Here is a 115,343-nt window from a genome sequence, read left to right on the forward strand (position 1 = left end):
TTGGTGGGACTGAGCCGGGACTAGCCCGCGCAGGCCTCACATACGGTGGTGGCCCCACGCTTGTTCAGCGTGGGGCCACCACCGTTTTGTTTGCCGGGACCGTGCGCGCGTCACGAGATCGCGTGCTGCAGCCCCTCGGCGTGCGGGGCCTCGCCGCTCTGCGGGGCGCCGTTGATGTCGCGGTGGATCGTCTGCATCTGCGTCTCCACGTTCTGCAGCGAGCGCGCGCAATCGAGCAGCGTCTGCGCGTGCTCCGCGTGCTTGTTGTCGGGCAGGTCCGTCTTGTACCGCAGCGCGTGCTCGAGGCTCGCCCAGTAGTCCATCGCGATCGTGCGGAACTGCACCTCCACCGGCGTGTAATGCGCGCCGTTCGACAGGAAGACCGGTACCGCGTAGATCACATGGAGCGACCGGTAGCCGTTCTGCTTGGGGGATTTAATGTAGTCCTTCACGCGCAGCACCTGGATGTCGGACTGCGCCGAAAGGTAGTTGGCCACGGAATACACGTCGTCGCGGTAATTGCAGATCACGCGGATGCCGGCCACGTCGAACAGATTGTCGCGGATGGCCTCGATCGTCACCGGCAGGTTCTTGCGTTCCAGTTTGCCCAGAATCGAATCCACGGACTTGAGGCGGCGCTCCATGTGATGGATCGGGTCGTGCGAAAAGCGCACTTGGAATTCGGAGTCGAGGATCTCGAGCTTGGTGCTGATCTCGTACATGGCGCCTTCGTAGACCTGCATCTGGTTGATGAACTCGGTCATCGTCTCCATGTCGCCCAAATGCCCCGGTTGGTTGTCGGGGGAGAATTGGTTGAGCAACACCTTGAGACGGGTGCGCAGGTCATTCGTGTTGATGCGGCTTTGGCGGTCAAGTATCACATTGTGCCATCCTAACCGATGCGCCTGAATGCGGCAATCGGCCTGCGGGTGCGTTCCATGGAGGTTCGATGGAGGAGCGGCGCGTGCCATGTGACCTGTGCCCGCCCTCCGTTAGCATATGCGGTATGAACGAAGACATGATGACCGAGCAGGAGCGCACGCTTACGGCCCCCGAGGCCGGGCAGGAGGGCCGTGGCAGGGGCGTGTTCCAGGTCCACACGCTGGGCTGCCAGATGAACGTGCACGATTCCGAGCGCATCGCCGGCGTGCTCACGAGCCAAGGGTATGTGCCGGCCACCGAAGAGCAGGAGCTCGACCACGACGTGGATCTGATCGTGATGAATACATGCGCGGTGCGTGAGAACGCGGCGGAACGCATGTACGGCACAATCGGCCTGTGGGCGCAGATGAAACGCGAACGCCCCAACCTGCAGATCGCCGTCGGCGGCTGCATGGCCCAGCTCGACCGCGAGCGCATCGCCAGAAAGGCGCCTTGGGTCGACGCCGTGTTCGGCACGAAGAACATCGAGGACCTGCCCGCGCTGCTCAATCAGGCCCGCCGCGAAGGCCGCGCGCAGGTGCGCGTCAAGGAATCGCTTGACCAGTTCCCCAGCCAGCTGCCCGCGGTGCGCGGGTCGCGCATCTCGTCGTGGGTCGCGATCTCGGTGGGCTGCAACAACACATGCACGTTCTGCATCGTGCCCACCACGCGCGGCAAGGAACGCGACCGGCGCCCGGGCGACGTGCTCGCCGAGGTGCGCCGTTGTGTGGATGAAGGCGCCAAAGAGGTCACGCTGCTGGGCCAGAACGTCAACTCGTACGGTTACGGCGTGGGCGACCGCTATGCGTTCTCGAAGCTGTTGCGTGCGTGCGGTGAGATCGAGGGGCTCGAACGTGTTCGGTTCACGTCGCCGCATCCGGCGGCGTTCACCGACGACGTGATCGAGACGATGGCGCAGACGCCGAATGTGATGCACCAGCTGCACTTCCCACTCCAGTCGGGCTCTGACCGCATCCTGCGCGCCATGCGCCGGTCGTACCGTTCCGCGAAGTTCCTCGACATCCTGGGCCGGATCCGCGAGGCGATGCCCGACGCGCAGATCTCCACCGACATCATCGTCGGGTTCCCGGGCGAGACGGAGGAGGACTTCCAGCGCACGCTCGACATCGTGGAGCAGGCGCGCTTCTCGTCCGCGTTCACGTTCATCTACTCGCCACGGCCGGGCACGCCCGCCGCGGCGATGGAACAGGTGCCGCGCGACGTCTCGCAGGAGCGCTTCGAGCGCCTCGTGGCCCTGCAGGAGCGCATCACCGCGCAGGAACTCAAGAAGTTCGAAGGGCGTGACGTCGAGGTAATGGTCACCGGCACGACCGGGCGCAAGGACGAGCAGACGCACCGCGTCACCGGCCGCGAGCGCACCGGCGTGCTCGTGCATGTCGGCGTGCCCGAAGGCATGCCCGCGCCGCAGGTCGGTGATTTCGTGACCGCCACGGTCACGCACGCCGGCAAACACAACCTCATCGCGGACCCGGACCCAGCCAAGGGGCAGACCTATGCCATCCGCCACTGAGTCCACGCCGCTCGTGGCGCCGCGTCTCGTCTCGATCGTCGGTCCCACGGCCTCGGGCAAGACGGGGCTGGGCATCGCGATCGCGCGGCGTCTCGCCGAACGCGGCGAACGCGCGCATATCGTCAATGCGGACGCCTACCAGATGTACCGCGGCATGGACATCGGCACCGCGAAGGCGAGCGATGAGGAGCAGGCCGCGGTGCCGCACCATCTGCTCGACGTGATCGACCCGTCCGACACGATGACGGTCGCCCGCTTCCAGCAGATGGCGCGCCATGTCATCAGCGAGCTGCAATCGCAGGGCATCCGCCCGATCCTCGTGGGCGGCTCTGGCCTGTATGCGCGCGCCGCGATCGACGACATCTCGTTCCCCGGAACCGATCCGCAGGTGCGCGCACGTCTCGAGGAACGCGCGCGCACAGAAGGCGCCGGCGCGCTGTTTGCCGAGCTCGCCCAGCGTGACCCTGAGGCGGCGGCGCGCATGGATCCGCACAATCCGCGCCGCACCGTGCGCGCGCTCGAGGTCATCGAGCTCACCGGGCGCCCGTATTCGGCCTCGCTGCCGCGCTACCGCTACGTCATCCCCTCGGTGCAAATCGGGCTCGACCTGCCGCGCGAAGACCTCGACGCGCGCATCGACGGACGCACGCGCCGCATGTTCGACGAAGGATTCATCGACGAGGTGGAGCGCCTGCGCCCGCATCTGGGCATGACGGCGGCGCGCGCGCTCGGCTACCAGCAGGTGATCGACTATTTGGACGGCCTGCGCGACCTCGACGAGACGATGGCCGACGTGGCGCAGAAAACGCGTCGTCTGGCGCGCAAACAGATGGGCTGGTTCGGCCGCGACCCGCGCATCCACTGGCTGCAGGCGCTCAACCCGCGCCTTGTGGACAATGCGATGGCGGTCATCGACGTGGCTGACCAAGGCGGCTACGACCACATCGACATGCACGCCGACGAATACGTGCAGCACCATCTCGGTGCATTGCACTGATGCGCGCGCATCGCGAACGCGCGCGAGGCGAGGTGAAACCCCTGCGATAGAATCTTGAGCGTTATGGCACGATCTACTTCCTCGAACCCAAACAAACCCCGCACCAGTTCGTCGGGCACGTCGCGGCAGACCCCGTCGTCGGGCGCCCCCACACCCGAGCCGTGGTGGAAGCGCGCCGCGCTCGCCGTGCCGCGCGCACTCGGCGCCGGCGTGCGCGGGGCAGGCGGTACCGGCGAATTCGACCCGGCGTACCGGCGTGACGGATTGTGCTTTGTGATGATCGTGCTCGCCGTGTTCTTCATCGGGTCCGAATGGTTCCGCGTGGATGGGGCGCTCGGCCGCGTGCTGCACGCCTTCGCCGCCGGGCTGTTCGGCGTGATGAGCATCGTCGTACCGGTGCTGCTGGTCCTTGTGGCCATACGCCTCATGCGCAATGCGGGCAAAGGGTCGGACAACCCGCGCGTCATCGCCGGATGGGCGATGCTGCTGTGGTCGGTGTGCTCGATCATCGACGTGATCATGGCGGCCGACACGAAGACATTCTCGTGGGGCAATCTGCAGCGTGCCGGCGGACTGCTCGGGTTCATCGTCGGTTCGCCTCTCGCCTGGGGCCTGTCGCAGACCTTCGCGATCATCGTGTTTGTCGTGTCCGCACTGTTCTCCGTGCTGCTGATCACACGCACGCATGTGACCGACATTCCAGACACCGTGCGCTCGCTCGCCGGCAAGGCGCCGCACAGGCAGACAGACTCCGACGACGACCGGCAGTTCCCCAACGAGGTGCGTGTGGGTGACGACACCCTCGCGTTCGCGGACGGCGTGCCCGCGCACGATGGCTCGGATGAGGAATCCGGCGGCGCGCGCAAGCCGGGGTTCTTCGCGCGGCTGTTCCACCGCCATAAGCATGATGGCAGCGACACCGGCCTCGACCATTACGCCGGCGACGAGGCGTTCCTCAATGCGGCGAGCCGTCACGGTGAGACCGCCGAAACACGGCTCGACGGCGGCCTGCGGTCGGTGAGCAGTGGTGGAGGCTACGGAGACGACGCGACGCGCAGCATCGATTCGAGTTCGTGGTCCGCATTGCCCGGGCAGCACACGCGCCCGATGCCGTCGGGTGCCGTGCCCGCCGTCGACCCATGGGCACATATGGATTCGCAGGAACAGACACTGCTCGTCGCCCCCGAAACAGGGGAAGTCATCTCCGAGCCCACAGCGGCTCCACGCGTCGCGCGTTCATCCGCACCCGCACCCGCGCCCGCTGCGGCGAGCTCGAGTGGTGCAGCATCGGCATCCGGCACTGCGGCTGCCGCAGGCGCGGCGTCCGCGGGCGCCGAAACCGATGACGGGCCCTACCAACTGCCCGACCTCGCCATGCTCGCCAAGGGCAAGCCCCACGCGACGCGCACACCGGAGAACGACAAGGTGATCCGCGCGCTTTCCAACACCTTCGAGCAATTCAAGGTCGACGCGAAGGTCGTCGGGTTCCTGCGCGGCCCCTCGGTCACACAGTACGAAGTGGAGCTTGGCCAAGGCGTGAAGGTCGAGAAAGTAACGAACCTGCAGAAGAACATCGCCTACGCGGTCGCCAGCTCGGACGTGCGCATCCTTTCGCCGATCCCTGGCAAAAGCGCCATCGGCATCGAAATCCCGAACGCCGACCGCGAGATCGTGCATCTGGGCGACGTGCTGCGCTCGCAGAAGGCGGTCAGCGACCCCAACCCCATGCTCGCCGGCGTGGGTAAAGACGTGGAAGGCCATTTCGTGACGGCCGACCTGACGAAGATGCCGCATCTGCTCGTGGCCGGCGCCACGGGCTCGGGCAAGTCGAGCTTCATCAATTCGATGCTCACATCGATCATCATGCGCGCCACGCCCGATCAGGTGCGCATGATCATGGTCGACCCCAAGCGTGTGGAATTGTCCGCGTATGCGGGCATCCCGCATCTGCTGACGCCGATCATCACCGATCCGAAGAAGGCCGCTCAGGCGCTCGAATGGGTCGTCAAAGAGATGGACGCGCGGTACAGCGACCTCGAGTTCTTCGGGTTCCGGCATGTCAAGGACTTCAATGAGGCGGTGCGTGCGGGCAAGGTGCATGCGCCGGCCGGCTCGCAACGCAAAGTGGCGCCGTACCCGTACCTGCTTGTCGTCGTTGACGAGATGGCCGACCTGATGATGGTCGCGAAGAACGATGTGGAAAGCTCGATCCAGCGCATCACGCAGCTCGCGCGTGCCGCGGGCGTGCATCTGGTGCTCGCCACGCAGCGCCCGTCGGTCGATGTGGTCACGGGCCTGATCAAGGCGAACATCCCGTCGAGGCTCGCTTTCGCCACGTCGTCGGCCACTGATTCGCGCGTCATCCTCGACGCGACCGGCGCCGAGACGCTGATCGGACAGGGTGACGCGCTGTTCATGCCGATGGGTATGGCCAAGCCGATCCGTGTGCAGGGGTCGTGGGTCAACGAGTCCGAGATCCGCGACGCCGTCGAATTCGTGAGCAAGCAGCGCAAGCCGCACTACCGTGACGACATCGAACAGATGGCGAAGGAGTCGGAGAAGAGCGCGCTCGACCCGACCGAAGATATCGGCGGCGACATGGACGACCTGCTGCAGGCCGCCGAACTCGTGGTGAGCTCGCAGTTCGGATCCACGTCGATGCTGCAGCGCAAGCTGCGCGTCGGCTTCGCCAAGGCGGGCCGCCTCATGGACCTGCTCGAATCGCGCGGCGTGGTGGGGCCGTCCGAAGGCTCCAAGGCACGTGAAGTGCTTGTACAGCCGCAGGACCTGCCACAGGTGCTCGCGTTCATCCGCGGTGAGACCGACTCGATCACACCCACGCCGGCCGAACCGGCGGATGGCGATGCCGGCATGTAGACGCACGTTGGCGGCGCGCGAGGACATGCGTGGCATGGAAAGTGACGGCTGGGGAGTATCCTGAAGCGCATGGAAAAGCAGACAGACGGAAAACAGTCATTGTGGGCTGGGTGGAGTTCGCCACCGAACCTCGTCACCTTCAGCCGCATCATCCTTGTTGTGGTGTTCCTGGGATTGTATATTGCGGCTGGCCCATGGGGGCTGCGCAATGTGGGCATGCGGTGGGCGGCCGCGGTCATCTTCTTCATCGCCGCATCGACCGACAAACTCGACGGTTGGCTTGCGCGCAAATACAATCAGGTGACCGAACTGGGCAAGCTCATGGATCCGATCGCCGACAAATTGCTCACCCTCGGCGCGCTTGTGGTGGCCGCCTGCTATGGCGAGCTGGGCAATGTGTGGGTCGGATGGATCGTCACCGGCCTGTTCCTGGTGCGTGAGATCGGCATCACCGTGATGCGCTTCTTCGTCATCGACCATGGAGGCAAGGTCATCGCCGCCTCGCAGATCGGTAAATACAAGACGCTCACGCAGTGCCTTGGCATCGGACTGCTGATGTTCCCGGTGTGGACGTTGTGGCGTGGGGGCGCGCAGCCACTGTGGCTCTCGATCTATTTCATTGTCACCTACACGCTGATCTACTTCTCGCTCATCCTGTGCCTGTATTCAGGCTGGCAGTATGTGCATGGCGTCATGGCCGCAAAGAAGCGCGCGGCCCGGTAGCCGGTCGGAGAGCTGCGTTCTGCATCCCGCGCGCATGACGGCCCTGCGCGCGGGATGTTCGTATATATGGAAGCAGTCCGCAACCGTGAGGTGGGGCCAAGGTGAAGAAAGAGGTGCGCGATGCGCGATGTGTCCACGAGCGATCCGAGGGATCTCGACAGCGTCGAGGAGCTGCAGGCCTATTGCGATGTGCAGGCCACTGCGATATTGCGATGGTGCCAAGCGCGGGATATGAAGATTGCGTGTGCGGAGTCGCTGACCGGTGGTCTGCTCGCCGACGCCTTTGTGCGCATCCCCGGCGCTTCGCAGGTGTTCCTCGGGTCGGCGGTCACCTATGACATCCATGCCAAGGCTTCTGTGCTCGGCGTAAATGCAGAACTCTTACGGAGGGAAGGGGCGGTGCACCCACAGGTGGCCATCGAGATGGCCCAGCGCACGGCACAACTGTTCAGCCAATCGGAATATCGCTCTCGGATAATCGGATTATCCACCACCGGGGTCGCCGGACCGGGGCCTGACGGCGGAAAACCCGCAGGATTGGTCTATATCGGCGTGTCTTTTCCTGAAATTCCTGCCGTCTCCATAGAATCTTCAAACTATGCAGTAGAGTTGAATTTGCAAGGTTCCCGGGAGGTTATTAGACATAAGACAATCGGGTGTGTTCTGGAAAACCTGAGGGAATTCTCAGGTTCTTCACAGGAATAATTCCTGATACTGGAACAGTAAAGAAGTGTAGGCAGAACAATGTGAAAGGGGTGTGACTGCCATGGAACGAATGACAATCACTGAAGTGCAAGCCGAGGTCAAGAAGGTAGAGGCGCCGGCACCCGCACGTTCGGGATCCGCTCGTATGCGTGAGCTGACCCCCGCACAGCGCCGGGCGGTGATGTTCGCCCAGCAGCAGGTGATGCGTGCGCGAGCAGCCAAGAAGGCCAAGGATGAGCGTCAGGCGGCGCTTGTGCGCATGTGGCAGGAGGAGGATTCCGAAAGCGTGAAGCCCCGGGCGCTGCTGCGCAAGCATGAGGCCAATGGGGAAGTCAAGGAAGTGTCGTTGCGCGAGGCGATCGGCCATGTGTTGCGCGACCTGCGTACCCATGACCATAAAACACTGCGCGAGGTCAGCGAGAAGGCCGGTGTATCGCTCGGGTACCTCTCCGAAGTCGAGCGTGGCCAGAAGGAGGCGAGCTCCGAACTGCTCGCGTCCATCTCCGAATCGCTGGGCTTGAGCACCTCCCAGATGCTGCGCATGGTCGCGGATTACCTGGATTCGGTCGAAGGCTGATTCAACTTACCGGTATGGCTTGGCGCCGTGCGCCCGGCCGGCAGTATGGCGGGAAACCGCACACTGCCGGCCGGGCACACGGCGCCAAGCCGTATGGTGGGCGGATGTATGCGATACAGTGGGGCTATGCGTGAACGTGAGTTTTGGCAATTGTTGGAAGAGGTTTTCGGACGCAGTTACGGGCGTGCGCTGGCGCACGACCAAGGGCTCACCAAGCTTGGCGGCGCCACCGTCGTTGAGGCGCTGGAACGCGGTGAGGAGCCGCGCGTGGTGTGGAATGTGCTGTGCGACCAGATGGACATTCCGGATGGCAGACGGTGGGGCAAAGACCACACGGCGCCCCCGCTGCCGGTCGATTTCCGCGGCTGATTCACGACTCGCCGCATATCGCGCGCATTCGAACAAATGTTCGCATTTCCGGGTATGATGGAATGCGGCATGCAGGGCATGGCGGAGTGCCGGTCGCGACCATTGTGGATGGGCGGGGCGTCCGACCACATACACCTGCACAGGTTGATGGCGGCCGCATACGTGCGTTAGCGTATGGGGCACAGCAATCAGCAGAACATGAAGGAGAACCAGGCGATGGCTACGCAGACGAAAGCAGATAAGACCAAGGCGGCGGCGCAGGCCGGCGAGGAGCCGAAGATCGATCCGCGCCGCCAGGCGGCCCTCGACACCGCATTGGCGCAGGTCGAGAAGAGCTTCGGCAAAGGGTCGGCCATGCGGTTGGGCGACCGGCCCGAACAGGATGTGGAGGTCATCCCCACCGGTTCGCTGGCGCTCGACATGGCATTGGGTATCGGCGGACTGCCGCGCGGCCGCGTGGTGGAGATCTACGGCCCGGAATCCTCGGGCAAGACAACCCTCGCGCTCCATGTGGTGGCCAACGCACAACGCAACGGCGGCGTCGCGGCGTTCATCGACGCCGAACACGCGCTCGACCCGGTGTATGCGCGCAATCTCGGCGTCGATACGGATTCGCTGATTGTCTCGCAGCCGGACAACGGCGAGCAGGCGCTCGAAATCGCCGACATGCTCATCCGGTCCGGCGCGCTCGACGTGATCGTCATCGACTCTGTGGCGGCGCTTGTGCCGAAGGCCGAGATAGAGGGCGACATGGGAGACAGCCATGTGGGTCTGCAGGCGCGTCTGATGAGTCAGGCGCTGCGCAAGATGACCGGCGCGCTCGCGCAGGCGAACACGACCGCGATCTTCATCAACCAGTTGCGCGAGAAGATCGGTGTGTTCTTCGGCAGTCCCGAGACCACCACCGGCGGCAAGGCGCTCAAGTTCTATGCCTCGGTGCGCATGGACATCCGCCGTATCCAGACGCTCAAGAACGGTGAGGATGCCGTGGGCAACCGCACCAAGGTCAAGGTGGTGAAGAACAAGATGGCGCCGCCGTTCAAGACCGCCGAATTCGACGTGCTGTATGGCGAGGGTATCTCGCGCGAAGGCTCCGTGCTCGACATGGCGCTCGAGACCGGCATCGTCAAGAAGTCGGGGTCGTGGTTCACCTATGAAGGCGACCAGCTGGGGCAGGGCCGCGAAAATGTGCGCAAGTTCCTCAAAGACAATCCAGGCGTGGTCGATGAGATCGAGCACAAGGTCAAGGTCTCGTACGGCCTGATCGCCGGTGAAGACGAATTCGCGCAAGGTGACACGGTCGAATCCACAATCGAGGGGCAGCCTGTGGAAGACGCCCCCAAGAAGAACTGACCGTAAGGTGCAGGCATGATCTCCGCTGAGGACTTCCTGCGCGAACATGGGGTGGCTGGGGCTTGCGCCGCCGAGGCGCCCGAGCCGGCCACCCCACATGCGCACGCATCCAGTGCCGCCCGCAGTGGCAAGCACCGTGACGGGGAAGGGCGCCATGCCAAGGGACGCCATGATGCCGTGCGTGTACGGCGGGGGAGTGGATTCGGCTATACGCTCACTGAGGCACCGCAAGACGAGGACGCCTGCAAAGAGGCCGCGCTCAGGCTTCTCGACGCCGCCGCGCGCTCGACCGGCGGATTGCGTGGCAAGCTTGCGGAGCGCGGATATGAGCCCCAAGTCATTGATGCGGTCATCGACCGTCTCGTCGAGTTGCGGCTGCTCGACGACGAGGAGTATGCGCGCATGGTGGTACGCGGCTGCGTCGGCCGCATGATGGGCATGCGAGGCACCGTCATGGAACTCACCCGCAAAGGCGTCGACCGCGCCGTTGCCCGATCCGTGGTGCAGGAGGCGGCCGAACAGGGGGTCTTCGACGAAGCCGCGTGGGAATTGGGCCGTAGCGTGGCGCACAAGGCGCGTGCGTGCGGCGTGGAGGTGCAGCGCCGCAGGTTCTGGAGCGCCGGTGGGCGCAAAGGCCACGATCCCCAAGTGCTGCGCGAAGTCGCCCACGCTCTGTTCGTGGCCGGTATGGACGACGAGTGAGTTGAGACCTCTCATACCCCGGGTTCTGTCGTGCCCTAGGGGCACGGATGGCCATCCATCTCGACCTGACGTCGCCGCCAGGCTCTAGCAGCCTACCCGAAGGCATCGGGCGAGCAGCCCTCAAACGCCTTCTGCTTGGCCTTGCTCCCGATGAGGCTTGCCATGCGGCCGTCTGTTGCCAGCGGCCCGGTGGTCTCTTACACCGCCGTTTCACCCTTACCGGCACATGTGCCGGCGGTCTGTTCTCTGCTGCGCTATCTCTCAGGTCGCCCTGGGCGGACGTTATCCGCCATCGTGCTCTGTGGAGCCCGGAAGTTCCTCAACCGCGCGAACGCGGTCGCGGCCATCGAGAGATCTCAACCTTTACATTGTAGCATTGGACCGGACGCGTGGTCCATATATTGGCGCCGATAGCCCCAAAACGGTTCAACCATGAGCATTGTGCGCATTTCGCCTTGGGTCGTCGGCTACAATGAGTCATATCCGCACGGCGGTTTCGCCGTATCGGTCCGTATATAGCGGCGAAAGCCGCTTGAGTCTAGGGAGGTCCACATGGATATCGTTCTTACCGGCCGTCACATTCAGATCAAGCAGAAGTTCCGTGACGTCGTCGAAAGCAAGATGAATCGTGTGACCGCAATCGCCCCCGACGCGCAGCGCGTGCAGATCGTGCTGTCGCATGAGGGCAATCCGCGTATGCATGACACCGCCATCCGCGTCGAGCTGACCGTCATCGCCGGCTCCACCGTGGTGCGCGCCGAGGCTTCGAGCGCCGACGAGATCAGCGCGCTCGACCTGGCCCTCGACAAGCTCACGCTGCGCCTGCGCCGCGCGCGTGACCGCCGCAAGGACCATCGCAAGAACTACAGCCCGGTCCCGGTGGACGCAGGCCAGTTCGTGCCGCCGTCCGAGGAAGAGGAAGACATCATGGGCGACGCCGCGGACGCCAACAGCCCGGCTGCCGCCGTCGCTTCCGACCTCGGCCCCGGCGAATCGATCGAGGTGCACGTCGGTGACACCCCGATCGTGATCCGCCGCAAGCTGCACGTCGCCGAGCCGATGAGCATCGATGAGGCGCTCTACGAGATGGAGCTGATCGGCCACGACTTCTTCCTGTTCGTCAACAAAGACACGATGCGCCCGTCGGTCGTCTACCACCGTCACGGCTGGAGCTACGGCGTTTTCGAGATCGACACCCCGGAGAATGTCAAGAAGGCCCAGGAAGCCAAGAACGCCTGAGTGGCCTGGTGCGCGTATAGGCGCATGGCATGAGCAACGCCACCCTGTGAAGGAGCGGGGTGGCGTTGTTGTATGCGAACCATGTCACTTCTGTCGCAAAATGCGCGGATTATGTGTCAACACCATCGTAATTTCGTAAAATGGCCGGTAAAATGGGAACAATTTCGCTCTCGGGATTATTGTTGGTGATGTCAGGCATTAGACCAAACACACCAAGGGAGTGAAATTGGTAGACATCGTAGATAAAGCCCTTCGTATGGGTGAAGGCCGCCAGGTGAAGCGACTTGAGAACGTTGCCAAAGAGGTCAACGCCCTTGAGGACCAGATCGCGGCGCTGAGCGACGAAGAGCTCAAGGGCCAGACCGCCAAGTTCAAGCAGAAGCTCGACAATGGCGCTTCGCTCGACGACATCATGGCCGAATCCTTCGCCACGGTGCGCGAAGTCTCGAAGCGTACGCTCGGACAGCGCCACTTCGACGTGCAGCTCATGGGCGGTGCGGCGCTGCATTGGGGCAACATCGCCGAAATGAAGACCGGTGAAGGCAAGACCCTTGTGGCCACGCTGCCGAGCTATCTCAATGCGCTTGAGGGCAAGGGCGTGCACGTCATCACCGTTAATGACTATCTGGCGAGCTACCAGAGCGAGCTCATGGGGCGCATCTACCGCTTCCTCGGCATGAGCGTCGGGTGCATCGTCACCGGGCAGAAGCCGCCGGAGCGCCGCAAGCAGTACAACGCGGACATCACATACGGCACGAACAACGAGTTCGGCTTCGACTACCTGCGCGACAACATGGCATGGGAGAAGAACGAGCTCGTGCAGCGCGGCCACCACTACGCCATCGTCGACGAGGTCGACTCGATTCTCATCGACGAGGCGCGTACGCCGCTTATCATCTCGGGCCCCGCCGAAGGCGACGTGACGCGTTGGTACCGCCAGTTCGCCAAGCTCGTGCTCAAGCTCACGCGTGACGAGGACTACGAGGTCGACGAGAAGAAGAAGACCGTCGGCATCCTCGACCCGGGCATCACGAAGATCGAGGACTACCTGGGCATCGACAACCTGTACGAGCCGAACAACACGGCCCTTATCGGCTACCTCAACAACGCGATCAAGGCCAAGGAACTGTTCCTGCGCGACCGCGACTATGTGGTGACGAACGGCGAGGTGCTGATCGTCGATGAGCACACCGGCCGCATCCTGCCGGGCCGCCGCTACAACGAAGGCCTGCACCAGGCGATTGAGGCCAAGGAGCATGTGGAGGTCAAGGCCGAGAACCAGACCTTTGCCACGATCACGCTGCAGAACTACTTCCGTATGTACGACAAGCTCGCGGGCATGACCGGTACGGCCGAGACCGAAGCCGCCGAGTTCATGGGCACCTACAAGCTCGGCGTGCTGCCGATCCCGACGAACCGTCCGATGATCCGCCAGGACAAGGACGACCTCATCTTCCGCACCAAGAAGGAGAAGCTCGCGGCGATCGTCAAGGATGTGGCCGAGCGCCACGCCAAGGGCCAGCCGGTGCTGCTGGGCACCGCGTCCGTCGAATCGTCGGAAGTCGTCTCGTCGCTGCTCGACGTGGTGGGCATCGAGCACAAAGTGCTCAACGCGAAGCAGCACGAGAAGGAAGCGGCCGTCGTGGCCGTGGCGGGCCGCAAGGGCGCCGTGACCGTGGCCACCAACATGGCCGGTCGTGGTACCGACATCATGCTTGGCGGCAACGTCGAGTTCCTCGCCGACGCCAAGCTCAAGGAAGAAGGCTATTCGCCGGAAGACACGCCGGAGGAGTACGAGAAGCTCTGGCCCGAGACCCTCAAGCAGATCAAGGAGCAGGTCAAGGACGAACACCAGGAGGTCGTCGACCTCGGTGGCCTGTACGTGCTCGGCACCGAGCGCCACGAATCCCGCCGTATCGACAACCAGCTGCGCGGCCGTTCCGGCCGTCAGGGCGACCCGGGCGAATCGCGCTTCTACCTGAGCCTCGAAGACGACCTGATGCGCCTGTTCAACACGCAGCTCGTGGCGCGCGTCATGGCCAAGGGCATGCCGGAAGGCGAGCCGATCGAATCGAAGAGCGTGTCGAAGGGCGTGCGCAATGCGCAGAAGGCCGTCGAATCGCGCAACTTCGAAATCCGCAAGAACGTGCTCAAGTACGACGACGTGATGAACAAGCAGCGCACTGTCATCTACGCGGAGCGCCAGGCGGTGCTCAAGGGCGAGGACATCCACGAAGACATCGAGATGTTCATCTCCGACACGGTCGCGAGCTATGTGCATGGCGCGAACCGCGGTTCCGACAAGCCAAAGGACTGGGACTGGGACGGCATGGTGGGCGCCATCAAGGAGCTGTTCCCGACCACGGTGACCGAAGACGACGCCCGCAAGGCGGCTGAAGGCCTCAAGGGCGACAAGGCCGCGGAAGCGGTGAAGAAGCTCTTCGTGGACGATGCGCTCAACCAGTACGACCAGTTCGAAGACAGGCTCGGCGAGGAGGGCCTGCGCACACTCGAGCGTCGCGTGGTGCTCGCTGTGCTCGACCGCAAGTGGCGCGAGCACCTGTACGAGATGGACTACCTCAAGGACGGCATCGGCCTGCGCGGCATGGGCCAGCGCGACCCACTCGTGGAATACCAGCGTGAAGGCTACCAGATGTACAACTCCATGATCGAGGCGATCAAGGAGGAGTCGGTGCAGCTGCTGTTCCACATCGACCTCGACAGCGTGGCCCAGACCGAGGATCACGAGGACATCCAGCAGGATGTGCGCGACGACCAGGCCGTGGACCAGGCGGAAGTCGCGATGGGCGACGACGTCGAGGAGCAGGACGAGGTCGAATCCGACGAGACCCAGCTGCACGAGCCGGAAGAGCCCGACCAGCGTGACGACCACGCCGACGAGGTGCTCACCGCCGCGAACGAGGCGTCGATCAAGGAAGCCTACGACGACAATGAGGCGATTCCGGAATCGGGTCTGATGGGCCCGGCCCCGATCTCGCACGCCGAAGGCAAGGTGCCGGCTTCGAAGCGCCCGAAGAACGAGGAGCTGAAGACCCCGTGGGCCGACGGCCGCACGTTCCCCGGCACATCGAAGAACGCGCCGTGCCCGTGCGGTTCCGGCCGTAAGTACAAGATGTGCCACGGCCAGAACGAGCAGTGAGCTGATCCGCCGGTGACCAGCCGCTGATCAAATCGCAGGAGGGTGCCGCAGCCAGTTGGTTGCGGCACCCTCCCCGTGTATTGTCAGCCTACATGGATGACCATGATATGGGCGTGGGAACATGCTTGTTGCACGGGTTTCCTAGACTGTGCGTAACAACGTCGGCATTGTGCCGCAAGCCGTAAGGAGCGCTATGGAACAGGTCACATGGAAGTCGAATCTGAGCAAACTCGTGCGCGGGGAGCATTTGACCGCGGAAGAGACGGAGTGGTTCGTCGATGACCTGATGCGCGGCAACGCCGATCCGGCCGCGGTGGGCGCCGTGCTCGCCACGCAGCAGCAGCTTGGCCTGACGCAAGAGGAGGTGGCCGGCGCCGCCAAGGCGATGGTCGCGCATGCGGTGCCGCTCGACGTGCAGGCGGAATGCACCGACATCGTCGGCACCGGCGGTGACGGCATGCACACGGTGAACCTCTCCACGATGGGCGCGGTCATCGCCGCCGCCGCGGGCGTGACGATCGTGAAGCACGGCAATCGTGCCGCCTCCTCGAAGTGCGGCGCCGCCGACTGCCTCGAGGCGCTCGGCCTGCCGCTCGACCTCGATCCGCAGGCCGTGGCCGCGGTGGCCGACGAGGTGGGCATCACATTCGCCTTCGCCAAGACCTTCCACCCGGCCATGCGTTTTGTCGGGCCGGTGCGCGCTGCCCTCGGCGTGCCCTGCGTGTTCAACGTGCTGGGCCCACTGACCAATCCGGCAAAGCCGAAGCATATGGCGATCGGCTGCGCGAACCGTGCGATGAGCCCCATCATGGCTGCCGTCTATGCGGCGAACGGGCAGACCGGCATGGTCTACACGTCGAACGAAGGGCTCGACGAGATGGCTCCCACAGGACCGATCAGCGTCTGGGAATTCGGTGATGGCGACGTGCGTGAAACCACGTTCGACCCGGTTGCGGAACTGGGCCTCGATCCGGTCGTCATTGAGGACCTGCGCGGCGGCGAACCTGCACAGAACGCGCAGGCCGTGCGCGACCTGCTCGCGGGCAAGCCGGTTCCGTTCCGTTCCACCGCGCTGCTGAACGCCGCCTCGGCGATTGTCGCCGACGGTCGTCTGGTGTCCAACGGCGCGCTCGCAGACCGTTTCCGCGAAGCCTACACAATCGCGCAGCAGGTGGTGGATTCAGGCAAGGCGGCGGCATTGCTCGACGAATGGATTGCCGTGGCCCAGTCGCACCGCGGCTGAACCACAGCGGTCACACGCGCGCGCCGTCGTCGAATTCGTCACGTTTCGTTTCGTCATGGCCTTTGTGCTGGGCAAACAGTCCGCCGGCACCCACGAGGATGCACAGCGCGAACACCACGCCCAGTACGGAGGCCATGTGCGGTATGAACACCGTGGCGATGATGCCGACGATGCCAATCACGAAGATGAGGCCGAACACAAGCCGTGAACGCTTGATGTCGGAAAGGTCCGGGTTCGGGGGAGTGAACCCGGCGCCGTACTGGTCCATCACGTCATCGGTGTCGAGCCAGCTCGAGCGGTAGTCGCGCGGGCCCCCACCGCCCACGAATGCGTCGCTCGTCAGGTCGTGCACCGAGACGAGCGTCTGCTTTTCCTGCCGTTCGGCGTGCTTGTTGAACTTGCGGGCGGTCTTCGACTGCTCGATGTCGTGCAGTTCATGCTGGTGTTCGGAGAGGAACGCCTCCCAATCATCGCCCGAGCCGCCCGATGACCCTGCGGCCCCTGCCGAGTCGCCTGTGCTGCTATTGTTGTGGTCAGTCATACGCACTACTGTAATCAAGCGGACAGTCAACCGCAGGGGAAGGAACCGACGCATGCTGTATTGGTTTTTCGTGAAGACGCTGGGGCCGATCGCACGGCATCGCATGCATCCGACCGCAGTGGGTCTCGAGAACATCCCACGTCAGGGCGGTGGCATCATCGCGGCGAACCACTTGGCCGTCATCGACGACGCGCTGTTGCCGCTGACATGTCCACGCATGATCCACTTCATGGGCAAGGCCGAATACTTTGAAGGCAAGGGGCTCAAGGGCAAGTTCAAGAAATGGTGGTTCACGTCGGTCGGTGTGTTCCCCGTGGACCGTTCCGGCGGTTCGAAATCGCTCGGCGCCCTCGAGCATGCGCGCGAGATCATCGAAAGCGGCGAGCTGTTCGGCATCCACGTGGAAGGCACCCGCAGCCCCGACGGGCGCCTGTACAAGGGGCACACCGGTGCCGCGCGCCTCGCGTTGGAGACCGGCTGCCCGATCATCCCCACCGCAATCATCGGGTCGCGCGAGATCCAAAAGCCCGGGCAGATCATCCCCGGCAAAGGCAAGAGCACGGTGATCTACGGCACACCGATCGATGTGCCGAAGACGACGTCCGACCAGGTGACCCACGAGATGCTGCGCGAACTGACCGACCGCGTCGTCAAGCAGATCCAGCAGATGAGCGGCCAGGAATACGTGCCCGAATACGCGCAGGTCGTCAAGAAGCAGATGCAGGAGGAACAGCAGACGCTTGACGCCGCTAAAGCCGAGTAGCCAAATGAAATTATGAACAAGAAGGTGCGGGAACAGTCAAAAAACTGTTCCCGCACCTTCTTACTTATTTGAACTATACAATTTTGATAGTAATAACGGTGGGGTCTCCATTAGTATCTCGTAGTCTGACTGAAGAATCTTTTGCGGGATTCTGTTCAATGACACGATGGAGCACTTCTATGCCCAACTTTTTCTCGACTTTGACTCGGAAGCCTGCCTCTTCAAGGATTTTAGTTGCCTCGCTCGGGGATTTATCAATCACATCTGGAACTGTCCCCATCTCAGGGCCTTTTGAGACCACGAGATGCACGGAGTTGCCCCAGTGCAGCTGGGCGCCGGCGTCTTCGGAGCTCGATATGACCTGCCCTGCGGGCACGGTATCGCTGTTCTCCTCGCTCGTCGTCACGGTGAGCTTGTCCTCTTCGAGCACCGCCTTCACGTCCGACGCGGGTTTGCCGACGACCTCGGGCATCGACACCGGCATCGGGCCCTTCGAGAGCACCACATCGACGGGCTCGTTGTGGTCGACGGTGGTGCCGGCTTCGGGCGTGATCGAAATGACCTCGCCTTCCGGCACGTCGAGCGACCATTCGTCGGTGTCGGCGCTATGCACGATGTTGGTGAATCCCGCGCGTTTGAGCGAGGCGAGCGGATCAGTCGAAGACATGATGTCCTCCGGTACCGTCGACTGCTGCACGCCTTGCGAGACGACGACACGGACCTTCTGCAGGTCGCCGCGTTTGCTCACATGCGCGTTCACGAATTCGGGGTCGGTGGAGATGATGTCGCCTTTCGGCACGGTGTCGCTGTACGATTTGGATGTCTCGTACGCAATGCCGGCGGCCTTCAGCGCCTTCTCGTAATCGGCCCACGGCACGCCGGCGATCTTGCACGGCGCGTTCTCCTGGCAGTGCAACGCCTCGATCTGCGGCATCTCGTAGTAGCTGCCCGGACCGGCGTAATACCACCATCCCCATCCCGCGGCGCCTCCCAGCGCCAACACCGCGGCGGCGATGGCGACACCGATCGCCCAGCGCTTGCCCGTGGACATGCCATGGTGCACTTGGGTCGGCGTGGCATCGGCGTTGGCGGCCGTGGGCCGCGCGGCCGGCTGTGGTGTGTACGGCGTCGAAGCGGCCGTCGCGGCACCCGCCATCGGCACGGCCTGTGTGCGGTCGTCCAGCTTCGCGGCGGTGGGTCCTGTCTGAGCCTTGCCGCCCACTGGCAGCACCGTTGTGGCGTTCGGTGCCGGCGCATCCGGGTCGAAGTGGTATTGCAGGGCCTGGGGTGAAAGAGTGCGCATGAGGGCGTTGAGACGGTCGAGGGCCTGCGAGGCGTCGGCGGGGCGGTCGTTCACGTCGCGGTTCGTCAGATACGAGATGAACCGCGCCACCTGCGGGTCGATCCCGGTGCAGACCGTGGCGACCGACGGCACGTTCTCGTTCACATGCTTGAACACCATCGTCACGGGATTGTCCGCGAGGAACGGCACCTGCCCGGTGAGCATCTCCCACGCCATGATGCCGACGGAATAGCAGTCGCCCTGCGGTGTGGCCAGATTGTTCTCGATCATCTCGGGCGCAAGGTAGGCGGCGGTGCCGAGCAGCATGCCGGTCGAGGAGAGCGTGGCCTGCGAGGCGGCCTTGGCCAGGCCGAAGTCGGTGATCTGCACACGCCCGCGGTCGTTGATCAGGATGTTCTCGGGTTTGATGTCGCGGTGCACGACGCCTGCGCGGTGCGCCGCGGCGAGGCCATTGAGCGTTTCGGAGACGACGCGCAGCGTCTCGCGCACACTGAAGGTGCGCTTCGTCTGCATCTCGTGCCGCAGGTTCACACCGTGCACATATTCCATCACGAGGTAGTCGAGCCCGTCGTTCTCTCCGGTGTCGTACACCTGCACGACGTGCGGGTTCGCGATGGCGGCCGCCGAGTTCGCCTCGCGTCGGAAGCGTTCCACGAACTGGTCGCGGTGCGGTCCCTGCGCGAGTTGGATGTGCATGATCTTGAGCGCCACATCGCGCCCCAACCGCACGTCCACCGCCTGATAGACCGTGGCCATGCCGCCGTCCGCGATTTTGCGCACAATGCGGTAGCGCCCGTCGATCAGCTTGTTTTCGGGCATATTTGCAGCTTCACTCATGCTTGCTGTGCCGTCCTTCACGAAGATGCGTACCGCACCACGAATCAATGGCCAATGTCGAAGGTCATTCTACATGGTGCCCGTGCCCCGCTCCGTGCGTGTTCCGGGAACAAACCGCGCGCAGATGGCCGTAAGCTGTTCCTCGCGCTGGGCGTCGAACCCCAGTCCGCCGATCGCGCTCACGGTCTGCTCCCATTTGTCACGGATGCGCGCATGGGAGGCGGCGATGGCGCCCGTACGCTCGAACAGCGCGATCACTTCGTGCACCTGCGCGTCGGTGCGGCTGGGCGCGGCATACAGCGCACGCAGCCGCGCGGCGTCGGCGTCGCTTGCCGCGGCGAGCGCGTCGGCGAGCAGCACGGTGCGCTTGCCTTCGCGGATGTCCCCACCCACCGGCTTGCCGGTTGCACTCGACGAGCCGACGACATCGAGTAGGTCGTCGGCGAGCTGGAACGCCACGCCGAGCGGCAGGCCGATGGCTTCGGCATGGCGCTCGGCGGGCGTCTGGTCCATGCCGGCGGACAGGAATGCCAAGTGCAGTGGCGCGATGGTGGTGTAGCTGGCCGTCTTCCATCGGAAGACCTCGGCCGAGGCACCGCGTAGCGCGTCTGGGTCGTCGAGCGGCATGCGTTCGATCGCCAGGTCGAGCACCTGCCCGATTTCCACGTCGTGGTGCATCGAGATGAACGCCGTGCGCACATCCTGTGCATGGGGCAGTGCGGCGGCGGATGCCTCCATGATTGCGATGCATGCGGTGGCGAGCAGGTCGCCGAGCATGAGGCCGAGCCCCATGCCGATCGATTCGTTGGTGCGCGTGGCAAGCGCGCGGTGTGCCGACGGTTTGCCGCGGCGCATGTCGGAATCGTCGATGATGTCGTCATGCACGAGCGCGGCCGTCTGGAACACTTCGATCGCGCATGCCAGGTCGAGCACCGCGCTGTCCTGCGCGCGTTGCGTCTGGGCGGTGCGCGGTCCGCCCGCGGCCAACGGTTCCATGATTGCGTAGGCGTCCATCATCAGCAGGGCGCGCAACCGCTTGCCGCCTTCGCTTGAGGCCGCGGCCTGGGCGATGACCATGTCCATGATTGGCTCGAGCGCCGCGGGCACGTCATGGTGCGCGCCAAGCCCAACATATTGGCGCACCAGCTCACGGATGCGGGTTTCGATGTGCTGCGGGTCGTGACGTGTGAGTGCCATAGAGGTTATTCACGCACAGTGTTGCGACATTGCCGGGGCTGGTTTGACGGCCGCCTCGGCATGGCGCCCGGTGGTGTTCGCCCGCGGAAAATGTGGATGGAGGGGGCGTCCGACCACAGAGGCCGATCGAGATGGACAAGGAGTGACGGGATGGGCGATAGTGGGGTCACGCGCGGCAACGGTGCCACGCGGGGCGACCGGCCGGCCAGCAGGCGGAAAGCGAGGCATACCATGGAAATCAAGGAATTGGGCATCCGCGTCACGGCGACGCCGCGCGAGCCCCTCAACGAGCGGCTCGTCGACGAACGCGACGAACTGGCATGCGAAGCGCTCGATGAGCGATTCAGGCAACAGCGGCGTGAACTCGGTGTCGCACAGGCGTCACGGCTGTGGTTCGAACCGGTGTTTGACACATGGCGCACATGGATCGAGGATCCGCGGTTCGACGAGTTGGACTGCGAGGCGCAGGCGTTGTGCGAACTGGCGGTGACGGTCACTGATTCGTTGGCGATGCGCGACGCGTTGATCATGGCGCTCATCATGGGCGCGGACCAATGGAGTTGCGAGGAGATCATGGAATTCGCCGTGCATCCACATACGCGGGCAAGCGGCGACGCGATGAGCCGCATGCTCACCGAGGCGTTCGACAATCCACAGTCCAGACCCGACTGCGTGCGCGTGGAGCGCGGCATTGCGGCGCTCGAGCAGTGTGCGCAGGTTGTACCGGACCAATACTGCGCCCAACCGCTCGCCATGGCGGCGTACGCATGCTGGTGGATCGGTGACGCCAGGGCCATGCCCATGGCGATGCAGGCCGTGGCCATGGACGACGACGCGACGCTCGCGGGCATTGTGATCGCGGCGCTGCTACGCGATATCCACCCGGCATGGCTGTGCATGGCGAAGACGCCACGCGAGGCGTGCACGGCGGGGAAGGGGATGTGATGGAACGCGGGAATAATCGTCCGCGTTGCATGGTTAACTCCAATAGTCAGCGATTTGCCTTTGGCGGGAGTATGCCTTGCAGCGGGTCGCTCAACCATGAATATGGAGGAGGAACAGTTTGGTCACGAAGCAAACGTCGAACGCCGCTAAGAAGTCTGAGGGGAAGGCCTCCTCCAAGGCCGCCTCCACGAAGGCGGACGAGGCGCAGCAGGAAGACGAGGCCACCACGGCCAAGAAGCCGGCCAAGCGCACGACCCGCAAGAGCACGGCGAAGAAGACAGCAAAGGCCGCTTCACAGACGAAGGCACCGAAGAAGACCACCGCGCGCAAGTCCACCGCGAAGCCCAAGGACGACGAACCCGTCGACGATGACGAGGTCATGATCGACGAGGAGGACATCGACCTCGACGACGATCTCGACGACGTTGACGACCACGACCGTTTGGACGACGACGAAGACGACGAGCACAACGCCGACGACGATGCGGTGGATGACGAGGACGACGACGAAGAGGAGCCCAAGCCCGAGGAGCCCAAGGCCAAGGGTGCGTTCGTAGTCCGTGATGACGATGACGATGAGACGCTCGCGCCGACCGGCAAGAACCCCAAGCGCCGTGTGGTCACATCGGGCGCCACTGCCGACCCGGTCAAGGACTACCTCAAGCAGATCGGCCGCGTCTCGCTGCTCAACGCCGAACAGGAGGTCGACCTTTCGGAACGCATCGAGGCGGGCCTGTATGCCCAGCACCTGCTCGACACCGAAGGCGACACACTCGACTTCAAGCGCAAGCGTGAGCTCAAATGGGCGGCATCCGACGGCAAGAAGGCCAAGGACCACCTGCTCGAGGCGAACCTGCGCCTCGTCGTCTCGCTCGCCAAGCGCTACACGGGCCGCGGCATGCTCTTCCTTGACCTGATCCAGGAAGGCAACCTTGGTCTGATCCGCGCCGTCGAGAAATTCGATTGGAAGAAAGGCTTCAAGTTCTCCACGTACGCCACGTGGTGGATCCGTCAGGCGATCACCCGAGCCATGGCCGACCAGGCGCGCACGATCCGCGTGCCCGTGCACATGGTGGAAGTGATCAACAAGCTCTCGCGCGTGCAGCGCCAGATGCTGCAGGACCTGGGTCGCGAACCCACGCCGGACGAGCTGGCGCGTGAGCTCGACATGCCGGTCGAAAAGGTGCAGGAAGTGCAGAAGTACGGCCGCGAGCCGATCTCGCTGCATACCCCGCTCGGCGAGGACGGCGATTCCGAGTTCGGCGACCTTATCGAAGACACCGACGCGATCGCCCCGTCTGACGCCGTGGCGTTCTCGTTGCTGCAGGAACAGTTCAAGCAGGTGCTCGAGACGCTGTCGCCACGCGAAGCCGGTGTGATCAAGATGCGGTACGGACTTGAGGACGGCCAGCCGAAGACACTCGACGACATTGGGCGGGTGTACGGCGTGACGCGCGAGCGCATCCGCCAAATCGAATCCAAGACGATGTCGAAGCTGCGCCACCCTTCGCGCTCGCAGACGCTGCGCGACTTCCTTGACCAGTGATGCCTTGCGGCATCGACATGGGCTGCGCCTACACGCGGCCAACACCAGGAGAGCGCGAGCCCACGGGCTGCGCTCTCCTTTGCATGAGACGTGGCATGCGCCATATGGATGGAGAATGAAGGCAATGGCGAAGAAAGACTATGGTGCGGATTCGCTGACCGTGCTCGAGGGACTCGACGCGGTCCGCAAACGCCCCGGCATGTACATTGGCACGACCGACAGCCAGGGGCTCATGCACTGCCTGTGGGAAATCATCGACAACGCCGTGGATGAGGCGCTCGCCGGCGCCTGCACGCATATCACCGTGACGCTGCACAAAGACGGCTCCATCGAAGTCGCCGACAACGGCCGTGGCATTCCGGTGGATGTGGAACCCAAGACGAAGCTCACCGGTGTGGAAGTGGTGCTGACCAAACTGCATGCAGGTGCGAAGTTCGGCAACGCCTCATACAACGCCGCCGGTGGCCTGCACGGCGTGGGCTCGTCGGTCGTCAACGCGTTGAGCTCACGTCTCGACGTGGAGGTGGACCGCAACGGCCACACGTACCACATGGCCTTCCATCAGGGCCATCCGGGTGTCTACACCGACGTCGACCCGCTGCACCCCTCGCCGGACGCCCCGTTCAAGAAGACACGCAAGAACAGGCCGACCGAACTGGAGATCATCGGCAAGGTGCCGGCGAAGACGACAGGCACGCGCATCCGCTACTGGGCCGACCCCGAGATCTTCAACGCCTCGGCGGCATTCGATTACGACCAGCTCATCGACCGTGTGCGCCAGACGAGCTTCCTTGTGCCCGGACTGACGATCACCGTGATCGACGAGCACATCGACGAAACCGGCGACGCGGCCGTGGACGAGCTTGTGGAGACGGATGCCGCGCAGGCCCAGGCGGACCAGGCCGAAGCCATTGACGACGGGCAGCGTGCACACGACGAGTCGCAGGAACAACTGGATTTCGCCAGCAACGATGCGGAGCTCGACCAGGAGCGCGCCGAAGCGGGCTCCGTGGTGGAACTGGAGCCGGTGGCCACCCCAGTGGACACGAGTGCGCCCACACCGGGGCACCGGCGCGTCGAGGAATTCTGCCACACCGGCGGCGTCGTCGACTTCGTCGATTTCCTCTCGCATGGCGAACCTGTGTCGACCATCTGGCGCATCGCCGGGCAAGGCACCTACCATGAGGAGACGCAGGTCGTGGACGACTCCGGCAACCTGCACGCCGAGAAGATCACGCGCACCTGTGACGTGGACATCGCCCTGCGCTGGATCAACGGCTACGACACGACGGTGCGCAGTTTCGTGAACGTCGTGGCCACACCCGGTGGCGGCATGCACGTCGACGGCTTCCTGCAGTCGATCACCAAGCAGATCCGCAAGGCGGTCGAAGACAACGCGCGCAAACTCAAGGTGAACCTCAAAGACACGAAGATGAAGATCGAGCGTGACGACATCCTGGCCGGGCTTGTGGCCGTCGTCACCGTGCGCATCGCCGAACCGCAGTTCCAAGGCCAGACCAAGGATGTGCTCGGCACCGCGCCGGTCAAGCCGGTCGTGGCGCGCATCACCGACAAGCAGTTCACCGAGATGATCACCGGCTCCAAGCGCGGGTACAAGGAACAATCCGCGCGCGTGCTCGAAAAGATCGTGGGCGAGATGCACGCTCGCATCCAGGCCCGCAAGACCAAAGAGGTCACGCGCCGCAAGAACGCGCTCGAATCGGCGTCGATGCCACCCAAGCTTTCGGATTGTCAGCCGGGCAATGACGACGTGGCGGAGCTGTTCATCGTCGAGGGCGATTCGGCGCTCGGCACCGCCAAGGCCGCGCGCAACTCCGCGTTCCAGGCGCTGCTGCCGATCCGCGGCAAGATCCTCAACGTGCAGAAGGCGTCGCTCGCGCAGATGCTCTCCAATAAGGAATGCGCAGCGATCATTCAGGTGGTGGGCGCAGGGTCCGGCGCCTCCTTTGACATCGAACAGGCGCGTTACAACAAGATCATCATGATGACCGACGCCGACGTGGACGGCGCGCACATCCGCACCCTGCTGCTCACGCTGTTCTACCGCTACATGCGCCCGCTCATCGAAGAAGGGCATGTGTATGCGGCGGTGCCGCCACTGCACCGCATCGCCCTGACCGGCCCGCGCAAGGGCGAATACATCTACACGTATTCGGACGACGAGCTCGCCGGCAAACTCGCCCAGCTCGACCGCGACCACATCGGCTACGCCGACGACATCCAGCGGTACAAGGGCCTGGGCGAGATGGACGCGAACCAGCTCGCCGACACGACGATGGACCCGCGCACGCGCCTGCTGCGGCGCATCCGCATGGAAGACGCGGAGCAGGCGAACAGCATTTTCAGCCTGCTCATGGGCGACGAAGTGCCGCCGCGCCGCCAGTTCATCGTCGACAACGCCGACGACTTCGACCGTTCGAAGATCGACACCTGATCGCTCATGCGCGGGCGCGGCGGTCCGCGATCGCGCGCGCATACACCTGCTCGACTTCGTCCGTCACCGCTTGCACGTTGTACCGGTCGAGCAGCGCCTCCTCGCGCGCATGCAGCCGCCGCGCCCACGGTGCGTCGGTCAGCGCGCGCTCGATGCGCTCGGCGAGCACACGCGCATGGTCGGGTCCCACGGAGAACAGCGCATCCTCATCGCCGCGCATCGTCCACCGGTAGCCCGGATTGTCGCCGGCGAGCGTCACCCCCGCGCCGGAAGCGATCGTCTCCGGCAATACGATGCCGAACGTCTCGCCGCCGATGGCCGGGAACACGGCCACATCGGCGCTCGCCAACAGGTCCGCCTTGCCCTCGTCGACCGTGCCTACGAACTGGACCGGCGTGCGCAGCCGGGCGGCGCGCTGAACGCAGTCGTCCATGAGCGGGCCGTCGCCGGCGATCGTGACGTGCAGTCCGGGCATCGGGAACATGCCGTGCCTCTCGCCGTAGTCGAGCGCGTCGAGGAGCAGTTGCGCGCCTTTGCGAGGCACCAGACGGCCCAGGAACACGATGTGCGGATGTGCGGCGTCGCGCGTGGCCCTGTGCGCGGCCGTGGCGAATTTCTCGACGTTCACCGGGTTGGCGATGATCGTGCCGTGGGTGTGGGAGGTGAACTGCGCGTATTGCGCGGCGACCTGCGACACGGCGATCACTTCGTCGACGCGCCGGTGCGAATGGGCGTTGACCAGTCCGAGCGCGCGCCCGCCGTAGCGCGCCCGCCGGTCGATGGGCGCGATGTGGTACGTGGCGACCACGCCCGTCGACTGCGGAGCGCATTCGAGCACACGGCCGCCGAACAGCGGGCTGTACGGGGCCTGGATGTGCAGGATGTCGTAGTTGTTGTGCGCGAGCGCCGCGCGGATCTCGCGTTTGCGTACAGGCAGCGGAATGCGCATGCGGTTGCCGTTGAACGAGACCATCACATTGCGTGCGAGCGAGACGGTCTGCGGTACGGGGGAGTGATGCGTTTCACCCACAAGATAGTGCACGTCGTGCCCCCGCCGGGCCAGTTCGGTGCCGATGGTGATGATGTGCTGCTGCACGCCGTCCAGTGCGTCAAGGGTGTCGTCGAACACGAATCCGATAGTCAGGGCCATATGGGCCAGTGTAGTGGCATGTGGCAATTTCGAGGCGAGTCGAAGCGCCGCCGGCATTTTCTTGCCGGAGGAATATTATTTGTGCGTACAGTGATTGCAATTCGGCGACGATGACGAGGAGACGCGCATGGTGAATCTGCTGCTTGCCATAATCTACTTGGCCTTCATCTCGCTGGGCTTGCCTGATGGCCTGCTCGGCGCGGCATGGCCCACGATGAGCGCGGACATCCACGCGCCGTTGAGCTGGGCGGGCGGCATCTCGATAGTGATCAGCGCAGGCACGGTGTGCTCCGCGCTGTTGAGCGATCGGCTGACATTGCGCTTCGGCACCGGGCGCGTGACCGCCGTCTCTGTGGCCATGACGGCCGCCGCGCTGTTCGGGTTCTCGTTCGCGCCGAACTACGGCGTGCTTGTGCTTATGGCGATTCCCTACGGACTGGGCGCCGGCGGCGTGGACGCCGCGCTGAACAACTACGTGGCGGTGCATTACACGAGCCGGCACATGAGCTGGCTGCACTGCATGTGGGGCCTCGGCGCGCTCATCGGCCCGTACATCATGGGCTTCACACTCGCACATGGCGACGGCTGGCAGTGGGGCTACCGCTCCGTGGGTATCCTGCAGGTCGTGCTGACTGCCGTGCTGATTTTCAGCCTGCCGTTGTGGCGCGCCCGCGGTTCGGCCGCACAGCTGGAAGAGGTTGTGACGATGCCGGACGGCGATGGCGCGGTGGAACCAAAGGAACCGGCGAAGCGCAAGCCCTTGGGATTTCTTGGCGTGCTGCGCATCCCCGGCGCGGTGCAGATCCTCATCATGTTCTTCTGCTATTGCGCGGTGGAACAGACGGCCATGCTGTGGGCCAGCAGCTACATGGTGGGCGTGGACCACATCGGGGAGAGCCAGGCCGCGAATCTGGCGAGCCTGTTCTTCATCGGCATCACCGTGGGCCGTTTCCTCAGCGGCTTCCTGACCATGCGCATGAGCGATCCGCAGATGATCCGGCTTGGCGTTGTGCTGTTATTCGCGGGCATTGTGGTCATGCTGCTGCCCATCCCCGGCATCGGCAACACCGTGGTTGGCTTTGTGCTGGTCGGCTTGGGGTGCGCGCCGATCTACCCGTGCGTGATCCATTCCACGCCCACCTATTTCGGGGCGGACCGCTCGCAGGCCATTGTGGGCGTGCAGATGGCATGCGCCTACATCGGCACGATGCTTGTGCCGCCGCTCTTCGGCGTGATCGCCCAAGCCACCACATTGGCGTTGCTGCCATGGTTCCTGCTCCTGTTCTCCGCGGCCCTCATCGTGATGCACGAGTGGCTGCGCGCCAAGACCCATGCCAAGTCCGACTCTGTGACCGACGCCGCCGCACACTGAGCAGGACTGCGCCGCCGGTGGGTCGTCGTTCGCACTGGGCGTGCGCGGGTGGGCAGACCGGCGCCGCCGCTTTACGATGGGCACCATGGCACACGAACAGATACATGGGGGCATCGTGCGCGCTGGCACGCCCGGCGTCTCGCTGCAGGTCATCCTTGGATTCCTGGCTATCGGTCTGCCCGAGGCACTGCTCGGCGCCTCCTGGCCGGCCATGGGTGCGGGGGTACACGCGCCGCTCGTGGCTGTGGTCGGCATCGCCGCGGTCCTCGCCGCAGGCTCCGCCGCGGCGGCGATAACCGCGGAGCCGGTGGTGCGCCGGTTCGGTTCCGGGCGCACGGTCGACATGGGCGTGGCACTTACCGTGCTTGCGCTGTTGGGGTTCTCATTCGCACCGCATTATTGGGTGCTGCTCGTATTCGCGCTACCGTATGGCATTGGATCGGGCATGCTTGTGGTGGCGTTGAACGCGTATGTGGCCGTGCGTTCGGCGAACGCGCGCATTACCTGGCTGCATGCCACGACCGCGTTCGGTGCGCTCGTGGGGCACACGGTGCTCGGCTGGATCATCGCGGACGGCGCCGACTGGCGCTGGGCGTACCGCACGATCGGCCTTGTGCAGCTTGCGCTCGCCGTGGTGCTTGCGGCAGGCACACGTCGATGGCGTGACCATCTGACCGCCGCCCAGATGGCCCAGCTGGGTGAGACGCCGTACGCGCAGGGGGATTGGCGGCACGACATGCGCCGGCCGCATGTGGTGCGTACGCTTATGGCCATGCCTGCGGCGGTGGCTGTGATCGTCTTGATGTTCGCCACCACCTCGGTGGAACAGACGACGATGCTGTGGGCCAGCAGTTACATGGTGCACGCCGGCGGTATGTCCATCCATACGGCGGGCGTCTACGCCAACCTGTTCTTTGTGGGGTTGGTCGCCGGCTCCGTGGTGGCGGGCGTTGTGGCCCTCAAGGTGCGCGATGTGTGGATGGTCGTCGGCGGCATCGCCGTGCTGCTCGGTGCGGTTGTACTGATGGTGGTGCCGATGGCCGGCCTGTGGCGCGCATTGACCGCGCCGGTACTGTTGGGCGTGGGCTGTGCGCCGATTGCACCGGCTGTAGTGCATGCCACCCCGCGCTTGTTTGGAGCGGCGCGCACGCCGGCGATGATCGGGATGCAGACCGCTGCGGTCTCGCTGGCCACCTTGGTCAGCCCTGTGTTGTTCGCCGGGGTAGAACGCGTGTCGGGGTCGATGCATGCCCTGCCGTGGTATCTGCTGGGATTCACGGTGATCGCACTTGCGGCATATGCGCGTGTGTTGCGCGTGGCGCGCTTGCATGCGCGCGGTGAGTGACCGATAATCGAACATATGTGCGAATGCTTGGAGAGTTTCACCGCCCCCACACGGGCATGGTTCGAACGTGGCTTCGGCGAGCCGACCGAAGCGCAGCGTCTGGCGTGGCCGGCGATCCATAATGGCGAGAACGTGCTCGTCATCGCGCCCACAGGCTCGGGCAAAACACTTTCGGCGTTTCTCGCGGCGATCGACGGCATCATCGCCCGCAAGGCGCGTGCGGCCGGTGGCAAGCACGGCTGCAAGCGCCCGCGCAAAGGCGTGCGTGTACTCTATATCTCACCACTCAAGGCGTTGGGCGTGGATGTCGCGAAAAACCTCGAAACGCCGCTCAACGGCATCCGTGAGGAGTATGCGCGCATGGGCCTGGCCGTGCCCGAGGTCTCGATCGCCATGCGCAGCGGCGATTCCACGCCGCAGGAACGGCGCGCAATCGTCAGCAGGCCGCCGGACATCCTGGTGACGACGCCGGAATCGCTGTACCTGATGCTCACATCGAAGGCCCGCACCGTGCTCGACACCGTGCAGACGGTGATCCTCGACGAAGTGCATGCCGTGGCCGGCACCAAGCGCGGGGCCCACCTCGCGTTGAGCCTGGAGCGGCTCGACGACCGGCTTGAGACACCACCACAGCGCATCGGACTTTCCGCCACCGTGAACCCGGTGGATGAAGCCGCGGCGTTCCTCGGCGGCAGCCGGCCCGTCACGATCGCCCAAGCGAGCGGCAGGCCGGCACTCGACCTCAAGGTCGTGGAGCCGGCAAGCTGCATGGGCGACGGCGGCGGCAAGACAGACGCCGCAAAGCCCCATACACCGCAGTCTTCCGGCTCTATCACCGGCGTCACGCCGGCAATGCAGCGGTTGGCGGAGCGCAAGGCCCGTGAAGCCGGTCGCCCGGCAGCCGCAACGCCATCGGCGGCCGTCCATCGAGGTGGGAGCACAGCCCGAGCCGGTAGTGGGGCGCCAGCGACGGTCGCTGCCAGCGCCGAACCCACCGCCTCGGTCTGGCCACTGATCCAGCGCAGCGTGCTCGACGAAGTACTTGCACACCGCACCACGCTCGTTTTCGTGAACTCGCGTGGACTCGCCGAACGGTTCACGGCCCAGCTCAACGACCTCTACTTGGAGCGGCAGGGTAAAAGCCCCGACCTGTCGAACGAGCCGGCGCATTACGGGTCGCTCATCGGATCGACGACGAAACTCGTCGGTCCTGTGGCGCCGCAGGACGCCATCGCGATGGCGCATCACGGCTCCGTGTCGAAAGACCGGCGCAAGCAGATCGAGGAGCAGCTCAAAGCGGGAAAACTCAAATGCGTCGTAGCCACAAGCAGCCTCGAATTGGGCATCGACATGGGTTCGGTGGATCTGGTCATCCAGTTGGCGCCGCCGCTGTCGGTGTCGTCCGGCCTGCAGCGCGTGGGACGAGCCGACCACCGCGTGGGCGGGGTGTCGCATGCACTCATCTACCCGGTGACGCGCGAACAGATCATCGGCGCCGCCGCGAGCGTCGAAAGCATGCTCGCCGGCGCCATCGAGCCGCTGCGTGTGCCCAACAGCCCACTCGACGTGCTCGCGCAGCAGACGGTGGCCGCCGCGAGCCTCGAGCCGATCAGCGCCGATGCATGGTTCCGCACCGTGCGCCGTGCCGCCCCGTACCGCACGCTGCAGCGCGACATGTTCGACGCCGTGGTGGGCATGGTCACCGGCGCCTATAACGGTGAGGAGTTCTCCGCGTTCCGGCCCCCACTCGTGTTCGAGGAGGAATCCGGCATGCTCGCCGCCCGCCAAGGGGCGCAGCGCCTCGCCGTGACCAGTGGCGGCACGATCCCCGACCGCGGTCTCTACACGGTGGTGCTTCCCGAAGGGGAGGCCGGTACGGGCCCGCGGCGCGTCGGTGAACTCGACGAGGAGATGGTGTATGAATCGCGCGTCGGTGACATCATCACCTTGGGCACCACATCCTGGCAGATTCAGGAGATCACCAACGACCGCGTGATCGTACTGCCGGCCCCCGGGCGCAGCGCGCGCCTGCCGTTTTGGCATGGCGACGGCGACGGCCGCGATTACCGTTTCGGTCTGGCGCAAGGCCAATGGGTGCACGACGTGGCGCAGGGGCTTGTGGGCGCCGGCCAGACGCACCCCGATGCCCCGCACGCCCCCGGCCCGCGCTTCACGAATGCCGTGCAGGCCCGCCTTGTCCAAGATGGCCTCGACGCCAACGCCATCGACAACCTGGCACGGCTGCTGGCCGAGCAGCGCGCCGCCACCGGCGTGGTGCCCGACGCCACGCATGTGGTGATCGAACGCTGCCGCGACGAGGAAGGCGACTGGCGCATCGTCGTGCACACGCCATTCGGCAGGCGCGTGCACGAGCCATGGGCGCTCGCGATCAACGCCCGGCTGTTGCAGCGCTATGCCGTTGACGGCCAGATCTATGCGGCTGACGACGGCATCCTCATCCGTCTGCCCGACGGCGACGGCCGCATCGACATCGCGTCGCTCATCGCGTTCGACCCGGACGACATCCAACGCATCGTCGAGGCGCAGGTCTCGGGCAGCGTGCTGTTCGCCGCGCGGTTCCGCGAATGCGCGGCGCGCGCGCTGTTCATGCCACGCACCGATCCGGGCAAGCGGGTCCCACTATGGCAGCAGCGCCTGCGGGCGGCGCAACTGCTCACGGCGGCGCGCGCCCACAAGAATTTCCCCTTGTTGTTGGAAACCGCGCGCGAATGCCTGCAGGACGTCTACGACGTGCCCGCCCTGCGTGAGGTGCTGACCCGCATGCAGGCGGGACTGATCGATGTGCATGACGCGGAGACGGCCGTGCCGTCACCCATGGCCGAGCATCTGCTGTTCGGGTTTGTGGGGTCGGTCATGTACCAATACGATGTGCCGCAGGCCGAACGCAATGCGCAGCTGTTGTCGATGGATCCGCAGGTGCTGGAACGTCTGCTCGGATCCGATGATGTGTCTTCGGTGCTCGACGGCGGCGTGATCGATGCGGTCGCGGCCCAACTCGCCGAGCGCACGTTCTGGAACGACCTCGACGACGGCGATGTGCGCGGGCGTGTGCACCGCTATGCGGTGACGCACGCGCCGTTCACCGCCGACCAGATGATCGCGGATCTCAGCGTGCCCGCACAGGCGGCGGTCCACGAACTTGACGAGCTGCACGCTTCCGGCCAGATGTTCACCGGCAGGTTCGACGACCGGCTTCCGGTGGATGTGCCGCAATGGGTGCACGCCGATGTGCTCAAGCGCATCCGGTCGAAATCGCTCGCCAAGGCCCGCAAAGCGGTCAAACCCGTGGAGGCGGCGCAATTCCAGTCCTTTGTGCTTGACCGGCAGGGTGTGGGATCCCTTGGTGGCGAACGCTACGAAGGCGTGGATGGCGTGATGCGCGTCGTGGAGCAGCTCGAAGGCGTCAGTCTGCCCATCAACGTATGGGAGGAATCGGTGTTTCCGGTGCGTGTGCGTGATTACCGGCCTGCGCTGCTGGACGAACTGATCGCCAGCGGCGAGGTGGTGTGGACCGGCGCCGGCCCGGCCGCCAGCAAGGAGCGGTTGGGAGCAGTGGCGTTCTATCCGTTCGATTCGGTGCAATTGCAGGTGCATTGTGCATCGCACGCCAACACACCGTCCGGTGAGGGGCTCCAGCCGGAAAACGAGATGGGTATGGCCGACGCCATTGTGCGGGTGTTCGAGGAAGGTGGCGCCTACGCGGCGAACCAGCTCGAACAGCGTGCCCGCGCGATATGGGAACAACACCCTGAGTCGATGATCGACCCCGCAACCGGCGAATTGGTGGCGGCGGGATGGTCGACTGCCGCGTTCGAAGACGCGTTGTGGGGATTGGTGCGCGAGGGCCGCATCACCAACAGCGCATTCGCCGTGGCCCGTGCAGCAGCCAGTGGCACGGTGAGCGCACGCATGCCATCCTCCTCGCGCAGGCGCGCACGCGTACATATCGCCCAACCCGTGGCGCTCACGGGGCTCTGGTCGCTGGTCACGGCAGTCGGAGAGCCGTGCACGCCGGAAGAGCAGGCAATCGACTTGGTGGATATGCTGTTGGACAGATACGGCGTGGTCAGCCAACCCGTCGTCGAGCAGGTGGGGATCCCCGGTGGATTTTCCGCCATCTACCCGGTGCTCAAACGCATGGAAGAGCAGGGCGTACTGGCGCGCGGCATGTTCGTCCGCGGGTTTGGCGCGGCCCAATTCGCCCAACGCGAGACGGTAGATGTGCTGCGCGAGTATGCGAACGGCCCGTCGAGCACGGTGTCCCTGGACGCGACCGATCCCGCCAACCTGTATGGGGCGGCGATGTCATGGCCTGATCCGGCAGGGATGGGCGATACGCACGACGATGCGTCGGCGTCCGCATCGCCGGAGGAGCGCAGCCCCGCCAAACCGATCCGCCGTGCCGACGCCTGCACGGTGATACGCGGCGGTGAGGCACTGCTGTACATCGGCGTGAAATCCGGCCGTCTCGTCATGTTCACGAGTGTGGAAGCGTTGCAGGAGCAGGCGTGCAAGGCGCTTGCGGATATGCTGCACCGCCATATGGGCGGCAGTGTGACCATCAAGGATTGCAACGGTGTGCCGCTCACCCAACGCGGTGGCGTCACCGTGGCCTTGCGTGCCGCGGGATTCGCACCGAGCCCACAGGGCATGAAGCTGTACCGGTGAGCACGCGGCCCGGCGGTTGCATGCTGTGAGCAAACCATGGCCTATGGTTGGTGCACGCCGCCGTACAATGACTGGCGCACCATTCGGTGGGCGATAGGGGTGGTGCACCGAACAACACGAGAGGACGAACGCCTTGACCTATATGCTGCTCGCGCTGCTACCAGCTGTGTTCCTTGGATCCAACAGCATCATCACGGCAAAGATCGACGGCAAACCGAGTCAGGGTACCTTGGGCACCACCATCGGTGCACTGCTGTTCGCCATTGCGGTGTCGCTGTGCTATGTGGTGCCCCACGCCGGCTGGGCCTTCGCCTACAATCCACGCATCTGGGTCGTGGGGCTGTGTTCGGGCGTGTTCTGGACAATCGGCTCGTTCGGGCAGTATTCCGCACTCAAACCCCTCGGTGTATCGGTCGCCATGCCCATCTCCACCGCTGGTCAAGTGGTCGGCAACGCGCTCATGGCCGCCATTGTGCTGGAACAGTGGACCACGCTCCATGTGTGGGCCGTGGGCATGCTCGCTATCATCCTCGTGACCGCCGGTGCGGTGATGTGCTCGGCGCGCGACCACACCGAAGGCGCCGTGCAACGCTCGCCGAAGGACGTGCGGGCCGGGCTCACCGCACTGTTGTTCTCCACGCTCGGCTTCATGATGTACTTCCTGTTCCCAAACCTGCTGCACAAAACCGGCTTCATTGGCGACGACATCTACAATGCGCCCAGCGGCGACGGCCTGTACTACATGACCTCGGTCATCCTGCCACAGGCGGTGGGGCAGGTGCTCACAGCGCTCGCGATCATCACGTTCATCGAAAAGAACACGCAGCTCATCGTGGCCAAGAAGACCGCCCTCAACATCATCACCGGCCTGGCGTGGGCCGTCGGCAATGTGCTCGTCTTCATCTGCGCGGCGAGCCCGCATGTGGGGCAGGCCATCGCCACCACGTTCTCGCAGCTCGGCGTGATCGTCTCCACGTATGGCGGCATCGTGATCCTGCACGAACACAAATCCAAACGCCAGATGGCGTTCATTCTTTTTGGCACGGTACTGATTACCGTGGGTGCCGTGCTCATGGGCATGTTCACCACGCGTTGATCGCATAACACAAGGGGGCCTGCGGCAGACTGCCGCAGGCCCCCCTCCTATATCATGCCACGTATGTGATTGGTGCCGTGAGCTCGGTGCCCGAGCCATCGCGGCGCATGTCCGGCTGTGGCAATGCCACCGGATGGCCATGCTCGGTGCAGGCCACGAGCGGATAGTCGCCCACATAGGCCTTGACGAGTGTGTTCTGGCCCTTGAGGAACCGCTGCGACCGCACGCCACCGGTCGCGCGGCCCTTGGTGGGGTAGAGGCTGAACGGCGTCAGCTTCGCAGATCCATTCTCGGTACCGGGCAACGCGTCGGCATCGCCGGCGACCGTGAGCACGACGGCGCCATGTGCGGCTTCGGTCACCGCGCCCTGATCATCGGTCTGCGCCTCATGCCATGCCACCTGCGCTGCAGGCACGATAGCGCATGTCAGGACCGTGCACCCCTCGGCAAGGCGGATGCCCGCCATGCCCGCGGCCGTACGCCCCTGCGGGCGCACCAGTTTGGCATCGAAGGTCAGCAGCGAGGAATCGGAGGAGACGAACACCACACGGTCGCCGTCTGCGGCCTCACGTGCGGTGAGCAGTTCGTCGCCGTCCTTGAGGTCGATGATGCTCCACGAATCCATCGTCGTGGGCGATTCGCGGTTCCACCGCTTGATCACGCCATGGCGCGTGCCGAGGGCCAGGGGGAGCGGATCGCCGTCTTCAGGGATGGCCACTGCCGCAATCACCCGTTCACCACGCACCGGCTCCATATGTTCGGTCGACGCCACCAATTCGGCCGCATCGATGCCGCCGGTCACACTCAACGGTTCGGAGACGGCGATGGACGGCAGTTCCACCGCGTGCGCCAACACAAAACGGCCTGCGGATGTCACGAGGCCATACGTGGCCCGTGTGCTCGTGTGGATCATCGAGACGATCACATCATTGCCGCTCTGCACGGCGGCGGGATCCCTCATGCGCCATGCGTCCGCGGCCTTCGGATCCATGCGGCCGATCAGTCCAGTGGCGCTCAACGCGATGACGCACGGTTCGTCCTCGATCTGCAATGCTGCGGCCATGCCGGCGTCGCTCGCCTTCTTGGCTGCGGCCACATCCGCGGCGGCGTCGGAGACCTTCGCGGCGTTGATTGCCGCCGTGTGCGCGAAATCGGCCAAGGAATCATCGCCGTGCGTCTTCACCGGCGTCAGTGAGCCGTCCTCGTTCTCGTCGAGCAGCACCGTGCGACGCGGCGATCCATAGGTAGCTACGGCATCGTCCATCTCCTGGATCACCACGGCGTCGAGCGATTCGGCGGAAGCGAGGATCGCTTCCAGCTCCTCGATGCGCCGGCGCAAGTCGTCGCGTTCGGCCTCCAGCTCGATGCGGCTCATCTTCGTCAGGCGGCGCAGACGCAGGTCCAGAATGTACTGCGCCTGGATTTCGTCGAGGTCGAATACCTGCATCAGCCGGGTCTTCGCCGTGTCGGCGTCTTCGGACGAGCGGATCACCTGAATGACCTCGTCGATGTCCACAAGCGCGAGCAGCAGTCCCTCCACCAAGTGCAGCCGTTCGAGCGCCTTGGCGCGCCTGAACTCGCTGCGCCGACGGATCACGCCGCGGCGGTGCCCGATCCACACGTCGAGCATCTCGCGCAGGCCCATCGTGTGCGGACGGCCGTCCACAAGCGCCACGTTGTTGATCGTGAAGTTCTCCTGCAGTGGCGTGTGCTTGAACAGCTGGCTGAGCACGGCGGCCGGGTCGAAGCCGGTCTTCAGTTCGATGACGATGCGCGTGCCGTTGTGTCGGTCGGTCAGGTCGATCGCATTGGAGATGCCTTCGAGCTTATGGTTCTTCACGCCTTCCGAAATGCGCTCGAGCACGCGCTCGGGGCCCACCATGTACGGCAGTTCGGTCACGACGATCGCCTTCTTGCGGGCCGTCACGTTCTCCACATGCGTCGCAGCGCGCGTGGTGAGCGAGCCGCGGCCCTGCGCATAGGCGTCGCGGATGCCCGCGCGGCCGATCACAATGCCGCCACCGGGCCAGTCCGGTCCGGGCACATACTGCATCAGGTCGTCGAGTGTGGCGTCAGGGTGGCGCATCACATGCTTGGCCGCGGCCACGACCTCGCCGAGGTTGTGTGTGGCCATGTTCGTGGCCATGCCGACGGCGATGCCCGAGGCACCGTTGACGAGCAGGTTCGGAATCGCCGCGGGCAGCACTTCCGGCTCCTTGAGCTTGTTGTCGTAGTTCGGCGTGAAGTCCACGGTGTCTTCGTCGATGTCGCCGTTCATGCCGAGCGCCGCCGGCGCCAGACGCGCCTCGGTGTAACGCGAGGCCGCCGGACCGTCGTCGAGTGAGCCGAAGTTGCCATGGCCGTCGACGAGAGGCAGACGCATCGCGAACGGCTGCGCGAGACGCACCATGGCCTCGTAGATCGCGGAGTCGCCGTGCGGGTGCAGCTTGCCCATGACCTCGCCCACCACGCGCGCGGACTTCATGTAGGGGCGTGCGGGCAGCAGGTTCATCTGGCCCATCTGGTAGATGATGCGCCGCTGCACGGGCTTGAGGCCGTCGCGTGCATCAGGCAGGGCGCGCGCGTAGATGACCGAATACGCGTATTCGAGGAACGACTTGCTCATCTCCTCACCGAGCGGCGTCTCGACGATGTGCTCCTTGACCGTGCGCGGATCATATGCTGTCGCTGCCTGCGACTTGCGACGTGAAACCATGCTGCCTGCTACTCCCTAGAACGACGTGAACCGTATTATTTTAGCAATTCGTGCGGTCCATGAGCGGTGCGCCGAGCGAACGCGGTGGAGTCGGGTGGCAAAGGTAAAGACACGCGCCACCGCGCCCAACGCGCGTCCGGCAACCGCGGCATCATGGAAAGCATGAGCATAGACGTCCCCGACATGCGAACCCTGCTGGAATTCGTGCCGACCGCGCACTACGGCGACACACTGGCCACACCGCCGCGCATGGACGTGCCCGCGCCATTCACACCGGCGAGTGTGGAACCCCGTGGCGGCGCGCTCCATATATCGTCGGTGCTGCCGGCGCTGTCCGCCGCGATCGGCGCGCCGGTCGAGACCACGGTGCACCATGACGCCGGTACGCTCCAACGCGCGCTTGGCATTCCGCAGGCGCGCGCCGCGGTTGTGGTGCTTGTGGACGGCCTGGGCTATTGGAACCTCGCGATGCGCCTCGCGCATGCGAACTATCTGCGCGCGTTGATGAAAGAGCCCATCAACCAGCGCCCCATCTCCACATGCGCGCCAAGCACGACGACCGCTGCCATGGCCACGTTTGGCACCGGCACTTGCCCGGGCTTGACAGCCATGACCGGCTACACACAGCGCAACGCGCGCACGGGCGTGATGAGCCAACTCATCCAGTTCCGCGACGCCGAGCCACCGGAGGAACTCCAGCGTGAGCCCACGGCGTTCGAACTGCTCGCCAGCCGCGGCGTGCGTGTGACGAGCGTGGGATTGAAGCGCTTCAAGTCGTCGCCACTGACCCGCGCCACCCTGCGTGGAGCGCATTACCTCGGTTTCGACACCCCGCTGGCCCGTGTGCGTGCAGCCGCGCAGAGCGCGCAGGAACCGGGGCTGACGTACCTGTATCTGCCCGATGTGGACAAGACCGGGCACGCCGAAGGCTGGGAATCCGAGGACTGGGTCGTGCAGTTCGAAAAGATCGACGACCAGCTCGACACGTTGCGCAGGCTCGCCCCGCGCGGCACGGCGATTGTGGTGGTGGCCGACCACGGCATGGTGGCCGCGGACCCGGCAGAACGCATCGACATCGCGCTCGACCCGCAGCTTACGCAAGACGTGGCGATGGTCGGTGGCGAGCCGAGGTCGGTCATGCTGTATGCGGGCGAGGGATGCGATGTCGCGGCGCTCGCCGAACGCTGGCGCACGCGGCTTGCGGGCAAGGCATGGGTGCGCACGAAAGACGAGGCGGTCAATGCCGGCCTGTTTGGGCCGGTTTCGGCGCATACGCGCGAAGTGCTCGGCGATGTGATCGTGCAGGCCGCGCGCAATGTGACGCTTGTCGATTCACGCACGCAGACCGAAGGCGCAATGAGCATGCCTGGCGTGCACGGCTCGCAGACGATGCTCGAAATGGATGTGCCGTGCATCATCGATATGGTGGACTGATATCGCGGTTGTGTGTCAGTCCTTCGGCGCCTTGCCGAACATGATCTCATCCCAGCTGGGGATGGGGGAGCGGCGCCCACGATGGGCCGGTTTGGCGGCCGGCCGCTCATCTGGCTGTTCCTGCTCGGCCTGCACGGCCTCGACATGCACATCATCCGGGGTGTCGGACGACGGTGTGTGATTATCGGTCGGCTCTGCCGATGTGCCAGCAGGCTGTTGTGCCGGTTTCTCAGGTGCGGTGGTGGCGGTCTCTTCGGTGGCGCTTGCAGGCTGGGCGGACGCGGTGCGGGACTCACGCTGTGCAGTCTGCGATTGTTCATTCCAAGCGGAGACGGTCATCTCGATGCGCGCGGACCGCGCGGAGTCACCCGGCAGATCGGCGGTATTGGGCAGTGCCTCATTGAGCGCCGCATCCTGGTCGCCGGTTTCCGCCGCCCGCATGGTATTCGCCTCGCCGATGAGCTTGCGCGCGGCGTTGTTGATGCACACCACGGTGTTGTCGTGCATGTTCCACGACCATTCGGCGTGGATCGGGTGTCCTGCGGATTGGAACGACGCGATGATGCACCATGGTTCGAGTCCGCGGCGCGTGGCCTTCCACTGCACGGATTCGCGTGGGATGCGCGCGGCCACAAGCGTGCGTTCGATGAGCTCGGCCAAGGTGTGCACGCGCGATTCCTTCGGGGCGCGCACACGCAGGAACTGTCCGATCGCATAGTTTTTCTCGGATTCCACGGGGGTGGCGAAGCGGCGCACGAGCGCGCTGTTGAGCGCGTATTTGCGCGCCACTTGATCGGGGTCCGCCCCTGCGCGGATCAGCGCTTGGATCTGCGAGATGGGCAGTGTGCTCTGCTGGTGCACAGGCTTGTCGTCATGCTGTTCGGCGCGTATCTGCTTGGCTTCGAGGATTGCGCGTTCCAAGGCGTCATTGAGCTCTACGATGAAATGGCCATGGTCTGTGGAGAAGACGAGCGCCCCTTCGCCGGTCACATGATCAAACTGGGCAATCGGGTATGATTCCGTTGGCACAGGGCACCTCGTTTCTTCCACAATGTGAACAGTTTCCATTGTGCCCCACGTGTCGGATTTTCCGTTTGCTCATAATCGTGTATCCTATGCGGGGAAAACCCGTGTATTGTGTGGCGAAGCCATACCAATCGAAAGGAATCGCAATGGCACAGGATTATGATTCCCCGCGCAACAAGGACGAGGACGAGGAGTCGCTGCAGGCACTGGGCAAGAGCTCGCAGAATTCCGCGGCAGACATGGATGATGACGAGAATGCCATCGCGGAGGACTATGAGCTGCCGGGCGCCGATCTGAGCAATGAGGACGCGTCGGTCACCGTCATTCCCATGCAGGGCGATGAATTCATCTGCTCGCAGTGCTTTTTGGTGAAGCACCGCAGCCAGCTTGCCTACACCACCGACGACGGCCAGCCGGTGTGCAAGGAGTGTGCGGCCTGATGACGTTCGACCCCGCATACAACGAGCCGGAACAGACTGAAGTGCTCGTGTGCGCCGTCGACCCGGCGCATCCGGTGCAGCTGCGCTATGCGCATGCGGGCGACGCGGGCGCCGACCTGAGTACAGCCGAACATGTGGAACTCAAGCCGTTCGAGCGCGCGCTCGTGCGCACCGGCGTGCGCATCGCGCTACCGGCGGGGTATGTGGGGCTTGTGCACCCACGTTCGGGGCTTGCGGCGAAGCAGGGCGTGACCGTGCTCAACGCCCCCGGCACGATCGATGCCGGCTACCGTGGTGAGGTCATGGTACCGTTGATCAACCTCGACGCCGAGCACACGGTGGTGTTCGAACCGGGGGACCGCATCGCGCAGCTGGTGATCCAGCGGTATGTGGAGGCGCGGTTCGTACCTGCTCAGGCACTGCCCGGTTCCGACCGGGCCGAGCGCGGGTTCGGCTCGACGGGCGTGTGAGCGGCGTGCGGCGGTGACATCCACCGGCCGCGCATGGCGCACGTGCGCGTACAATGATGACGTCTGAGCACTGCGTCTCGCGGTGTGCGCGTGAGGGAACAGAGGGACAGGAGGAGCATATGGCGGACACGGAGCATGAGATGCAGCCTGCGAACATGTTGGGGTGCGAGATCAGCGAGAACCCGCTGGATCCGCTGCTGCCGATCCTGTCAATATGCCGCCAGCACCATCCTGACGAAGATATGGAGATCCTCTCGCGCGCCTATGCGCGTGCGGTGCGCCAGCATTCCTCCCAACGGCGCAAATCGGGCGAGCCGTACATCATACACCCGCTCGCCGTGGCGCAGATTCTGGCCGATTTGGGCATGGGGCCTTTGGTCGTGGCGGCAGGCCTGCTACACGACACGGTGGAAGATACCGATTACACGCTCGACGAGTGCCGTGCGGAATTCGGCGATACCGTGACCGGTCTCGTGGATGGCGTCACGAAGCTCACGAAGATGGATTATGGCGATTCCGCGCAGGCGGAGACGATCCGCAAGATGGTCGTGGCGATGAGCCGCGATGTGCGCGTGCTCGTCGTCAAACTCGCCGACCGTGTGCACAACGCGCGCACCTGGCGGTACGTCAAGCCGTCGAGCGCGCAGAAGAAGGCGCGCGAGACGCTCGACGTCTATGCGCCGCTCGCCAACCGCCTCGGCATGAACGCCATCAAGACGGAGCTCGAGGAACTGAGCTTCAAGGTGCTCTACCCGAAGATCTACAACGAGATCGTCATGCTCGTGGCGCACCGTGCAGGGCAGCGCGAAGTCTACCTCAAGCAGATCATCGCCGAGATCCATGATGATCTGGAAGACCTGCACATCGAGGCCTATGTGACGGGCAGGCCGAAGGACTATTTCTCGATCTACCAGAAGATGATTGTGCGAGGCCATGATTTTTCGGACATCTACGACCTTGTGGGCGTGCGCATCATCGTCGACACCATTCAGGACTGCTATGCCGTGCTCGGTGCCGTGCATGCGCGGTGGAGCCCGGTGCCGGGGCGGTTCAAAGACTACATCGCCATGCCCAAGCTCAACATGTACCAAAGCCTGCACACCACCGTGGTTGGCCCGGGAGGCAAGCCGGTCGAAATCCAGATCCGTACGTGGGACATGCACCGGCGCGCGGAGTTCGGCATCGCAGCGCATTGGAAATATAAGGAGAACGGGCAGGCGGGCCGTGCGCTGAGCACGCCCGACAAGACCGACCGGCGGCGTGGCGAGAATCAGGAGCTCAGCGAGTCCGACAATCTGGCATGGATCCAGCAGCTCGCCGATTGGACGAGCGAGACACCGGATTCCAATGAGTTCCTCGGCTCACTCAAAGAGGATCTTGGGGCTGCCGAGGTCTACGTGTTCACGCCGAAGGGCAAGATCGTCTCGTTGCCGGCGGACGCCACGCCGGTGGACTTCGCCTATGCCGTGCATACGGAGGTGGGGCACCGCACGATGGGCGCGCGCGTCAACGGCCGTCTTGTGCCGCTCGACACCAAGCTCGAAAACGGCGACACCGTGGAGGTGCTGACGAGCAAGTCGGATACGGCGGGGCCTTCCCGTGATTGGCTCAGTTTCGTCAAAAGCCCCAAGGCGCGCAACAAGATCCGCCAGTGGTTCAGCAAGGAGCGCCGTTCCGAGGCGATCGAAGAGGGGCGCGACGAGCTGACGCGTGCGATGCGCAAACGCAACCTGCCCGTGCAGGCGCTGCTGACGTCCGAGGCGATGGTGGGGGTGGCCGACGACATCAACTTGCCGAACGCCGATGCGGTGTTCGCCGCGATCGGCGAAGGGCAGATCTCCACGCAGAACGTGATCTCGCATCTCGTCAAGGACGCGGGTACCAGCGAGGTCAATGAAGAGGCCGAAGAGGAGGTGCTGCCGCTACGCGCCTCGAAGCGCAAGCGGGACAATGGCACGCCGGGGATCTCAGTCAAGGGCGTCAGTGATGTGTGGGTGAAGCTCGCACGCTGCTGCATGCCGGTGCCGGGCGATGGCATCATCGGATTCATCACACGCAACGAAGGCGTGTCGGTGCACCGCGTGGATTGCCTGAACATGATCAACCTGCAGCGCAGGGAACCGGAGCGCGTGGTGGAAGTGGAATGGACAAGCGCCAAGGGCCTGTTCATGGTCAAGATCCAGGTCGAGGCACTGGACCGCCCGCATCTGCTCAGCGATGTGACGCGTGTGCTTTCCGACCATGGGGTCAACATTCTCTCGGGGTCGATCGCCACGGGCAGCGACCGTGTGGCGACGAGCCAGTTCAGCTTTGAAATGGCCGATCCACAGCATCTGAACACACTGCTTTCGGCGGTGCGCAAGATCGACGGCGTCTTCGACGTCTACAGGCTTACCGGGGCCAGGGATGCGGCGCAACCACGTATGCGCCGCATCCTTGGCCATGTGTCGTGACGCGCGGACACAACACGGTTTGGGTCAGACGAGCTCGATCGCTTCAATCATGACCGGCTCAAGCGGGCGGTCCTGGCCGTCGGTCGCCACGGCATCGAGCTTGTCGACCACGGCCTTCGACTCCTCGTCGGCCACTTCGCCGAAGATCGTGTGGTGGCCGTCGAGCCACGGGGTCGGCACCGTGGTGATGAAGAACTGCGAGCCGTTGGTGCCGTGCACCTTGCCATCGGCGCCGCGGCGCAGACCGGCATTGGCCATGGCGAGCAGGTACGGGCGGTCGAACTTGAGCGTCGGGTCAATCTCGTCGTCGAAGTCGTAACCCGGGCCGCCGGTGCCGGTGCCGAGCGGGCAGCCGCCTTGGATCATGAAGTCCTTGATGATGCGGTGGAACGTGAGTCCATCGTAGAACTTCTCGTGCGAAGGCTGGCCGGTGAACGGGTCGGTCCATTCCTTCTTGCCGGTGGCCAGGCCCAGGAAGTTCTCCACGGTGTGCGGAGCCTTCGTGTCGAACAGATTGATACGGATATCACCCTCAGAGGTGTGCATGATAATAGTTGTCATAGCCTCTCACCGTAGCACAATCCCTGTTGCGCGCTGAGCCCACTGGAAAACAGCCTGCCGGCGCGACGGTCAGATCACGCCGAAATGGCGCAGCGCCTGCGCGATGCCGTCGTCGTCCACGCTGCCGGTCACGTGGTCCGCGGCCTGTTTCGTCTCGTCGGTCGCGTTGCCCATGGCCACGCCGATGCCCGCATAGCGCAGCATGTCAATGTCGTTGCCGCCATCGCCGAATGCGATCGATTGGCTGCGCGTCAGGCCGTAATGGCACAGCATGCGCTCCATGCCCCGGTTCTTGCCCCCGTCGGCGGGAATCAGATCCACGAAGTCGGGGTGCCAGCGCACGCCGCGCACGGCATGGCACAAGGAGACGAGCTCGGCCTCGGCAGCGGCATCGATGTACGGGCTGATCTGGTAGACCGGATTCGTGCGCGTGCGCGTGCGCGGGTCGATGAAGTCGATGTGCGGCGCGGTCTTGCCCAGCGAGCCCCACATGGCGCGCAGCTGTGCGGAGTCATGGTTGAAATACGTGTCATCCGCCTCGCTGAAGCAGGCGACGACATCCGGATGGGTATCGAGCCAGCCGAGGATCGTGCGCACGTCGTCCGGATGCATCGGCTCAGCACCGATGACGCCGGTGGCGTCCCAGCAGTACTGGCCGTTGACGCCGACGATGCCGTCGAATTCCACCGGCAGCGTGTCAAGCACGACCGGCGTCTGCGAGGGCGCGCGCCCAGTGCAGATGAAGGTCTTCACGCCCTGCGCGCGCAGGGCGTGAAGGGCGTCCACCGTGGATTGGGGCACAGTGTGCGTCGTGAAGCTCGTGAGCGTGCCGTCGATGTCGAAGAACGCCGCGCGGATGTCGGGGGCGGTCTGGTCTGGTGCAGTGGTCATGGGTGCCACTGTAGCGCGCGCAGGGGAGTGGGCGCTCCGGGGATGATCATTGTACTGCCAGCATATGAGATGATTTTGTTCGAAATATGGCGCAATATGCGGGCGCCGTGATGTTCGGCACAAGCGCAATCGGCGCCATACCAAGGATTGAGTGGATTGTATAACCAAACCCTATATCCCCGCCCGCGTGTGGTGTGCGGCGGGCGCCGTATTGTTGGACACGTTGTTCGGCGCCCACGCCGGAAGAAGTGTAGAAGATACCCAACCCAGCACAGAGGAACACCATGTCATCCAACACCCCACAGTTCAATACCGAGGAACCGGTGCGCGTCAACCACCGCGTACGCAACATCGTGATCGCAGTCGTGGTGGTCGTGGCGCTCGCCGTGGCCGCGTTCTTCGGATACCGCGCCATGAACAAGAACGACAACGCGCCGAAGGGCTCGGAGACGAACCCGGTCGTAATCGGTGTGGTCGGCGCCACCGACCCGCAGTGGGTGGAATTCACCAAACAGGCCAAGGCCCAGGGCATCTACGTCGACATCAAGGATTTCCAGGACTACACGAGCGAAAACCCGGCGCTCGACGCGGGCGACCTCGACATGAACGAGTTCCAGCACCTGCTGTATCTGGCGAACTACAATGTGCAGAACAAGAAGAACCTGCAGCCGCTCGGCGGCGTGGCGATCTACCCGCTCGGCGTGTATTCGGCGTTCGACGGCGACAAGCCCAAGTACACCGACATCTCGCAGCTGCCCGCCGGCTCCACGGTGGCGATCCCGAACGACGAGACCAATCAGGCGCGCGCACTCGGCGTGCTCAAGGCGGCGGGACTCATCACGCTCAAGGGTGACTGGACCGCGTTCACGATTCCGCAGGACGTGGACACCGCGAACTCCAAGGTCAAGGTCGTCCCCATGAAGGCCGAACAAATCGCCAACACGCTCAAAGCCGGCTCAAGCGACCTGTCCGCCGGCGTGATCAACAACGATTACGTGGCCGACGCCGGCCTCAAGCCCACCGACGCCCTCTACCAGGACGACGCGGAATCCGAGGAATCCCGCCCGTACATCAACATCTTCGCCGTGCGCGCCGATGATGTGGACAACGAAGTGTACAAGAAGTGCGTCGAAATCTACCAGACGAAGCCGGTGCTCGACGCGCTGCAGGAGGAATCCGGCGGCACCGCCGTGTTCGCCGACAAGTTCACCACGGCGCAGTTGCAGCAGTACCTCAAGGACATCGAAAACGACATCAAGCAGCACTGACGCCCGTGCCCGCAGTGGGGCCGAGCGGCACCGTTCGCTACAATGGCGCACGGGCCGTTCGGCCCCACTGTTGTAGCATCGTCACACGTCGGCCGCGGCCTGCACACGCGGCCGGGCCATCAGGTGGAAGGCAGTATTATGACGCAGACGAGCGAACCGATCATCGTGTTCGACCATGTGAGCAAGGAGTTCCGGCAGCGCGGCTCCAAACAGCCGATGCGCGCCGTGGACGACGTGTCGTTGAGCATAGACGCCGGCGACATCTTCGGCATCATCGGGTATTCGGGCGCCGGCAAATCCACGCTCGTGCGCATGATCAACGCGCTTGAACAGCCCACAAGCGGATCGGTCACCGTGCTCGGCGAGCGCGTCTCGTCGATGAGCGAATCGAAATTGCGGCCAGTGCGCCAGAAGATCGGCATGATCTTCCAGCAGTTCAATCTCTTCTCCAGCAAAACGGTCGCACAGAACGTGGCCTACCCGTTGAAACTCGACCACTGGCGCAAGGATTACCAAGACAAGCGCGTGGCGGAGCTGCTCGAATTCGTGGGGCTTTCCGACCACGCCGGAAAATACCCCTCCCAACTCTCCGGCGGCCAGAAGCAGCGCGTCGGCATTGCGCGCGCGCTGGCGACGAATCCGAAGATCCTGCTCGCCGACGAGGCGACGAGTGCGCTCGACCCCGAGACGACGTCCGAGGTGCTCGATCTGCTCAAGCGCGTGAACGAACAGTTCGGCATTACGATCGTATACTCATCACGCACCAGATGAACGTCGTGCAGCAGATCGCGAACCGCGTGGCCGTGATGAGCGGGGGCAAGGTCGTCGAGCAGGGCGATGTGTATGACCTGTTCGCCGCGCCGAAGCAGGAGGTGACCAAGCGGTTCATCGCCACGGCCATGGACGGGCTGCCCGACCCTGCGCGCGTCGAGGCGATGCGCGAACAATGGCCCGGCCGACTCGTGACCGTCGTGATCCGCCAGCGTGACATCACCGACGCCAGCGGCGCCACGATTGTGCCGGCATCCGGGCAGAACATCTCCGAGCTCATCGCGCACTACGGCATGCACAGCAGCCTGCTGTACGGAGGCATCGACACCGTGCAGGGCGTGGCGATCGGCGCGGTCACGTATGAGTTCACCGGCGACGAGGCGAACACCGAGCGCTTCCTCGCGCAGCTTGCGCAAGACAGCGACATCGTGGACTTCGGCACACGCGCCGCCCCGGTCGACTATGCGCAGGCGGTGGCGCGCGCGCAGCTCGCCGTACCCGATGGGGGCACCGATGCGGACAGCGATGCGCGCACCCTTGCCACCGACGTGGGGATGCTCGAACAGGTCGATGACGTGGTGGAGATGAACCCCGAAGACGAGCAATCCGAGAACAAGGAGCGTGCATGATGCAGATGCTGACCATACAGACAGGTGTGGCGTTGGCGAGCCGCAGCGACTGGACCGTGCTGCGGCCGTTGCTGGCACAATCGGTTGTGCAGACCCTGCAGATGGTGCTGGTGACGATTGTGATCGGTGGCGCGCTCGGCCTTGTGCTCGGCGTCATCCTGTACGGCACGCGCCCCGGCAACCTGTTCGAGAACCGCGTCGTCTACCGCATCCTCGACATTCTGGTGAACATCATCCGCCCGATCCCATTCATCATCTTCCTGGCGGCCATGCAGCCGCTCACAATCAAGGTGGTGGGAACGTCGATCGGCACCACGGCGGCGATCTTCCCGATGATCGTGATGTGCACCTTCGCCACGTCACGCCTTGTGGAGCAGAATCTCGTGCCGGTTGACCACGGCGTGATCGAGGCGGCACGCGCGATGGGTGCCTCGAAGCTCACGATCATCCGCACCGTGCTCATCCCCGAGGCGCTCGCCCCGCTCATTCTGGCCTACGCGTTCCTGTTCATCGGCGTGCTCGACATGTCGGCCATGGCCGGGTACATCGGCGGTGGCGGTCTCGGCAACTTCGCCATCGCCTATGGCTACCAGAAGTTTGACCAGACCGTCACATGGACGGCCGTGATCATCATGATCGTGCTGGTGCAGGTCGTGCAAGCCCTCGCCAACGCCATCGCCAAGCGCCTGCTGCGCCACTGAGCGCGCCCATGAACCGCAGTCATCCACTGGCCGAAAGGACCCCATGATGGAATCCATCACCGCGCACATCGCGCTCACCGATGAGCTCATCGCCATCCGCCGCCACTTGCACGCGCACCCGGAACGCTCGTTCCACGAAGTCGAGACGAGCGCCTATCTGGAGCGCGTCCTGCGCGGGCACGGGGTGGATGTGCTCGCGAATCCGATGGAGACCGGCGTCGTGGCGCAGATCACCGGCGAGCACCCCGGCCCTACGGTCGCATTGCGCGCCGACATCGACGGCCTGCCGATCCACGAGGATTCCGGACTCGATTTCGCGTCCGTCAACCCCGGGGTCATGCACGGCTGCGGCCACGACCTGCATATGGCGAGCCTGCTCGGCGCGGTGTTCTGGTTGGGTGATCACCGGGATCTGATCGGCGGTACGGTGCGCATCATCTTCCAACCCGCCGAAGAGCTAGGACTCGGCGCGCGCGCCGTGATCGACGCCGGCCTCGTCGATGGGGTCGAAGCGATCATCGGCACGCACAACAACCCCAATTACGCGCCTGGCGTGCTCGCCGCAGGCACCGACCCCATGATGGCCGGTTGTGTGCGCTTCAGGGTCACCCTGCACGCGCAGGGCACCCATGCCGGTTATCCGCACAAAGGCACCGGTCCGCTCGAGGCGATGGCCGCGATGATCATGGGACTGCAGACCATTGTGAGCCGCAACGTCACGCCGTTCCACCCGCTCGTCGTCTCGGTGACCGAAGTGCACGGCGGCGATGTGTGGAACGTCGTGCCCGCAGAAGCCGGCTTCCAAGGCACCGTACGCTATTTCCACCGCGAGGACGGCGATATGGCTGCCGAGCGGTTCCGCACGATCGTCGAACAGACGGCGGCGGCATACGGCATCGGCGCAAGCGTGGACTGGGATGACTTCCAGGACCCGCTCGTCAGCGACCCCCTGCTCATCGAACCGGTGTGCATGCATATCCCGCAGTATGCGGACCCCGCGCCAATCATCCCGTCGATGGCCGGTGAGGACTTCGCCGAATACGCCAAGGTCACGCGTCCGGTGTTCGCGTTCGTCGGGTCGAACGGCACGCCCGGATGCGCCGATTGGCATAGCCCGCGCTTCGTGGGGTTTGACGAGACGGTGCGCACCGGCGCCGACTTCTATGCGAACGCCGCACTCGACGTGCTTGACGCCCTGCGCATAAGCGGCGCCCGGTGAGTCATTCGAAGCGCGTAACGCGTGGCGAGCGGATACACTAGGGGAGCATGAGCACAATACGTTTCGCGCTTGCGCAGATCGACACCTGCGTGGGCGATCTGGACGGCAACGCCGCAAAAGTCATCGCAACCACCCGCATGGCGCGTGAACGCGCCGACATCGTCGTCTTTCCGGAGATGACCCTGACCGGCTATCCGATCGAAGACCTTGCCCTGCGCGCCACCTTCCGCGAAGCCGCGTGGAACACGGCCAACGAACTGGCAGCGCAATTGGACGAAGAAGGCATGGGCGGCCTGTACGTGGTGGTGGGCACCGTGGGCACCGACCACGCCAACGGCAAGCCGCGCAACCGCCTTGTGGTGCTGCACGGCGGCTTGGTGTGGGCCGGGTACGACAAGCACTTCCTGCCCAATTACGGTGTGTTCGACGAATTCCGGATCTTCTCCGCCGGTGAGCGGCATACCGTGCTCACCATAGACGGCGTGCGCGTGGGATTGGCGATCTGCGAAGACATCTGGCAAGACGGCGGGCCGGTCGCCGAACTCGCCACGGAGCACATCGATGTGCTGCTGACGATCAACGGATCGCCGTACGAAGAAGGCAAAACCCAGACCCGGCTCGATCTGGCCCGCAGGCGCGCCGCCGAAGTGCATGCGCCGATGATCTATGTGAATCAGGTGGGCGGGCAGGACGACCTCGTCTTCGATGGCGGCACATTCGTGGTGGATGCGGACGGCACGCTGCTCCAACGCTCGCCGATGTTCATGGAGGACCTTGCATACTTCACCCTCGACACGGACCGCGACCGTCAGGAGGCGTGCAAGGTCGCGCCGCGCATGGACCCCGACGAAGAGGTGTACACCGCATGCGTGTTGGGTCTCAAGGACTACATGGCCAAGAACGGCTTCACGGGGGTGTGCCTGGGGTTGTCCGGAGGCATCGACTCGGCCCTCGTGGCGGCCATGGCGGCCGACGCCGTGGGAGGCGGCAATGTGTACGGCATCTCGATGCCGAGCATGTATTCGTCGCAGGGCTCAAAAGATGACGCCGCCGACCTCGCCGCCAACATCGGCGCGCACTACGACGTGCAGCCGATCAAGCCGATGTACGAGGCGTTCCAACGGCAGCTCGCGCTGGACGGCGTGTCCGCGGAGAACCTGCAGGCGCGCATCCGCGGCGTGATCGTCATGGCCTACTCGAACTCCAAGGGCGTGCTCGCGCTCGCCACCGGCAACAAGTCCGAGCTCGCCTGTGGCTATTCGACGATCTACGGTGACGCCGTGGGCGGCTATGCGCCGATCAAAGACGTATTCAAGACCAAGGTCTGGCAGTTGGCGCGCTGGCGCAACAGCGCCGCCGCCGCGGGCATGGGCGTCGGCGGATTGCGCATCGTGGGCAATGAGTCCGCGAATGCCGGCGTGCAGTTGCCCGACGGCGTGATGATCCCCGTCAACTCGATCACGAAGGCCCCCAGCGCCGAACTGCGCCCGGGGCAGAAAGACAGCGATTCGCTGCCGCAGTACGAGCTGCTCGACCGCGTGCTCGAGGCATACATCGAACATGCACATGGCCGTGCCGATCTGCTCGCTGACGGATTCGACGACGAAATCGTCTCGACGGTCATGCGCCTTGTCGACCGTGCCGAATGGAAGCGCCGCCAGTATCCGCTCGGGCCGAAGGTCAGCGCGCTCGCGTTCGGACGCGACCGCCGCCTGCCCGTCACGAGCGCGTTTCGTGAATAGCGCGGATAACGGACGTGCGGCCGCGCGTCCGTGTGGACATCTCTGAGGAAAGGACTCAATCATGACAGATGCACAGCAGTGGTATTACAACACGGCGACCGGCGAAGTGGAACTCGGGCCGCAGTCGCCGATGCAGAACCGGATCGGACCGTACCCCACGCGCGAAGCCGCGATGGACGCGTTGAAGACCGCCCAGGCACGCAACAAGCAGTGGGACGACGAAGACCACCAGTGGAACAGCTGGGGCACCAAGTAGGCCCCGGAGGAGCCTGACGCCCGGCATCCATGCCGTTCGTGAGCTAGCTCACAGCCAAAACAGGCGATTGTGAGCTAGCTCACGCGGTTTTGGCGCCTTTTTCACACGCCGGACGCGTACGATGGAAGTGTCGACGGCACGAAGACGCGCCGGGCAAAAGATAACCGATATCAAGGAGTACCAATGGCAGCAGTTGATGCGACCGCTCTCTCCCCAGAAGACGTCAAGGAGCAGGCCTGGGAAGGTTTTGTGCCGGGCAACTGGGAGAAGGACATCGACGTCCGCGACTTTATCCAGAAGAACTACACCCCGTACGAAGGTGACGAATCCTTCCTTGCCGACGCCACCGACAAGACGAAGCATCTGTGGAAGTACCTGGACGACAATTACCTGGCTGTCGAGCGCAAGCAGCGCGTGTACGACGTGGACACCCACACCCCGGCGGATGTGGACGCGTTCCCCGCTGGCTACATCGATTCCGCCGAGGTGGACAACGTGATCGTCGGCCTGCAGACCGATGAGCCCTGCAAGCGCGCGATGATGCCGAACGGTGGCTGGCGCATGGTCGAGCAGGCCATCAAGGAAGCCGGCAAGGAACCGGATCCGAAGATCAAGGAGATCTTCACCAAGTACCGCAAGACGCACAACGACGGTGTGTTCGGCGTGTACACCAAGAACATCAAGCTCGCCCGCCACAACAAGATCCTCACCGGCCTGCCGGATGCCTACGGCCGCGGCCGCATCATCGGCGATTACCGCCGTGTGGCCCTGTACGGCGTGGACGCGCTGATCAAGTTCAAGCAGCGCGACAAGGACGCGATCCCATACCGCAACGATTTCTCGGAGACCGAGATCGAGCACTGGATCCGTTACCGCGAAGAGCATGACGAGCAGATCAAGGCCCTCAAGAAGCTCATCAACCTGGGCAAGGAATACGGCCTGGATCTGGCGCGCCCGGCGATGAACGCTCAGGAAGCCGTGCAGTGGACCTACATGGGCTATCTGGCCTCCGTCAAGAGCCAGGACGGCGCTGCGATGAGCTTCGGCCGTGTCTCCACGTTCTTCGACATCTACTTCGAGCGCGACCTCAAGAGTGGCAAGATCACCGAGCAGGACGCCCAGGAGATCATCGACAACCTGGTGATGAAGCTGCGCATCGTGCGCTTCCTGCGCACCAAGGACTACGATTCGATCTTCTCGGGCGACCCGTACTGGGCGACCTGGTCCGACGCCGGTTTCGGCGACGACGGCCGCACGCTCGTCACGAAGACCTCGTTCCGTCTGCTCAACACGCTGACGCTCGAGCACCTTGGACCGGGCCCTGAGCCGAACATCACGATTTTCTGGGATCCGAAGCTGCCGGAAGGCTACAAGCGCTTCTGCGCCAAGATCTCGATCGACACCTCGGCCATCCAGTATGAGTCCGACAAGGAGATCCGTTCGCACTGGGGTGACGACGCCGCCATCGCATGCTGCGTCTCGCCGATGCGCGTGGGCAAGCAGATGCAGTTCTTCGCGGCCCGTGTGAACTCCGCCAAGGCGCTCCTGTACGCGATCAACGGCGGCCGTGACGAAATGACCGGCCAGCAGGTCATCGACAAGGGCCACATCGAGCCGATCACGCCGGAAGCCGACGGCTCCCTGGATTACGAGAAGGTCAAGGCGAACTACGAGAAGGCTCTCGAATGGCTTTCGGAGACCTACGTCGAGGCGCTCAACATCATCCACTACATGCACGATAAGTATGCATACGAGTCGATCGAAATGGCGCTGCACGACCGCGAGGTCTACCGCACGCTCGGCTGCGGCATGTCTGGCCTGTCGATCGCGGCGGATTCGCTTTCGGCCTGCAAGTATGCCAAGGTGTACCCGATCTACAACAAGGACGCCAAGGACATGCCGGGCCATGAGTTCGAGTACGTCGAGGGTGCCGATGACGACCTGATCGTCGGCTACCGCACCGAAGGCGAGTTCCCGCTCTACGGCAACGACGATGACCGCGCCGACGACATCGCCAAGTGGGTCGTTTCCACGGTCATGGGCCAGGTCAAGCGCCTGCCGGTCTACCGTGGCGCCGTGCCGACGCAGTCGATCCTGACAATCACCTCGAACGTGGAATACGGCAAGAACACCGGTTCGTTCCCCTCGGGCCACGTCAAGGGAACGCCGTACGCGCCGGGCGCGAACCCGGAGAACGGCATGGATTCGCACGGCATGCTCCCGTCGATGTTCTCGGTCGGCAAGATCGACTACAACGATGCGCTTGACGGCATCTCGCTGACGAATACGATCACCCCCGATGGCTTGGGCCGTGACGAGGACGAGCGCATCAACAACCTGGTGGGCATCCTCGACGCGGGCAACGGCCACGGCCTGTACCACGCGAACATCAACGTGCTGCGCAAGGAGCAGCTCGAAGACGCCGTGGAACACCCGGAGAAGTACCCGCACCTGACCGTGCGCGTCTCCGGCTACGCGGTGAACTTCGTCAAGCTCACCAAGGAGCAGCAACTCGACGTCATCTCGCGCACCTTCCATCAGGGTGCCGTGGAGGACTGACGCCTGACCGGCTGACGTGAACGCATGAGGGGCGGGGCCATTGGCTCCGCCCTTTGCGATTGGTTACGCAATCGATGAACAATACGCTGGCCCCCGTACGCCACCGTAAGGTGAAAAGGGGCCTTAGCGCCAATGGAGGTGACCGGCATGGAGAACAACGCGCAGGGCAACGGGTTCCGCACGACAACACAGCACATGCTCAAAACATCGAAGGAATACGCCAGCCAAACGCTTATGGGCGGCTTGTCCGGCTTCGAATCACCGGTCGGCCTTGACCGGCGCGACCGCATCCGCGCGCTGAAGACCGGCGACATCGGCTTCGTGCATTCATGGGACATCAATACTTCGGTCGATGGTCCGGGCACGCGTATGACGGTGTTCATGAGCGGTTGCCCATTGCGGTGCCAGTACTGCCAGAACCCGGACACATGGAAGATGCGCGACGGCAAGCCGGTGTTCCTTGACGCCATGATCAAGAAAGTGGAACGCTATGCGGATCTGTTCAAGGCGACGCATGGCGGCATCACGTTCTCGGGCGGCGAATCGATGATGCAGCCCGCCTTCGTCTCGCGCGTGTTCCATGCGGCCAAACAGATGGGTGTGCACACATGTCTGGACACCTCGGGGTTCCTCAACCGCAACTACACCGACGAGATGCTCGACGACATCGACCTATGCCTGCTCGACGTCAAATCCGGCGACCCCGACATTTATGAGAAGGTGACGGGCGGTGTGCTGCAACCCACGATCGACTTCGGCCAACGGCTCGCAGCCAAGGGCAAGAAGATCTGGGTGCGCTTCGTGCTCGTGCCCGGTCTGACCGACGGCGAGGAGAACGTGGACAAGGTGGCCAGAATCTGCCAGTCCTTCGGCGACAGCGTGGAGCACATCGACGTGCTGCCGTTCCACCAGCTCGGACGCCCCAAGTGGCATGAGATGCGCATCCCATACCCGCTCGAGGACCAAAAGGGGCCGTCGCGCGCGTGCAAGGATCGGGTCAAAGAGCAATTCGAATCCTACGGGTTCGTTGTGTATTAAACGGCTGTGCGCCCGGTGGCGCGCCCTGGGCCGATGCCATGGACTGTCGTGGAGTGGTTACATGATTTGTCTGTGACCAGTCCGATGCACCAACAAGGAGAGCGCGCGTGAACGACGAGCCCGTGTTGCTGCGGGAACCCCGGGAAGGCGTTCCGCAGGTGACCGACACCCTGAAAGGCTTCGAAGACTACTGCGACAGGCTGGCCGCGGCGCAAGGGCCACTCGCGGCCGACGCCGAACGCGCGTCGGGATACCGCTACGGCCACGACGATTGGCTCATCCAATTCAAACGCGATGGCGCCGGCATCGGATTGCTCGACCCGATGGCGCTCAATGCGCTCGGCGTGGACTGGGGCATGTTCAACAGCGCCGTCGGCGACGCCACATGGATCCTGCACGATGCAAAGCAGGACCTTCCCGGATTCGCCCAACTCTCGCTGACGCCCCACGCGCTGTTCGACACGGAGATCGCCGCGCGCCTGCTGGGCCTCCACCGCTTCGGCCTCGCCTATGTGACCGAGCATTATCTGGCCATGACACTGGCGAAAGAACATTCCGCCGCCGACTGGTCATACCGTCCGCTGCCGCGCGACTGGCGCAATTATGCAGCGCTCGACGTGGAACTGCTCATTCCGCTCGCGCACAAGATGACGCTCGACCTCAAACGCGCGGGCAAATGGGAATGGGCATGCCAGGAGTTCGAGTATGTGCTGCGCACGGAACTGCACCCCCGCCGCCCCCATGCGGTGCCTTGGCTGCGCATATCGCACATCAACACGATCCAACGCGACCGCCGCGCGCTCGCCATCGCCAAGGAACTGTGGACCGAACGTGACGAGCTCGCCCGTCGGTACGACATCGCCCCGAGCCTGTTGCTCGCCGATGCGTCGATCATCGAAGCCGCACAAGCCAAACCACACAACGCCAGACAATTCCGTGCCATCCGGTCGCTCAACGAGCGGGTGCGCATGCATCTGGGCACCGATCAAGACAAGATGTTCGAACGGTATGCGCCGATCCAGCGCAAGGTCAAGCCGAGCGTGTGGAAGCAGGCGATCCAGCGCGCGCTGGAATTGCCCGAGGACGAACTGCCGGTGATGCCGGCGCCGGAAGGGGCCACCGTGCAGGTCAATGCGCCGAAATCCATGAAACTCTGGCAAAAGCACCACCCGGACCGCTTCAGGCGGTTGCAGGCGTGCCGGGCGCTCATCAACCAAGTCTCCCAGGACACGCATACACCGCCGGATGTGCTGCTCAAACCGCAGATTGTGCGTAACCTGTGCTGGACCGATGATCCGGGTGCGCGCGATGTGGCCGGATTCCTGGAGGAACAAGGCGCCCGCCCATGGCAGATTCATCTGTTGGCAGCGTCGCTGACTCGCGGTATCATGTAACGGTTGCCTTCGGGCAGAGCATTGACAATACGTATCAGGAGCATACAGCGTGAAAATCAGCGTTAGGAATCTAGAGCCGACCAAGGCCAAGCTCACTATCACCATCGATCAGGAAGAGTTCGAGCCGTACCTCGACACCGCTCGCAAGGAAATCGCCGAGCAGATCACTGTTCCTGGCTTCCGTAAGGGCCATGTACCGGGCAAGCTCGTCGACCAACGCGTTGGTTTCGGCGCTGTCGCCGGCGAAGCCGTGAACAAGGCCATCCCGGACTTCTATTCGCAGGCGCTGCAGACCAAGGAGATCCGTCCGATGGCGCAGCCGGAGATCGAAGTCGTGGACACGCCCCAGAACGCGGGCGACGACACGAAGCTCAAGTTCACCGCGACCGTTGAGCGCCGCCCTGATTTCGAGCTGCCGGACCTTGACGGCATGACGATCGAGGTCGAGAAGGCCGAGGTCACCGATGAGGACGTGAACAACCGCCTTGAGGCCTTGCGCCAGCGTTTCGCCACACTCGTGGGTGTGGACCGGCCGGCCCAGAACGGCGACTTCGTGAACATTGACCTCGATGCCCAGATCGACGGTGAGTCCGTTGATTCGCAGGAGGGCATCAGCTATGAGATCGGTTCGGGCACCATGCTCGACGGCCTCGACGAAGCCCTCGAAGGCCTGTCCGCAGGCGAGGAGACCTCCTTCGAAAGCACGCTGGAAGGCGGCGAACACGAAGGTGAGAAGGCCCTCGTCAAGGTCAAGGTCAACTCCGTGAAGACCGAGGAGCTCCCGGAGCTCGACGATGACTTCGCGCAGGAAGCCTCCGAGTTCGACACGCTCGACGAACTCAAGGAAGAGATCAAGAAGAACATCGAATCCGATGCGCTCGGCATGCAGGCCACCAAGGCCCGCGACGCCTTCATCGCGCGCATCGAGGACGGCCTCGAGATCCCGGCGCCGAAGGGTGTCAAGGAGCACATGATCGAGCAGCAGCTGCAGAGCATGGGCACCGACAAGGACAAGGCCACCGACGACCAGAAGAAGGAAGCCGAAGAAGCCGTGGACAAGCTGCTCGAAGACCAGATGGTCCTCGACGCGCTTGCGGAGAAGATGGACGTCGAGGTGTCGCAGAGTGACGTGTTCAACTTCCTCGCGTCGATCGCCCAGCAGTACGGCATGGATCCGAACCAGTTCATCCAGGCCATCATGCGCAACGGCCAGATCGGTTCCGCCGTCGAGGAAGTGGCCCGTTCCAAGGGTCTGCTCGCCGGTATGCGCGCCGTCTCGTTCACTGTGGACGGTGAGCCGCTCGACCTGAGCGAGTTCCTCGGTGCCGAAGAGGCGGAAGCCGAGGTCGCCGTGGACGACAACGAATCCGTTGCCGCCGCCGCTGCCGCCGCAGCTGTGGCCGATTCGCTCAACGCTTCCAACCAAGAGAACGCCTGACCTACCGGCGGGCGAACCGCCGATCATGGTTGGCTGACTGCCGTAAGGCAATGGTCCCGCCCGCGCCAGCACAGCGCCGGCGGGACCATTGCATATCATCACCACAACAGCGAATGGAAAGGGACGACCGTGGCGGCAAAGGGAACGGCCATACTGCACTCCGGGGCGCATGCGGGCCATTGGGACAACGACGAATTCCAGATGGCCGATGCGCGCGGGGATGACCTCGATCCAGAACGCAGGCCGCTGGGGTCGCGCACCGTCGCATTGATCGTCACGGTGCTGGCGCTCGGTGTGCTCATCGGCGCATGCGCCGGCGCGCTCACATTGCTGCTCTACGCCATCGAACACCTTGCCTTGGGTTTCGTGGAAACACCCGAATTGCCCGGGCCGTTCACGACCCACCCAGTGCGTCGCGCGTTGTCGCTCGTCATCGGTGCCTCATGCGCCGCACTGCTATGGTGGCTGCTGCGCACCAGAACGCAGGCAGTGCCGTCCGTGAGGCAGGCGGTCCGGGGCACGCTGATGCCGGTATGGCAGACCGTGGCGCATGTGTTGCTGCAGATCTTCATCGTCGGCTGCGGACTGTCCGTCGGCCGCGAGGTCGCCCCGCGCGAACTCGGCGCCATGCTCGCGCAACGGCTCTGCCGGTGGACGGGGTTGCACCGTGCCGATCTGCAGACGGTCGTCGCCATCGCCGCGGCCGCCGGCCTCGCTGGCGTCTACAATGCACCGCTCGCCGGTGGGTTCTTCGCCGTGGAGATTCTGCTCGCCAATGTGAGCGCCGTGACCGTCGGCCTTTCGTTCGCATGCGCCGCGCTTGCCGCATGGGTCGCCACGCTGATCAAAGGCACGCACACGTTCTATGTGATCGGGCAGGTGGACGCCGTCTTCACGCCGGACCTCATGGGTTTCGCATTGATCGCCGGGCTTGTTGTGGGCGTGTGCGGCGCATGGTTCCGCCGCGGCGCGCAATGGGCCGAATCACACAAGGCGAGCGGTGCGGCCATCCTCTGGCAGCTGCCGCTCGCCGGATGCGTCACCGCGCTTATCGCCATCTGGATTCCACAGGTCATGGGCAATGGCCGGGCGACCGCGCAGATGGGGTTCGCCGGACGCCCCGAACTGGCATTCATCCCGCTCCTGCTGCTTTCGTTCGCCGCCAAGGCCGTCGTCACGCTGATGACAATCCGTGCAGGCGCCTCCGGTGGTGTGCTGACACCTGGCATCGCGCTTGGCGCATCGATGGGCTGTGTGCTCGGCATTGGTTGGCTGCAGCTGTTCGGCACCAATTCGATCGGCGTCTATGCGCTCATCGGCGCCTGTGCGCTGCTCAGCGCCTCGCAGAACGCCCCACTCATGGCGATGACGCTCGTCATGGAACTCACCGAGGCGCCGTCGAACCTCTATGTGCCCGTGGCGCTCGCCTGCGCCGTGGCCACGCTGGCCGGCGCACTCGTGGCGGGGCGCCATGCCGGGAATAGAAACGGGCTCCCGTCGTTTGAAACAAGTAATGTGTAACTGCACAACAACCGCAAAGGAGACAAGGTGAGTGGAATACTGACACCGACCATGGCCGAAGGCGATATGCCAGCCGGTCCCTCCGATCCGATTTTCAACCGTCTGCTCAAGGACCGCATCATCTGGATGGGCGAGGAAGTCAAGGATGACATGGCGAACCGCATCTGCGCGCAGATGCTCATGCTCGCCGCGGAGGACCCGAAGAGCGACATCTGGCTGTACATCAATTCGCCGGGCGGCTCGATCACCGCGGGCATGGCGATCTACGACACGATGCAGCTCATCGAACCGGACGTGGCCACGGTGGGCATCGGTATGTGTGCGTCGATGGGACAGTTCCTGCTGAGCTCGGGCACCAAGGGCAAGCGTTTCCTGACCTCGCACGCGCGCGTGCTGATGCACCAGCCTTCCGGCGGCATCGGCGGCACCACGACCGACGTGCGCATCAGCGCCGAGCTCATCATGAACATGAAGAAGACGCTCGCCGAACTGACCGCGGAACAGACCGGCCACACGGTCGAGGAAATCTACCGCGACAACGAATACGACCATTGGTTCACTGCGCAGGAGGCGCTCGATTACGGCTTCGTAGACAAGCTCGTCTCCACGCATGACACCATGAACACCGCCAAGGAGTGAGCATGGCATCTGAAGAAGCGAAATTCGTAGCGCGCGCCCAGCGTCTCGCCGGGCCGCAGAACCGGTATGTCGTGCCGGAGTTCGAAGAGAAGACGCCGTATGGCTACAAGCGCCAGAACCCGTACACGCGCCTGTTCGACGACCGCATCATCTTCATGGGTGTGCAGGTCGACGACACGACGGCCGATGACATCATGGCCCAGCTGCTCGTGCTGGAGAGCCTCGACCCGAACCGCGATGTGATGATGTACATCAATTCGCCGGGTGGTTCGATGACGGCGATGACGGCAATCTACGACACGATGAACTACATCCAGCCCGACGTGCAGACCGTGTGCCTCGGTCAGGCGGCATCGGCCGCCGCGATCCTGCTCGCGGCAGGCACCAAGGGCAAGCGTCTGATCCTGCCGAACGCCCGTGTGCTGATCCACCAGCCGGCGATCGACCAGGGCTTCGGCAAGGCCACCGAGATCGAGATCCAGGCGCGCGAGATGCTCCGTATGCGCGAATGGCTCGAGAACACGCTTGTCGAACGCACCGGGCAGCCGCTCGAACGCGTGCGCAAAGACATCGAAGTGGACACGTTCCTCACCGCCCAGGAAGCCAAGGACTATGGCATCGTGGACGAAGTGCTGCAACCGCGCGGCGTCAAGCAGTGATTCAATCCATGCATATGGCAGCATGATGTGTGGCGCGCCGGCCCGCCTATGAGGTGCCGGCTCGCCACACACCGGCAGTCCCACGGGAAGGACGGCATGACCAATGGGACGGGTGGTCAGCTACAACGACGGCGTGCAACGCTGCTCGTTCTGCGGCAAAAGCGAACACGAAGTGGGCCGGCTTGTCGCCGGCGCAGGCGTGGCGATCTGCGATGAATGCGTGGCGCTGTGTGTGGACATCATTGCCGAAGAGCGGTCGAAAGACGCCCGGCTCGAAGTCACACACCTGCCCAAACCCGCCCAGATCAACGAGGTGCTCGACCGCTATGTGATCGGCCAGCAGGCGGCGAAGCGCACACTCAGCGTGGCGGTCTACAACCATTTCAAACGCACTAGGATCGGTGCACTCGACGTGCATGATTCCGCCACGCGGGAGCCTGGGCTGCTCACCGGCGAGGCGCGCCGGATCATCGATCCGCTCGAAGACGTGCAGGTGGCCAAATCCAACATCCTGCTGCTCGGCCCCACCGGCGTGGGCAAGACCTATCTGGCGCAGACATTGGCCAAGGCCATGCAGGTGCCCTTTGTCATCGTCGACGCCACAACGCTCACCGAGGCCGGCTATGTGGGCGACGACGTGGAAACCGTGTTGCGCAGGCTCATTCAGGCTGCCGACGGTGATGTGGACAGGGCCCGCCGCGGCATCGTCTACATCGACGAAATCGACAAAATCGCACGCAAGGGCGGTGACAACACCGTCATGGCGCGCGATGTCTCCGGCGAAGGCGTGCAGCAGGCGCTGCTCAAGATCCTCGAAGGCACCACGGTGCATGTGCCGATGGACAGCGCGCGCAAACAACGCGGCGAAGCGGATGGCGTGGAAATCGACACGCGCGACATCCTGTTCATCTGCGGTGGCGCCTTTGTGGGCCTCGACGCCATCGTCGAACGCAGGGTCGGCGCGCGTGAGACCGGGTTCGGCGCCGCATGGCGCACCAGGGCATACGATCCCAAGGACCTGCTGACGATGGTCACCGCCGACGATTTGGCGGAATTCGGACTGTTGCCGGAATTCATCGGACGCCTGCCGGTCGTCACCGTCCTCGACGAACTCGGCATCGACGAGCTGCGGCAGATCCTGACCACGCCGGCCAATGCGCTTGTCAAGCAATACCGCAAACTCTTCGAAGTGGATGGCGTGGACCTGGTCTTCACCGACGACGCCATCGACCGCATCGCCCGAATCTCGCTCGACAAAGGAACCGGCGCGCGCGGCCTGCGTGCAATCATCGAACGCACGCTCGAGACCACGATGTTCGAATTGCCTAACCGCAGCGATATCGCGCAGGTCATTGTGGATGCCAACGCCGTGGATGGCAATGCCGAACCGCAGTATGTGCCTGCACAGCGTCCGCTCCTACGCATCAGCCAATAGGGGCGCCACAAGGTGCAATGCGAGGCGACACGCCGAGATTTGAGTTTTTTGTGAAAGTGATATATCTTTTTCGAGTTGCCTGAAACAAGCAACATGCGCGAGTAGCCCAGTGGATTAGAGCAGCTGACTACGGATCAGCAGGTCGCAGGTTCGAATCCTGTCTCGCGCACTTGGCCGTTGCAGTGGAGACGCGCATAGCGTCAGTCACATCGGACGCAGCGGTGCTGCGCGAGTAGCCCAGTGGATTAGAGCAGCTGACTACGGATCAGCAGGTCGCAGGTTCGAATCCTGTCTCGCGCACAATAACCCCTTGATCGCGTATGCGGTCAAGGGGTTTGCCAATTTCCGGGTCGTTCCACCGATTTCACACAAGCGCATTACACTGAAGGCGCATGCGGACGCATAGGGCGTGCGTATACGCGGGCAGACGGTCAGGAGGGCAGGGCATGTACGACTTCACGACACGTGTAGAACGACGCAACACCACATCGATCAAATGGAAACTGATCGAAGACGACATGGGCGAAGGCAATGACGACGTGATCGCCATGTCCGTCGCCGACATGGAATTCAAACCGGCGCCGCAGATCGTCCAGGCGATCGTGGACGCAGCCCGACACGATGTGTTCGGCTATGACTACGCCACCGACGATTATTTCGCAGCCCTCGCCGGTTGGATGGCGCGCCGGCACCACATGGAGGTGCGCCCGGAATGGGTCACGCTCTCCGACGGTGTGATGCCCGCTGTCCATACGGCCTTGCGCGCGTTCACACACCCGGGCGATGCGATCGTGATCCAACGGCCGGTGTATTACCCCTTCACCTCGGCCGCGCAACACAATGGGCTGACGATCCTCAACAACACACTCGTCTACGATGAGGCGACCCACACCTACGCGATTGATTGGGGCGATCTGGAGGCGAAGCTCGCCGATCCACGCTGCACCACGATGCTGCTGTGCAACCCACACAACCCGGTGGGCCGCGTCTGGACGGCTGATGAACTGCGCCGCATCGCCACACTGTGCCGCACATACGGCGTGCTGTTGCTCGTCGACGAGATCCATGCCGATTTCTCATGGCCCGGACATCCGGTGACGATGATGGGGGAGCTGGGCGATGACATTGCACGGCAGTGCATCGAATTCACCGCGCCAACAAAAACATTCAATCTGGCCGGCCTGCTGTGCTCGAACACCATCATCCGCGATCCGGAGCTCAAAACGCGCTTCGATGTGGCCGCCGAAAACATCGGCGGCATGACGGTCAGCCACTTTGGACTCGTCGCGTGCATCGCCGCATACAACGAAGCAGAAGGCTGGTTTGACGAACTGCTTGATGTGATTGCCGCCAACCTCGCCACGGTGCGCGAGTTTGCCGCCGCACACCAGGGCATCGCACTCGTCGAACCCGAGGGCACGTATCTCGCGTGGCTCGACTGCCGCGGTCTGGGCTTCGCCGGCGCCGATGCGTTGCGTGATTTCATGCGCACCAAAGCCCGCGTGTATTTCGACGAAGGCGCGCTGTTCGGCGTGGAAGGCGAAGGCTTCGAACGTGTCAATCTGGCATGCCCGCCGTCGATGCTCGCCGACGTGCTGGAACGGATGCATACCGCGCTCGCCAATCGTTAAGAACCTGTGCATATGGCCACGCACCCGTGCATCTGGGAGGCGATTGCGGCATAATGGAATGGTTTGACGCACATCACAGGCGGTCCGCATCGGCCGCATTCGGGAGGCACAATGAGCACAGGCAGGAACGGCGCATGGGCAGCCATACGCAGGGTCGCGGCATCGGACCGCATTTCGGGTCTTATCATGCTCGGATTCGCGCTCGCCGGGCTCATCCTCGCCAATATCCCGGCCACGGCCGTTGGCTTCGAACACCTGTCGCATTGGCATGTGGGCATTCCCGGCACGAACATCGACATGGGGCTGGGGCATTGGGCGCAGGACGGCTTGCTCACCATATTCTTCCTGACCGTAGGACTTGAACTGCGCCAGGAGCTCACCACCGGCTCGCTGTCGAACATCCGCGCCGCCGCCGTGCCGATGCTGTGCGCGGTGGGTGGCATGATGGTTCCGCCAATCCTGTTCATCGGTGTCATCGCGGCGTTCTCCCAGTGGGGTGCAGGCGACCCGGGCAGTCTGCTCATCGCGAATGGGTCGTTCTTCCCCTTCGGTGAGACCGCGCACGGCTGGGCGATCCCCACGGCGACCGACATCGCGTTCTCACTCGCGGTGCTCGCCCTGTTCGCCAAGGCGCTGCCTGGTTCGATCCGCGCGTTCCTGATGACACTCGCCACGGTGGATGACCTGCTGGCCATCATCCTCATCGCCGTGTTCTTCTCGTCGCTCAACGCCTGGTATTGGTTCGTGGGTATCGCGATCTGCGCGGCTGCATGGTATTTCCTTGTGCGCATGCGTAAGGTGCCATGGTTCGGCGTGGCGGTCATCGGCATCCTCGCATGGGTCATGATGTATGAGGCTGGTGTGCACCCCACGCTCGCCGGTGTGCTTGTCGGCCTGCTCACGCCGGCGCGCTCGATGTACGGCGAGCGTTCGCCGCGCGCCGAACGCTACGCCGACAAACTGCAGCCATTCTCCGCGTTGCTCGCCCTGCCGATTTTCGCGTTCTTCGCCACCGGCGTGCACTTCGATGCGATCACGCCGATGCTGCTCGTCTCGCCGGTCGTCATCGCCATCATCGTGGCGCTCGTCATCGGCAAACCACTGGGCATCATGATTGTGGCGTGGGTGTCGACGCACCTCGGTTCGCTCAAGATGCCCAAGGGGCTGCGTGTGCGCGATATGTTCCCGGCCGCCGTGGCCTGTGGCATCGGGTTCACCGTCTCGTTCCTCATCGCGTCGCTCGCGTACGCCAACGCTGAGCTTTCGGCTGAAGCGAGGTTCGGCGTGCTTGTCGCCTCACTGATCGCCGCGGCGGTTTCCGGAGTGCTGTTGAGCCGGCAATCCAAACGCTTCGAGCTCGCCGAGGCGAACGAACCGGTGACACCGGCGAGCGTGGACAAGCCCAAGGACGAAAGCGTGACCACGTTGTCCGATGGTACTGTTGTGCTCAGCCAACGCATTGGAAAGGGCACGCATGAACACTCCACACACCACCCATCCTGACGACGGACGCTCGCCGCTCGGCGAAACCTACCGGCAAGGCCCCGTGCTGCTCCGCGGGCAGATGATCCCCGAGGAAAGCACAACCGAACGCCTGCTCAAAACGGATGAATCCATCGACTGGCTCCACCGCGACCCGTGGCGTGTGCTGCGCATCCAGGCGGAATTCGTGGATGGTTTCGGATCCCTTGCGGAGCTGGGACCCGCCGTCAGCATCTTCGGTTCGGCGCGCACCGACTCTTCCGATCCCGCCTATCAAGCGGCGCAAACCATGGGAGCACAGATCGCGCGGCGCAACGTTGCCGTCATCACCGGTGGGGGACCGGGCATCATGGAAGCGGCGAACAAGGGCGCCTCCCTCGAAGGCGGCAAATCCGTTGGCCTTGGCATTGAACTGCCACATGAACAGGGAATCAATGAATGGGTCAACCTGGGCATGACGTTCCGGTATTTCTTTGTGCGCAAGACGATGTTCGTGAAGTACTCGTCAGGCGTCATCGTGTGTCCGGGGGGTTTCGGCACACTCGACGAGACCTTCGAGCTGCTTACGCTTGTGCAGACGCACAAGGCGGCCACCATTCCGATTGCGCTCTACGACAGCTCATATTGGCAAGGCCTGTTCGACTGGGTCAATGGCACGCTCGCGCAGCGCGCCATGATCTCACCACTCGATCCAAGCCTCGTCACAATCACCGATGATGCGGACGAGGCTGTGGATGTGGCGTTGAGCGGAATGGCCAGTCAACGGTAGCCGGCAATCAGCAGGCCCGTGCCGGCTGGGGTCAGCGCGGTGACGAACCGTTCGTCTTCTTCGATGCGGTCGAGCAGGCCGCGCATCATCACGGCCTTCGCACTGCGGTCAGCCGGGTTGGTCAGGCCGCCCTTGGCTTGGGGTGAGGCCATGGCGAGCGCATCGGTGAAGACGATGGTGCCGCCGTGCTTGAGCAATCGCGGCGCCTGCTCATAGGCCGGCTCGTAGTTCGAGGCGTCGCCGCACACCACGATCAGGTCGTAGTCGGCGCCGTTGAGCCGCTGCAGGTACACGCCCGGCTGCGCGCTGACCATGCGCAGCGTGGTGCGCGTGTCGTCTTCCATCGACTTGAGCAGCATGCGCACCTGCGCGCCGCCCTGCACCGAGGAATCCACTGCCGTGAGCTTGCCTTCGCCGTGCAGCCCTTCGACGAGTTGGGCTGTTTCGACGAGCGAACCCGTGCCGATCACAATGACCGATGACGCGCGTGTGAGCGTCTCGTAGGTGTTGAGCAGACCGCCCACAGCCGCGGAGCATACAGGCAGTTGCGTCTGCTGCGCCAACGTGCGGGCATGGCGCACGAACGGGGTCTCGCGCGCGGCCTCATGGTCCTCGATGCACTCCCACGCCTTGGCATGGTTGATATAGCTGCGTTTGTCCATGAAACTCACACCTCGCGTTCTTTGACCTTGGCGATGAGCTGCCAGATCTCTTCGCCCACGTCGATGCCGACGGGGCATTCACGCGAGCAGGCACGCACCGATTGGCACGCTTGGATGCCGTCCGCGGAGTCAATCGCCTCGAGACGCCGGGCAGTGGCCGTGTCGCGCGAATCGTTGACGAACCGTGCCTGGTTGATGAGTGTGGCGGGGCCGATGAACGCTTCGCCGCCTGCATAGACCGGGCAGGCGCCTTCACAGACACCACAGGTGATGCACGTGGTGAGCGTCTCGTATTGCGCGAGTTGTTCGGGCTTCTGCAGGTATTCGAACACGTCGACCTTGCCGTCGACCGTGGTGGCGAGCGTGCCGTCCGCGATCAGATAGGGTTTGAGCCTGGTGATCTGTTCGAGCATCGAGTCGATGTCGGCGATGAGGTCGCGTTGCACGGGGAAACCGGGCAACGGCGCCAGTTCGATCGTGCCACCGGACGGTGCATCGACAGGGTGCGTCGGTGTGCCGGGTTGTGCCTCGTCATCGACGTCGCCGGTGCGGCGGAAGCCTTCGTCGTCGTGCGCGGCTCCAGACAGCTGTTGGATCCAGTCGCGCACTTTCGCCTTGCACAGGAGCGTCGGCGTGCCATTGACCGCCACGGCGTCCGATCCACACATGCCGTGCCCGCACGAATACCGGAATGCGAGCGTCGGATCGACTTCGCGTTTGATGGTGAGCAGGCAGTCGAGCAACGTGTCGTCGGGACGTACGATCAGCTGGTAGTCCTGCACCCACTGCTTGCCGCGCGCACGGCGTGCGGAGCGTGAGCCGGAATCGCCGAATGGTGAGCTTTTGCGCGCGAAGGGGCTGCCGCCGCGCGCACGGTCGCGGTCACGTTGTGGGCGTGGCGCGAACCGATGGATGCGCAGGGTCACTGTCTCGCTGCGCGAATCGTCGTGATGCATAGTCGCCTTTCCGGAAAAACCCTCACCAGTGTGCCACATGCGGTGCACGTGGTGGGGGTGGTATGTGTGGTCGTGATTAGGGCGTCAGTAGGCGCGCGTGCCCGGTTCGATGTTGACGATGTGCACCGGCTGCCACAGTGGCGTCTGCCCGGCTGCGGTCATCGAATGTGCCAGGAACCCGGTGTCGTCGCGCTGCGGGAAATCGGTGCGGTAGAGCGATCCGCGCGATTCATGGCGGGCGTTGGTGGCCGCGAGCATGGTGCGCGCCAGTTCGACGAGATGGCGCGCCTCCCAGATCGCGGTGATCTCCTGATTGAACGTGCGTGCGTCGCTGTGTGTGCGCAACGCGTGTGCACGCGGCTCGAGGTCCGTTTCCAGACGGTGCAGCGCCTGCGTGATGGACGCGTTGTCGCACGTCACAGCCACACCGGCTTCCATCACCGAACCCAGATCGGCCATGAGCTGGTAGGCGTTGTCAGTGGGCTGTTCGCTTGCCTCGACATCGTCGGGGGAAGTCGTGGCGAGCAGGGCGGTGATCTGCGCGTCTCGGCGCGCCTGCGCAGCATCGAGCGCCTCGGCCAGCGCAGGGTCCACGTCAGATGCGGCGGCAGGCTGGTCCAGTAGGCGCAACGCCACCATCGCGCCGGCGCGGGTGCCGAACAGGCAGGCGTCGAGCAGTGAATTGCCGCCGAGGCGATTGGCGCCGTGCACGCTGACGCAGGCGCATTCGCCGGCAGCATACAGGCCTTCGACGATATGGCGTTCGCCATCGGACCACGTGTAGACCTGGCCGTTGAGTGTCGTGGGGATGCCGCCCATCGTGTAGTGTGCGGTCGGTTTGACAGGAATATACTCACGGCTGGGGTCGAGCCCCGCGTAGTCCTCCACGGTCTGCACGACCTGCGGCAGTACGGCGCGCATATGTTGCGTGTCGAGCCCGGTCAGGTCGAGCCACAGACAATCCTTGGGGCCTTGAGGGTCCTTGGGGTCGGCTACACCGCGGCCCGCTTCAATCTCGGCGCGCATGGCGCGGCTGACCACATCTCGCGCGGCAAGGTCCTTGTGTTCGGGCGCATACCGCGCCATGAACGCCTCGCCGTCGGCGTTGCGCAGCACACCGCCTTCGGCACGTGAGGCTTCGGAGAGCAGGATGCCGGTATGCGCCAGACCGGTGGGGTGGAACTGCATGAACTCGATGTCTTCGAGCTGCAGCCCCGCCTGCAGGGCGAGCGCCATGCCGTCCCCAGTCAGGTCGTATGAGTTGGAGGTGGTGTGGAACAGGCGGCCTGCGCCGCCGGTGGCCATGATGACATGCGTGGCGGCGATGGCGTGTGTGGTGCCGGCATGGGTGTCGTAGGCCACGATGCCGGCCACACGACCGCCGGTCTCATCGAGCACGAGGTCGCTCACATACCATTCCTCGGCGAACTGCACCCCATATGCCACACACTGCTGCCAGAGAGTGTGCAGGATCTGGTGGCCGATGCGATCCGCGGAGTAGGCGGCGCGCTTGACCGGTTCCTGGCCGAATTCCCTAGTGTGGCCGCCGAAACGGCGCTGGGCGATGAGCCCGTCCTTGGTGCGGGAGAACGCCACGCCGGAACGTTCGAGGTTGATCACCGTCTGTGGCGCCTCCTGGGCGAGCACGCGTGCGGCGTCTTGGTCCACAAGCCAATCGCCGCCTTTGACGGTGTCAAAGTAATGCCAATGCCAGTTGTCCGGTTCCACATTGCCCAGGCTGGCGGCGATGCCGCCTTCGGCAGAACCGGTGTGCGAGCGCAATGGCTGCAGCTTGGACACTACAAGGATCTTCGGCGCCGACCCTTGGGCGCGCAATGCCTGCATGGCATCGCTCCGGTACAGTCCCAACGCTGCGGACAGGCCCGCGGCCCCCGCTCCTACAATGACGGCATCATATAACTCTTCGATGTGCTTCGGACTCATACTCGGTATTGTCGCACAAGGCGTGGCGAATGTATATGGCCATGTGCGGGGACTACTTGGCCGTGCACACGGCGATCCGGCCCCCTGCAGTACTGATGCGCCCCTGCAGTTCGAGCAGGCCGAGTGTGGCATGAACCTGTTCGAGGCTTAAGACGGCGCTGCCATCCGCCTGCAAGGCCTCGGCGAGGGTGTCCGGTGTGGCATGGCGTCCGGTGCGGTGCATGCGCTCAAGGGCGCCAAGCACGGCTTGTTCGCTTGCCATGCCTTCTGCGCCGGCGTCGTCGTGTACCGGTGCGTCTGGAGCCGGATCTGTCTTCGGTAGATGGGGCGTATGCGCGGCATGGCATAGGTCGTCGGCTGTTGTGCCGGCGAGCAGGATTGCCTGCTGGTTGCGGATGAGCTCATTGCAGCCCGCGTTGTCGGGGGCGGTTATGTTGCCGGGGACCGCATAGACCTCGCGGTTGAGTTCGGCCGCCCAATGCGCGGTGTTCAAGGCCCCTGATCGCCGGCGCGCCTGTGCGATCACCACGGTGGGGCATAAGGCGGCGATGATGCGGTTGCGCAGCAGGAACCGGTGCGCCTCCGGCACGGTCTGTGGGCACATCTCGCTGACAAGCGCGCCATGCTGGGCGCGTATGGCCTCGAACAACCGCTGGTTGCACGTCGGCCCCATATGGTCGAGACCACCGGCGAACACGGCGATCGTGCGGCCGGCCTGCCCGCCGCCCACGGTGTCCACAGCGCGCAGTGCGCCCCAATGCGCGCTCGCGTCGGTGCCCATGGCGCCGCCCGAAACCACGGTGTGCCCCTGCATGGCCACCTCGTGGGCGATCTCGCCCGCCACATGCCGGCCGTATTCGTTCACGCCGCGCGACCCCACAACGGCCACGGGCGACGAGCATGCCGCAAGCGCATGCCGGTCGCCGATGCCCCACAAGCACAATGGGGGAGCCCAATCCGAACGGACCGCCAAGTCGCCAAGGCGTTCGGGCCACAGGTCATCGCCCGGAATCACCACCCATTGCGTGCCCGCATGCGTCATCCATGCGGTCAATGCGTCATACTCCCATGTGGGGAGGGACTGCAAGCGGGCACGCCAGCGTTTGAGGGCACGATGGAAGGCCTGCAGCCCTTGGGGCTTCACATGGCAGCCCCACCGTGCGGCCCCTTGGCTGAACAGATGGTCCAATGCGCGTTCGGCGTGTCGGCGTTCGGTGTCGTCATGGCCATCAAGGCCCTCGACGAGCAGGGTGAACACCGCGAGCGCATGTGGCGCGCCTTTGAGCAGCGCCATCATCAGCGCGTCCGCACCATCGATGCAATACGTGAGCAGGCACCTCGCCATGCGCTCACCGCAGCGGTCGACCAGCCGCGTATGTGCCGCCACGCCGCTCATGTCAACTCCTTGGTGCGCAGGGCGATCGCCTGAGCCATATGGTCCACGGTCGGCTCGCCGCAATCGTCGAGGTCACATAGCGTCCATGCCAAACGCATCGAACGGTCCGCGCCACGCAGGCTCAACCGTTGCGAGGCAAGCGCCGCATTGACCATGGCGAGCACCGCCGACGGCGTATGCTCGCGCAGCCATGCGCCGGACGCCTGCGCATTGCACGTCCATCCCTGCGCACGGAAGCGCGCCTGCGCCACACTGCGCGCATGGACGACTTGCTCGCGCATCTGCGCGCTCGAAGGCCCCGGATCGGTGCACAACGCGCCGATCCGGCGCACCGGATTGACCTCCACCTGAATGTCGATGCGGTCGAGGATCGGCCCGGACAGACGGTTGAAATAGCGGATGCGGTCGCGCTCACGGCAAGTGCAGCGCTCGCCGGCGCCATACCCGAACCCGCATGGGCAGGGGTTGGCCGCCATGATCAACTGGAATCGGGCGGGGTAGAACGTGGTGCCTTTGGCCCGTGACACCGCGACCGCACCTGATTCGAGGGGCTCGCGCAAGGTCTGCAGCGCGCGTGGGGCGAACTCGGGGGCCTCGTCCATGAACAGCACGCCACGGTGCGCACGGGTGACCGCTCCCGGTTTGCCCAATCCGGAACCACCCCCCACCAAAGCGGGCACCGTGGCGGTGTGGTGCGGCGCCTCGAACGGTGGCACATCGCTGATGCCGAACGAGCGCAGGGTGCCGCTCAACGAGCGGATCGACGCCACTTCGAACTGTTCGTCCTCGGTCAATGGCGCCATGATGCCGGGAAAGCGGGAGGCGAGCATCGTCTTGCCGGTACCGGGCGGGCCCATCATCAGCACATGGTGGCCGCCGGCCGCCGCGGTCTGCAACGCTCTCTTGGCGCCATCCTGATCGACGACGTCGCGCATGTCGCCCACATCGGCTACGGGAGCGAAGGTCTGGTCTGCGCTGTCGGCAGGCACCGGGACGTGGGGCGCGGCGACTTTGGCCTGTGCGCCGTACATCTCCAACAGTTCGCCCACGTGCGAGACATAGGCCACATCCACACCGTCCACAAGCTCGGCTTCGTCACGGTTGGCGCGGGGCACCACAACGCGCCGCACCGCATGGTTGCGCACATGCAGCAGGATCGGCAGCAACCCGTTGATCGGCAGCACGGTGCCGTCGAGGTTGAGCTCGCCAAGCACCACCGTGTCGGTCAGGCATTCGGGGTCGATGATTCCCTGCGCGCTCAACACGCTTGCGGCGATCGCCAGATCATGGCTCGACCCACGTTTGGGCAGCGAGGCCGGCGACATGTTGACGGTGACCCGGGTCTGCGGCCATGCGACGCCGGCCGCGGTGCAGCCGGATTTGACCCGTTCGCGCGCCTCGCTGAGCGAGGCATCGGGCAATCCGATGATCGAGAAGTAGGGCAGCCCCGGCGAAATGAACGCCTGGAGTTGGATGATGAACGCCTTCAGCCCAATGAGTCCCACGGAAAGCGCCCCGCCGATTGCCATCAGAACGCCTCCGGAATATGGTGCATGTGCACTTCGTCGCCGTGCACCTGCACCGCCATGACATCGAAGCGGATGCCGATGTGCGGAACCTTGGGGGTTTGTTGGGTGAGCCATTGGGTGGCGGCGCGCCGCAGGTTCATCTGCTTCGCCGGATGCACGGCCTCCTGCGGCAGTCCGTACCGCGTGGTGCGGCGCGTCTTGACCTCCACGAACACGATGGTGCGGTGTGGGGTGAGCGCGATGATGTCGATCTCGCCATAGCGAGTGCGCCAATTGACGTCGAGGATATGCCAGGACCGTTCCCGCAGCCATTGGCATGTGGCGGCCTCGCCATAACGCCCCAATGTGCGGGCCGGAAGGGTGGGGTCGGTCAAACGGTGCGACCACTGCGCGAAGGTGAGGTCGCTGTGTGCGTCATCGAGCGTGCGGATGGCTGGTGATACTGGTGTTGCAATAGTCATGCAGCCCAGTTCAGCGCATGCGTGCACCCGATGCAAGCGTGGGGCGCCCCTGTGGTCGGACGCCCCGTTTCGGCTGCGCGGTGTGGACGGATCAGGTGTCGTCCACCGTTGTCCACAATGGGCGTGGACGGCCACAGGCCGCTGGGGTCAGTCGACGAGGTTGGTCAATTCGCCGAGGCACAGTTCGAAGCTCACGCCACGGTTCTCGTAATCAGGCTGGTGGCGTGTGCTGAGCATCGCATTGCACACGAACACGCTCGCGATGCGGCATGCGGCCGCCAGGTCGAGACCGGCCATGACGGCGCCGATCAGCGCCGAGGCGAATGCGTCGCCGGTTCCGTGGCACATGAACGGCAGTTTTTCGTTGACGATTTCTTCCTTGGCGTCCACACCCGCCTGCGCATTGGCCACGAAGTTGCGGATGCGCCCGTCGTTGCGGTCGATGCCCTTGAGCACCACGTTGCGTGCGCCCAAGTCGAGCAGCGCCTGCAGCAGATCGTTGACCTGCGCGTCGTCGAGGTCAGCGCCCGCATAGGCGGTGCCGGTCAGGATCGAGGCTTCGGTCAGGTTCGGCATGAGGATGTCGGCGCCGTCCGCGAGCGCGCCCATCGCCTCGCACAGTTCGGCCGTGTACGTGGGGTACATCTCGCCGTTGTCACCCATGACCGGGTCGACAAGGCGTAGGGCGTTCGGGTATTCGCGGTACAAGCGTTGGATGACGGCCACCTGTTCGGGGGCGCCGAGGAATCCGGAATACACGCCATCGAGGTCCACACCCTCCTTCTGCCATGCATCCAGGTAGCCTTCGAGCATGTCGGTCGTGTCGGTCATCGTGAACACAGGGAACTTGGTGTGCGCCGAGAACAGTGCGGTCGGCACCGGGCACACATCACAGCCGGCGGCTGAAAGGATCGGGATGGCCGCGGTCAGCGAGCATTTTCCATAGCCGCACATGTCGTGCACGGCGGCGATGCGCGGAATGTATTCACGGTTGCGGTGGTACAGGATGGTCTCGTTCATGATGCTGCTTTCTGCCGTATGGTTCCCGGTGGCTACGCCATCGGCTGTCAGTGCCGGATTATAGCCATGTGTGTGCATCACGCCGTCCGCCGCCCATCCGCGCCACCGGCGTGTCGCGATGGTGGCCGTGCCCCGCCTTGGCGCGGTCCGTCGCGCCATGATAGCGAGGTATAGGAAAGCGCGATAACGCCGCGCTTGCGTTGCGCCGCAACGGTTCCGTATCGTCATGTCCAGCAGTGCGGTGGCACCCCGCGCCGCACACACCCCAGACACCCATCCGAAGCAAAGGAACCACGCCATGAGTGAGACGAACGCCAAGCACCCCTACCATTTCGAAACGCTTCAGCTGCATGTGGGGCAGGAGCGGCCCGACCCGGCGAGCGATGCGCGCGCCGTGCCGATCTACCAGACCACGAGCTACGTGTTCCACGATTTCGACCATGCCGAGGCGCGGTTCGGGCTGGCCGACCCAGGCAACATCTATGGACGCCTGACCAACTCCACGCAAGGGGTGTTCGAAGACCGCATCGCGGCGCTTGAAGGCGGCACGGCTGGCCTCGCGGTGGCATCCGGCGCAGCGGCTGTGGATTACGCGGTGCGCAACATCACGCAGAGCGGTGATCACATCGTGGCCGCCAAGAACATCTACGGCGGCACCTACAACCTGTTGCGCCACACCTTGGAACGCGACGGCATCACCACGACCTTCGTCGATGTGAACGACCCACAGGCCTTCGAAGCCGCGATCAAAGACAACACCAAGCTCGTGTATTTCGAGACCTTCGGCAATCCGAACGCCGACTTCCCGGATTTTGAGGCGATCGCCGACATCGCCCACCGCCACCATCTGCCCGTCGTGGTCGACAACACGTTCGCCACCCCGTACCTGTACCGTCCGCTCGAGCATGGCGCGGACGTCGTGGTCGAATCGGCCACCAAGTTCATCGGCGGCCATGGCACGACGCTCGGTGGTGTAATCGTGGAGGGCGGCAATTTCGACTGGGCCGCCGTGCCGGGCAAGTTCCCCACGCTCACCGAAGCCGACCCCTCGTACCACGGCCTCAATTTCTATAAGGCGCTCGGCCCGGCCGCGTTCGTGACGCGCATCCGCGCGATCCTGCTGCGCGACACCGGCGCGACGCTTTCGCCGTTTGCCGCGTTCCTGCTGCTGCAGGGCACCGAAACGCTGTCGCTGCGCGTGGAGCGGCACGTGAGCAACGCGCTGGCGGTGATCGACTACTTGAAGACCGTGCCCGAAGTGGAGTCGATTTCGCACCCGAGCATCGAAGGGCGCCCCGACCATGAGCGCTATGCCAAGGCGTTCCCGCACGGCGCGGGGTCCATCTTCACGTTCGATATCAAGGGAGGCAAAGACGCGGCGCGCGTGTTCATTGACAACCTCGAGCTGTTCTCGCTTCTGGCCAATGTGGCCGACGCCAAGAGCCTCGTCATCCACCCCGCGTCCACCACGCATTCGCAGGAAAGCGAGGCCGAGCTCGAAGACCAGGGCATCCATCAGGGCACGATCCGCCTGTCGATTGGCACCGAGCACATCGACGACATCCTCACCGACCTGCGCCGTGGATTCGAGGCGGTGCGTGCAAGCGGGTTCGCCCAGTAATGGCACAGGGCCACTTCACCGCCATCCGCACGCATTGTGCCTGTCGTCACAACCAGCCAGCCACGTAGCCGTTGTCTGATATAACAGTGTCATTCGCTGGTATCGGTTCGCCGCTGCCTTACGCACATCTGCGCAAACAGCGGGCGGTTATCTGGATGGAGCATGTGTGGCCGACATTATCACTGTGATGAATCTGGGATGGCGGTATGCGGCGCCCGGTGGCGGGGGAGATCCGATCCAAGGGCTGCGTGACGCCAGCTGCTATGTGCAGCAGGGCGCGCTCGCCGGCGTCATAGGACCCACCGGATCGGGCAAAAGCACACTCGTCAAGGCGCTCGCCGGCATCATCCCGCACTGCACGAAAGGCTCGCTCAACGGGTATGTACGCATCGCCGACATGAATGTGAAAAGCACCACGGTGAGCGACCTCTCCCTGCGCGTGGGCTATGTGGGTCAGGACCCACGCGCCCAGCTCACGAGCCCCACCGTGGCCGAGGAGATCGCGTTCCCCTTGGAGAACCGCGGTGTGGAACCCGACGAAATCGAGGCGCGTGTGGATGACGTGCTCGCCATGCTGCACATCGGGGACCTGCGCGACCGCGACACCGCCACATTGTCGACCGGTGAGATGGAGCGCGTCGCCATCGGCGCGGCCATCGCCGGCGAACCGGATGTGCTGATCGTGGACGAGCCGGCGAGCCTGCTCGATGAAGAGGGGTACGAAGACCTCGTCAATGTGATCGACGTGATGCGCCGGCGCACGCGTATGACAGCCGTGCTCGTGGAACAGGACACGCGTTTCCTCGCGCAGCGCGCCGACGCGGTGTTCCTCATGGTCAACGGCGAGATCATCCGCCGCACCACGGCGGACATCTTCACCCGCGAGCGCTCGCTGCTCGAATCGGTCGGTGTGATTGTCTCCGACCAGGACGCCATGCCGCTCGTCATCGAATCCGACGAGCCGGGCGCGGCGGACAACCCCGCCGTCGTGTTCAACCATGTGCACGCGCGGTACGCGGATTCGCCTCCCAGCGATGCGCCACAACTCGACGATGTGGCATTCGCCGTGCAGCAGGGGGACTTCGTGGCCATCACCGGCGGCAACGGTTCGGGCAAGAGCACGCTCACGCGTCTCGTCAATGCCGAACTGCGCCCTGACCGCGGCCAGGTCGTGGTCAATGGCATCGACGTCGCGTCGCGCACCCCCGTGCAGATGGCGCAGCAGGTGGCCGTGGTCGGCCAACACCCCGCCGACATGTTCTGCGCGCAGTCGGTGCGCGAGGAAATCGGCTTCGGTCCGCGCGCGCTCGGCGTCGACGACGATGAAGTGGCGCGGCGCGTCAACGAGATGGTACGCCTGTTCGACCTCTACGAGGTGGAGGACATGCCCGCAGCCGCGCTCAGCAGCGGCGAGCAGCGCGCCGTGGCCCTCGCCTGCGCGCTCGTGATGCATGCGCCCGTGCTCGTGCTCGACGAGCCGGCGGCCGGACTCGACCACCGGCTCAAATCGCGGCTGCTCAACACCGTGGCCCGCATGAACCAGGAGGGCACCACGGTAATCATCGCCACCGAAGACGCCGATCTGATCCAACGCTATTGTTCGCATGCGGCCCGGCTTGACCAAGGCCGCCTTGTCTCGTACGGCCGGGTGCGCGCAAACGGCCAGCGTTTCCTCGCTCCGCCGCCCGTGCAGAGTTCCCATGCCGCATCGGACGGAAAGGGGGTGGCGCGATGAGCGGCCAGTTCTATGTGCCGGCCACGGGGTGGCTTCATGCGCTCGACATGCGCGTCAAACTGTGCATGACGCTTGTGGTGGTCGTGCTGTGCAGCGTGTGGGGCAACTGGATGTTCCTTGCCGCCACGCTGGTCATCATGCACGTCATGCTGCTCACCGGCCATGTGCCGGCGCGGCATGTGGGGCGTCTATGGGCGGTGCTCGCCCCGCTGTGCGCGTTTGTTGCCGTCGTCATGCTGCTGTCGATGAATGCCTACGGCACCGGTGTGCTGTGGCGGCTGGGGTGGTGGCGTGTGACATCGCAGACGCTGATGATGTGCCTTGTGGTGGTGCTGCGCATCGCCGACATTGTGCTCGCGTTGTTCCTCACGTTGTTCACCACGAGTCATGCCGACTGGGTTCGTGGCCTGACGGGGCTGCACCTGCCGTTGTCCGCCGCGCGCCGCATGGCGCGCGCGGTGAATGTCGTGCCGCAATGGTTCGCCATATACCGTGAACGCAGGCTCATGCGCGCGGTACGCGGTGCCGGCGGCGGGCTCGCCGCATTCAGTGACGCATGGACGGTGTTGCGGCTGCGCGAACGCCGGGCTTCGGTCGCTTCGCTGACCCGTGGTGCGCAGATGCACACCGGTTCGGCGAAACCGACGGTGATGCGTCCGGCGCATATGCGGCTGATGGACTGGCTCGTGCTGGGTATTGTCGTGCTCGTGGCCGCAGGGGTGGCCACGATGGTCGCGCTGGGCTGGTGAATCCGCGTTGATTGCTTGCGGTGGGTCTCATCCTTAGGGATGAGACCCACCGTTTTTTCCATCTCAGGCACGATACAAGGCGCACTGCCGTGCCGGTACGGTGACTGGTAGTGATGCGGGAGCGGCCCGCATTGATGGAAAGGACAAAGCAATGACGACGGCAATGCAGGCTGCGCCATCCCAGCGATTCGTGGAGCACGGCGACCCGGTGGCCATCCAAGCGGTGGACCTCGTGAAGGACTATGGCAAAGGCGACAGCACGGTGCATGCGCTGCGGCATGTGAACGTGGCGTTTGAAAAGGGCCGTTTCACCGCGATCATGGGCCCTTCCGGCTCGGGCAAATCGACGTTGATGCACACGCTTTCCGGCTTGGACAGCGCCACGTCGGGCCACATCATGTTCCAAGGTGTGGATGTGACCACATTGAACGACAAGCAGCTGACGATGCTGCGCAGGCATGACATCGGGTTCATCTTCCAAAGCTTCAACCTGCTGCCGATGTTCACCGCGAAGCAGAACATCCTCATGCCGTTGACGCTCGCCGGCAAAAAGCCGGATGTGCAGTGGTTCGACCAGCTCGTGCGCACCCTGGGCCTGAGCGACCGTCTCAGCCACCATCCGAACGAATTGTCTGGCGGTCAACAGCAGCGTGTGGCAATCGCCCGCGCCTTGATCACGAAACCTGAGCTCGTGTTCGCCGACGAACCGACCGGCGCCCTCGATTCGGCCTCAAGCGCCGAAGTGCTCAGCTTCCTGCGTAGCTCGGTCAAGGAGCTGGGGCAAACGATTGTGATGGTCACCCATGATCCCGTGGCTGCCTCGTACGCCGACCGAGCGATCGTGTTCGCCGATGGGCAGATCGTGGCGGATGTGAACACACCCACCGCCGCCCGGATGAGCGATCTGCTCATGCAGGAACGTGAACGCGCCACGCGCGGGCCGGTGCCGCCGGTGCCACCGCGGGCGTGACGAGAGACGAACGGAAAAGCAAAGGGATACCAACCATGTGGTCCATAACCATGCAAATGATGAAAAAGAATGTGAGGATGCTGATTCCCGCCGGCATCGCGATCCTCATCGGCACCGCGTTCATCGCCGCTACACTGCTGTTCAGCAATGCGTTGGACGCGTCGATGAGCGAAACGCAGACCGTGCAGTTCGGCGACGCCAACTATGCGGTGGCGCCCACACAGAACGCCCCTGACAGTGTGTATGAGAACACAGTGGGGGACTTCCACATCGACCGGCTTGAAGCGGTCAAAGGAGTGGAGGGTGCCCGCCCCAACGTGATGGGCGAAGTCACCTACGGTTCGCAGGACCGCCATGCGAGCGGCGTCGTGATCGCCACGAGCCGCGACACCGAACTGCTGCCGGTGTCCATCGTGCAGGGGCGTGCCCCGAAACCCGATGAGACCGACGCGTTCGCGGTGCCGCAGCGGCTGGCCTCGCAGTGGAACCTCAAGGTGGGTGACACGATGGTGGTCAATTCGCCTGCCAACACCGATGAATCCCATCCCGAAGGATTCACCACAACCATCGTCGGACTCACCGACGACCCCCATAACGCCTATGGATTCTACGGTGGAGCCTCGGTCGCATCGGACGGCCTGCTCGCCAAACTCGCCGGTACGGCTTCCTTCAATGAGATGAGCGCCACCGAGCTGTACATATCCCTCGACACCGCCAATGCCACCACACTCGGTGACGCCAAAGCCACGATCATCGGGGACCTGCCGCAGGGCTTTCGACTGCTTTCGCGCCAACAGGCGGCCGATGAGGCCATCAAGAAGATGAGCGGCGACGGTACGGATGTGACCAAGCAGTTCCTGCTCGCATTCGGTGTGCTTGCTCTCGTGGTGGCCGCCCTGGTGATCGCCAACACCTTCCAGGTGCTTGTGGCGCAACGCCGCAAGACACTGGCGTTGCTGCGCACCATCGGCGCCACCAAACGCCAGTTGTACGGCTCCGTGCTCGAAGAGGCTGCGATCCTTGGCTTTGTTTCATCGGCCCTTGGTGTGGCCGCGGGCATCGGCCTCATCGCCGCTGTGGGGGCATCGGGCGTGTTGTCCGCGGCATCCATGCAGATCAAGCTCATTGTGGACTGGCAGGTCGTGGTGGTGCCCATCGTGTTCGGCGTGCTGGTCACGGTGCTCGCCTCGCTTGGCGCCGCGCGTTCCGCGACGAGCGTGACCCCGCTTGAGGCCATGCGTCCGCTCGAACTGACCGACCAGCGCAAAGCCAGGATCGGCCGTGCCGTCACCGGCTTGTTCACCTTGCTGGTGGGCATGGGCCTTGTGGGCCTTTCCCTGTGGATGCAGAAAGACCATGGTGATGCCGCATTGCTCGCTGCAATCGGCGGCTGCATGTTCTCGTTCCTTGGTCTGGCGCTCACCGCGATCTTCTGGATGCCATGGCTCATGAAGGGCGCCGGCGCGCTTGTCTCGCTGTGTGGCCCTTCGGCGAAGCTGGCCGACGCGAACATCCAGAAGAACCCACGGCGTATCGCCGCGACAGGCACGGCGCTGCTCATCGGCGTGACCCTCGTCTCCACGATCGCCACCGGTGCGGCGAGTGCAAAGGCCACGATGAACCAGGCGCTCGACGAACGCTACAGCGTCGACGTGGTCGTGCAGGGTGGCAACGTGCCCCGGCAGGCCGCCGACAAGGCATCCAAAATCGAAGGCGTGAATCACAGCCTGTATGTGCCCACCGCATCGGCCACCTACCATACTCCGGATGGCAAGACCATGGATGCGCTTGTCGTCGGTGTGCCGTCCATTCAGACGCTGCAGGATGTCATGAACATCGATCTGGGCAGTGTCGACATGGCTCCCGGCCATGCGCTCATGCCGCAATACGACGCCTATGACGGCAAGCGGCTCACCTTCGCCGATGGACGTGTGGCGCTCACGGAACAGGTGGTCGACACCAACGCCGAGGAGGGGCGGATGCGTGACGGCAACCATGCCGACCTGGCCGTCACCCAGCGCGACTTCCGCCGCGTGACCCAGAGCGCACCCGTCGTGGCGTTCGTCAACGAGTCGATGTTCACCGATGGCACATTCCATGATTCCGGGCATATGCTGTTCCTCAAACTGGGCGCCGCCAATGTGCCGCCTTCCCAGACCTTCGACGACCTGACCAAGGTGTTCGAAGCGTATCCGAACGTACAACTCGGCGGACCGGTGCAGGAGCGCCAGATGTGGGAGACCATGGTCAACGCCATGCTCATGCTGCTTGTGGCGTTGCTCGCCGTGGCCATCATCGTGGCCGTCATCGGCGTGGCCAACACGTTGAGCCTCTCGGTCATCGAACGCACCCGTGAATCGGCCACCCTGCGCGCGATCGGCATGACGCGCGGCCAGCTGCGCACCTCCCTCGCCATCGAAGCGGTGCTCATCTCGGTTGTCTCGAGCGTCGTCGGCATGGTCGTCGGCACCTTGTTCGGCTGGCTCGGCATCGACATGGTGATGAGCTCGATCGCCACCGTGGTGTACCCAGTCGATTGGCGCACCTACGGCATCATCCTCGCGATCGCCATCGTCTGCGCGCTTGTGGCGAGTGTGTTCCCATCACGCCGCGCCGCCAAGACACCACCGGTGGAGGCGCTTGCCGAAGCCTGATCGCTGACCCCAATCCGTGCCTGCCAGGGAACTGTCTGCCCCTGGCAGGCACGCACGTAGCGCACTACTGCACGAGATGATTCTCATACGCGAACACGACCGCCTGCACGCGGTCACGCGCATTGATCTTCTGCAGGATGTGCGCTACGTGCGTTTTGACGGTGGGCAATGAGATGAACAGCTTGTCGGCGATCTCCTGATTGGACAATCCGTGGGCGATCTCCACGAGCACCTCGCGCTCGCGATCGGTGAGCGTCTCCAGTTCCGGATCGGTGTAGTCGGCCGATGGTGCCGGAGCGGCCGGGGTCATGTGGAAGTTGGGTTCAAGCATCTTCTCGATGAGCCGCTTGGTCGCCGTCGGCGCGATGATCGCATTGCCTTGGTACACGGTGCGGATCGAACGCAGCAAGGTCTCCGGTTCGGTGTCTTTGAGTAGGAATCCGGAAGCTCCGGCGTGGATGGCGGCCATCACGTATTCATCGAGGTCGAAGGTCGTCAGGATGATCACGCGGATCGGGCGTCCGCCGTTATCCATGCGCGTGATGTGCTCGGTGGCGGTGATGCCGTCCATGCCCGGCATACGCACGTCCATCAGCACAATGTCGGGCATGAGTCGCTCCGCCAGCCGGATCGCCTCGTCGCCGTTCGAGGCCTGTCCCACAACCTGCATATCGGGCTGTGAGTTGATCACCATGGTAAAGCCGGCGCGCACAAGCTCCTGATCGTCGGCGATCACAATGCGAATTCTCGAATCGTCACTCATACCCACCACTGTAACCGGCGGCGTGCATGAGCGCGCGGCCCTTAGGAGTCCGCGGTGTCCTGTCGCCGCGCCATCGCGTCGACGGGCGCGAGCGGCATCGTCATATGCGCGTCTACGTCGGCATGGTCGTCGCTGAACCCGGTCTCGCGCAGCACGCTGAGCAATTGCCGCATGCGCGCGAGCGCGGCGCGGCCCTGCGCGCCGATCGCGGCAAAAGCCGCATTGATCGACTCGGGCGACGGCGTCTCACCGGAGGCGATCTGCGCGTCCATCTCGTCGAGCTCCTGTGATGTCTGGTCGATCACCGTGTGCAGTGTCTCGCTGACCTCGCCCTGTATCGCAGCGCTGATGCGGTCGCGCTCGCGGTTCGCCGCGGCGATGCGCGCCTTCTCCTGCTCGGCGCGCAGCGCGTCGGCGCGCGCCTGCAGCACCTGCGGATTGGAACCGTTCACACGCACCCACATGCCGAACACCATGGCGATCATGCAGCAGACGAAGGCGATGGATGAGCCCATCACCAGAATCTGCTCCACGGACAGTCTCAGCGATACCACGCAATGTTCGGCGGGGGCGCCGCCGGCCAGCATACCGAAAAGCGTGTAGTGGCACCGGTTGAACGCGAGCACCTTGCATGCGAAGGCCACACTGTCGATTGCGCACAGCGGCACGAGCCATTTCCAGTTGCCGCGCCTGCCATGGACCGCCGCCGTATAGACGACGAGCGGGGCCGAGAGATTGGCCATGTACATCGAGGGAAGGAACAGCAGCTGGGCGAAGCAGATGACGGCGAATATCACCGCCACGGTCTGTGGGAAACGCCGCCGCAAGGCGAGCGGGGCCAGCAGCAGCACCGTCATGATGCGCTCGAGCCAGCCGAGTATGGGCGGATCGCCGCCCATGGTGGACGTGATGTCGGCGCCCATGGTGCAGAAGAACGCGATGAACGTGAATGTGATGAACGTGTCGGTGAGCACGTAGTGGTTCTCGAACCAATGGGATAGACGTACGATCCAGTTCGCGTGGACGTCCTGACGCACACTGTCGATCGGGGCGCCTTTCAGATGTCTGAACAGATTGGCGAGTCTGTGGACAAGAGGGCCGCGCACCGGCACCGCATGGCCGGATGTGCCATGCGCCTTGGGTGCGGTACTGGGCGTTCGCGATTCCTCGTCTAGCGGCATGGCCGCTTCCGTCGCGTGCGGGGACGCCTGCGTCTGTGTGAGGGAGCGCGATGGGATCTCCTCGCGCGCATGTGTGGCTGTCGGCGCGTCACGCAAAGGCACCTGTGCGCTCACCTCGAACCCTCCTGATAGGCGTGGTCCGCTGTCCACGGTGCCGCCGACCGCCTCGATGCGCTCGCGCATGCCGATGAGCCCATAGCCGGGCGTGTGTCCGTCGAGCGAGGCCGAAGCGCCGCGGCCATCGTCGTCAATCGTGATCGAGAGCGCGTCGTCGCTCCACTGCTCGGTGACTTCCACATGCACGGCATGGCCGGCGTATTTGCGGATGTTCGTGAGCGCCTCCTGCACGACGTGGTACAGCGCCTCGCTTGCGGCTGGGGAGAGCTCATCGGGTTGCGGCGTGCCGCTGACCGTGCGCGTCAGCTGCATGGCGGAGTTCACCGAACGCGCTTGGTTGATCAGTGCGTCGATGTCGTGGTAATCGGCGGTCGGGGTGTCGTTGAACACGCCGAGCAGCTGCGTCATGTCGTCGAGCGCGCGCTGTGACTCGTGGCGGATCGTGAGCATCGTCCCACGGGCGAGCTGTGGGTCGTGCACCGCTGCGTACCGGCCGCCGTCCGACTGGATGATGATGATCGAAAGCGTGTGTGCCACCACGTCGTGCATGTCACGTGCGATGCGCGCCCGTTCGGCGGACGCCGTGATGAGCTGCTCCTCCTGTTCGCGCGCGCGGATCGCCGCATTGCGCTCATGGAGCAGTGTGATCGTCTGATGGCGTGCACGCTGCCAGAAGCCGGCCACGATGGCGAACACGAGCACGATGGTGATGAGCACGGCGAGGGTGAGGGAGGTGCTGACGATGCCGCCATACGCCATGCTCTCGGAACACACCGTGCCGCCGTCCACTTCGGTGTAGTTCAGGCATTGGTAATCACCCCACAGCAATTGGTGCATCGTGGGCGCACCATACCGCGTCCAGTCATACGACACCACGAACTGCCGGACGGCGGACACCGCCGAGACGAGCACGTCGAACACCGCGGCGGTCACGAGGTACCTGCGCACCTGCGCGCGCGTGCCGTACACCAGTCCGGAATACAACATGACCGCCGCCATGAAGTCGGCCATGAACACGCCTGGGCCGACGATGAGCTGGGCCACAACCGTCACGAGGAACCAGCGAATCGCGATTGTGGGGCGTATCCGGTGCAGCGCATACGGCAAGGTCACCGCCACGGCCCACAACTGGTCCCACAATGGCTGCCAGTCATCCGGCACGCGCACCCATGAATACTGCGCGTCGACGAAACTGGATCCGGTGAGCGACCATAGGCCGCACAGCAATGCCACCACAAGGCAATCCACGGCGAACTGCCTGTTCCAGCCGCTCCAGCACCGGATGCGCCGCACGAGCGCGCTGATGCGGAGCATGTCATGCGTAGGTGCCGCGGGATGCTTCGTCATGGTTCTCACCCTAGCGCGTACCGGACGCAATGCAATAGTACTGTGGGATGAGCAGACAGCGGCGGTGCGGTGCATGCCCGCCGCGCAGCGCAACGAACAGGAGCCGATTCATGGGATTGCTTGACGAATACTATCTGCCCGGGTTGCATGTGCAGGAACACGCAATCGACGTGCCGTTGGATTGGGCCGGCCATGTGCCCGGCCAGGGGTTCGACGGACCCAGCACCACGCTGTTCTACCGTGTGGTGGACGCGCCGGAGAAGATCCATGCCGAGCTCCCGTTGCTCATCTTTCTGCAGGGCGGTCCGGGAGGTGCGGGCCCCCGCCCCCTGGGCCCACAGTCGGATGGCTGGATCGCCGAGGCGATCAGGCATTTCCGTGTCGTGTTGCCCGACCAGCGCGGCACCGGACGCTCCGCACGCATCGACTCGAACATGATCGGCACGATGGACGCGGCCGAAGGGGCGCGCTACCTCAAACACTTCCTCGCCGACTCGATCGTGCGCGACTTCGAACATCTGCGCCGCACCCAGTTCGCGGGCAGCCGGTGGGTGAGCCTTGGGCAGAGCTACGGTGGCTTTCTGACCCTCACATATCTTTCGCTGTTCCCGGACGCGCTTACAGCCAGTTTCACGACAGGCGGCATTCCGCACGTGCCCGCGGACGCGACCGAAGTCTATGAACACACCTTTCCGCGCATGGAACGCAAGACGGAACAGTTCTATGCGCGCTACCCACAGGACCGCGCACGCCTCGCCGTGCTTGCGGACCGCCTGTCCGCCGATCCTCTGCCATTGCCGAACGGCGATCCGCTCACCGTGGAGCGGCTGCAGACGATCGGCTCGTCGTTCGGCATGAAGCCGAGCTTCGAGCGCGTGCACTGGTTGCTCGACGAGGCGTTCGCCGCCGGCGACGGCAGCGCCTCGGCGAGCTCGCCGATCAGCGACGAGTTCCTGCGTGGCGTGGAGTCGGCCACCGCGGCGCATCCGTTGTACTGGCCGCTGCAGGAGTTCATCTACGCCAACGGCGAGCTTGAGCGCCCGATTGACTGGGCCGCCCAGCGCGTGCGCGACACGATGCCGCGGTTCAGCACGAACGCGCGCCCGTTGCTGCTGACCGGTGAGGCTGTGTTCCCGTGGATGTTCGAGCAGGAGAAGCAGCTCAAGCCCTTCCGTGGCGCCGTCGAGACGATGATGCAGGACACGCGCTTCGGTGTGATCTATGACGAGGGCCAACTCGCGCGCAACGAGGTGCCGCTGCGCGCCGCCGTGTATTTCGACGACATGTATGTGGATTCCTCGTTGAGCCTCGACACACTCAGCCGCATCGGCAATGCATGCGCGTGGGTCACGAACGAGTTCGAGCATGACGGCGTGCACGGTGCCACCGTGTTCCGGCGTCTGTTCGATGAGGCATGTGCGAACGGCGATTTGCAGGCCATGTTCTGACAAGTTCACGCGGTGTGCCTTACCATGGGTGGTGGCGCGGCGCAACTCCGCGCCCACCCATGGAGAACCGCACGCAAAGGACGTATATCATGACCGATTCAACGACCATCGGATTCATCGGCTTTGGCAATATGGGGCAGGCGATCGCACGCGGCCTCATCGAATCGGGCACCGTCGGCGCCGACCAGATCGTGGCATGCGCGGCGCATTACGACAAGCTCCTCGCCACCACCAAGGCCATGGGCGCTCGCGCCGTCCACGATCCGATCGAGGTCGCCGCGGCGGCCGACGTGATCATCGTGGCGATCAAGCCGTACCAGATGGAAGCGGTGATGAAGCCGGTCGTGCAGACGCTGGTGGACGACAACAAGTTCGTCGTGTCAATCGCGGCGGGGTGGACGCTCGAGAAGTTCCAGCGGATGCTCGGCGAGATGAGCGAGCTCATCCATGTGCAGTGCACGATCCCCAACACGCCGATGGCGGTGGGCAAGGGTGTGCTCGTCACCGAAGACGTCGACACGCTCACTCACGAACAGCGCAACCGTTTCGAGGCGCTTTTCGGTTCGATCGCGCTGATCGAGCGCGTGGACACCGCGCACATGGGCATCGCGATGTGCCTCGCCGGATGCGCCCCCGCCTTCACCGAGATGTATATGGAGGCCTTGGGTGACGCAGGGGTCAAATACGGGTTGCAGCGCGCCACCGCCTACCGTCTGGCGGCAAAGATGATCGAAGGCGTGGGTGCGCTCTATCTGAGCGAAGGCGAACATCCGGGCGCCATGAAGGACGCCGTGTGCTCGCCCGGCGGCACCACGATCAAGGGCGTGGCCTCGCTCGAGGAAAGCGCGTTCCGTGGCGCCGTCATCAAGGCCGTCGACGCGATCGAACAGGGCTGACGGCACCCCGGACAGTGTGGCGTTGTGCGGGGCCGGGCGTGCGTGCGCGTTCGGCCCCTCTTGACGAGCGGCGGCGCTAAGCTGAGTCGCATGTCTCTTACCATCGGAATTGTCGGATTGCCCAACGTGGGCAAATCCACCATGTTCAACGCATTGACCCGCAACAACGTGCTTGCGGAGAACTACCCCTTCGCCACGATCGAGCCCAACACCGGTGTGGTGCCGCTTCCCGACAAGCGCCTTCCAGTGCTCGCCGAACTCGTGCACACCGAGAAGATCGTACCCGCCACCGTCACGTTCGTCGACATCGCCGGCATCGTCAAAGGCGCCTCCGAAGGCGAAGGCCTGGGCAACAAGTTCCTCGCCAACATCCGCGAGGCGGACGCGATCTGCGAAGTCGTGCGCGCATTCGAAGACGACGATATCGTGCATGTGAACGGCCACGTGGACCCGGCCGACGACATCGACACGATCAACGCCGAGCTCATCCTCGCCGATCTGCAGACGATCGACAACGCGCTGCCCAAACTCGAAAAGGACCTGCGCGGCAAGAAGATCGAGCCGTCCTACATGGAAGCGGTGCAAAAAGCCAAGGCGATCCTCGAATCTGGCCGCACTATCGACCAGGCCGCGCAGGCGGGAGAAATCGATAAGGACGACCTCGCCGATTTGCATTTGCTCACCGCCAAGCCGTTCATCTACGTGTTCAATGTGGACGACGCCGAACTGACCAATGAGGCGTTCAAGAAGAAGCTCTCCGATTCGGTGGCTCCGGCCCCGTCGGTCTTTCTCAACGCGCAGTTCGAGGCCGAACTCACCGAGCTCGACGAAGCCGATGCCCGCGAGATGCTCGAAGACGCGGGTCTGAGCGAATCCGGCCTGGATCAGCTCGCCCGTGTGGGATTCGACATCCTCGGCCTGCAGACCTTCCTGACGGCGGGGGAGAAGGAAGTGCGCGCCTGGCAGATCCACAAGGGGTGGACCGCCCCGCAGGCCGCGGGCGTCATCCACACCGACTTTGAAAAGGGATTCATCAAGGCCGAGGTCGTCTCCTATGACGATTTTGTGGCGGCCGACGGTTCGATGGCCAAGATCAAGGAGGAGGGCAAGCTGCGCCTCGAGGGCAAGGACTACGTGATGCAGGACGGCGACATCACCGAGTTCAAGTTCAATGTGAGCAAATAGGGGCAGGCATAACGCGGGGTCTGTGGCAAAGACATTTTCGCCACAGACCCCGCCTCGTTATGTGGGACGCGTCACCGGCAGTTGCGGTAGGCGAAATCGTGGATTTGCCGCAGTGCGCGCTGGCTTTCGGCGAGCCAGCTCATGCATACGGGGAACACGTGGCCGAGCGTCTCGGTCGGTGCCACCTTGACATCGTGGAGTTCGAAATCGCGCCCGGCGCATGCCAGGGCCGTGGCGAGCCCGAGCGTCTCCGCCTGGATGAAGTCGTCGCTGCTCGTCAGCAGGTACAGTGGCGGCAATGCCGTCTGCGTGGCAGCCGCGAATGGGGCGAGCGGCATCGCGCCGCCGAGGCCGTCGAAGAATTCGCGGCCTACGGTCTGTTCCAGTTGTGTGCGTGCGCTGGGCACATCGGGTCGTTCCGTCAGATCGAACACGCCGCTGACGAGCGCGGCGCCGGCGATGGGGAGCCCCGATGGGGATGCGATGCCGAACGCCTGGGCAGCGTCGGGATTGCGCTCGATGAGCAGCGTGTACCATGCGAGTGCACCGCCCGCCGAATCGCCGGTCAGGAAGATGTTGTGCGGGCTGATGGGCCAATCGCCGGCATGGTCGCGGATCCATGCCAAAGCGTTCTGGACGTCCGCGAGCTGGCCGCGCAGGTCGGTCTGCGGTGCGGGTCGGTAGTTCAACGAGAACACGGCGAATCCCAGAGCCGCCAGATGCATGTTGAAATTGCGGTTGAGCTCTTTGTAGCCGTACGTGAAGCCTCCGCCATGGATGTCGATGAACACCGGCAATGTGGCGCCACCGCGCACCATGGCGCTGTGGGGCAGATACAGGTCGAGCAGATGGCCGCGCGATTCGCCGGCTTCGGCGTCATAACCGCCGTCGGGCAGGTATGGCATGTCGCAGATCGCGTCGATGCTTTCCGGGTCATGCCAATAGGCCGTGCGCGCATAGTCGAATTTCGCGATGCGGAGGCGGTCTTCGCGGATGCGTGCGGCACGGTCTGGATCCGTATCAGCCAGATCGTCGTCAATCTCGGTCCAATACCTGGCGATTTCGGCGATGCCGCGGTCGAATTCGACCGGGTCGATCGCGAACGGCTCGTCGTCGAAGCGGACAAGACGGTAAGGGATGGATGACATCGTGGGGCCTTTCTCTATGTGCGCGCCATGTTGCGGCAACGAATCACCCCCACCAGTATCGCACTGGTGGGGGTGATTCGTTGCCGCAACACGACCGCATGGTGTGTGGTGTGTCGCGTCGGGTCTGCTTACTCAGCCTGTTCGCCGCCGGCCTTGATGCCGGTGCCGTCGCCGCTGGGCTCCTGCGACTTCGGGAAGTCGTTGGAGGGGTCGGACTTGCCGCAGCCACACTTGCGGTCCTTGGTTTCCGCCTGTTCGCTTGCTTCGGTGTGATCGGCCTGACCCTGGAAGTCGAGGTCGCCATCCGAGGAAGCGCCGCATGTCGAGCCGCCATTGGCATGACCATTGTTCATGTTGATGGATTCTTCATTGGTTTCGGTGTTGTCAGTCATTGTGATGCCTTTCCTTGTGTATTAATATTCATCATACGCAGACATTATGGGGGAGTTGCGTGTGTCCGCTGAGAGTAGTCTGCCAATCCTCACAGGCAACAATCAGGTATATGTAGTGCACAGTGTGCCAAATTTGTTCGCTCTTCGGCAAAGCGGGGAATGCCGTCAGATGCTGGGAATCCAATGTTTTCCTATTCTTTTGGCGGCTTGGGGTGGTACTCGGTGTTTTGCGTGGGTCGCAAGCGGCGTATTTAAATAGGGCGTGTGAAAGAGTTTTGTATCAAATGGGGCAAACGCATTGCCACCAAGCAGATGCTGCTGATTGTCATCGTCACCCTGGCCGCCACCGGAATCGGCATGTGGCTCGCGCAGTTCAACGGGTTCAAGATTCTGGGCGCGTTGATCATCGCGCTGCTCATCGGCATGATCGTGCAGTTCCCGATCCGCGCGTGGTACACGAAAGACAACGCCGAGCGCAAGGCGGGCGTCAAGGACGCCGCAGGCCTGATCGCCAACAAGTTCCTGCGTCTGGGCATCATCCTGCTCGGTTTCAAGCTGAACCTGCAGCTGCTGTTCACCACCGGCGCCAAGTGCTTGCCGCTCGCAGCCGGCGTCGTGCTCGTCACCGTGCTGATCACCTACGGCATCTGCCGGCTGATGAAGGTCGACCCGCTCATGGCCATCCTTGTGGCGTGTGGCACCGGCATCTGCGGCGCGGCCGCCGTGATGGGCGTCTCCGGTTCGATCAAGGTCTCACCGACGCGTGAGGAGGAAAAGGAGAACGACGAGGTCACCGCCATCGCGATCGTCGCAATCATGGGCACAATCTTTGCGCTCCTCGAGATTGCCGTGCTCCCGCTGTTCGGGCTCACGCAGGCTCAGGAAGGCTTCGTCGCAGGCGGGTCCCTGCACGAGATCGCGCACGCCGTCGCCGCCGGCGAAGGTCTCACCAACGAGCGGCTCGCCGCGCAGCAGGGTGTTGTGGATGCGGCCACCATGGCTAACATCATGAAGCTTTCGCGTGTGCTGATGCTCGTCTTCGTCGCGATCATCGTGGCGATCTGGTGGGACAAGAAGCACGGTGAGGTCCCCGCCGACGGCGGTAAGCGCAAGATCGCGTTCCCGTGGTTCATGCTCGGGTTCATCGCGACCGCCGCGATCGGCACGCTCATGCTCAAGGCATGGCCCTCAACGGCTGAGCTCGTCAACGTGCTTGGCAACGATGTGGCGAAGGTCCTCCTCGGCATGGCCATGGCCGCGCTGGGCATCAACGTCAACTTCAAAGCGCTGAAGAAGGGCGTCAAGCCTTTCGGCGCCTCGCTCATCGCCTCGGTCATCCTCGTGGCGCTGTGCATCGGCCTCGCACTCGTGTTCTTCCCCGCGAAGTGAGTGGATTGGGTGGCCGTTGAGCGGTTGTCCGCGGGCGTGACGGCGCCATCGCGGGCTTTGTAACGACGCTCCTGCCCGGTTCGTGACGTGGGGGCTTTACAATGACGATGGCGTTTTTACGTAGGGCGCATGCATCCGCCTCCACGTGGCGCCGCGAGCAATACCGAGCAAGTCGGTATCGATCAGTCAAGGAGACCTTATGACCAACCTTTCGATGGCGGGCATGTTCCATTGGAAACTGCACGGCAATGGCAAGACCTTGGGACCGGGGGAGGTCGTCGAGCCCAACGAGCGCCTCACCTGGCCGCGCACGATTGAGATCGGCGCGCAGCATGTGGTAGCCATGTTCGGCGCCACATTCCTCGTGCCGATCCTCACCCATTTCGACCCATCCACCACACTGTTCTTCACGGCATTCTCTACGGCCCTGTTCCTGTTGATCAACAAGAACATCCTGCCGTCGTACCTCGGGTCCTCCTTTGGCTTCATCGCGCCAATCACGGCCGTGTACAGCTCCGGCAAAGGCATCGCCGTCGCAAGTTTCGGCATCTTGTGCACCGGTGTGCTTCTGGCCTTGATAGGCGTGGCCGTGCAATACGCAGGCGCCATATGGATCGACCGCATCATGCCGCCTGTGGTCAACGGCGCAATCGTCGCGATCATTGGCTTCAACCTGGCGCCCACGGTGTGGACCAACTTCCAGACGGCGCCAGACACCGCGCTCGTCACGCTGTTGGCGGTCGTGCTCGTGGCCGTGCTGTTCAAAGGCCTGCTGGGACGCCTCAATATCCTCATCGGCGTGCTGATCGGCTACGTGTACGCGTGCTTCCGCGGACAGGTCGACTTCGCCGCGATCTCCGACGCCTCGTGGATCGGCTTCCCTGAATTCCACCTGCCGCAGGTTGATTTCTCCGTGCTGCCGATGTTCCTGCCCGTCGTGCTCGTGCTCATCGCTGAAAACGTGGGGCATGTCAAGTCCGTGGCCGCCATGACCGGCCATGACTACGACAACCAGATCGGCACCGCGCTCATCGCCGACGGCCTCGGCACTACCGTCGCCGGCTTCGGCGGCGGCTCCGGCACCACCACATACGGCGAGAACATCGGCGTCATGGCCGCGACCAAGGTCTATTCGACCGCCGCGTATTGGTGCGCCGCCGCTTTTGCGCTCATCCTCTCGCTGTGCCCCAAGTTCGGCGAGGTCATCAACTCGATTCCCGCCGGTGTGCTCGGCGGCGTCACGACGCTGCTCTACGGCATGATCGGCATGATCGGCGTGCAGATCTGGGTGGACAACAAGGTCGACTTCAGCAAGCCGCTCAACATCATGACCGCCGCCATCGTCATGATCATCGGCATCGCCAACTTCCAGTTCGCGCTTTCCGACGTGCAGTTCAACGGCATCGCGATCGGCTCGATCGCCGTGCTCGTGCTGTACCACGGCCTCAAGGCCATCGGGCGCGCGACAGGCGCGATCCCCAAGACCTCGTCGGTCGTGCGTGACCAAGGCAAGCCGTCCGAACCATTGCACCCCATCCAGGAAGACGGCGACCAGAACCGCTGACCGGTCTGCCCTCCCTCTCACGGGCGCGCCGCGACATCCGCGTATGTCGCGGCGCGCCGCCGTATATGCGCCCCGAGGCGCCGCTGTGCGCGGTGTGTGGTTCGTAGCGGCCTTCGGATATAGTTGACGAGTTTGCGCATATCGCGCGAATTATTCAACGATTTTTATGAAAGGCCATTGTGCCCGATTTACAGATGACTTCCGAAGAACAGGCCGACTATGACGAGCCTGAGATGACGTTCGCCGAACTCGGCGTGCCCGGCCCGCTTGTGCATGCGCTGGCCGACGAAGGCAAACGAACCGCCTTCCCCATTCAGCAGGACACCCTGCCGGATTCGCTTGCCGGCCGTGATGTGCTCGGCCGAGGCCGCACCGGCTCGGGCAAGACCCTCGCCTTCACATTGCCGCTCGTCACCCGTCTGGGCGACGTGACGTACGACGACGGCGTTTCGATGGAGGATTTCCGCTCGGCGGTGCGCAAAGCGCAGCGCGACCGCGTCAAGGCTCTGCGCCACAGCGACGCGACGCCGCACCCGCGTGGTCTGATCCTGGCCCCCACGCGCGAATTGGCGAACCAGATCAACGATGTGGTGGCGCCGCTCGCCCATGTGTATGGCATGACGACGACGACCGTGTACGGTGGCGTGCGGTACAGCAGACAGATCAACGACCTCAAGGCCGGCGCCGACATTGTGGTGGCCTGCCCAGGCCGCTTGGAGGACCTCATCGAACAGGGCGCGCTGACCTTGGACGATGTGCGCGTCGTGGTGCTCGACGAGGCCGATGAGATGGCGGACATGGGCTTCCTGCCACCGATCCGCCGCATCCTCAAGCAGATTTCCCCCGACGCCCAGCACATGCTGTTCTCCGCGACGCTCGACCATGGCGTCGACGAGGTCGTGGACGAGTTCCTCAACGACCCCAAGGTGCACAGCGTCGACGAGGTGACATCCGCGGTCGATCTGATGACCCACCATGTGTTCCTCACCACGCGCAACGACAAGCCCGCCCTCGTGCGCAAGCTGGCCTCCGGGTCCGGACGCCGCATCCTCTTCACGCGCACGAAGTTCCAAGCGCAGAAGCTCGCCAAATCACTGACCCAGCAGGGCATTCCGGCGGCCGAGCTCCACGGCAACCTCAACCAGAACCAGCGTGACCGCAACCTGCAGGCCTTCGAATCGGGTTCGGTGAACGTGCTCGTGGCCACTGATGTGGCCGCGCGTGGCATCGACGTCAGTGGTGTGGAACTCGTGGTGCAGGTCGACCCGCCGGACGACCCTAAGTCGTTCCTGCACCGTTCCGGCCGTACGGCGCGGGCCGGCAAGGCCGGCGACGTGATCACCGTGATCACGCCGGACCAGCGCCGCTATGCGCGCAAACTGCTGCATCAGGCGGGCATCGACGTCAAGCCGCTCGAGGTCAAGCCTGATTCGCCGCAAGTGCTCGAGCTTGTAGGCACGCCTGCAGAGCCTGTCGAAGGCTGGACGCTGCCTCCGCTCAAGCGCGCCGAGCGCCAAGGCGCGCCGGGCAAGTCCCGCAATCGCCGCCGTGGACGCCGCGGCGAGGACCGTGGGGCGGAGCGTGAACCGCGGCGCTCACGCAGCCCGAAGGGCGGCAAGCGTTCGCGTTCCGAACGTGCGCAGGACCGCCGCGACAGCCAGCGGCAGCAGTTCACCGAGGAGCAGCGTGAGTTCGCGCAGCGGTTCCTCGGCGATGTACGCAGTATGCGCGACGACCACCCAGCGCATCATGACGCCGAACGGGGCCGTGATGGCGTACCGGCTGGCAAGGCGTCGAAGAAGCACAAGAAGCAGGGCAAGGGCAAGCGCAATTACGAGAACGGCGCCAAGCGCATCCAGCGCAAGGAGCAGCGTCTGGTGCGCGACGAGCGCGACGAAGCCGTGAAACGCCATGAGCGCCGGCTCAAGGCACGCGACGCGAGCCGCAAGGGCCGCCCCGCCGCGAACCGCAAGCGGCACACGAAGCACAAGGCTTCGGCGCCGTTCCGCACGCGCTCACGCTCGTAATCCCAAGACACGGCGAACCGCAACATGGCCGTACAGCCACACGATCACATGGCTGTACGGCCTTGTTGTGATGTCACCGCGCCGTGCGGCTGGTCTACCGTGACGTGTGCGGATCGCCGCCGTTCATATACGCAGCGCATCGTGCGGCAAGGCGCGTGGGCACACCGCGCACACCGAGCGCGGTCAGCTTGGCGAACGCCCCCGAATAGGCGAGTGCGCTGCCGGCCTGCATCTTGGCGTAGGCGAACCGCGCGACCGCCTGCGGTGTGGACGGTTTGACCATCGTGAAGAAATTCCTGCCGTGCATGTTGGCGGCGCGTTCGAATCCAGTGGAGACCGGACCGGGGCACACCACGGTGCAGGTGACGCCGGTGCCGCGCAGCTCGTAGGCGAGCGCCACACTCAATGAGCGCACAAACGCCTTGGTCGCGTAATACATGGCCATGTAGGGGCCCGGCAACGCCGCGGCGACCGACGCGATGTTGAGGATGCGCCCATGTCCGCGCGTGCGCATCCTGCGCCCGAAGCGATGGCACAATTCGGCGAGCGTGACCATGTTCACCTGCATCATCGCGCGCATGTGGTCGTCGTCCATGTCGAGGAATGTGTTCCAGTCCCCGAACCCGGCGTCGTTGATGAGCGTGTCGGTCGTTATATGGCGTTCCACGGTGTACTGTTCCAGGCGGGCGGCTGCGTCGGGCTGCGCGAGGTCCAGCGTGATTGCCGTGACCTTGCCGTGGTAGTCGCGTTCCAGATTGGCTTTCACCACCGCGAGTTTGTCGGCGTTGCGGCCGGTGATCAACAATTCGTCGTCATGTTGGGCGCACAGGAGCGCGAGTTGTGCTCCGATGCCCCCGCTGGCCCCGGTGATCAGTGTGGTCATGGTGGTGCCTCCTTCATGGTTCGGCTGGTTCCATGCACCAGCGTAGCCAGTGCATGCGGTGCGCCGGCGGTTTTCAGCTGCACGGCGACGTCCAGGCGTGGCACAGGCAACACGCGGGCGTGGAATACAGGGTGCGCCCGCGCTGCTGTACCAAGAAGAAGCATGCAAGACGTGCGCGTGATGTGCACGGTGCAACAGGAGGTGTCCGGTGATCAATGTCATCATCGTCGTGGTGGCGGTGCTGCTCAGTACGGCGCTCGTGTGGTTCTTCTTCGCGCCCCGCCGCGCCGCGCAGTCGGTGGAGGACCATGGCGTGCAGACAGCGCACATCACAGTGAAGGGCGGTTATGAGCCGGCGGTCGTGCAGGTGCCTGCGGGCAGTCCCATCCGCCTCGACTTCGACCGGCAGGAAAGCGGTGAATGCTCGTCGCACGTCGTGTTCCCCGACCTGGGCATCGACCGTGCGCTGCCCGCGTTCGATACCACGCAGCTCATGCTGCCGGCGCTCGCTCCAGGCACTTATCCGTTCGCGTGCGGTATGAACATGCTCCACGGCGAACTGCGCGTCACTGGTTCCGGTGACGAAGCACAGGGCATGCAGACACCGTCGCAGGCAACGGGTGTGCTGCAGGGACCCGAGCAGATCCGCGCCGCGCAACAGGCGGAGGACAACGAGCGCGCGTATGAGGCACATGAGCTCACCCGTAGGCTCATCGTCGGCGTGGCGTGTACCGTGCCGTTGCTGCTGGTGGCGATGCTGCCGATGATCCCCGCAGTCGGCGCGTGGTTCCACAGCACGCTGCCCGCGTGGGTCACCAGTCCGTGGCTGCAGTTGGCGCTCGCGCTGCCGGTCATGTGCTATTGCGGCTGGCCGGTGCACCGCACCGGTTGGATGGCGTTGGCACACCGGGCGCCCGAGATGAATTCGCTCGTCTCGGTCGGCACGGTCGCCGCATTCGCCTATTCACTCGTCGTCACGTTCTGGCCGGGCCTGTTGCCGCGGGGCGCGCGCGAGCCATACTACGAGGCCGTCGGCGTGATCATCACGCTGATGATTCTGGGGCAGCTGCTGGAGACGCGCGCGCGTGCCGGCACAGGCGCGGCGATCCGCGCGCTCATCGGGCTGCGCCCCGACACGGCGCATGTGGTGCGCGGCGGTGCAGTGGTCGATGTCCCGACCGACGACGTGCACGTTGGTGACATTGTGGAGATCCGGCCTGGGGAGCGCATACCCGTGGATGGTGTGGTGACCGATGGCGCGACCGCCGTGGATGAATCGATGGTCACGGGCGAGTCGATGCCGGTCACCAAGCGTGCGGGGAGCGAGGTCATTGGCGCGACCGTCAACACGACCGGTGCGATCCGCTACCGTGCCACACGTGTGGGCGCCGACACGACGCTCGCGCAGATCATCACGCTCGTCAAGACGGCGCAGACGTCGAAGGCGCCGATCCAACGCATCGCGGACCGTGTGGCCGCCGTGTTCGTGCCAGCCGTGGTGCTGATCGCACTGTGGACCTTTGTGGCATGGCGGCTGTGGGGCCCAATGGGGCAGCACGCCTACGGCATCATCTGTGCGATCTGCGTGCTGGTGATCGCATGCCCATGCGCGTTGGGTCTGGCCACGCCGTTGTCGATCACAATCGCCACCGGCAAGGGCGCGCAATACGGCGTGCTGTACCGCAACGCCCAGGCGTTGGAACGCACCGCCGCCGTGGATGTGGTGGTATTCGACAAGACCGGCACCATCACCGCAGGGCATCCTTCACTCACGCATGCAGTGGCATACTGCGGCGCAGATGGCGCGGACGGTACAGACACACCGCTCGATGACGGCGCATTCGCGCTCATTGCGGCGGCGGAGGCACGCTCGGAACACCCCCTCGCCCAAGCCGTCGTGGAGGCCGCCCGCGCCCGGAGCCTTGACTTGCCCGACGCCAGCGCATTCACCAGTGCGCCCGGTCAGGGCGTGCTGGCCACTGTGCGGGGCCACGCCGTGCGTGTGGGCAACGCCGCGTTGCTGGACGGCGCCATACCCGCGCAGCAGATGGACGACGCACACGGGATTATGGAACGGTTCGCCGCCGCAGGCGCCACGCCGGTACTGGCCGCCATCGATGGCTCCCTTGTGGCGGTGCTCGCCGTGGCCGACACCGTCAAACCGGACGCACACGAAGCCATCGCGGCGCTGCACGCGCGCGGCGTGCAGACGGTCATGCTCACCGGTGACAACGCCACAACCGCCCATGCCATCGCGCATCAGGTCGGCATGAGCACTGTGGTGGCCAATGTGGCTCCACAAGCCAAGGAGCAGGTGATTCGCATGGTGCAGGACCAAGGGCATGTGGTGGCCATGGTGGGCGACGGCATCAACGACGCTCCTGCCCTTGTGCGCGCGGATGTGGGCATGGCGATGGGCACCGGCACCGATGTGGCCATGGAGTCCGCCGACATCACCCTCATGCACGGTTCGCCGATGGCGGTGGTGACCGCATGGGACCTCTCACGCGCCACCATGCGCAACATCCGGGAAAACCTCGGCTTCGCGCTGGGCTACAACGGACTCGGCATCCCCGTGGCCGCCGGTGTGCTGTATCCCGCGTGGCACATCCTGCTCAGTCCGATGATCGCGGGTGCGGCCATGGCGTTCTCATCGCTCTCGGTTGTGCTCAACGCTAACCGGCTGCATGCCTTCGACCCGACCTGTGCTAAGCCTAGACATACCACAGGGCGCCTTGCGCCCGTCACCATCGACGAGCAGGCGCTCGCCAAGCCGGCGGCAGGCAATACCGCCGGCACAACGAAAGGACACACCATGAACGATGTACATGAGGCGATTGACCCGGTCTGCGGCATGGTCGTCGATCCGGAGCACGCGGCGGACACGCGCGTCTTCCACGGCAAAACCATCTATTTCTGCAACCCCCATTGCGCCGAGGTCTTTGATCAGGACCCCGCGAAGTACGCGGACGAGGCGTGAGCGCCATGGCCGCGCATGATGCGGAGCCGGCCGCCGAAGCACATGTGGCATATATGGCCGGCGGCTGTTTCTGGGGGCTTGAACGTGCCATGCAGAACGTCGACGGCGTCACCGACACGACCGTGGGGTATGCGCAATCCAACACGCCCAATCCCACATACCGGCAGGTGTGTTCCGGCGCAACGGGTGCCGTGGAGACGGTGCGCGTTGCCTATGACCCGGAGCGCGTGAGCCTGCGGACGTTGACGCTGCTGTTTCTGGACATCATCGACCCGTTCAGCGTCGACCGCCAAGGCAACGACGTCGGTGCGCAGTACCGTTCCGGCCTGTATCCGGCCGGTGAGCGCGCCGCCGAACAACGTGTGGTGTATGAGGAGGCGCTGGCGCAACTCGCGCAACGTGCCGGCCACGAACCGGCTGTGGAAGTGGAGCAGTTGCGCAACTTCACACCTGCGGAGCCCGAGCATCAGGATTATCTACTCGTCAATCTGGGTGGTTATTGCCATATTCCGGTGGATGTGATCAACCATATGCGTGAGCGCCAACGCTACATCGAACGTATCTGGTGCCTAACCCCCGAACAATATGAGGTCACGCAGCACGCCGCCACAGAGGCGCCGTTCCGCAACGAATACGACCGTGTGTTCGAACCGGGCATCTATGTGGACCGCGTCAGTGGCGAGCCGTTGTTCTTCTCGACCGACAAATTCGATTCCGGATGCGGATGGCCGGCGTTCAGCGCGCCAATCGACCGCGCGTCGGTGCGTGAGGTCGAAGACTACAGTCTGCCGATGCACCCGCGTCTCGAAGTGCGCGCGACGGGTTCCAACAGCCACCTAGGCCATGTGTTCTCGGACGGTCCGCGAGAGCGCGGCGGTCTGCGGTACTGCATGAATTCGGCGTCGCTGCGTTTTGTGCCACGCGACCGGATGGCCAGTGAAGGCTATGGCGATCTGGTGGAGGCCCTGGACGCGCGGATTCGCGACCAATCCGAGGCCTGAGCCACGCCAGTGCCGGCCGAGTCAGCGTGCGCGCCGGCGTTCGGCGATGCTGATGGCGATGCCGATGACCAGACCCACTGCAGCAGGCGCGAGCCATCCCAGTGACACCTGCTGCAGGGGCAACAGCGCGCACGCGCGGTCGAGCCATTCGAGATGTGCGCCGAACACCGCGGCCAATCCGCGGATGGCGTTGGCGCCACTGGCGATGCCGGCGCCCAGAACGGTCCACAGATAGGCGCGTGGGAAGCGTTGCGTGAAGACGCGGCCGAACAGCGCCAGCGCCACGAGCACGATTGCGATGGGGTAGAGGAACTCCAGCACCGGCACCGAAAGCGCGATGATGGCGCTCAGGCCGATGTTAGCGATGGCCAGGCTGATCAGCGTGAACACGAGGCTCCATACACGGTAGCTGACACGGTGGCCGGCCATACGGGGGAACGTGGTGTGGAAGTACGAGCTGCAGGTGGAGATGAGGCCGGTGCACACGTTGAAGCATGCGATGACGAAGACGATGCCGATGAAGGCGAGACCGACCGGGCCGAATGCGTGCGACGTGAGGTTCGTCAGCACGGTGGCGCCCGTATCGGTCGTGGGGTCGATGGCGCGGAAGGTCTCGGACACGGCGCCCACGAATCCCAACACGCCGTACACGATGATGAGCATGGCGCCGGTCCATAGGCCGCCGATGCCGGTCTCCGCCCGGTTGCGTGATTCGTCACGCACACCCAGCTCCTTGATGTTCGCCGAGATGACGATGCCGAAATACAATGCCGCGATCAGGTCCATCGTCTGGTAGCCGTCAAGGAATCCCTGAATGAGCTGGTCGTGCTTGTAGACGCCGGTCGGTGCGGTGAACGGACCGTGCGGCACCACAAGGCACGCCACGAACAGCGCGGCGATCATGACCAGCAGGATCGGCCCCATGATCCGGCCGAGCACGGCGGTCAAACGGTCAGGATGCTGGGCCACCACAAACGCGAGGGCGAAGAACACCACGGAATAGGCGAATTGCGCCCATGGGCGCGCGCCACTGGGCAGAAACGGCACGACCGCCATCTCGAACGAGGTCGACGCCGTGCGTGGAATCGCGAACAGCGGGCCGATCGTGAGCATGATCGCCACGCCGAGGATGAGTGAGAAGTGGCGGGAGACGCGCGCCGAAAGATGCGCGAACCCACCGGCACGGGCCACCACAATCACCCCGAGGATTGGCAGGCCGACCGCCGAGATGGTGAAGCCGACCAGTGCGGGCACCGCCGCGTGGCCGCTCAACGCGCCGACGAGCGGCGGGAAGATGAGATTGCCGGCGCCGAAGAACATCGAGAAGAACGTGACGGCCACGACGAATCGCTGTCTGCCGGTCAGCTGGGTGCGCTCACACTCCGGCGCCTGAGCCAATCCGGATTCGCGGCTCTGCGCAAGATCTTGTGCCACAGCGGTGGGTGTTTCGTGCGCGGGGTCGTCGGTGTGCGTGTGCTGAGATGGGGTAAGCGATGCCATTGCCGGTGGTGTCCTCATGTGTCGTATGGGTAAAGCTGTGCACTAGGGTACCGCCGCCCCGCACCCGGCACACTGGGGTTGCGCGGTGAGGGCAAATGCCACCCTGTACGGTGGTGCGGTTCGCCTTGTGCGGCATACACTGTGTGCAGGCACATTAACGGATGTGCCCCATCAGCACAACGGACCGGGGCGGGGCATGGCATACGCAGACGATTGGGGTGGCGCCGACCCTCATGCGCATGGTCGTGCGCGCCGGCTCTTCCTCATGTCGTCGCTCGTCGGCATGACGCCGGCCATCCGCCGGCTCATCCCCGACTTGGGGTGCCGGCGCATGGCGTTCATCCCAACCGCGAGCTATGCGGCCGACTACGGTGTGGCGAACCGTCTGATGCACTGGTGGTGGCGTGCCTTGGGCGTGGACGTGCATGTGGTCGACCTGACCGATGCGCGCCGTTGGCGCATCCATGACGAATTACGCCGCGCTGGCGTGTTCTACGTGTGCGGCGGCAACACGTTCTACCTCATGCACTGCCTGCAGTCGAGTGGGGCGGCCGGCATCATCCGCGAGCGCGTGGCACAGGGCGTGCCGTATCTGGGGGAGTCCGCCGGCGCCGTGGCGGCTGCGCCGTTGATTGACTACATCGCGCCGATGGACGAGCGGCCCGCGATAGCGGGGGAATCGACGGTGCCCGTGCCTGGTCTCGCGCTCAGTGCATACCGGGTGGTGCCGCATGTGCACGGGCTGGCGTTGGGGCGCGAGGCCGCACGCATCGTACGTGCACATGCCGCAGATCCGCGCTTTGTGCCGCTGCGCAATGACCAGGCGCTTGTGGTGGCCGGCACACAGGCGCGGGTCTTCACGACGCGCGCGGTGCTGCCGCTTGCCATGTGAGCATGCGTTGCGCGAATTATGGCCATGCGCGGATACCTGACACGTTCGGCGCCCGACCCGTTAGAATGGGCACGGAAACTGTTGTATACGATGTGGAGGAATGGCATGACTGCACAAGCGAACGTAGGCGTGGTCGGATTGGCCGCCATGGGCGCGAGCCTGGCAAGGAATCTTGCCCGGCATGGCAACAAGGTGGCTGTGTTCAACCGGTCCTATGCACGAACTGAGCACCTCATCGACAATTATGGTGATGAAGGCACGTTCTACCCGGCCAAGACGGTCCAGGAATTCGTGGCGTCGCTCGAGCGTCCGCGCACGGCGATCATCATGGTCAAGGCCGGCGAGCCGACCGATGAGGTGATCAACGAGCTCGCCGACCTCATGGAGCCCGGCGACATCATCGTCGACGGCGGCAACGCGTTCTATCAGGATACGATCCGCCGTGAGAAGGAGATGAGCGCCCGCGGCATCCATTTCGTGGGCATGGGCGTCTCCGGCGGCGAGGAGGGCGCGCTGCTCGGGCCGTCCCTCATGCCCGGTGGCAGCGATGAGTCGTGGGAGCGCCTCAAGCCGATCCTCGAATCCATCGCGGCCAAGGCCGAAGGCGAACCCTGCGTCACGCACATCGGTCCCAATGGCGCCGGCCATTTCGTGAAGATGGTGCACAACGGCATCGAATATTCGGACATGCAGCTCATCGCCGAAAGCTACGACCTCATGCGCCGCGGCCTGGGCATGAGCCCGGACCAGATCGGCGATGTGTTCCAGGAGTGGAACGGCACCGAACTCAACTCGTACCTCATCGAGATCACCGCTGAAGTGCTGCACAAGAAAGACAAGAAGACCGGCCAGCCGCTTGTCGATGTGATTCTCGACCATGCCGGCATGAAGGGCACCGGCACGTGGACCGTGCAGACGGCCCTCATGCTCGGCGTGCCGGTCACCGGCATCGCCGAAGCCGTGTTCGCCCGCGGACTCTCTTCGGAGACCGAGCTGCGTGACGAAGCCGCGAAGCAGCATTTCGCCGGACCGCAAGCACTGATCGAGTTGGGCGACGACGAGCGCAAGGCGTTCATCGACGACATCCGCCATGCGCTGTATGCCTCGAAGATCATCGCCTACGCGCAAGGGTTCAATGAGATCACCGCCGCCGGCAAGGTGTACGACTGGCATATCGATCTGGCGGCGGTCGCGCGCATCTGGCGCGCCGGCTGCATCATCCGCGCCGAGTTCCTCGACCGCATCTCGGAATCGTTCGAGACCGGTCAGGCCGATGTCTCGCTGCTGTTCGCGCCGTATTTCAAGAAGGCCATCGAGGAATGCGAAGCCTCATGGCGCCGCATTGTGACCACATGCGCCGCGCACGGCATTCCGGACCCGGTGTTCGCCTCGTCGCTCGCCTACTTCGACGGATTGCGTTCGATGCGCCTGCCAGCTTCGCTGATCCAAGGCCAGCGCGATCTGTTCGGCGCGCACACCTATCAGCGTGTCGATGAGCCGGGTTCGTTCCATATCCTGTGGGCCGAACCGGGGCAGGAGGAGATTCAGACCTCGAAGTGAGGTCCTGATATAGGATTCTGAATACCGCTTGTGGGCGGCCACTTCATCGAGGAGCGGCAGCCCACAAGCGGTTTTTGGTTGGTGTACGCGATGCAGCCGCGTGCACGGATGTCTACTGCCGCTGTCGAATCCGCGCGGCGGAATCCCCGTCGCAGATCCACAGCACTTCCTGCGTGGCGTCGGCGAACGATCCGGGGAACGCGGTGTCGCGCCTCTGCAGGAACGTGCGCGCCATCGCCTCGGCCTTGCCGGGCCTCGACCCGCACATCCACACGCGTGCGCTGCGGGCGATCATCGGCACGGTCATCGTCAGGCGCAGCGGCGGTGGTTTCGGGGAATCCTGCACGCCCGTCACCAGCACGTCGTCTCCGTCCAGCCCAAGCTGCGGGCGGCCGGGGAACAACGAGGCGAAGTGGCCGTCAGGGCCCACGCCGAACATCATGAGGTCCATCGCGGCGGCTTCACCGAGCTCGTGCAGCAATTCCTGCTGGTACCGTGCCGCGGCGCGCTCGAGCGCCTCGCCGTCGTCGTGTGCGGTGGCGTGGGCGCGCGCGTCGGCGCTGCGGTCGTCGGCGGGCATCGCATGAATCTGCGCATCGGCCATGCGCCCTTCGGCGATGAGCTTGTCGAACAGTGCGGCGCGGGCCACGCGGTCGTTGCGTTCATCGCTGTCGGGCGGCACGAACCGTTCGTCGCCCCACCAGACATGCACGCGTGACCAATCCACGATGCCGAGCAGCGCGCTGGACGCCATCGCCTCAAGAATCGCAGTGCCGTCGGTGCCTCCGGTCACAGCGATATCGATCCGGTCCCGGCCGGGCGTGCCAAGGACCTCGTTCATGGTGAGCAGCGTGCGCGCCGCCACCGCCTGCGCAAGCAGGCTCGGATTCGGATACACGATCAACGTGCGTTCGTGCATGGTGTTCCTTTCAGTCGTCGTTCGGGTGGATTTTCTTCCACCCCTGCGTCACGACCTGCGCATAGATCTCGTCGGGGTAGAGGCGGCCGAGCTCTTCGCTCAGGCAATCGCCGAGCGAGCGGATCGGCAGCGGAATCGTCTGCGGGGACTGTCCGGGCACATTGATTGTGGCGATGCCGTCTTCGGCGGGGCGGCGCTGCAGGCTGAGCACACCGCCGTCCTCACGCGTCATCGTCACACCGGTGATCGCCGTGGCGTCCGGTTCGCGTTCGATGGAGACCGGCACGTTGAGCTGCAGGGTGAGCCATGCGGCGAGCAGGTCCATCGGCAGGTACGCGGTGGGGCCTGAAACGGTGACCGACGTGATCCTCAGATGCGGTGGCTGGTCGAGCAGCGAGGCGAGCATGGCACGCCACAAGGTCAGGCGTGTCCACGACATGTCGACGTTCTTCGGCGACCAGTTGCGGCGCAGATCCTCCATCGTGCGCAGCGGGTTCGATGAGCGCAGCGCATCGGTGATGCGGCTGTGCGCCATTGCTCCCACAAGGTCCTTCGACGGATTGGCCGGCGCCTCGGTGGGCCACCAAGCCACAACAGGCGCGTCGGGAACCAGCAGGGGGATGACGAGCGTGTCTTGGTGGTGGATGAGGCCGCCGCGCGGACGCAGGACGATGATTTCACCGGCACCGGCATCGGCCCCGATACGCACCTCGGCGTCGAGGTAGGTGCGTTCATCCTCGGGCTCCGTCATGCGGCGGGTGCTCGGGGTGATGGCGATCACCCGGCACGGGTGGTCGAGGCTCGCCTCGTTCGCCAGCTGCAACGCATCTTCGAGGTTGTCTTCATTGGTGAGAATGAGCAGGGTGAGCACACGGCCGAGCGCCACTTCGCCGCGCTCTTCGTGCAGTGTGTCGATCTTCTCGGCAATCGTGCGTGTTTGCGTATCGCGCAATGTAATGATCATGGCATCCTCCAACGGTGTCCATCACGGGCCAGCATCTCAACGGCCTCCTGCGGCCCCCATGTGCCCGAACGGTACGGCTGGGGCTGGCCGAGGGTCGACCAGAAATCCTCGATCGGGTCGAGGATCTTCCACGACAGGTCCACTTCCTGCGTGGTGGGGAAGAGCGGCGGGTCGCCCAGCAGCACGTCGAGAATGAGGCGTTCATAGGCTTCGGGGGAGGACTCGGTGAACGAGCGCCCATAGCTGAAGTCCATGGAGACATCGCGCACTTCCATGGATGTGCCCCCGGGGACTTTGGAACCGAAGCGGATCGTGACGCCCTCATAGGGCTGAATGCGAATCACGAGCGCGTTCTTGCCGAGCTCCTGGGTGGCGGTCGATTCGAATGGCAGATGCGGCGCGCGCTTGAACACGAGGGCGATTTCGGTTACACGGCGCCCCAGACGCTTGCCGGTGCGCAGGTAGAACGGCACGCCGGCCCAGCGGCGGGTGTCGATATCCAAGCGGATGGCCGCATAGGTCTCCGTGGTGGAATCCGGGCTGATGCCCTTTTCCTCCAGATAGCCCACAACTGGCTCGGACCCCTGCCAACCGGCGGAATACTGGCCTCGAGCGGTATGCGCGGCCAGATCCTTCGGCAGACGCACGGCGGAAAGGACCTTCGTCTTCTCATCGGTCAGGTCGCGCGCGGAGAACGAGACGGGTTCCTCCATGGCGGTCAGGGCCATGAGCTGGAGCAGATGGTTCTGGATCACGTCGCGCGCCGCGCCGATGCCGTCGTAATACCCGGCACGCCCGGCCACGCCAATGTCCTCGGCCATGGTGATCTGCACATGGTCCACGTAGTTCGCGTTCCAGATCGGCTCGTACATCGTGTTCGCGAACCGCAGGGCGAGCAGGTTCTGCACGGTCTCCTTGCCCAGGTAATGGTCGATGCGGAACACCGAATCCGGGTCGAAGACCTCCGAGATCACCGCGTCGAGCTTCTTGGCGCTCGCCAGATCGTGGCCGAACGGCTTTTCGATGATCACACGGCGCCATGCGTCGCCTTCCGATTTGGCCAGACCGCAGTTGGCGAGCTGTTTGGCCACAATCGGGAAATCTCGCGGCGGCACCGACATGTAGAACGCGTGGTTGCCGCGGGTGCCGCGATCGCGGTCGAGTTCGGCCACCGTGCTGCTCAGCCGTTCGAATGCGTCGGCGTCCTCGAACGTGCCCTGCACGAAGCGGATGCCTTCGGCGAGCTGCTTCCATGTGGACTCATGGAAATGCGTGCGGCAGTGCTCTTGGACGTTCTCTTTGACGAATTCACGGAAATGGTCCTCGGTCCAATCGCGGCGGGCGAAGCCGGTGAGGCCGAAGCTCGGCGGCAGCAGGCCGCGGTTCGCCAAGTCGTAGATGGCCGGAAGCAGTTTCTTGCGCGACAGGTCGCCTGTGACACCGAAGATGACGATGCTGCAGGGCCCCGCGATGCGCGGCAGGCGCAGATCACGCGGGTCACGCAGGGGATTGTGCCACTGCGGTTCGCATGGTGTTGGGGTTGTGTGTTCACTCATACTTCGCCATCCTAATGCCTTATGCGCCACAGGGGCGTGATTCACTTCGCGCTTTCCCCCGTCGGTGGAATGCCGCCGGTCCGCCGGTCCGTATGCCGGCGCGTGCGGAACCATGCGCGCCACGCCGGGGTGCGGCGCGCATGGGGTGCGGCGAGCGGGCAGCCCGCGCAGATGACCGAATCCGGGTCGGGTGTACACATGCCTTTCGTCACACATCCGCGGTCCAACACCACGAGGTCGAGCTCACCCCGCGCGCGGGCGAATTCGGCGATCTGCGCGATGAACGCTTCCGGTAAATGGTGTGCATCCGCGCATTCGCGCACGGTCATGCCCCGGCCCAGATCATGGATGACCTGGGCCGTGATGCCGGTGCGTGGGGCATGTGTGGACCTGAATCCGCTCATAGGATGAACCGCAGGGTCTGGAAGGCGAGCACCGCGAGCAGATAGGCGACGACAAGCCCCAAGCCAATCGATTGCATGGCGATGCGCATGTTGAATTGGCGTTTGAGCTCCGCCACCGTCGCCAAGCAGGGCGTGTAGGCGAGGGTGAACAGCATGAACGCCACAGCGGCCGCTTTGCCATGGCCGCCGGAGGCATGGTCGAAGGACTCGCGCATCGCAGCGCCGAGCGTGCCTTCGCCCTGCTGCTGCTCGTCCTCGTCGCCGGTGTCGATGCTGTACGACTGGGCCATCGACGCCACGACGACCTCTTTCGCCACAAAACCGGTCATGAGGGCGGCCGACGCATGCCAGTCGTCGAACCCGGCCGGAGCGAAGGCCGGGGCCACTGCGTCCGCGACCACGCCGTACACCGAATCATGCACGTCGTCGACCTGCGCGAACGATCCCGCGGCGGCCGTGGCGGGGATGGCCTGCAACAGCCACATCACCACGAGCATCGAGATGATGATCGAACTCGCGCCGCGCACGAATCCCCACAGGCGCAGCAGCACGCTGCGCGCGAGCACGATGAGGCGAGGCATCTGGTATGGCGGCAGGCTCATCGCGAACGGTTCGGAGCGCAGGTCGCGGAACTGCACGGCGCGCAACAGGATGCCGAGCAGCAGGATGAGCACGATTGAGCACACGTACATGAGGAACACGACGAGGCCGGCCTGTTCGCGGAAGAACGCGTAGGCCAGCACCAGATACACGGAAAGACGCGCCGTGCACGACGAGAACGGCACGAGCATGCCCACGAGCACGCGCTGGCGCGAATCGGGCAGTGTGCGCGTGGCGGCGAGCGCGGGCAGGTTGCAGCCGAAGCCGATCACAATCGGCAGGAATGCGCGCCCGTCGAGCCCCATGCAGCGCATGGCGCGGTCCATCACGAATGCGGCGCGCGCCAGATACCCGGAGTCCTCGAGCAGTGACAGGAGGATGAACATGATGCCCATCGGCGGAATGAACGTGCCGATTGTGATCACGCCATCCACCACGCCGTCGATGATGAACGAATGGAGCCAGGATTGGTCGGCTTGCGGGCCAAACCACGAAAACACCACGTCGATGAGCGAGGTGAGCCAATCGCGTACCGAGCCGTCGACCCAGTCCTGCGCGGGGCCGGCCAGGGTTGTGGTGGCTTCGAACATGCCCAGCATGATTGTGAGGAAGATGACGATGCCGAGCACCGGGTGCAGCAGCACACGGTCGATGCGGTCGGAGAACGTCACGCGGTCGCGCGCGTTGGCGCCGAGTCCTGCCAGCACGCGCGCAGCCCAGTCGAAGCGCTCGTCCGCGCCGTCCTCGACCCACCGTTGTACATCCACATGCCGCGGGTCGATCGTTTCGAGTCCTTCGGGCAGCGGCGTGCCGCCGAGGCTTGCGGCCACGGTGTCCATAAGCTCGCGGCCGCCCTCGCCCGTGCGTCCGTTGACCGGGACGACGGGCACGCCGTCCAATGCGCGCGACAGCAGTGCGGCATCGATGCCGGTGCCCTGCTTGGATGCCAGATCGTTCATCGTCAGGGCCACCACGGTGGGGCGTCCGAGTTCGAGCACCATCGACAGGAAATACAAGGCGCGTGAGATGTTCGTCGCGTCGAGCACCGCCACGATGAGGTCCGGGGCGGATTCGCCGTCGATGCCCATCACCGCTTCGGCGGCCACACGCTCATCAGGAGAGAGCGGCAGCAGTGAATAGGTGCCTGGGGTGTCGATGAGGTCCCATGGCTCGCCGTTGTGTGTGTATACGCCCTCCTCGAGCAGCACGGTGGTGCCGGGTGCGTTCATGACGCGCGCCTTGGCGCCCAGCAGTGCGTTGAACAGGGATGATTTGCCCACATTCGGGTTGCCGATGAACACGATGCGCGGCATGGTGTGGCCGCTGGGCAGCCGGTTGCCGCCGGTGTCGCAACATGGTTTGGCGGGGGCATGGCTGTGCGCCTTGCCGCGGGGAAGCAGCGCGGCGAAACCGCGCGAATGCGAGGAATGGTTGGTATTGTCCATCGGAATGGGCTCCAGAATAGTGGTGGGTTATCGGTTGGCGGGTGCGGTGGGGCTGGCGGGATGCTCGGCGCGGCGCACATGGATATGCGCCGCAGTCTGGCCGTCGAGGGCGATGCGTTCGGTGCCTTTGGCCACCACGCGCCCATGGAAATTGGAACGTTGGGTCACGCGGATTACGGTGCCGCGGCGCAGGCCAAGCTCGAGCATGCGGAAGCGGTGCCGTTCATCGATGTCGATCGCCGTGATCACCATGTCCACATGCAACGGGCAATCCTCCACGGTCATGCCGGGTGACACGTTGCTGGAATCAGAACTCATGCTGCCGATTGTTATGGCGAAATTGGGCGAAGTCAATACCCCGCGTCGGAAAAATGTGAACAAACGTCAAAGGGCCGATCCGTCCTTATGCGGGCGTCAGCGGGGAAAATCCTTGGTCTCCCGGCATGTCTGCCCGAGCCCACGGCTGAGTGACACGGTGTCGAGCAACCGGTCAATCTCAGTATGTGGAAGTCTGGTGTGCGCCTCCGCCGCCTCGCGCACCGTGCTGTGTTCCGCTGCCGCGGCCTGCGCGAGCGCGGCGGCGCGCTCGTAGCCGATTGCGTCGTTGAGCGCCGCGGCGATCGAGGTGGACCGTTCGGCATATGCGCGCCCGCGCTCCACGTCGACCTCGATGCCATCCACGCATTTCGTACGGAACATGTCCATCGCGTTGATCGCGAGCGTCATGCCGGTGAGGATCTCATGGATGATCACCGGGTCGAAGGCGTTGAGCTGGAGCTGGCCTTCCGCGGCGGCCCAATTCACCGTCGCATCCATGCCGAAGATCATGAAGCAGCATTGGTCCACGCATTCGGGGATCACGGGGTTGATCTTGCCGGGCATGATCGAGGAGCCCGCCTGCCGTGCGGGCACATGCAGGTCCTCGAAGCCGCAGCGTGGGCCAGAATTGAGCAGACGCAGATCGTCGGCCGCCTTCTTGAGATGGATGGCGAGGTTCTTCAGTGTCGCGCTTGCGGCGATGTAGGCGCTCATGTCGGTCACCGACGCCACCGGGTCGAGTGCGGCGTGCACCGGTAGGCCGGTCATCCGTGCCAGCATGCGCGTCACCGTGTCGCGGAACCGCGGGTCGGCGCAGATGCCGGTGCCGATGGCCGTCGCGCCGAGGTTGAGGTCGCATAATTGGTTCACAAGCGCGTCCATCGCCTGCAGGTCGAGTTTGAGGAACGTCGCCCACGCATGGAACTCCTGCCCGAAGGTCATCGGCACGGCGTCCTGCAGTTGCGTGCGTCCGATCGTCACATCGTTCGCATGCCGGTCCGCCAACTCATGGAACGCCACGCGCAGGCGCCGAGCCGATTCGGCGAGCGGGGCCAGTCCGCCGCATATCGCGAGCTTGCACGCGGCGGGATAGGTGTCGTTCGTCGATTGCGAATGGTTGACGTCATCGTTGGGATGGATATAGCCGTAGTCACCGCGCGGGCGCCCACAGATCTCGAGCGCGCGGTTGGCGATGACCTCGTTCATGTTCATGTTGAGGCTCGTGCCGGCGCCGCCCTGCAGCACATCGACGGGGAACTGGTCGGCGAGCGCGCCGTGCTCGATCTCCTCGCACGCCTGCTCGATCGCCCCGGCCTTGCGCGTGTCGATCAAGCCTAGCTCGGCGTTCGCGCTCGCGCATGCGCGTTTGACGACGGCGTAGGCGCGGATGAGCGCCTCGTGCGCGCCGTCCGGAATGCCGCTCACCGTGAAGTTCTCGATCGCGCGTTGCGTGTGGATACCCCAATAAACGTCTTGGGGAACTTCGAGCGACCCTATGCAATCATGCTCAATGCGCATACGTGGGGACGATGGTGCTGGTGATGACGTGCTCATGGCGCTCCTTTCGCGCACGGCGGGCGCGGTATGCGCATGTGCGGCAACAGCCGGGCCGTACGGCCGCCGCCAATATTGTAGCGGCGGCGTGCGCGGCATGGCGGGGGTATTATTGCTTACAGCCAATTCAGCCGTTCGTGTCAGCAGTGGAGGTTCAATAGAGCTATGGAAAACTTCAACGCCAATCAGCATATCTCCTTCACATCCTCCAAGCCCATCTACGATTTCTATGTCGCCGGACCGTACCAGACCGCCGAGCAGGTGGAGAGCATGGAGCGCCTTGAGCGCGTGCTGCAGCACCGCAAGCTGAGCGTGTACCGCCCGCGTTTCGCCATGGATGTCAATGTCTCGGGACCGCAGGCTGTGTTCGACAACCGCATCGAGGCCATCAAGAACTCTGCGGCCGTCATCGCCAATTTCGACGACAAGGACGCTGGCGCGATCTTCGCGCTCGCCTACGGTTTTGCGCTCGGCAAGCCGGTGTATGCATACTGCGAGGGCATTCTGCCCAATTCGCGCATCAGCCTCATGGTGGATCAGGCCGCGACCGCGGTGCTCGACGGGCCGGCAGCGCTTGAGGAACTGCTGGATTCCGGCCAGGTGCGTCCCCTCCAGCTTGACGAGCAGTGAGACTCGAACAACGTGTCCACTGAGGTTCCGTCGCCTGCCGTCGGCCCCGTCACGCCCATGACTCACAGCCATCCAACTGAATTCGAGCCGTCCCGCGCCAGTATTATCGAGCACGCGCAGGCGGTCCACAGTGATCTTGATGCACAGCTCCTCGCCTTCTCCGAGGAGTTCCGTCGTGTCGACCTCATCTACGGGGCGTACGGACGCCGTTGTGGGCTGTCTTCAGCGTGTACCTCATCTTCGATTACATCTGCGAGAACGACGGTACATCACAGAGGGAGATCTGCGCGTATACGTTGTTGCCGCGCCAGACGGTGAACAACGTCATCAATGCACTCATCTCCCAAGGTCTGCTGCGTTTGGAGGGCAGCAGGCACGACAAACGCGTCAAGCGCATCCATCTCACCGACGCGGGGGAGCGCTACCGCCAACAGGTGGTCACCCCCGTGCGCGAGGCGGAACTGCAGGCCATGGCAGCCCTCGAACCCAACGAACGCCGTGCGATGATCATCTATGTCGACAAGTTCATGAACGCATTGGAGCGGCGAATCGACGGCATCGAATCCTGATGCATGTCCGCGACGCCGTCCCTGCGCGGCGCATCATGCGTTCTTTTCGTGGGTGTCCTGAGTGTCGGCCTTCGTGAAGAGCCTCGCCCCCGCGTACGCCAGATTCACAAGCATCACGAGGATGACCACAATCATAAGCGCTATGTTGTTGGTGGGGAGAACGGTGAGCAGCGCGGTCAGCAGACAGACGTTGTTGGCCAAAAAGTGGTCACGTCGGCACGTGTCGTCTTGTTGTTCAAGGTGACCTCCTTGCAAATCCGTGGCTCCCATTGTCGATGAAGCCGCTGACCGTCGCGTTGATGGCCGCGGATGTCGTCGGCGCCCTGCTCGTGCCGACGCTGGCCGCGCGGCGGCTCAACGAGGGCACCGCCGCGATGTCGTTCCACACGATGACGATGACCGCCCTGCAGATGCTCGCCGTGTCGCTTGTGTCCGGCTGCTGTGCGATCGGTGCCGGCTATTGCTGTTCGGTGCTTGCCGCGCGCGTGGCCAAGGACATGCGTGACGCGATCTACGTCAAATCGCTCGACCTGTCCGTCTTCGACTTCCGGCGGTTCGGCACCGCTTCGATGGTCACGCGCACGATGAGCGATGTCGTGAACATCCAGGTGGCCATCACGAATGTCATCATGATGCTGCTGCCGGTGCCGTTCATCTTCGTCGTCTCGCTCACCTTCGCGTTCGGCATGGATACGACGCTCGCATGGTGGCTCGTGGGCGCGATGGTGTGCGTCTGCGTCATCGCGGTGTTCATCCTGCGTTCCGCCTCTCCGCTGTACCGCCGTCTACAGCGCCTGCTCGACCGCATCGGCGCCGTGCTGCTCGAAAACCTCACTGGTGTGCGCGTCGTATGCGCCTTCGGCAAGGAGGCGTTCGAGGGAACCCGTATGAACAAGGCATTCAGCGAGTATGCCGCCACATCCATCAAGACGAACCGCCTGTTCGCGAACCTCGACGGTCTGTGGTACCTGTTCATCACGCTGTTCATCGTGGTCGGTGCTCGCCATTGCGCGCGGCGAGCAGATCAGCGCCATCTGGTTCGTCGTCGTGGCTCTGAGCTCGTACGCGATCGCCTACCGGTTCTACGCGTATTACATCCAGATCAAGATCATGCGCACCGACGACGCCAACGCGACCGCGGCCGAACGCGTGCAGGACGGCGCGAACTTCGAAAGCGCGGACCGCCGCGTGCTCTTCGGCCAGCATTTCGCCGCGATTTCGGGCGCCGGCCCGCTCGTCGGCCCGATCCTCGCCGCGCAGATGGGCTATCTGCCGAGCGTGCTGTGGATCATCCTCGGCGTCATCTTCGCCGGAGCCGTGCAGGACATGCTCATGCTCTGGATCTCCGCCAAACGCCGCGGACGCTCGTTCGGTCAGATGGCCACCGATGAGATGGACAAGGTCGGCGTCCTCATCATCTCCGTGTTCCTCGTCGTCGTCACCGCCATCGCGATGGCGTTCCTCGCGCTCGTGGCGATCAAGGCGATGGCGTCGTCACCGTGGGCGGTGTTCTCGCTCGGCATGACGATCCCGATCGCCCTCATCATGGGCTGCTACGAGCGGTTCCTGCGCCCCGGCCGTGTGATCGAAACGACGATCCTTGGCTTCGTGCTGCTCGTGCTCGCGATCGTCGGCG

At 64.2% G+C, this 115,343-nt stretch carries 87 protein-coding genes, 2 tRNA genes, 1 other RNA gene and 3 pseudogenes (2 of these 93 only partly in view); 63 read left to right on the forward strand and 30 right to left on the reverse strand.

Going from position 1 to position 115,343, the window contains the following annotated elements; all coding sequences use genetic code 11:
* Positions 1 to 24: the final stretch of a Bax inhibitor-1/YccA family protein gene (locus OU02_RS02975; RefSeq protein ID WP_033488704.1), read on the forward strand. It extends 765 nt beyond the left edge of the window; 24 of the gene's 789 nt are visible here — the last part of the coding sequence; the start codon falls outside the window, past its left edge; it ends in the stop codon at positions 22 to 24.
* An 86-nt stretch (positions 25 to 110) separates the two neighbouring features.
* Here OU02_RS02975 and OU02_RS02980 read toward each other — a convergent pair whose 3' ends face one another.
* A complete protein-coding gene (locus OU02_RS02980; protein ID WP_225532125.1) occupies positions 111 to 911 on the reverse strand; it encodes a GTP pyrophosphokinase in 801 nt (266 codons plus the stop codon).
* Between the two features lie 95 nt (positions 912 to 1,006).
* Here OU02_RS02980 and miaB point away from each other — a divergent pair, with 95 nt between their 5' ends.
* From miaB to OU02_RS03025, 9 genes are all read left to right on the forward strand, one after another.
* On the forward strand, positions 1,007 to 2,452 hold the full coding sequence (miaB, locus tag OU02_RS02985) for a tRNA (N6-isopentenyl adenosine(37)-C2)-methylthiotransferase MiaB (protein ID WP_033488706.1): 1,446 nt from the start codon (positions 1,007 to 1,009) through the stop codon (positions 2,450 to 2,452).
* Entirely contained in the window at positions 2,436 to 3,449 is a 1,014-nt protein-coding gene (miaA, locus tag OU02_RS02990; protein WP_033488707.1) for a tRNA (adenosine(37)-N6)-dimethylallyltransferase MiaA, read from the forward strand. The genes miaB and miaA overlap by 17 nt, the downstream gene beginning before the upstream one ends.
* A gap of 63 nt (positions 3,450 to 3,512) precedes the next feature.
* Complete coding sequence (locus OU02_RS02995; RefSeq protein WP_033488708.1) at positions 3,513 to 6,326, forward strand: DNA translocase FtsK; 2,814 nt, start codon at positions 3,513 to 3,515, stop codon at positions 6,324 to 6,326.
* 69 nt (positions 6,327 to 6,395) lie between these two features.
* Positions 6,396 to 7,049, forward strand: a complete 654-nt coding sequence (gene pgsA, locus OU02_RS03000) for a CDP-diacylglycerol--glycerol-3-phosphate 3-phosphatidyltransferase (RefSeq protein WP_033488709.1) — start codon at positions 6,396 to 6,398, stop codon at positions 7,047 to 7,049.
* 120 nt (positions 7,050 to 7,169) lie between these two features.
* Positions 7,170 to 7,754, forward strand: coding sequence for a CinA family protein (locus OU02_RS03005; RefSeq protein ID WP_051918236.1), 585 nt, complete (start codon positions 7,170 to 7,172; stop codon positions 7,752 to 7,754).
* A 61-nt stretch (positions 7,755 to 7,815) separates the two neighbouring features.
* The gene (locus OU02_RS03010; RefSeq protein ID WP_033488710.1) at positions 7,816 to 8,331 is read left to right on the forward strand and encodes a helix-turn-helix domain-containing protein; all 516 of its coding nucleotides are present in this window, start codon (positions 7,816 to 7,818) and stop codon (positions 8,329 to 8,331) included.
* A gap of 126 nt (positions 8,332 to 8,457) precedes the next feature.
* The gene (locus tag OU02_RS03015) at positions 8,458 to 8,700 is read left to right on the forward strand and encodes a DUF3046 domain-containing protein (RefSeq protein ID WP_080720490.1); all 243 of its coding nucleotides are present in this window, start codon (positions 8,458 to 8,460) and stop codon (positions 8,698 to 8,700) included.
* Positions 8,701 to 8,916: 216 nt separating this feature from the next.
* On the forward strand, positions 8,917 to 10,053 hold the full coding sequence (gene recA / locus OU02_RS03020; RefSeq protein WP_051918275.1) for a recombinase RecA: 1,137 nt from the start codon (positions 8,917 to 8,919) through the stop codon (positions 10,051 to 10,053).
* Positions 10,054 to 10,068: 15 nt separating this feature from the next.
* Positions 10,069 to 10,755, forward strand: a complete 687-nt coding sequence (locus tag OU02_RS03025) for a regulatory protein RecX (protein ID WP_033488712.1) — start codon at positions 10,069 to 10,071, stop codon at positions 10,753 to 10,755.
* Here OU02_RS03025 and rnpB read toward each other — a convergent pair.
* Positions 10,754 to 11,114: RNase P RNA component class A (gene rnpB / locus OU02_RS08300), an RNA gene on the reverse strand. The two genes, OU02_RS03025 and rnpB, sit on opposite strands and share 2 nt — an antisense overlap.
* Before the next feature lie 193 nt (positions 11,115 to 11,307).
* Between rnpB and hpf the strand changes: the two genes are divergently transcribed.
* The 3 genes from hpf to trpD all read left to right on the forward strand — a co-directional run bounded on the left by hpf (position 11,308) and on the right by trpD (position 16,397).
* Complete coding sequence (hpf, locus tag OU02_RS03030; RefSeq protein WP_022858748.1) at positions 11,308 to 11,994, forward strand: ribosome hibernation-promoting factor, HPF/YfiA family; 687 nt, start codon at positions 11,308 to 11,310, stop codon at positions 11,992 to 11,994.
* Positions 11,995 to 12,220: 226 nt separating this feature from the next.
* Positions 12,221 to 15,154, forward strand: a complete 2,934-nt coding sequence (secA, locus tag OU02_RS03035) for a preprotein translocase subunit SecA (protein ID WP_033488713.1) — start codon at positions 12,221 to 12,223, stop codon at positions 15,152 to 15,154.
* Between the two features lie 193 nt (positions 15,155 to 15,347).
* Entirely contained in the window at positions 15,348 to 16,397 is a 1,050-nt protein-coding gene (trpD, locus tag OU02_RS03040; RefSeq protein ID WP_033488714.1) for an anthranilate phosphoribosyltransferase, read from the forward strand.
* Positions 16,398 to 16,407: 10 nt separating this feature from the next.
* On the opposite strand, the gene OU02_RS03045 is transcribed toward trpD, so the two are convergent.
* On the reverse strand, positions 16,408 to 16,938 hold the full coding sequence (locus OU02_RS03045) for a hypothetical protein (protein ID WP_033488715.1): 531 nt from the start codon (positions 16,936 to 16,938) through the stop codon (positions 16,408 to 16,410).
* A gap of 52 nt (positions 16,939 to 16,990) precedes the next feature.
* Here OU02_RS03045 and OU02_RS03050 point away from each other — a divergent pair, with 52 nt between their 5' ends.
* The gene (locus OU02_RS03050) at positions 16,991 to 17,701 is read left to right on the forward strand and encodes a lysophospholipid acyltransferase family protein (protein WP_033488716.1); all 711 of its coding nucleotides are present in this window, start codon (positions 16,991 to 16,993) and stop codon (positions 17,699 to 17,701) included.
* A 73-nt stretch (positions 17,702 to 17,774) separates the two neighbouring features.
* Here OU02_RS03050 and OU02_RS03055 read toward each other — a convergent pair whose 3' ends face one another.
* Together OU02_RS03055 and OU02_RS03060 are read right to left on the reverse strand one after the other, a co-directional pair.
* Entirely contained in the window at positions 17,775 to 19,841 is a 2,067-nt protein-coding gene (locus OU02_RS03055; protein ID WP_033488717.1) for a Stk1 family PASTA domain-containing Ser/Thr kinase, read from the reverse strand.
* Between the two features lie 69 nt (positions 19,842 to 19,910).
* Positions 19,911 to 21,038 carry a polyprenyl synthetase family protein gene (locus OU02_RS03060; RefSeq protein WP_033488718.1) on the reverse strand — a complete coding sequence of 376 codons (1,128 nt, stop codon included), beginning with the start codon at positions 21,036 to 21,038 and terminating at the stop codon, positions 19,911 to 19,913.
* Positions 21,039 to 21,269: 231 nt separating this feature from the next.
* Between OU02_RS03060 and OU02_RS08255 the strand changes: the two genes are divergently transcribed.
* The 3 genes from OU02_RS08255 to OU02_RS03075 all read left to right on the forward strand — a co-directional run bounded on the left by OU02_RS08255 (position 21,270) and on the right by OU02_RS03075 (position 25,984).
* The gene (locus OU02_RS08255) at positions 21,270 to 21,983 is read left to right on the forward strand and encodes a hypothetical protein (RefSeq protein WP_051918235.1); all 714 of its coding nucleotides are present in this window, start codon (positions 21,270 to 21,272) and stop codon (positions 21,981 to 21,983) included.
* Positions 21,984 to 22,083: 100 nt separating this feature from the next.
* Entirely contained in the window at positions 22,084 to 23,529 is a 1,446-nt protein-coding gene (locus OU02_RS03070; protein ID WP_101428721.1) for an RNA polymerase sigma factor, read from the forward strand.
* 124 nt (positions 23,530 to 23,653) lie between these two features.
* Positions 23,654 to 25,984 carry a DNA gyrase/topoisomerase IV subunit B gene (locus OU02_RS03075; protein WP_033488720.1) on the forward strand — a complete coding sequence of 777 codons (2,331 nt, stop codon included), beginning with the start codon at positions 23,654 to 23,656 and terminating at the stop codon, positions 25,982 to 25,984.
* A gap of 4 nt (positions 25,985 to 25,988) precedes the next feature.
* Here OU02_RS03075 and OU02_RS03080 read toward each other — a convergent pair whose 3' ends face one another.
* Positions 25,989 to 27,134, reverse strand: coding sequence for a glycosyltransferase family 4 protein (locus OU02_RS03080; RefSeq protein ID WP_033488721.1), 1,146 nt, complete (start codon positions 27,132 to 27,134; stop codon positions 25,989 to 25,991).
* A 127-nt stretch (positions 27,135 to 27,261) separates the two neighbouring features.
* On the opposite strand from OU02_RS03080, the gene OU02_RS03085 reads away from it, so the two are divergent.
* From OU02_RS03085 to OU02_RS03100, 4 genes are all read left to right on the forward strand, one after another.
* Complete coding sequence (locus OU02_RS03085; protein ID WP_033488915.1) at positions 27,262 to 28,506, forward strand: MFS transporter; 1,245 nt, start codon at positions 27,262 to 27,264, stop codon at positions 28,504 to 28,506.
* Positions 28,507 to 28,591: 85 nt separating this feature from the next.
* Positions 28,592 to 29,851, forward strand: coding sequence for an MFS transporter (locus tag OU02_RS03090; RefSeq protein WP_160248848.1), 1,260 nt, complete (start codon positions 28,592 to 28,594; stop codon positions 29,849 to 29,851).
* 15 nt (positions 29,852 to 29,866) lie between these two features.
* Positions 29,867 to 34,540 (forward strand): DEAD/DEAH box helicase, encoded by a 4,674-nt coding sequence (locus OU02_RS03095; protein WP_033488723.1) that lies wholly within the window; start codon positions 29,867 to 29,869, stop codon positions 34,538 to 34,540.
* Positions 34,541 to 34,682: 142 nt separating this feature from the next.
* The gene (locus OU02_RS03100) at positions 34,683 to 35,636 is read left to right on the forward strand and encodes a GRP family sugar transporter (RefSeq protein WP_033488724.1); all 954 of its coding nucleotides are present in this window, start codon (positions 34,683 to 34,685) and stop codon (positions 35,634 to 35,636) included.
* A 52-nt stretch (positions 35,637 to 35,688) separates the two neighbouring features.
* Here the strand turns inward: OU02_RS03100 and OU02_RS03105 are convergent, their stop codons facing one another.
* The gene (locus OU02_RS03105; protein WP_033488725.1) at positions 35,689 to 38,352 is read right to left on the reverse strand and encodes a DNA gyrase/topoisomerase IV subunit A; all 2,664 of its coding nucleotides are present in this window, start codon (positions 38,350 to 38,352) and stop codon (positions 35,689 to 35,691) included.
* A 162-nt stretch (positions 38,353 to 38,514) separates the two neighbouring features.
* Here OU02_RS03105 and OU02_RS03110 point away from each other — a divergent pair, with 162 nt between their 5' ends.
* Positions 38,515 to 39,786, forward strand: a complete 1,272-nt coding sequence (locus OU02_RS03110; RefSeq protein ID WP_033488917.1) for an alkaline phosphatase family protein — start codon at positions 38,515 to 38,517, stop codon at positions 39,784 to 39,786.
* A gap of 15 nt (positions 39,787 to 39,801) precedes the next feature.
* Here OU02_RS03110 and sepH read toward each other — a convergent pair whose 3' ends face one another.
* Entirely contained in the window at positions 39,802 to 40,815 is a 1,014-nt protein-coding gene (gene sepH, locus OU02_RS03115; RefSeq protein WP_033488726.1) for a septation protein SepH, read from the reverse strand.
* A gap of 143 nt (positions 40,816 to 40,958) precedes the next feature.
* On the opposite strand from sepH, the gene OU02_RS03120 reads away from it, so the two are divergent.
* The 3 genes from OU02_RS03120 to OU02_RS03130 all read left to right on the forward strand — a co-directional run bounded on the left by OU02_RS03120 (position 40,959) and on the right by OU02_RS03130 (position 44,175).
* Positions 40,959 to 41,252 carry a DUF4193 domain-containing protein gene (locus tag OU02_RS03120; RefSeq protein ID WP_033488727.1) on the forward strand — a complete coding sequence of 98 codons (294 nt, stop codon included), beginning with the start codon at positions 40,959 to 40,961 and terminating at the stop codon, positions 41,250 to 41,252.
* Entirely contained in the window at positions 41,252 to 41,722 is a 471-nt protein-coding gene (gene dut / locus OU02_RS03125) for a dUTP diphosphatase (RefSeq protein WP_033488728.1), read from the forward strand. The genes OU02_RS03120 and dut overlap by 1 nt, the downstream gene beginning before the upstream one ends.
* Before the next feature lie 119 nt (positions 41,723 to 41,841).
* Entirely contained in the window at positions 41,842 to 44,175 is a 2,334-nt protein-coding gene (locus OU02_RS03130) for a RelA/SpoT family protein (RefSeq protein WP_033488729.1), read from the forward strand.
* Positions 44,176 to 44,199: 24 nt separating this feature from the next.
* Here OU02_RS03130 and OU02_RS03135 read toward each other — a convergent pair whose 3' ends face one another.
* Together OU02_RS03135 and OU02_RS03140 are read right to left on the reverse strand one after the other, a co-directional pair.
* The gene (locus OU02_RS03135) at positions 44,200 to 44,736 is read right to left on the reverse strand and encodes a peptidylprolyl isomerase (protein WP_026648088.1); all 537 of its coding nucleotides are present in this window, start codon (positions 44,734 to 44,736) and stop codon (positions 44,200 to 44,202) included.
* Positions 44,737 to 44,805: 69 nt separating this feature from the next.
* Positions 44,806 to 45,627, reverse strand: coding sequence for a Cof-type HAD-IIB family hydrolase (locus OU02_RS03140; protein ID WP_033488730.1), 822 nt, complete (start codon positions 45,625 to 45,627; stop codon positions 44,806 to 44,808).
* 284 nt (positions 45,628 to 45,911) lie between these two features.
* Between OU02_RS03140 and OU02_RS03145 the strand changes: the two genes are divergently transcribed.
* The 19 genes and pseudogenes from OU02_RS03145 (at position 45,912) to OU02_RS03235 (ending at position 66,778) form a co-directional block, all read left to right on the forward strand.
* Complete coding sequence (locus OU02_RS03145) at positions 45,912 to 46,895, forward strand: MetQ/NlpA family ABC transporter substrate-binding protein (protein ID WP_033488731.1); 984 nt, start codon at positions 45,912 to 45,914, stop codon at positions 46,893 to 46,895.
* Between the two features lie 138 nt (positions 46,896 to 47,033).
* Positions 47,034 to 48,295 (forward strand): annotated as a pseudogene (locus OU02_RS08040) (methionine ABC transporter ATP-binding protein).
* A gap of 5 nt (positions 48,296 to 48,300) precedes the next feature.
* Positions 48,301 to 48,996 (forward strand): methionine ABC transporter permease, encoded by a 696-nt coding sequence (locus OU02_RS03155; protein ID WP_101428709.1) that lies wholly within the window; start codon positions 48,301 to 48,303, stop codon positions 48,994 to 48,996.
* Between the two features lie 55 nt (positions 48,997 to 49,051).
* Positions 49,052 to 50,215 (forward strand): M20 metallopeptidase family protein, encoded by a 1,164-nt coding sequence (locus OU02_RS03160; RefSeq protein ID WP_033488919.1) that lies wholly within the window; start codon positions 49,052 to 49,054, stop codon positions 50,213 to 50,215.
* 47 nt (positions 50,216 to 50,262) lie between these two features.
* Positions 50,263 to 51,957, forward strand: coding sequence for an NAD+ synthase (locus OU02_RS03165; protein ID WP_033488732.1), 1,695 nt, complete (start codon positions 50,263 to 50,265; stop codon positions 51,955 to 51,957).
* A 61-nt stretch (positions 51,958 to 52,018) separates the two neighbouring features.
* A complete protein-coding gene (locus tag OU02_RS03170) occupies positions 52,019 to 52,213 on the forward strand; it encodes a hypothetical protein (protein WP_033488733.1) in 195 nt (64 codons plus the stop codon).
* 183 nt (positions 52,214 to 52,396) lie between these two features.
* Complete coding sequence (gene pflB, locus OU02_RS03175; RefSeq protein WP_033488734.1) at positions 52,397 to 54,772, forward strand: formate C-acetyltransferase; 2,376 nt, start codon at positions 52,397 to 52,399, stop codon at positions 54,770 to 54,772.
* Positions 54,773 to 54,919: 147 nt separating this feature from the next.
* The gene (gene pflA, locus OU02_RS03180) at positions 54,920 to 55,810 is read left to right on the forward strand and encodes a pyruvate formate-lyase-activating protein (protein WP_033488921.1); all 891 of its coding nucleotides are present in this window, start codon (positions 54,920 to 54,922) and stop codon (positions 55,808 to 55,810) included.
* A gap of 107 nt (positions 55,811 to 55,917) precedes the next feature.
* The gene (locus OU02_RS03185; RefSeq protein ID WP_033488735.1) at positions 55,918 to 57,204 is read left to right on the forward strand and encodes an HRDC domain-containing protein; all 1,287 of its coding nucleotides are present in this window, start codon (positions 55,918 to 55,920) and stop codon (positions 57,202 to 57,204) included.
* 49 nt (positions 57,205 to 57,253) lie between these two features.
* On the forward strand, positions 57,254 to 58,642 hold the full coding sequence (gene tig / locus OU02_RS03190) for a trigger factor (protein ID WP_033488736.1): 1,389 nt from the start codon (positions 57,254 to 57,256) through the stop codon (positions 58,640 to 58,642).
* Between the two features lie 201 nt (positions 58,643 to 58,843).
* Positions 58,844 to 60,163 carry a chloride channel protein gene (locus tag OU02_RS03195; RefSeq protein WP_080720517.1) on the forward strand — a complete coding sequence of 440 codons (1,320 nt, stop codon included), beginning with the start codon at positions 58,844 to 58,846 and terminating at the stop codon, positions 60,161 to 60,163.
* 51 nt (positions 60,164 to 60,214) lie between these two features.
* Positions 60,215 to 60,802, forward strand: coding sequence for an ATP-dependent Clp protease proteolytic subunit (locus tag OU02_RS03200; RefSeq protein WP_033488737.1), 588 nt, complete (start codon positions 60,215 to 60,217; stop codon positions 60,800 to 60,802).
* A 2-nt stretch (positions 60,803 to 60,804) separates the two neighbouring features.
* On the forward strand, positions 60,805 to 61,461 hold the full coding sequence (locus tag OU02_RS03205; protein ID WP_033488738.1) for an ATP-dependent Clp protease proteolytic subunit: 657 nt from the start codon (positions 60,805 to 60,807) through the stop codon (positions 61,459 to 61,461).
* Between the two features lie 103 nt (positions 61,462 to 61,564).
* A complete protein-coding gene (gene clpX / locus OU02_RS03210) occupies positions 61,565 to 62,896 on the forward strand; it encodes an ATP-dependent Clp protease ATP-binding subunit ClpX (RefSeq protein ID WP_033488739.1) in 1,332 nt (443 codons plus the stop codon).
* Between the two features lie 95 nt (positions 62,897 to 62,991).
* Positions 62,992 to 63,065 (forward strand) — tRNA-Arg (locus tag OU02_RS03215).
* A 57-nt stretch (positions 63,066 to 63,122) separates the two neighbouring features.
* Positions 63,123 to 63,196: transfer RNA gene (locus tag OU02_RS03220), tRNA-Arg, on the forward strand.
* A 146-nt stretch (positions 63,197 to 63,342) separates the two neighbouring features.
* Entirely contained in the window at positions 63,343 to 64,527 is a 1,185-nt protein-coding gene (locus OU02_RS03225) for a MalY/PatB family protein (RefSeq protein ID WP_033488740.1), read from the forward strand.
* A 111-nt stretch (positions 64,528 to 64,638) separates the two neighbouring features.
* Positions 64,639 to 66,030, forward strand: a complete 1,392-nt coding sequence (nhaA, locus tag OU02_RS03230; RefSeq protein ID WP_033488924.1) for a Na+/H+ antiporter NhaA — start codon at positions 64,639 to 64,641, stop codon at positions 66,028 to 66,030.
* A complete protein-coding gene (locus tag OU02_RS03235; protein ID WP_033488741.1) occupies positions 66,002 to 66,778 on the forward strand; it encodes an LOG family protein in 777 nt (258 codons plus the stop codon). The genes nhaA and OU02_RS03235 overlap by 29 nt, the downstream gene beginning before the upstream one ends.
* On the opposite strand, the gene OU02_RS03240 is transcribed toward OU02_RS03235, so the two are convergent.
* From OU02_RS03240 to OU02_RS03270, 7 genes are all read right to left on the reverse strand, one after another.
* A complete protein-coding gene (locus OU02_RS03240; RefSeq protein WP_033488925.1) occupies positions 66,769 to 67,440 on the reverse strand; it encodes an O-methyltransferase in 672 nt (223 codons plus the stop codon). The two genes, OU02_RS03235 and OU02_RS03240, sit on opposite strands and share 10 nt — an antisense overlap.
* A 5-nt stretch (positions 67,441 to 67,445) precedes the next feature.
* On the reverse strand, positions 67,446 to 68,396 hold the full coding sequence (locus OU02_RS03245) for a succinate dehydrogenase/fumarate reductase iron-sulfur subunit (protein ID WP_033488742.1): 951 nt from the start codon (positions 68,394 to 68,396) through the stop codon (positions 67,446 to 67,448).
* Positions 68,397 to 68,480: 84 nt separating this feature from the next.
* On the reverse strand, positions 68,481 to 70,340 hold the full coding sequence (locus OU02_RS03250) for an FAD-dependent oxidoreductase (RefSeq protein ID WP_033488743.1): 1,860 nt from the start codon (positions 70,338 to 70,340) through the stop codon (positions 68,481 to 68,483).
* Between the two features lie 52 nt (positions 70,341 to 70,392).
* Positions 70,393 to 71,736: a DNA-processing protein DprA gene (locus OU02_RS03255; RefSeq protein ID WP_080720488.1), complete on the reverse strand. Its 1,344-nt coding sequence runs from the start codon at positions 71,734 to 71,736 to the stop codon at positions 70,393 to 70,395.
* Entirely contained in the window at positions 71,733 to 73,265 is a 1,533-nt protein-coding gene (locus tag OU02_RS03260; protein WP_033488744.1) for a YifB family Mg chelatase-like AAA ATPase, read from the reverse strand. The genes OU02_RS03255 and OU02_RS03260 overlap by 4 nt, the downstream gene beginning before the upstream one ends.
* Positions 73,265 to 73,726, reverse strand: a complete 462-nt coding sequence (locus OU02_RS03265; RefSeq protein ID WP_080720487.1) for a YraN family protein — start codon at positions 73,724 to 73,726, stop codon at positions 73,265 to 73,267. The genes OU02_RS03260 and OU02_RS03265 overlap by 1 nt, the downstream gene beginning before the upstream one ends.
* Positions 73,727 to 73,873: 147 nt before the next feature.
* Positions 73,874 to 74,746, reverse strand: coding sequence for a pyridoxamine kinase (locus OU02_RS03270; RefSeq protein WP_022858650.1), 873 nt, complete (start codon positions 74,744 to 74,746; stop codon positions 73,874 to 73,876).
* Positions 74,747 to 75,044: 298 nt separating this feature from the next.
* Between OU02_RS03270 and OU02_RS03275 the strand changes: the two genes are divergently transcribed.
* The 5 genes from OU02_RS03275 (at position 75,045) to OU02_RS03295 (ending at position 82,475) form a co-directional block, all read left to right on the forward strand.
* The gene (locus OU02_RS03275) at positions 75,045 to 76,367 is read left to right on the forward strand and encodes an O-acetylhomoserine aminocarboxypropyltransferase/cysteine synthase family protein (protein WP_033488745.1); all 1,323 of its coding nucleotides are present in this window, start codon (positions 75,045 to 75,047) and stop codon (positions 76,365 to 76,367) included.
* 166 nt (positions 76,368 to 76,533) lie between these two features.
* Positions 76,534 to 78,102, forward strand: coding sequence for an ABC transporter ATP-binding protein (locus OU02_RS03280; RefSeq protein WP_080720486.1), 1,569 nt, complete (start codon positions 76,534 to 76,536; stop codon positions 78,100 to 78,102).
* Positions 78,099 to 78,851, forward strand: a complete 753-nt coding sequence (locus tag OU02_RS03285) for an energy-coupling factor transporter transmembrane component T family protein (protein WP_051918233.1) — start codon at positions 78,099 to 78,101, stop codon at positions 78,849 to 78,851. Before OU02_RS03280 ends, OU02_RS03285 begins: the two co-directional genes overlap by 4 nt.
* A 151-nt stretch (positions 78,852 to 79,002) precedes the next feature.
* Complete coding sequence (locus tag OU02_RS03290) at positions 79,003 to 79,821, forward strand: ABC transporter ATP-binding protein (protein ID WP_101428688.1); 819 nt, start codon at positions 79,003 to 79,005, stop codon at positions 79,819 to 79,821.
* 35 nt (positions 79,822 to 79,856) lie between these two features.
* Entirely contained in the window at positions 79,857 to 82,475 is a 2,619-nt protein-coding gene (locus tag OU02_RS03295) for an ABC transporter permease (protein ID WP_033488746.1), read from the forward strand.
* Positions 82,476 to 82,539: 64 nt separating this feature from the next.
* Here the strand turns inward: OU02_RS03295 and OU02_RS03300 are convergent, their stop codons facing one another.
* Positions 82,540 to 83,238, reverse strand: coding sequence for a response regulator (locus OU02_RS03300; protein ID WP_033488747.1), 699 nt, complete (start codon positions 83,236 to 83,238; stop codon positions 82,540 to 82,542).
* 41 nt (positions 83,239 to 83,279) lie between these two features.
* Complete coding sequence (locus OU02_RS03305; RefSeq protein WP_052110235.1) at positions 83,280 to 85,883, reverse strand: sensor histidine kinase; 2,604 nt, start codon at positions 85,881 to 85,883, stop codon at positions 83,280 to 83,282.
* Positions 85,884 to 85,993: 110 nt separating this feature from the next.
* Here OU02_RS03305 and OU02_RS03310 point away from each other — a divergent pair, with 110 nt between their 5' ends.
* From OU02_RS03310 to ychF, 3 genes are all read left to right on the forward strand, one after another.
* Entirely contained in the window at positions 85,994 to 87,331 is a 1,338-nt protein-coding gene (locus tag OU02_RS03310; RefSeq protein WP_033488748.1) for an alpha/beta fold hydrolase, read from the forward strand.
* A gap of 89 nt (positions 87,332 to 87,420) precedes the next feature.
* Positions 87,421 to 88,227 carry a pyrroline-5-carboxylate reductase gene (gene proC / locus OU02_RS03315; RefSeq protein ID WP_033488749.1) on the forward strand — a complete coding sequence of 269 codons (807 nt, stop codon included), beginning with the start codon at positions 87,421 to 87,423 and terminating at the stop codon, positions 88,225 to 88,227.
* 90 nt (positions 88,228 to 88,317) lie between these two features.
* Positions 88,318 to 89,412, forward strand: coding sequence for a redox-regulated ATPase YchF (ychF, locus tag OU02_RS03320; protein ID WP_033488750.1), 1,095 nt, complete (start codon positions 88,318 to 88,320; stop codon positions 89,410 to 89,412).
* A 71-nt stretch (positions 89,413 to 89,483) separates the two neighbouring features.
* On the opposite strand, the gene OU02_RS03325 is transcribed toward ychF, so the two are convergent.
* Both OU02_RS03325 and OU02_RS03330 read right to left on the reverse strand, forming a co-directional pair.
* Positions 89,484 to 90,560, reverse strand: a complete 1,077-nt coding sequence (locus tag OU02_RS03325) for an alpha/beta hydrolase (protein WP_080720484.1) — start codon at positions 90,558 to 90,560, stop codon at positions 89,484 to 89,486.
* Positions 90,561 to 90,688: 128 nt separating this feature from the next.
* On the reverse strand, positions 90,689 to 90,952 hold the full coding sequence (locus OU02_RS03330; protein WP_033488751.1) for a hypothetical protein: 264 nt from the start codon (positions 90,950 to 90,952) through the stop codon (positions 90,689 to 90,691).
* Between the two features lie 264 nt (positions 90,953 to 91,216).
* Here OU02_RS03330 and OU02_RS03335 point away from each other — a divergent pair, with 264 nt between their 5' ends.
* The 3 genes from OU02_RS03335 (at position 91,217) to OU02_RS03345 (ending at position 95,932) form a co-directional block, all read left to right on the forward strand.
* The gene (locus OU02_RS03335; protein WP_033488752.1) at positions 91,217 to 92,341 is read left to right on the forward strand and encodes a YeiH family protein; all 1,125 of its coding nucleotides are present in this window, start codon (positions 91,217 to 91,219) and stop codon (positions 92,339 to 92,341) included.
* Positions 92,342 to 92,555: 214 nt separating this feature from the next.
* Positions 92,556 to 93,905 carry a uracil-xanthine permease family protein gene (locus tag OU02_RS03340; protein ID WP_080720515.1) on the forward strand — a complete coding sequence of 450 codons (1,350 nt, stop codon included), beginning with the start codon at positions 92,556 to 92,558 and terminating at the stop codon, positions 93,903 to 93,905.
* A 194-nt stretch (positions 93,906 to 94,099) separates the two neighbouring features.
* Positions 94,100 to 95,932, forward strand: coding sequence for a DEAD/DEAH box helicase (locus OU02_RS03345; protein WP_033488753.1), 1,833 nt, complete (start codon positions 94,100 to 94,102; stop codon positions 95,930 to 95,932).
* A 94-nt stretch (positions 95,933 to 96,026) separates the two neighbouring features.
* Here OU02_RS03345 and OU02_RS03350 read toward each other — a convergent pair whose 3' ends face one another.
* On the reverse strand, positions 96,027 to 96,815 hold the full coding sequence (locus OU02_RS03350) for an SDR family NAD(P)-dependent oxidoreductase (RefSeq protein WP_033488754.1): 789 nt from the start codon (positions 96,813 to 96,815) through the stop codon (positions 96,027 to 96,029).
* Between the two features lie 208 nt (positions 96,816 to 97,023).
* Here OU02_RS03350 and OU02_RS03355 point away from each other — a divergent pair, with 208 nt between their 5' ends.
* Together OU02_RS03355 and msrB are read left to right on the forward strand one after the other, a co-directional pair.
* Entirely contained in the window at positions 97,024 to 99,795 is a 2,772-nt protein-coding gene (locus OU02_RS03355) for a heavy metal translocating P-type ATPase (protein WP_033488755.1), read from the forward strand.
* Between the two features lie 5 nt (positions 99,796 to 99,800).
* The gene (msrB, locus tag OU02_RS03360) at positions 99,801 to 100,796 is read left to right on the forward strand and encodes a peptide-methionine (R)-S-oxide reductase MsrB (RefSeq protein WP_033488756.1); all 996 of its coding nucleotides are present in this window, start codon (positions 99,801 to 99,803) and stop codon (positions 100,794 to 100,796) included.
* A 21-nt stretch (positions 100,797 to 100,817) separates the two neighbouring features.
* On the opposite strand, the gene brnQ is transcribed toward msrB, so the two are convergent.
* A complete protein-coding gene (gene brnQ / locus OU02_RS03365) occupies positions 100,818 to 102,296 on the reverse strand; it encodes a branched-chain amino acid transport system II carrier protein (RefSeq protein WP_080720483.1) in 1,479 nt (492 codons plus the stop codon).
* A 196-nt stretch (positions 102,297 to 102,492) separates the two neighbouring features.
* On the opposite strand from brnQ, the gene OU02_RS03370 reads away from it, so the two are divergent.
* Complete coding sequence (locus OU02_RS03370; RefSeq protein WP_051918231.1) at positions 102,493 to 103,188, forward strand: Type 1 glutamine amidotransferase-like domain-containing protein; 696 nt, start codon at positions 102,493 to 102,495, stop codon at positions 103,186 to 103,188.
* Between the two features lie 105 nt (positions 103,189 to 103,293).
* Complete coding sequence (gene gndA, locus OU02_RS03375; protein WP_033488757.1) at positions 103,294 to 104,748, forward strand: NADP-dependent phosphogluconate dehydrogenase; 1,455 nt, start codon at positions 103,294 to 103,296, stop codon at positions 104,746 to 104,748.
* Positions 104,749 to 104,860: 112 nt separating this feature from the next.
* Here gndA and pgl read toward each other — a convergent pair whose 3' ends face one another.
* The 7 genes from pgl to OU02_RS03410 form a co-directional block, all read right to left on the reverse strand.
* A complete protein-coding gene (gene pgl, locus OU02_RS03380) occupies positions 104,861 to 105,667 on the reverse strand; it encodes a 6-phosphogluconolactonase (RefSeq protein WP_033488758.1) in 807 nt (268 codons plus the stop codon).
* A gap of 10 nt (positions 105,668 to 105,677) precedes the next feature.
* Positions 105,678 to 106,631 (reverse strand): glucose-6-phosphate dehydrogenase assembly protein OpcA, encoded by a 954-nt coding sequence (locus OU02_RS03385; RefSeq protein WP_033488759.1) that lies wholly within the window; start codon positions 106,629 to 106,631, stop codon positions 105,678 to 105,680.
* Entirely contained in the window at positions 106,628 to 108,187 is a 1,560-nt protein-coding gene (gene zwf, locus OU02_RS03390; protein WP_033488760.1) for a glucose-6-phosphate dehydrogenase, read from the reverse strand. Before zwf ends, OU02_RS03385 begins: the two co-directional genes overlap by 4 nt.
* Before the next feature lie 41 nt (positions 108,188 to 108,228).
* Positions 108,229 to 108,591 carry a hypothetical protein gene (locus OU02_RS09010; RefSeq protein ID WP_238551933.1) on the reverse strand — a complete coding sequence of 121 codons (363 nt, stop codon included), beginning with the start codon at positions 108,589 to 108,591 and terminating at the stop codon, positions 108,229 to 108,231.
* Entirely contained in the window at positions 108,588 to 110,636 is a 2,049-nt protein-coding gene (gene feoB, locus OU02_RS03400) for a ferrous iron transport protein B (protein WP_033488761.1), read from the reverse strand. The genes OU02_RS09010 and feoB overlap by 4 nt, the downstream gene beginning before the upstream one ends.
* A gap of 27 nt (positions 110,637 to 110,663) precedes the next feature.
* Complete coding sequence (locus OU02_RS03405; RefSeq protein ID WP_180326944.1) at positions 110,664 to 110,954, reverse strand: FeoA family protein; 291 nt, start codon at positions 110,952 to 110,954, stop codon at positions 110,664 to 110,666.
* 96 nt (positions 110,955 to 111,050) lie between these two features.
* Entirely contained in the window at positions 111,051 to 112,508 is a 1,458-nt protein-coding gene (locus OU02_RS03410; RefSeq protein ID WP_033488762.1) for an aspartate ammonia-lyase, read from the reverse strand.
* A 165-nt stretch (positions 112,509 to 112,673) separates the two neighbouring features.
* Between OU02_RS03410 and OU02_RS03415 the strand changes: the two genes are divergently transcribed.
* The 4 genes and pseudogenes from OU02_RS03415 to OU02_RS03435 all read left to right on the forward strand — a co-directional run.
* Positions 112,674 to 113,138 (forward strand): nucleoside 2-deoxyribosyltransferase, encoded by a 465-nt coding sequence (locus OU02_RS03415; protein ID WP_033488763.1) that lies wholly within the window; start codon positions 112,674 to 112,676, stop codon positions 113,136 to 113,138.
* 209 nt (positions 113,139 to 113,347) lie between these two features.
* Positions 113,348 to 113,707, forward strand: a complete 360-nt coding sequence (locus OU02_RS08045) for a MarR family winged helix-turn-helix transcriptional regulator (RefSeq protein ID WP_241434871.1) — start codon at positions 113,348 to 113,350, stop codon at positions 113,705 to 113,707.
* Positions 113,708 to 114,081: 374 nt separating this feature from the next.
* A pseudogene (locus OU02_RS09015) lies at positions 114,082 to 114,648 on the forward strand (ABC transporter transmembrane domain-containing protein); the annotation flags it as partial.
* Between the two features lie 49 nt (positions 114,649 to 114,697).
* Positions 114,698 to 115,343: pseudogene (locus tag OU02_RS03435) on the forward strand (carbon starvation CstA family protein) (its annotated part continues 1,532 nt past the right edge of the window); the annotation flags it as partial.

The organism is Bifidobacterium pseudolongum subsp. pseudolongum DSM 20099 (assembly GCF_000771225.1).
Classification (GTDB): domain Bacteria; phylum Actinomycetota; class Actinomycetes; order Actinomycetales; family Bifidobacteriaceae; genus Bifidobacterium; species Bifidobacterium pseudolongum.

Bases quoted from the DNA above. Each gene is read 5' to 3' on its own strand.
- OU02_RS03165 (WP_033488732.1), top strand. From the start codon at position 50,263: ATGAGCACAATACGTTTCGCGCTTGCGCAGATCGACACCTGCGTGGGC.
- OU02_RS03260 (WP_033488744.1), bottom strand. From the start codon at position 73,265: ATGGCAATCGGCGGGGCGCTTTCCGTGGGACTCATTGGGCTGAAGGCG.
- OU02_RS03170 (WP_033488733.1), top strand. From the start codon at position 52,019: ATGACAGATGCACAGCAGTGGTATTACAACACGGCGACCGGCGAAGTG.
- OU02_RS03385 (WP_033488759.1), bottom strand. From the start codon at position 106,631: ATGATCATTACATTGCGCGATACGCAAACACGCACGATTGCCGAGAAG.
- miaB (WP_033488706.1), top strand. From the start codon at position 1,007: ATGAACGAAGACATGATGACCGAGCAGGAGCGCACGCTTACGGCCCCC.
- OU02_RS03350 (WP_033488754.1), bottom strand. From the start codon at position 96,815: ATGACCACACTGATCACCGGGGCCAGCGGGGGCATCGGAGCACAACTC.
- hpf (WP_022858748.1), top strand. From the start codon at position 11,308: ATGGATATCGTTCTTACCGGCCGTCACATTCAGATCAAGCAGAAGTTC.
- OU02_RS03290 (WP_101428688.1), top strand. From the start codon at position 79,003: ATGACGACGGCAATGCAGGCTGCGCCATCCCAGCGATTCGTGGAGCAC.
- zwf (WP_033488760.1), bottom strand. From the start codon at position 108,187: ATGAGTGAACACACAACCCCAACACCATGCGAACCGCAGTGGCACAAT.
- OU02_RS03285 (WP_051918233.1), top strand. From the start codon at position 78,099: ATGAGCGGCCAGTTCTATGTGCCGGCCACGGGGTGGCTTCATGCGCTC.
- OU02_RS03080 (WP_033488721.1), bottom strand. From the start codon at position 27,134: ATGGCCCTGACTATCGGATTCGTGTTCGACGACACCCTTGACGCACTG.
- OU02_RS03235 (WP_033488741.1), top strand. From the start codon at position 66,002: ATGAACACTCCACACACCACCCATCCTGACGACGGACGCTCGCCGCTC.
- dut (WP_033488728.1), top strand. From the start codon at position 41,252: ATGACGTTCGACCCCGCATACAACGAGCCGGAACAGACTGAAGTGCTC.
- OU02_RS03265 (WP_080720487.1), bottom strand. From the start codon at position 73,726: ATGACTATTGCAACACCAGTATCACCAGCCATCCGCACGCTCGATGAC.
- msrB (WP_033488756.1), top strand. From the start codon at position 99,801: ATGGCCGCGCATGATGCGGAGCCGGCCGCCGAAGCACATGTGGCATAT.
- pgl (WP_033488758.1), bottom strand. From the start codon at position 105,667: ATGCACGAACGCACGTTGATCGTGTATCCGAATCCGAGCCTGCTTGCG.
- feoB (WP_033488761.1), bottom strand. From the start codon at position 110,636: ATGGACAATACCAACCATTCCTCGCATTCGCGCGGTTTCGCCGCGCTG.
- OU02_RS03325 (WP_080720484.1), bottom strand. From the start codon at position 90,560: ATGTCATCCATCCCTTACCGTCTTGTCCGCTTCGACGACGAGCCGTTC.
- OU02_RS03415 (WP_033488763.1), top strand. From the start codon at position 112,674: ATGGAAAACTTCAACGCCAATCAGCATATCTCCTTCACATCCTCCAAG.
- OU02_RS03345 (WP_033488753.1), top strand. From the start codon at position 94,100: ATGACTTCCGAAGAACAGGCCGACTATGACGAGCCTGAGATGACGTTC.
- OU02_RS03270 (WP_022858650.1), bottom strand. From the start codon at position 74,746: ATGAACGAGACCATCCTGTACCACCGCAACCGTGAATACATTCCGCGC.
- OU02_RS03410 (WP_033488762.1), bottom strand. From the start codon at position 112,508: ATGAGCACGTCATCACCAGCACCATCGTCCCCACGTATGCGCATTGAG.
- OU02_RS03140 (WP_033488730.1), bottom strand. From the start codon at position 45,627: ATGACCACTGCACCAGACCAGACCGCCCCCGACATCCGCGCGGCGTTC.
- OU02_RS03195 (WP_080720517.1), top strand. From the start codon at position 58,844: ATGGCCGATGCGCGCGGGGATGACCTCGATCCAGAACGCAGGCCGCTG.
- OU02_RS02995 (WP_033488708.1), top strand. From the start codon at position 3,513: ATGGCACGATCTACTTCCTCGAACCCAAACAAACCCCGCACCAGTTCG.
- miaA (WP_033488707.1), top strand. From the start codon at position 2,436: ATGCCATCCGCCACTGAGTCCACGCCGCTCGTGGCGCCGCGTCTCGTC.
- OU02_RS03130 (WP_033488729.1), top strand. From the start codon at position 41,842: ATGGCGGACACGGAGCATGAGATGCAGCCTGCGAACATGTTGGGGTGC.
- OU02_RS03050 (WP_033488716.1), top strand. From the start codon at position 16,991: ATGCTGTATTGGTTTTTCGTGAAGACGCTGGGGCCGATCGCACGGCAT.
- OU02_RS03225 (WP_033488740.1), top strand. From the start codon at position 63,343: ATGTACGACTTCACGACACGTGTAGAACGACGCAACACCACATCGATC.
- OU02_RS03255 (WP_080720488.1), bottom strand. From the start codon at position 71,736: ATGAGCGGCGTGGCGGCACATACGCGGCTGGTCGACCGCTGCGGTGAG.
- trpD (WP_033488714.1), top strand. From the start codon at position 15,348: ATGGAACAGGTCACATGGAAGTCGAATCTGAGCAAACTCGTGCGCGGG.
- OU02_RS03305 (WP_052110235.1), bottom strand. From the start codon at position 85,883: ATGACGAAGCATCCCGCGGCACCTACGCATGACATGCTCCGCATCAGC.
- OU02_RS03405 (WP_180326944.1), bottom strand. From the start codon at position 110,954: ATGAGTTCTGATTCCAGCAACGTGTCACCCGGCATGACCGTGGAGGAT.
- OU02_RS03120 (WP_033488727.1), top strand. From the start codon at position 40,959: ATGGCACAGGATTATGATTCCCCGCGCAACAAGGACGAGGACGAGGAG.
- brnQ (WP_080720483.1), bottom strand. From the start codon at position 102,296: ATGGCATCGCTTACCCCATCTCAGCACACGCACACCGACGACCCCGCG.
- OU02_RS03085 (WP_033488915.1), top strand. From the start codon at position 27,262: ATGGTGAATCTGCTGCTTGCCATAATCTACTTGGCCTTCATCTCGCTG.
- OU02_RS03135 (WP_026648088.1), bottom strand. From the start codon at position 44,736: ATGACAACTATTATCATGCACACCTCTGAGGGTGATATCCGTATCAAT.
- OU02_RS03330 (WP_033488751.1), bottom strand. From the start codon at position 90,952: ATGACTGACAACACCGAAACCAATGAAGAATCCATCAACATGAACAAT.
- ychF (WP_033488750.1), top strand. From the start codon at position 88,318: ATGTCTCTTACCATCGGAATTGTCGGATTGCCCAACGTGGGCAAATCC.
- OU02_RS03025 (WP_033488712.1), top strand. From the start codon at position 10,069: ATGATCTCCGCTGAGGACTTCCTGCGCGAACATGGGGTGGCTGGGGCT.
- OU02_RS03275 (WP_033488745.1), top strand. From the start codon at position 75,045: ATGAGTGAGACGAACGCCAAGCACCCCTACCATTTCGAAACGCTTCAG.
- OU02_RS03240 (WP_033488925.1), bottom strand. From the start codon at position 67,440: ATGGACAAACGCAGCTATATCAACCATGCCAAGGCGTGGGAGTGCATC.
- OU02_RS03090 (WP_160248848.1), top strand. From the start codon at position 28,592: ATGGCACACGAACAGATACATGGGGGCATCGTGCGCGCTGGCACGCCC.
- OU02_RS03045 (WP_033488715.1), bottom strand. From the start codon at position 16,938: ATGACTGACCACAACAATAGCAGCACAGGCGACTCGGCAGGGGCCGCA.
- nhaA (WP_033488924.1), top strand. From the start codon at position 64,639: ATGAGCACAGGCAGGAACGGCGCATGGGCAGCCATACGCAGGGTCGCG.
- OU02_RS03075 (WP_033488720.1), top strand. From the start codon at position 23,654: ATGGCGAAGAAAGACTATGGTGCGGATTCGCTGACCGTGCTCGAGGGA.
- OU02_RS03370 (WP_051918231.1), top strand. From the start codon at position 102,493: ATGGCATACGCAGACGATTGGGGTGGCGCCGACCCTCATGCGCATGGT.
- recA (WP_051918275.1), top strand. From the start codon at position 8,917: ATGGCTACGCAGACGAAAGCAGATAAGACCAAGGCGGCGGCGCAGGCC.
- OU02_RS03300 (WP_033488747.1), bottom strand. From the start codon at position 83,238: ATGAGTGACGATTCGAGAATTCGCATTGTGATCGCCGACGATCAGGAG.
- pgsA (WP_033488709.1), top strand. From the start codon at position 6,396: ATGGAAAAGCAGACAGACGGAAAACAGTCATTGTGGGCTGGGTGGAGT.
- OU02_RS03245 (WP_033488742.1), bottom strand. From the start codon at position 68,396: ATGCATCACGACGATTCGCGCAGCGAGACAGTGACCCTGCGCATCCAT.
- OU02_RS03340 (WP_080720515.1), top strand. From the start codon at position 92,556: ATGGCGGGCATGTTCCATTGGAAACTGCACGGCAATGGCAAGACCTTG.
- proC (WP_033488749.1), top strand. From the start codon at position 87,421: ATGACCGATTCAACGACCATCGGATTCATCGGCTTTGGCAATATGGGG.
- gndA (WP_033488757.1), top strand. From the start codon at position 103,294: ATGACTGCACAAGCGAACGTAGGCGTGGTCGGATTGGCCGCCATGGGC.
- OU02_RS08255 (WP_051918235.1), top strand. From the start codon at position 21,270: ATGGAAATCAAGGAATTGGGCATCCGCGTCACGGCGACGCCGCGCGAG.
- OU02_RS03250 (WP_033488743.1), bottom strand. From the start codon at position 70,340: ATGAGTCCGAAGCACATCGAAGAGTTATATGATGCCGTCATTGTAGGA.
- OU02_RS03060 (WP_033488718.1), bottom strand. From the start codon at position 21,038: ATGGCACTCACACGTCACGACCCGCAGCACATCGAAACCCGCATCCGT.
- OU02_RS03100 (WP_033488724.1), top strand. From the start codon at position 34,683: ATGCTGCTCGCGCTGCTACCAGCTGTGTTCCTTGGATCCAACAGCATC.
- clpX (WP_033488739.1), top strand. From the start codon at position 61,565: ATGGGACGGGTGGTCAGCTACAACGACGGCGTGCAACGCTGCTCGTTC.
- pflA (WP_033488921.1), top strand. From the start codon at position 54,920: ATGGAGAACAACGCGCAGGGCAACGGGTTCCGCACGACAACACAGCAC.
- OU02_RS03095 (WP_033488723.1), top strand. From the start codon at position 29,867: ATGTGCGAATGCTTGGAGAGTTTCACCGCCCCCACACGGGCATGGTTC.
- OU02_RS03105 (WP_033488725.1), bottom strand. From the start codon at position 38,352: ATGGTTTCACGTCGCAAGTCGCAGGCAGCGACAGCATATGATCCGCGC.
- OU02_RS03295 (WP_033488746.1), top strand. From the start codon at position 79,857: ATGTGGTCCATAACCATGCAAATGATGAAAAAGAATGTGAGGATGCTG.
- OU02_RS03310 (WP_033488748.1), top strand. From the start codon at position 85,994: ATGGGATTGCTTGACGAATACTATCTGCCCGGGTTGCATGTGCAGGAA.
- OU02_RS03010 (WP_033488710.1), top strand. From the start codon at position 7,816: ATGGAACGAATGACAATCACTGAAGTGCAAGCCGAGGTCAAGAAGGTA.
- OU02_RS03155 (WP_101428709.1), top strand. From the start codon at position 48,301: ATGCTGACCATACAGACAGGTGTGGCGTTGGCGAGCCGCAGCGACTGG.
- OU02_RS03015 (WP_080720490.1), top strand. From the start codon at position 8,458: ATGCGTGAACGTGAGTTTTGGCAATTGTTGGAAGAGGTTTTCGGACGC.
- OU02_RS09010 (WP_238551933.1), bottom strand. From the start codon at position 108,591: ATGAGCGGATTCAGGTCCACACATGCCCCACGCACCGGCATCACGGCC.
- OU02_RS03145 (WP_033488731.1), top strand. From the start codon at position 45,912: ATGTCATCCAACACCCCACAGTTCAATACCGAGGAACCGGTGCGCGTC.
- OU02_RS03205 (WP_033488738.1), top strand. From the start codon at position 60,805: ATGGCATCTGAAGAAGCGAAATTCGTAGCGCGCGCCCAGCGTCTCGCC.
- OU02_RS03005 (WP_051918236.1), top strand. From the start codon at position 7,170: ATGCGCGATGTGTCCACGAGCGATCCGAGGGATCTCGACAGCGTCGAG.
- OU02_RS03110 (WP_033488917.1), top strand. From the start codon at position 38,515: ATGAGCATAGACGTCCCCGACATGCGAACCCTGCTGGAATTCGTGCCG.
- OU02_RS03055 (WP_033488717.1), bottom strand. From the start codon at position 19,841: ATGAGTGAAGCTGCAAATATGCCCGAAAACAAGCTGATCGACGGGCGC.
- pflB (WP_033488734.1), top strand. From the start codon at position 52,397: ATGGCAGCAGTTGATGCGACCGCTCTCTCCCCAGAAGACGTCAAGGAG.
- OU02_RS03200 (WP_033488737.1), top strand. From the start codon at position 60,215: ATGGCCGAAGGCGATATGCCAGCCGGTCCCTCCGATCCGATTTTCAAC.